The sequence below is a fragment of the Rhodobacter flavimaris genome, from assembly GCF_021378075.1.
In the GTDB taxonomy this organism is placed as follows: domain Bacteria; phylum Pseudomonadota; class Alphaproteobacteria; order Rhodobacterales; family Rhodobacteraceae; genus Rhodobacter; species Rhodobacter flavimaris.
Genome location: NZ_JAJUOS010000004.1, coordinates 164,195 through 258,539, shown reverse-complemented (window position 1 = coordinate 258,539; position 94,345 = coordinate 164,195). Strand labels below are relative to the sequence as shown.

94 protein-coding genes, 1 tRNA gene and 1 pseudogene (1 of these 96 only partly in view) are annotated in these 94,345 nt (G+C 65.2%); 48 read left to right on the top strand and 48 right to left on the bottom strand.

Annotated features, from left to right (window positions below; translation table 11 throughout):
- Window positions 1-445: 445 nt before the first annotated feature.
- Both msrQ and msrP read right to left on the bottom strand, forming a co-directional pair.
- Window positions 446-1,051, bottom strand: a complete 606-nt coding sequence (gene msrQ / locus LZA78_RS07750) for a protein-methionine-sulfoxide reductase heme-binding subunit MsrQ (RefSeq protein WP_233676364.1) — start codon at window positions 1,049-1,051, stop codon at window positions 446-448.
- Window positions 1,051-1,974 (bottom strand): protein-methionine-sulfoxide reductase catalytic subunit MsrP, encoded by a 924-nt coding sequence (gene msrP, locus LZA78_RS07745; protein WP_233676363.1) that lies wholly within the window; start codon window positions 1,972-1,974, stop codon window positions 1,051-1,053. The genes msrQ and msrP overlap by 1 nt, the downstream gene beginning before the upstream one ends.
- A 153-nt stretch (window positions 1,975-2,127) precedes the next feature.
- On the opposite strand from msrP, the gene LZA78_RS07740 reads away from it, so the two are divergent.
- Entirely contained in the window at window positions 2,128-2,577 is a 450-nt protein-coding gene (locus tag LZA78_RS07740; protein ID WP_233676362.1) for a DUF302 domain-containing protein, read from the top strand.
- Window positions 2,578-2,579: 2 nt separating this feature from the next.
- On the opposite strand, the gene LZA78_RS07735 is transcribed toward LZA78_RS07740, so the two are convergent.
- On the bottom strand, window positions 2,580-3,029 hold the full coding sequence (locus tag LZA78_RS07735; protein WP_233676361.1) for an ion channel: 450 nt from the start codon (window positions 3,027-3,029) through the stop codon (window positions 2,580-2,582).
- Window positions 3,030-3,133: 104 nt separating this feature from the next.
- On the opposite strand from LZA78_RS07735, the gene smpB reads away from it, so the two are divergent.
- The 6 genes from smpB to LZA78_RS07705 all read left to right on the top strand — a co-directional run bounded on the left by smpB (window position 3,134) and on the right by LZA78_RS07705 (window position 8,925).
- Window positions 3,134-3,607 (top strand): SsrA-binding protein SmpB, encoded by a 474-nt coding sequence (gene smpB / locus LZA78_RS07730; protein WP_233676360.1) that lies wholly within the window; start codon window positions 3,134-3,136, stop codon window positions 3,605-3,607.
- Between the two features lie 104 nt (window positions 3,608-3,711).
- Complete coding sequence (sseA, locus tag LZA78_RS07725) at window positions 3,712-4,569, top strand: 3-mercaptopyruvate sulfurtransferase (RefSeq protein WP_233676359.1); 858 nt, start codon at window positions 3,712-3,714, stop codon at window positions 4,567-4,569.
- On the top strand, window positions 4,569-5,750 hold the full coding sequence (locus LZA78_RS07720; protein WP_233676358.1) for an amino acid aminotransferase: 1,182 nt from the start codon (window positions 4,569-4,571) through the stop codon (window positions 5,748-5,750). The genes sseA and LZA78_RS07720 overlap by 1 nt, the downstream gene beginning before the upstream one ends.
- A gap of 129 nt (window positions 5,751-5,879) precedes the next feature.
- Window positions 5,880-6,329, top strand: a complete 450-nt coding sequence (locus LZA78_RS07715) for a MarR family winged helix-turn-helix transcriptional regulator (protein WP_233676357.1) — start codon at window positions 5,880-5,882, stop codon at window positions 6,327-6,329.
- Window positions 6,313-7,386 (top strand): HlyD family secretion protein, encoded by a 1,074-nt coding sequence (locus LZA78_RS07710; RefSeq protein ID WP_233676356.1) that lies wholly within the window; start codon window positions 6,313-6,315, stop codon window positions 7,384-7,386. Before LZA78_RS07715 ends, LZA78_RS07710 begins: the two co-directional genes overlap by 17 nt.
- Before the next feature lie 3 nt (window positions 7,387-7,389).
- Complete coding sequence (locus LZA78_RS07705) at window positions 7,390-8,925, top strand: DHA2 family efflux MFS transporter permease subunit (protein WP_233676355.1); 1,536 nt, start codon at window positions 7,390-7,392, stop codon at window positions 8,923-8,925.
- A 50-nt stretch (window positions 8,926-8,975) separates the two neighbouring features.
- On the opposite strand, the gene LZA78_RS07700 is transcribed toward LZA78_RS07705, so the two are convergent.
- Together LZA78_RS07700 and LZA78_RS07695 are read right to left on the bottom strand one after the other, a co-directional pair.
- Window positions 8,976-10,319 carry an ammonium transporter gene (locus LZA78_RS07700; RefSeq protein WP_233676354.1) on the bottom strand — a complete coding sequence of 448 codons (1,344 nt, stop codon included), beginning with the start codon at window positions 10,317-10,319 and terminating at the stop codon, window positions 8,976-8,978.
- A gap of 24 nt (window positions 10,320-10,343) precedes the next feature.
- Window positions 10,344-10,682, bottom strand: a complete 339-nt coding sequence (locus tag LZA78_RS07695; RefSeq protein WP_233676353.1) for a P-II family nitrogen regulator — start codon at window positions 10,680-10,682, stop codon at window positions 10,344-10,346.
- A gap of 264 nt (window positions 10,683-10,946) precedes the next feature.
- Here LZA78_RS07695 and LZA78_RS07690 point away from each other — a divergent pair, with 264 nt between their 5' ends.
- Window positions 10,947-13,133, top strand: a complete 2,187-nt coding sequence (locus LZA78_RS07690) for a transglycosylase domain-containing protein (protein ID WP_233676352.1) — start codon at window positions 10,947-10,949, stop codon at window positions 13,131-13,133.
- Window positions 13,134-13,139: 6 nt separating this feature from the next.
- On the opposite strand, the gene LZA78_RS07685 is transcribed toward LZA78_RS07690, so the two are convergent.
- The 3 genes from LZA78_RS07685 to LZA78_RS07675 form a co-directional block, all read right to left on the bottom strand.
- On the bottom strand, window positions 13,140-13,745 hold the full coding sequence (locus tag LZA78_RS07685) for an MlaC/ttg2D family ABC transporter substrate-binding protein (protein WP_233676351.1): 606 nt from the start codon (window positions 13,743-13,745) through the stop codon (window positions 13,140-13,142).
- Window positions 13,735-14,475, bottom strand: a complete 741-nt coding sequence (locus LZA78_RS07680) for an MlaA family lipoprotein (RefSeq protein ID WP_233676350.1) — start codon at window positions 14,473-14,475, stop codon at window positions 13,735-13,737. Before LZA78_RS07680 ends, LZA78_RS07685 begins: the two co-directional genes overlap by 11 nt.
- A gap of 110 nt (window positions 14,476-14,585) precedes the next feature.
- Window positions 14,586-15,752, bottom strand: a complete 1,167-nt coding sequence (locus LZA78_RS07675) for a lytic murein transglycosylase (protein ID WP_233676349.1) — start codon at window positions 15,750-15,752, stop codon at window positions 14,586-14,588.
- A 174-nt stretch (window positions 15,753-15,926) separates the two neighbouring features.
- On the opposite strand from LZA78_RS07675, the gene LZA78_RS07670 reads away from it, so the two are divergent.
- Entirely contained in the window at window positions 15,927-16,274 is a 348-nt protein-coding gene (locus tag LZA78_RS07670; protein ID WP_233676348.1) for a hypothetical protein, read from the top strand.
- 3 nt (window positions 16,275-16,277) lie between these two features.
- On the opposite strand, the gene LZA78_RS07665 is transcribed toward LZA78_RS07670, so the two are convergent.
- Complete coding sequence (locus LZA78_RS07665) at window positions 16,278-16,808, bottom strand: L,D-transpeptidase family protein (RefSeq protein ID WP_233676347.1); 531 nt, start codon at window positions 16,806-16,808, stop codon at window positions 16,278-16,280.
- Window positions 16,808-18,016: a MalY/PatB family protein gene (locus tag LZA78_RS07660; RefSeq protein WP_233676346.1), complete on the bottom strand. Its 1,209-nt coding sequence runs from the start codon at window positions 18,014-18,016 to the stop codon at window positions 16,808-16,810. The genes LZA78_RS07665 and LZA78_RS07660 overlap by 1 nt, the downstream gene beginning before the upstream one ends.
- A gap of 174 nt (window positions 18,017-18,190) precedes the next feature.
- Between LZA78_RS07660 and def (LZA78_RS07655) the strand changes: the two genes are divergently transcribed.
- The 7 genes and pseudogenes from def (LZA78_RS07655) to LZA78_RS07625 all read left to right on the top strand — a co-directional run bounded on the left by def (LZA78_RS07655) (window position 18,191) and on the right by LZA78_RS07625 (window position 21,816).
- Entirely contained in the window at window positions 18,191-18,724 is a 534-nt protein-coding gene (def, locus tag LZA78_RS07655) for a peptide deformylase (RefSeq protein ID WP_233676345.1), read from the top strand.
- A complete protein-coding gene (gene def / locus LZA78_RS07650) occupies window positions 18,724-19,224 on the top strand; it encodes a peptide deformylase (RefSeq protein ID WP_233676344.1) in 501 nt (166 codons plus the stop codon). The genes def (LZA78_RS07655) and def (LZA78_RS07650) overlap by 1 nt, the downstream gene beginning before the upstream one ends.
- 3 nt (window positions 19,225-19,227) lie before the next feature.
- Complete coding sequence (fmt, locus tag LZA78_RS07645; RefSeq protein WP_233676343.1) at window positions 19,228-20,121, top strand: methionyl-tRNA formyltransferase; 894 nt, start codon at window positions 19,228-19,230, stop codon at window positions 20,119-20,121.
- Between the two features lie 89 nt (window positions 20,122-20,210).
- A pseudogene (locus LZA78_RS07640) lies at window positions 20,211-20,448 on the top strand (GlsB/YeaQ/YmgE family stress response membrane protein).
- Window positions 20,448-20,600 (top strand): hypothetical protein, encoded by a 153-nt coding sequence (locus LZA78_RS07635; protein ID WP_233676342.1) that lies wholly within the window; start codon window positions 20,448-20,450, stop codon window positions 20,598-20,600. Before LZA78_RS07640 ends, LZA78_RS07635 begins: the two are co-directional and overlap by 1 nt.
- Window positions 20,601-20,662: 62 nt before the next feature.
- Window positions 20,663-21,544, top strand: a complete 882-nt coding sequence (locus tag LZA78_RS07630) for an SPFH domain-containing protein (RefSeq protein ID WP_233676341.1) — start codon at window positions 20,663-20,665, stop codon at window positions 21,542-21,544.
- Window positions 21,544-21,816: an NfeD family protein gene (locus tag LZA78_RS07625; protein ID WP_233676340.1), complete on the top strand. Its 273-nt coding sequence runs from the start codon at window positions 21,544-21,546 to the stop codon at window positions 21,814-21,816. The genes LZA78_RS07630 and LZA78_RS07625 overlap by 1 nt, the downstream gene beginning before the upstream one ends.
- 45 nt (window positions 21,817-21,861) lie before the next feature.
- On the opposite strand, the gene pyrF is transcribed toward LZA78_RS07625, so the two are convergent.
- On the bottom strand, window positions 21,862-22,572 hold the full coding sequence (pyrF, locus tag LZA78_RS07620) for an orotidine-5'-phosphate decarboxylase (RefSeq protein ID WP_233676339.1): 711 nt from the start codon (window positions 22,570-22,572) through the stop codon (window positions 21,862-21,864).
- Window positions 22,573-22,794: 222 nt separating this feature from the next.
- Here pyrF and clpB point away from each other — a divergent pair, with 222 nt between their 5' ends.
- Together clpB and LZA78_RS07610 are read left to right on the top strand one after the other, a co-directional pair.
- Window positions 22,795-25,410, top strand: a complete 2,616-nt coding sequence (clpB, locus tag LZA78_RS07615; RefSeq protein WP_233676338.1) for an ATP-dependent chaperone ClpB — start codon at window positions 22,795-22,797, stop codon at window positions 25,408-25,410.
- Between the two features lie 147 nt (window positions 25,411-25,557).
- Window positions 25,558-26,823, top strand: a complete 1,266-nt coding sequence (locus tag LZA78_RS07610) for a DNA polymerase IV (protein WP_233676337.1) — start codon at window positions 25,558-25,560, stop codon at window positions 26,821-26,823.
- Here LZA78_RS07610 and LZA78_RS07605 read toward each other — a convergent pair whose 3' ends face one another.
- Complete coding sequence (locus LZA78_RS07605) at window positions 26,824-27,681, bottom strand: N-formylglutamate amidohydrolase (RefSeq protein WP_233676336.1); 858 nt, start codon at window positions 27,679-27,681, stop codon at window positions 26,824-26,826.
- Between the two features lie 161 nt (window positions 27,682-27,842).
- Between LZA78_RS07605 and LZA78_RS07600 the strand changes: the two genes are divergently transcribed.
- Together LZA78_RS07600 and ykgO are read left to right on the top strand one after the other, a co-directional pair.
- A tRNA-Val gene (locus LZA78_RS07600) sits at window positions 27,843-27,917 on the top strand.
- A gap of 62 nt (window positions 27,918-27,979) precedes the next feature.
- Window positions 27,980-28,105, top strand: a complete 126-nt coding sequence (gene ykgO / locus LZA78_RS07595) for a type B 50S ribosomal protein L36 (protein ID WP_013069105.1) — start codon at window positions 27,980-27,982, stop codon at window positions 28,103-28,105.
- 155 nt (window positions 28,106-28,260) lie between these two features.
- Here ykgO and LZA78_RS07590 read toward each other — a convergent pair whose 3' ends face one another.
- From LZA78_RS07590 to LZA78_RS07555, 8 genes are all read right to left on the bottom strand, one after another.
- A complete protein-coding gene (locus tag LZA78_RS07590) occupies window positions 28,261-29,481 on the bottom strand; it encodes a phenylacetate--CoA ligase family protein (protein WP_233676335.1) in 1,221 nt (406 codons plus the stop codon).
- Window positions 29,482-29,563: 82 nt separating this feature from the next.
- Entirely contained in the window at window positions 29,564-30,385 is an 822-nt protein-coding gene (locus LZA78_RS07585) for an ABC transporter ATP-binding protein (RefSeq protein ID WP_233676334.1), read from the bottom strand.
- Window positions 30,386-30,438: 53 nt separating this feature from the next.
- The gene (locus tag LZA78_RS07580) at window positions 30,439-31,725 is read right to left on the bottom strand and encodes an ABC transporter substrate-binding protein (protein WP_233676333.1); all 1,287 of its coding nucleotides are present in this window, start codon (window positions 31,723-31,725) and stop codon (window positions 30,439-30,441) included.
- A gap of 64 nt (window positions 31,726-31,789) precedes the next feature.
- Complete coding sequence (locus LZA78_RS07575) at window positions 31,790-32,866, bottom strand: branched-chain amino acid ABC transporter permease (RefSeq protein WP_233676332.1); 1,077 nt, start codon at window positions 32,864-32,866, stop codon at window positions 31,790-31,792.
- Window positions 32,867-32,915: 49 nt separating this feature from the next.
- Window positions 32,916-33,095 (bottom strand): hypothetical protein, encoded by a 180-nt coding sequence (locus LZA78_RS07570; RefSeq protein WP_233676331.1) that lies wholly within the window; start codon window positions 33,093-33,095, stop codon window positions 32,916-32,918.
- A gap of 165 nt (window positions 33,096-33,260) precedes the next feature.
- Window positions 33,261-34,247 (bottom strand): branched-chain amino acid ABC transporter permease, encoded by a 987-nt coding sequence (locus LZA78_RS07565; RefSeq protein WP_233676330.1) that lies wholly within the window; start codon window positions 34,245-34,247, stop codon window positions 33,261-33,263.
- Window positions 34,248-34,330: 83 nt separating this feature from the next.
- Entirely contained in the window at window positions 34,331-35,149 is an 819-nt protein-coding gene (locus LZA78_RS07560) for an ABC transporter ATP-binding protein (protein WP_233676329.1), read from the bottom strand.
- Entirely contained in the window at window positions 35,146-37,113 is a 1,968-nt protein-coding gene (locus LZA78_RS07555; protein ID WP_233676328.1) for a long-chain fatty acid--CoA ligase, read from the bottom strand. Before LZA78_RS07555 ends, LZA78_RS07560 begins: the two co-directional genes overlap by 4 nt.
- Before the next feature lie 193 nt (window positions 37,114-37,306).
- Here LZA78_RS07555 and LZA78_RS07550 point away from each other — a divergent pair, with 193 nt between their 5' ends.
- From LZA78_RS07550 to LZA78_RS07535, 4 genes are all read left to right on the top strand, one after another.
- Complete coding sequence (locus LZA78_RS07550) at window positions 37,307-39,214, top strand: PAS-domain containing protein (RefSeq protein WP_233676327.1); 1,908 nt, start codon at window positions 37,307-37,309, stop codon at window positions 39,212-39,214.
- Entirely contained in the window at window positions 39,211-39,915 is a 705-nt protein-coding gene (locus LZA78_RS07545; protein ID WP_233676326.1) for a response regulator transcription factor, read from the top strand. The genes LZA78_RS07550 and LZA78_RS07545 overlap by 4 nt, the downstream gene beginning before the upstream one ends.
- 67 nt (window positions 39,916-39,982) lie before the next feature.
- On the top strand, window positions 39,983-40,222 hold the full coding sequence (locus LZA78_RS07540; RefSeq protein WP_218630460.1) for a WGR domain-containing protein: 240 nt from the start codon (window positions 39,983-39,985) through the stop codon (window positions 40,220-40,222).
- Window positions 40,223-40,231: 9 nt separating this feature from the next.
- A complete protein-coding gene (locus LZA78_RS07535; protein WP_233676325.1) occupies window positions 40,232-41,374 on the top strand; it encodes a saccharopine dehydrogenase C-terminal domain-containing protein in 1,143 nt (380 codons plus the stop codon).
- A 3-nt stretch (window positions 41,375-41,377) separates the two neighbouring features.
- Here LZA78_RS07535 and LZA78_RS07530 read toward each other — a convergent pair whose 3' ends face one another.
- The 4 genes from LZA78_RS07530 to LZA78_RS07515 form a co-directional block, all read right to left on the bottom strand.
- A complete protein-coding gene (locus LZA78_RS07530; protein ID WP_233676324.1) occupies window positions 41,378-42,031 on the bottom strand; it encodes a pseudouridine synthase in 654 nt (217 codons plus the stop codon).
- A gap of 37 nt (window positions 42,032-42,068) precedes the next feature.
- Entirely contained in the window at window positions 42,069-42,695 is a 627-nt protein-coding gene (locus LZA78_RS07525; RefSeq protein WP_233676323.1) for a LysE family translocator, read from the bottom strand.
- 66 nt (window positions 42,696-42,761) lie between these two features.
- Entirely contained in the window at window positions 42,762-43,217 is a 456-nt protein-coding gene (locus LZA78_RS07520; protein WP_233676322.1) for a free L-methionine (R)-S-oxide reductase MsrC, read from the bottom strand.
- Window positions 43,218-43,293: 76 nt separating this feature from the next.
- A complete protein-coding gene (locus tag LZA78_RS07515) occupies window positions 43,294-44,472 on the bottom strand; it encodes an acetyl-CoA C-acyltransferase (RefSeq protein ID WP_233676321.1) in 1,179 nt (392 codons plus the stop codon).
- Between the two features lie 93 nt (window positions 44,473-44,565).
- Here LZA78_RS07515 and LZA78_RS07510 point away from each other — a divergent pair, with 93 nt between their 5' ends.
- Entirely contained in the window at window positions 44,566-44,913 is a 348-nt protein-coding gene (locus LZA78_RS07510; protein ID WP_233676320.1) for an STAS domain-containing protein, read from the top strand.
- Window positions 44,903-45,418, top strand: a complete 516-nt coding sequence (locus tag LZA78_RS07505) for an ATP-binding protein (RefSeq protein WP_233676319.1) — start codon at window positions 44,903-44,905, stop codon at window positions 45,416-45,418. Before LZA78_RS07510 ends, LZA78_RS07505 begins: the two co-directional genes overlap by 11 nt.
- Here LZA78_RS07505 and hspQ read toward each other — a convergent pair.
- Window positions 45,378-45,704 (bottom strand): heat shock protein HspQ, encoded by a 327-nt coding sequence (gene hspQ / locus LZA78_RS07500; protein ID WP_233676318.1) that lies wholly within the window; start codon window positions 45,702-45,704, stop codon window positions 45,378-45,380. The two genes, LZA78_RS07505 and hspQ, sit on opposite strands and share 41 nt — an antisense overlap.
- Window positions 45,705-45,897: 193 nt before the next feature.
- Here hspQ and LZA78_RS07495 point away from each other — a divergent pair, with 193 nt between their 5' ends.
- Window positions 45,898-46,476: a transglycosylase SLT domain-containing protein gene (locus tag LZA78_RS07495; protein ID WP_233676317.1), complete on the top strand. Its 579-nt coding sequence runs from the start codon at window positions 45,898-45,900 to the stop codon at window positions 46,474-46,476.
- Between the two features lie 3 nt (window positions 46,477-46,479).
- On the opposite strand, the gene LZA78_RS07490 is transcribed toward LZA78_RS07495, so the two are convergent.
- From LZA78_RS07490 to LZA78_RS07475, 4 genes are all read right to left on the bottom strand, one after another.
- A complete protein-coding gene (locus LZA78_RS07490; RefSeq protein WP_233676369.1) occupies window positions 46,480-47,076 on the bottom strand; it encodes a LolA family protein in 597 nt (198 codons plus the stop codon).
- Between the two features lie 84 nt (window positions 47,077-47,160).
- The gene (locus tag LZA78_RS07485; RefSeq protein WP_233676316.1) at window positions 47,161-50,223 is read right to left on the bottom strand and encodes a DNA translocase FtsK; all 3,063 of its coding nucleotides are present in this window, start codon (window positions 50,221-50,223) and stop codon (window positions 47,161-47,163) included.
- Window positions 50,224-50,235: 12 nt separating this feature from the next.
- Entirely contained in the window at window positions 50,236-51,414 is a 1,179-nt protein-coding gene (locus LZA78_RS07480; RefSeq protein WP_233676315.1) for an aminotransferase class I/II-fold pyridoxal phosphate-dependent enzyme, read from the bottom strand.
- Between the two features lie 119 nt (window positions 51,415-51,533).
- Entirely contained in the window at window positions 51,534-52,847 is a 1,314-nt protein-coding gene (locus LZA78_RS07475; RefSeq protein ID WP_233676314.1) for an amidase, read from the bottom strand.
- Window positions 52,848-52,924: 77 nt separating this feature from the next.
- Here LZA78_RS07475 and LZA78_RS07470 point away from each other — a divergent pair, with 77 nt between their 5' ends.
- Entirely contained in the window at window positions 52,925-54,151 is a 1,227-nt protein-coding gene (locus tag LZA78_RS07470) for an FAD-dependent monooxygenase (RefSeq protein ID WP_233676313.1), read from the top strand.
- On the opposite strand, the gene LZA78_RS07465 is transcribed toward LZA78_RS07470, so the two are convergent.
- The 5 genes from LZA78_RS07465 to LZA78_RS07445 form a co-directional block, all read right to left on the bottom strand.
- Complete coding sequence (locus LZA78_RS07465; protein ID WP_233676312.1) at window positions 54,148-54,333, bottom strand: Trm112 family protein; 186 nt, start codon at window positions 54,331-54,333, stop codon at window positions 54,148-54,150. The two genes, LZA78_RS07470 and LZA78_RS07465, sit on opposite strands and share 4 nt — an antisense overlap.
- Window positions 54,330-54,968 (bottom strand): LON peptidase substrate-binding domain-containing protein, encoded by a 639-nt coding sequence (locus LZA78_RS07460; protein WP_233676311.1) that lies wholly within the window; start codon window positions 54,966-54,968, stop codon window positions 54,330-54,332. The genes LZA78_RS07465 and LZA78_RS07460 overlap by 4 nt, the downstream gene beginning before the upstream one ends.
- A gap of 26 nt (window positions 54,969-54,994) precedes the next feature.
- Window positions 54,995-55,894 (bottom strand): thioredoxin, encoded by a 900-nt coding sequence (gene trxA / locus LZA78_RS07455; RefSeq protein ID WP_233676310.1) that lies wholly within the window; start codon window positions 55,892-55,894, stop codon window positions 54,995-54,997.
- A 78-nt stretch (window positions 55,895-55,972) separates the two neighbouring features.
- Window positions 55,973-56,761 carry an exodeoxyribonuclease III gene (locus tag LZA78_RS07450; RefSeq protein WP_233676309.1) on the bottom strand — a complete coding sequence of 263 codons (789 nt, stop codon included), beginning with the start codon at window positions 56,759-56,761 and terminating at the stop codon, window positions 55,973-55,975.
- A gap of 120 nt (window positions 56,762-56,881) precedes the next feature.
- A complete protein-coding gene (locus LZA78_RS07445) occupies window positions 56,882-58,318 on the bottom strand; it encodes an aldehyde dehydrogenase family protein (RefSeq protein ID WP_233676308.1) in 1,437 nt (478 codons plus the stop codon).
- Window positions 58,319-58,473: 155 nt separating this feature from the next.
- Here LZA78_RS07445 and LZA78_RS07440 point away from each other — a divergent pair, with 155 nt between their 5' ends.
- Window positions 58,474-59,127, top strand: a complete 654-nt coding sequence (locus tag LZA78_RS07440) for a peroxiredoxin (protein ID WP_233676307.1) — start codon at window positions 58,474-58,476, stop codon at window positions 59,125-59,127.
- A 735-nt stretch (window positions 59,128-59,862) separates the two neighbouring features.
- Here the strand turns inward: LZA78_RS07440 and pnp are convergent.
- From pnp to rbfA, 7 genes are all read right to left on the bottom strand, one after another.
- Window positions 59,863-62,007 (bottom strand): polyribonucleotide nucleotidyltransferase, encoded by a 2,145-nt coding sequence (gene pnp / locus LZA78_RS07435; RefSeq protein WP_233676306.1) that lies wholly within the window; start codon window positions 62,005-62,007, stop codon window positions 59,863-59,865.
- A gap of 225 nt (window positions 62,008-62,232) precedes the next feature.
- Window positions 62,233-62,994 carry a phytochelatin synthase family protein gene (locus LZA78_RS07430; RefSeq protein ID WP_233676305.1) on the bottom strand — a complete coding sequence of 254 codons (762 nt, stop codon included), beginning with the start codon at window positions 62,992-62,994 and terminating at the stop codon, window positions 62,233-62,235.
- A gap of 131 nt (window positions 62,995-63,125) precedes the next feature.
- A complete protein-coding gene (gene rpsO / locus LZA78_RS07425; RefSeq protein ID WP_218630435.1) occupies window positions 63,126-63,395 on the bottom strand; it encodes a 30S ribosomal protein S15 in 270 nt (89 codons plus the stop codon).
- Between the two features lie 153 nt (window positions 63,396-63,548).
- A complete protein-coding gene (locus LZA78_RS07420; RefSeq protein WP_233676304.1) occupies window positions 63,549-64,535 on the bottom strand; it encodes a calcium-binding protein in 987 nt (328 codons plus the stop codon).
- A gap of 96 nt (window positions 64,536-64,631) precedes the next feature.
- Window positions 64,632-65,153: a DUF1643 domain-containing protein gene (locus tag LZA78_RS07415; RefSeq protein ID WP_233676303.1), complete on the bottom strand. Its 522-nt coding sequence runs from the start codon at window positions 65,151-65,153 to the stop codon at window positions 64,632-64,634.
- A gap of 37 nt (window positions 65,154-65,190) precedes the next feature.
- Window positions 65,191-66,090 (bottom strand): tRNA pseudouridine(55) synthase TruB, encoded by a 900-nt coding sequence (truB, locus tag LZA78_RS07410; protein WP_233676302.1) that lies wholly within the window; start codon window positions 66,088-66,090, stop codon window positions 65,191-65,193.
- 63 nt (window positions 66,091-66,153) lie between these two features.
- Window positions 66,154-66,588 (bottom strand): 30S ribosome-binding factor RbfA, encoded by a 435-nt coding sequence (rbfA, locus tag LZA78_RS07405; RefSeq protein ID WP_218630431.1) that lies wholly within the window; start codon window positions 66,586-66,588, stop codon window positions 66,154-66,156.
- A gap of 100 nt (window positions 66,589-66,688) precedes the next feature.
- Here rbfA and dapB point away from each other — a divergent pair, with 100 nt between their 5' ends.
- Window positions 66,689-67,498 (top strand): 4-hydroxy-tetrahydrodipicolinate reductase, encoded by an 810-nt coding sequence (gene dapB, locus LZA78_RS07400; RefSeq protein ID WP_233676301.1) that lies wholly within the window; start codon window positions 66,689-66,691, stop codon window positions 67,496-67,498.
- Between the two features lie 62 nt (window positions 67,499-67,560).
- Here the strand turns inward: dapB and LZA78_RS07395 are convergent, their stop codons facing one another.
- Window positions 67,561-67,740, bottom strand: a complete 180-nt coding sequence (locus LZA78_RS07395; RefSeq protein WP_218630429.1) for a DUF1674 domain-containing protein — start codon at window positions 67,738-67,740, stop codon at window positions 67,561-67,563.
- A 75-nt stretch (window positions 67,741-67,815) separates the two neighbouring features.
- On the opposite strand from LZA78_RS07395, the gene LZA78_RS07390 reads away from it, so the two are divergent.
- The 10 genes from LZA78_RS07390 to LZA78_RS07345 all read left to right on the top strand — a co-directional run bounded on the left by LZA78_RS07390 (window position 67,816) and on the right by LZA78_RS07345 (window position 79,896).
- Complete coding sequence (locus LZA78_RS07390) at window positions 67,816-69,081, top strand: RsmB/NOP family class I SAM-dependent RNA methyltransferase (RefSeq protein ID WP_233676300.1); 1,266 nt, start codon at window positions 67,816-67,818, stop codon at window positions 69,079-69,081.
- Window positions 69,082-69,174: 93 nt separating this feature from the next.
- The gene (locus LZA78_RS07385) at window positions 69,175-70,929 is read left to right on the top strand and encodes a heparinase II/III family protein (protein ID WP_233676299.1); all 1,755 of its coding nucleotides are present in this window, start codon (window positions 69,175-69,177) and stop codon (window positions 70,927-70,929) included.
- A gap of 16 nt (window positions 70,930-70,945) precedes the next feature.
- Entirely contained in the window at window positions 70,946-72,532 is a 1,587-nt protein-coding gene (gene purH, locus LZA78_RS07380) for a bifunctional phosphoribosylaminoimidazolecarboxamide formyltransferase/IMP cyclohydrolase (protein WP_233676298.1), read from the top strand.
- Window positions 72,533-72,601: 69 nt separating this feature from the next.
- Window positions 72,602-73,081, top strand: coding sequence for a signal peptidase II (lspA, locus tag LZA78_RS07375; protein WP_233676297.1), 480 nt, complete (start codon window positions 72,602-72,604; stop codon window positions 73,079-73,081).
- A gap of 69 nt (window positions 73,082-73,150) precedes the next feature.
- Complete coding sequence (locus LZA78_RS07370; RefSeq protein WP_233676296.1) at window positions 73,151-73,705, top strand: DUF3035 domain-containing protein; 555 nt, start codon at window positions 73,151-73,153, stop codon at window positions 73,703-73,705.
- A gap of 74 nt (window positions 73,706-73,779) precedes the next feature.
- Window positions 73,780-75,114 (top strand): M16 family metallopeptidase, encoded by a 1,335-nt coding sequence (locus LZA78_RS07365; RefSeq protein ID WP_233676295.1) that lies wholly within the window; start codon window positions 73,780-73,782, stop codon window positions 75,112-75,114.
- Window positions 75,111-76,427 carry a M16 family metallopeptidase gene (locus LZA78_RS07360; protein ID WP_233676294.1) on the top strand — a complete coding sequence of 439 codons (1,317 nt, stop codon included), beginning with the start codon at window positions 75,111-75,113 and terminating at the stop codon, window positions 76,425-76,427. The genes LZA78_RS07365 and LZA78_RS07360 overlap by 4 nt, the downstream gene beginning before the upstream one ends.
- Window positions 76,428-76,478: 51 nt before the next feature.
- Window positions 76,479-78,338 carry a DNA mismatch repair endonuclease MutL gene (mutL, locus tag LZA78_RS07355; RefSeq protein ID WP_233676293.1) on the top strand — a complete coding sequence of 620 codons (1,860 nt, stop codon included), beginning with the start codon at window positions 76,479-76,481 and terminating at the stop codon, window positions 78,336-78,338.
- Window positions 78,335-79,492 (top strand): DNA recombination protein RmuC, encoded by a 1,158-nt coding sequence (locus tag LZA78_RS07350; RefSeq protein ID WP_233676292.1) that lies wholly within the window; start codon window positions 78,335-78,337, stop codon window positions 79,490-79,492. Before mutL ends, LZA78_RS07350 begins: the two co-directional genes overlap by 4 nt.
- 59 nt (window positions 79,493-79,551) lie before the next feature.
- Window positions 79,552-79,896 carry a DUF3775 domain-containing protein gene (locus LZA78_RS07345; RefSeq protein WP_233676291.1) on the top strand — a complete coding sequence of 115 codons (345 nt, stop codon included), beginning with the start codon at window positions 79,552-79,554 and terminating at the stop codon, window positions 79,894-79,896.
- A 30-nt stretch (window positions 79,897-79,926) separates the two neighbouring features.
- On the opposite strand, the gene LZA78_RS07340 is transcribed toward LZA78_RS07345, so the two are convergent.
- Window positions 79,927-80,613 (bottom strand): response regulator transcription factor, encoded by a 687-nt coding sequence (locus LZA78_RS07340; RefSeq protein WP_233676290.1) that lies wholly within the window; start codon window positions 80,611-80,613, stop codon window positions 79,927-79,929.
- A gap of 150 nt (window positions 80,614-80,763) precedes the next feature.
- On the opposite strand from LZA78_RS07340, the gene ribA reads away from it, so the two are divergent.
- Both ribA and LZA78_RS07330 read left to right on the top strand, forming a co-directional pair.
- Complete coding sequence (gene ribA / locus LZA78_RS07335; RefSeq protein WP_233676289.1) at window positions 80,764-81,843, top strand: GTP cyclohydrolase II; 1,080 nt, start codon at window positions 80,764-80,766, stop codon at window positions 81,841-81,843.
- Window positions 81,843-82,400: a L,D-transpeptidase family protein gene (locus tag LZA78_RS07330; protein ID WP_233676288.1), complete on the top strand. Its 558-nt coding sequence runs from the start codon at window positions 81,843-81,845 to the stop codon at window positions 82,398-82,400. The genes ribA and LZA78_RS07330 overlap by 1 nt, the downstream gene beginning before the upstream one ends.
- Window positions 82,401-82,403: 3 nt before the next feature.
- Here LZA78_RS07330 and LZA78_RS07325 read toward each other — a convergent pair whose 3' ends face one another.
- The 3 genes from LZA78_RS07325 to LZA78_RS07315 form a co-directional block, all read right to left on the bottom strand.
- Window positions 82,404-83,063 (bottom strand): YggS family pyridoxal phosphate-dependent enzyme, encoded by a 660-nt coding sequence (locus tag LZA78_RS07325; protein ID WP_233676287.1) that lies wholly within the window; start codon window positions 83,061-83,063, stop codon window positions 82,404-82,406.
- Window positions 83,064-83,155: 92 nt separating this feature from the next.
- The gene (locus LZA78_RS07320; RefSeq protein ID WP_233676286.1) at window positions 83,156-84,091 is read right to left on the bottom strand and encodes a porin; all 936 of its coding nucleotides are present in this window, start codon (window positions 84,089-84,091) and stop codon (window positions 83,156-83,158) included.
- A 208-nt stretch (window positions 84,092-84,299) separates the two neighbouring features.
- A complete protein-coding gene (locus LZA78_RS07315; protein WP_233676285.1) occupies window positions 84,300-85,211 on the bottom strand; it encodes a porin in 912 nt (303 codons plus the stop codon).
- 280 nt (window positions 85,212-85,491) lie between these two features.
- Between LZA78_RS07315 and LZA78_RS07310 the strand changes: the two genes are divergently transcribed.
- The 6 genes from LZA78_RS07310 to LZA78_RS07285 all read left to right on the top strand — a co-directional run bounded on the left by LZA78_RS07310 (window position 85,492) and on the right by LZA78_RS07285 (window position 92,737).
- Window positions 85,492-85,989, top strand: a complete 498-nt coding sequence (locus tag LZA78_RS07310; RefSeq protein ID WP_233676284.1) for a DUF3576 domain-containing protein — start codon at window positions 85,492-85,494, stop codon at window positions 85,987-85,989.
- Between the two features lie 139 nt (window positions 85,990-86,128).
- Window positions 86,129-88,696: a leucine--tRNA ligase gene (leuS, locus tag LZA78_RS07305; RefSeq protein WP_233676283.1), complete on the top strand. Its 2,568-nt coding sequence runs from the start codon at window positions 86,129-86,131 to the stop codon at window positions 88,694-88,696.
- Window positions 88,683-89,177 carry an LPS assembly lipoprotein LptE gene (lptE, locus tag LZA78_RS07300; protein WP_233676282.1) on the top strand — a complete coding sequence of 165 codons (495 nt, stop codon included), beginning with the start codon at window positions 88,683-88,685 and terminating at the stop codon, window positions 89,175-89,177. Before leuS ends, lptE begins: the two co-directional genes overlap by 14 nt.
- Complete coding sequence (gene holA, locus LZA78_RS07295) at window positions 89,174-90,196, top strand: DNA polymerase III subunit delta (RefSeq protein ID WP_233676281.1); 1,023 nt, start codon at window positions 89,174-89,176, stop codon at window positions 90,194-90,196. The genes lptE and holA overlap by 4 nt, the downstream gene beginning before the upstream one ends.
- Window positions 90,197-90,257: 61 nt before the next feature.
- The gene (locus LZA78_RS07290; protein ID WP_233676280.1) at window positions 90,258-91,571 is read left to right on the top strand and encodes a mechanosensitive ion channel family protein; all 1,314 of its coding nucleotides are present in this window, start codon (window positions 90,258-90,260) and stop codon (window positions 91,569-91,571) included.
- Window positions 91,568-92,737, top strand: a complete 1,170-nt coding sequence (locus LZA78_RS07285) for a TIGR03862 family flavoprotein (RefSeq protein WP_233676279.1) — start codon at window positions 91,568-91,570, stop codon at window positions 92,735-92,737. Before LZA78_RS07290 ends, LZA78_RS07285 begins: the two co-directional genes overlap by 4 nt.
- Before the next feature lie 9 nt (window positions 92,738-92,746).
- On the opposite strand, the gene lpxK is transcribed toward LZA78_RS07285, so the two are convergent.
- Window positions 92,747-93,736, bottom strand: coding sequence for a tetraacyldisaccharide 4'-kinase (gene lpxK, locus LZA78_RS07280; RefSeq protein ID WP_233676278.1), 990 nt, complete (start codon window positions 93,734-93,736; stop codon window positions 92,747-92,749).
- Window positions 93,736-94,345: the final stretch of a 3-deoxy-D-manno-octulosonic acid transferase gene (locus LZA78_RS07275; protein WP_233676277.1), read on the bottom strand. The gene runs 623 nt beyond the window's last position; 610 of the gene's 1,233 nt are visible here — the last part of the coding sequence; the start codon falls outside the window, past its right edge; its stop codon occupies window positions 93,736-93,738. Before LZA78_RS07275 ends, lpxK begins: the two co-directional genes overlap by 1 nt.

The following is a 94,345-nucleotide window of genomic DNA, read 5'->3' as shown; positions in this document are numbered from 1 at the left end:
TCACAAACAGTGAAGCTGACAATCACATCATCGGCCGAAACCTAGTGACCCGATATGCTACGGTTAAACGTCGAAACCGACCAAACCGCCCGCATATCTCTTCAGATATCCATCAATGTCAAAGAGCCAGGAAACAAAATCAACCAGTTGCGCCTCATCACTTGCGGCGCCGCTAGCCAACCCATCTCCAATTTTTCGTTGCTTTCCAGTGTCTTGCGACCCCTTCCGGCGTCCCGTTGCAGCGTCTGCCGCGTCGGTGAGGGGCTATTTACGGATCACCGCCAAACTCCGCAAGGCCCTTTTTCAAAAATCTCAAACTTTTCTCACTCAATCACTCAAATCCCCTTGTTTCGTTGGGAAAAGAAAATGCCTGCTAGACCCGTCCAGCCATCCGCAGACGGCATGCCCCTCTCCCCCAAGGGGCCTGAGTGCAGGAATCGGGGTATCAGCGGCGAGTTGGGAAGGCCCGGGCGGTGACTCGCACCGCCATCAGCGCCGTGAAGGCCGCCGCCCAAGCCCATCCTTCGGTGGAGACCACCTTCATCTGCATCAAGTAGTGAATCACTCCGAACCCCACGGCCGGGTAAACCAGCCAATGCAGCCGCCGCCAGTTCCGCCCGAGCTTGCGCACCGAAGCGTTGTTCGAAGTTGCCGCGAGCGGGATCAGTGACACGAACCCCGCGAGGCCAAGATAGAGATAGGGGCGCTTGACCAGATCGCGCAGGGCCTGCTCCCACAGCAGGGTCATGTCGAGAACGACCCAAGCGGCCAGGTGCAGGCACAGATAGAAGAAGGCAATCAGACCGATCGCGCGACGGTAGCGGATCAGGTTCAAACCGAAAAACCGGCGCGCGGGCGTAATGGCCAGCCCGCCCATCAGGAACCATAGGGCCACCTTGCCCAAACGGTGCTCGATCTCTTTGACCGGATCGACGCCGAGCCCGTTAGAGACCGCAAGCCAGACGATCCATGCCAACGGGATCAATCCCGCAAGATAGATCCAGCCGGGCGAGACCCGGCGCAGGCTGCCATTCACCGTCGACACCAGCATCAATATTTCACCCGCAGATCCATCCCTGCGTAGAGACCCGTGACCTCATCGGCATAGCCGTTGAACATCAGTGTCGGTTCACGCTTGGCGAAGAGGCCCGCACCGATCCGGCGCTCGGTCGCCTGGGACCAGCGGGGGTGATCCACTTCCGGGTTCACATTGGCGTAGAACCCGTATTCGCGCGGCTGGAGTGATTTCCAAGTCGTGCGTGGCTCGGCTTCGGTAAGGGTGATCTTGACGATGCTCTTGATCGACTTGAAGCCATATTTCCACGGCACGACCAGCCGCAGCGGGGCGCCGTTCTGCTTGGGCAGTTCTTCACCGTAAAGACCCGAGGCGAGAATGGTCAGCGGATGCATCGCCTCATCGAGGCGCAGCCCCTCGACATAGGGCCAGTCGATTCCACCGCCGCGCTGGCCCGGCATTTCCTCGGGGCGCAGGAGGGTTTCGAACGCCACGTATTTCGCACCGGGCTGAACGCCCGCGCGGTTCAGCAGATCGGCCAAGGGGAAGCCGATCCAAGGGATCACCATCGCCCAGGCCTCGACGCAGCGCAGCCGGTAGATCCTCTCCTCCAGCGTCACGTTCTTGAGAATGTCTTCCAGCGCATAGCTACCAGGGCGTTCGACCAGACCGCCGATCTCGACCGACCAGGGATCGGTGCGCAGCTTGCCCGCATGGCGCGCCGGGTCAGACTTGTCCCAACCGAATTCATAGAAGTTGTTATAGGTGGTGATCTCTTCAAAAGTATTGGGCTTGGCATCGGTCGAATAGGCCGAGGGCCGCGCCGCGATCTTGGCCTGCACGGGCAGCGCACCAAGGGCGGCACTTGCGCCGATCCCGACCAGCAGCGAGCGGCGCTGCAGGAATTGGGCCTTGGGGGTCACGTCGGACCAGTTCAGTTTCGCGCATTCATGTGCCATCGGGGCTCCTCCTGTCGGGACTATAAAGGGAATACGTTCTGAACAGGCCCGCCGTTACACAGCTAGCGCGATTGTTACCCCTTCCCAGACCGCATAAATATATTAAAAATGGAATACGAAGGCCGCTCCGGCGGCAGGGAGAAGGGAGAAATCATGAAACACCCGATACTGGCCGCCATCGCGGCCTGTGCCTTCGCGGGCGCCGCGCAAGCGCAAGAGGCCCATAGTTGGGAGGTCGAGGACGATTTCGCCAGCGTCACCTTCGCGGTCGAGAACGCGATCATCGGCGCGGGCCTTGTTGTCGATCACATCAGCCATACCGGCGACATGCTGGAGCGCACACGCGAAGATGTCGGCTCGGACAAGGTGATCTTCACCGGGGCCGATGTCTTCTCATTCTGCTCGGCCAAAGTGTCGCGCGCGGTGATGGAGATCGACCCGACGAACGTGCAGTTCTGCCCCTACAACATCTTCGTCTATGAGACGCCCGAGCGGCCCGGCTTGATCACCGTGGGGTTCCGCGACTACCCCGAGGGCGCGATGGACATGGTCGAGGAGATGCTCGGCGGTATCGTCGCCGAGGCGCTGATGCTCGATCCGTAAGCTCAGCCGTCGCCGCGTTTAAGGTGCGCCTGCAACTGGCTCAGGCGCACCTGGCGCAGCGCCTCGACCAGAAGCGCGGTCAGCAGGCCGATGTTCAGCAGACCGTTGGCCGCCGCCATCCCCCCGAGGATACGCCATTCATGCGTCAGCAGGATGTCGCCGTAGCCAAGCGTAGTGTAGGACACGAGCGCGAAATAGACCGCCGCCTCCATGGTAATGAAGATCCCGAGCGCGCGGAAACAGAAGGCCCAAAGCCAGACCCCCGCCGTGACCATCATCAAAGCCCAGAGCGCGGTGATCAGCACCACCAGCATCAGCTTGGGCCGATGCGGCTCGCGCAGCAGCCAGAAGCGCGAACGCGACAGCGCCCACTCCATCCCCCAGGCACTGAGGGCGGCGATGACCACGGTCATCATCATCATGACCGACCCGATGAACACCTGTAGAAACATGCGATCTCTCCCTGAATCGCGCCTATACGCTGCGGGGCGCGCCGGTCAAGACCCACGCTGTCGCACTGGACAGATGCCCTGCCCTGCCCTATCTCGGTGCGACCATGGCCCAGAAGTCCGATCCCAATTCCAAGCTGATCGCCGAAAACCGGCAGGCGCGTTACCATTATGCCGTCGAGGACACGCTCGAGGCGGGCATCGTGCTGACCGGCTCCGAGGTGAAATCGCTGCGCACCGGGCAGTCGAACATCGCCGAAAGCTATGCCTCGGTCGAGAATGGCGAGCTGTGGCTGATCAACTCCTACATCGCCGCCTATAAAGAGGCGGGCGTATTCGGGCACGAGGAACGCCGTCACCGCAAGCTGCTGGTCTCCAAGCGCGAGCTGTCGCGCCTGTGGCAGGCGATCGGGCGCGAGGGCATGACGATCGTGCCGCTCAAGATGTATTTCAACGACAAGGGTCGGGTGAAGCTGCTTCTGGGCATCGCCAAGGGCAAGAAGATGGCCGACAAGCGCGAAACCGAGGCCAAGCGCGACTGGAACCGCCAGAAACAGCGTCTGCTCAAGCAGCACAGCTGATCCTGAGACAGTTCCGGGCCGCTTTTCGTTCCTGCAGCCCCCAGAACTCTTGCCTCCCTCGGCCCTCTGAGGCTAAGGACGTTGAAGCAAACGGAGGGCGCGCAATGGCGATGGATGATCCTAAAACCCTTGTTTCCACGGACTGGCTCGAGGCGCATCTGCACGACCCGGATCTGCGGATTATTGACGCCACATGGTTCCTGCCGACCGACCCGCGCAACGCCAAGGCCGGCTATGATGCCGCGCATATCCCCGGCGCGCGGTTCTTCGATATCGACGAGATCGCGGATTCGCGTTCGGAACTGCCGCATATGGCGCCCCCGGTCGAGAAATTCGTCTCGCGGATGCGGGCCATGGGCATCGGCGACGGCCATCAGGTCGTTATCTACGATCAGGTGGGCGTGTTCTCGGCGCCGCGCGTGTGGTGGACCTTCCGCCTGATGGGCAAGACCGATGTCGCCGTGCTCGACGGCGGTCTGCCGAAATGGCAGGCCGAGGGCCGCGAGATCGAGGATCTGCCCCCGGTCATGCGCGACCGCCACATCACCGTCCAGCGTCAGGCCAGCCTGATCAAGGACGTCACGCAGGTCGCCCATGCATCGAAGCTGGGCGATTACGAGATCATCGACGCGCGCGCCCATGGCCGCTTTATCGGCATCGATCCCGAACCCCGCCCCGGCCTGCGCCAGGGCCATATTCCCGGCTCGAAGAACGTCCAGTGGATGGATCTGCTGACCCCGGCGAATACGCTCAAATCCCCCGAAGATCTGCGCGCGGTCTTCGAGGCCGCCAAGGTGGATCTGTCGAAGCCCGCGATATGCAGCTGCGGCTCGGGCGTCAACGCCGCGATCCTTGCGCTGGCGCTGGAACGTCTGGGCCATCGCGACTGGTCGGTCTATGACGGGGCCTGGGCCGAATGGGGCATGTATAACGACCTCAAGGTCGCAACCGGAGAAGCATGATGTTCAACTCTCTCAAGCCGCAGGCGCCGGATAAGATCCTGGCGCTGATGGGCATGTTCCGCGCCGACCCCCGGACGGACAAGGTCGATCTCGGCGTCGGTGTCTACAAGGACGCCGAGGGCCGCACGCCCGTGATGCGTGCGATCAAGGCCGCCGAGAAGCAGCTTTGGGACAAGGAAACCACCAAGACCTATACCGCGCTGGCCGGTGAGCCTGAATTCCACGCTGCTATGGCGGGCATGGTGCTTGGCGCCGACTATCCGAAGGATCGTCTTTCGGCCCTGCAAACCGTGGGCGGCACCGGCGCCTGCCGCATGGGCTTTGAGCTCGCGCGCATGGCCAACCCGGATGTCACCATTTGGGTGTCGGACCCGACCTGGCCGAACCATCTGTCGATCCTGTCCTTCATGAAGCAGGACTACAAACTCTATCGCTATTTCGACGCGGCCTCGCGCTCGGTCGATTTCGACGCGATGATGGCGGATCTTGAGGGCGTGAAGGCGGGCGACGTGGTTCTGCTGCACGGCTGCTGCCACAACCCGACCGGCGCCAACCTGACGATCGAGCAATGGGGCACCGTCGCCGATCTGCTTGAGGCCAAGGGCGCGATCCCGATGATCGACCTTGCCTATCAGGGCTTCGGCGACGGGCTCGAGGCCGATGCCGCGGGCACCCGCCTGATCGCGTCGCGCCTGCCCGAGGTGATGATCGCGGCCTCCTGCTCGAAGAACTTCGGTATCTACCGCGAGCGCACCGGCTGCCTGATGGTGCTGTCCGACGCGGCCTCGAAAGAGGTCACGCAGGGCACGCTGGCCTATCTGAACCGCCAGACCTATTCCTTCGCACCCGATCACGGCGCGCGCCTGGTGACCATGGTGCTGGCCGACCCGGCGCTGCGCGCCGATTGGGAGGCTGAACTGGAAGAGGTTCGCAACGGTATGCTCGGCCTGCGCGAGGCGCTTGCGGCCGAACTGCGCCAGCTGTCGAACTCGGACCGGTTCGACTTCGTGGCCAAGCACCGCGGCATGTTCTCGCGCATCGGTGCCAGCCCCGAGCAGGTCGAGAAGATGCGCGTCGATAACGCGATCTACATGGTCGGCGATTCGCGCCTGAACATCGCGGGCCTCAACGCCAAAACCGTGCCGCTGCTGGCCCGCGCCATCATTGACGCCGGCGTCTGATCCGCCAACACATTGAAACGACTTGAAACGCGGGGGCCGCAACGCCCCCGCGTTTTTCATTGCCGTCGCGTCATTCTTGATTTTATAAGCCTGCTTATAATATCGCTGCTCATCTTCCGTGAGGCCGCAATGAACTGCTCCGAGATCCAGAAGGAAAGCCTTGGCTTTCTGATGCACGACGCCACCCGCCTGATCCGGCGCGAGTTCGAACGTCTGGCCGCAGATCACGGCCTGACCTCTGCCCAGTGGCGGCTTTTGGTGCATCTGCTGCGCAATGGCCCGCTGCCCCAGGCCCGCTTGGCCGAACTGCTGGAGATCGAGCCGATCTCAGTCTCGCGCATGGTGGACCGGATGGAGGACGCAGGCTGGGTCACCCGCAGCCCGGACCCGAACGACCGCCGCATCCGCATCGTGGAACTGACCGAGAAGGCGCAAGAAATCCTGCCGCAGGCCCGCATCATCGCCGATGACCTCTATGCCCGCACCCTGAGCGGCTTCTCCCAATCCGAAACCGAGGCGCTGTTCTCCTCCCTCCGCCGCCTCATTGCCAACCTGTCCGAGAATGACCATGTCCGCTGAGATCTCCCCCAAGAAACCGAAGAAACTCCTTATGGCCGCGCTGCCGCTTGCCCTTGTGCTGGGCGGGGGCTGGATGTGGCTTGACGCCGGGCGCTATGAGACGACCGAGAACGCCAATATCCAGATCGCGCGCATCTCGGTGGCCTCCGAACTGTCGGGCCGCGTGACCGAGGTCTTCGTGCATGACAATGCCCGCGTGACAGCGGGCGAGGCGCTGTTCACCGTGGACCCGCAGCCCTACCAGCTTGCCCTGGCGCAGGCCGAGGCCGCGCTGGCCCAAGCCCGCCTGGGCGTCGAGCAGTTGCGCGCCGCCTACCAGGTCGCACTGGCGCAAGAGAAAGTGGCGCAGGACACGGCCGATTACCTGGCGATGGAACTCAAGCGGCAGGAAGAGATCACCGGTCGCGGCGCGGGCACCGGCTCGGCGCTGGATGCTGCGCGCCATGCCGCGAGTGCCGCCAACGAAACCCTGTCCGCCGCGCAGCAATCCGTGCAGGCCGCGCTAGCTGCGCTTGGCGGCGATGCGGGGATTGAGACCGACGCGCACCCGACCGTGCGCGCGGCCCTCGTGGCGCGCGACAAGGCGGCCTATGACCTTGGCTTGACCACGGTGAAGGCGCCCGCAGATGGCGTCATTTACAAGGCCGCCTCGTTCAAGCCGGGTCAGTTCGTCTCGGAAGGGTCATCGCTTTTCACGCTGGTCGAGACCGGCGACATCTGGGTCGAGGCGAATTTCAAGGAAACCCAGATCGAGAACCTCGGCCCCGGCCAGACGGCTCAAATCGAGTTCGATACTTTCCCGGGCCGCGAATATGACGCCGTGGTCGAGGCCGTGGGTGCAGGCACCGGGGCCGAGTTCGCCCTGCTCCCTGCGCAGAACGCGACCGGCAACTGGGTGAAGGTCACGCAGCGCGTGCCGGTGCGACTGCGCCTGACCGAGACCGCCGAAACCGCCGATCTGCGTGCGGGCCTTTCGGCCAGCGTCACCGTCGATACCCATGCCGAGACGCGGCTCGACGCGATCCTCGCCCATGCCGGAACGGTTTCGGAGCACTGATCCATGTCCGCAACCCCTGCGCACGCAGCCCATGGTGAAATCAAGCACCATGGGCTGATCACTCTTTCGCTGATGCTGGCGACGATCATGCAGGTGCTCGACACCACGATCGCCAACGTCGCCCTGCCCTCGATGCGCGCCGACCTTGGCGCCTCGTCGGATACGATCAACTGGGTGCTGACCTCCTATATCGTGGCCGCCGCCATCGTGACGCCGCTCTCGGGCTGGCTGTCGGAACGCTTTGGCCGCAAGGAGGTCTTCGTTGCCTCGGTCGCGGGTTTCGTGCTGACCTCGATGCTCTGCGGTATCGCCTGGAGCCTCGAGACGATGGTGCTGTTTCGCATGGCGCAGGGCGTTTTCGGCGCGGCCATCGTGCCGCTGTCGCAGACCTTCCTGCTGGATATCAACCCGCGCGAAAAGCACGGGCAGGCGATGGCGCTTTGGGGGGCGGGCATCATGGTGGGGCCGATCATCGGCCCGACGCTCGGCGGCTATCTGACCGAAACGCTGAACTGGCGGTGGGTTTTCTACATCAACGTGCCACTTGGCGCGATCGCGCTGGCAGGCTGCATGGCCTATCTGCCAAACATGGCGCGCCGCATCCGCCGCTTCGACTTCGCGGGCTTTGCCTTCCTTGCGCTTGGCGTCGGCGCGCTGCAGCTGATGCTCGACCGCGGCGCCGAGGTGGACTGGTTCGAATCGACCGAGGTCTGGATCGAGACCGCCGTCGCGCTGACCGGCTTCTGGTGCTTCGTCATCTGGATCATGGGCAAGGAGCATCCGTTCCTCGACCCGCGCATGTTTGCCGACCGCAACTTTGTCACGGGCCTTGTCTTCATCTTCATCGTGGGGATCATCCTCCTGGCCTCGCTGGCGCTGCTGCCGCCGATGCTGTCCACGATCTTCGGCTATCCGGTGATCACGACCGGCATGGTGATGGCCCCGCGTGGGGTGGGCACGATGGTCTCAATGATCCTTGCGGGCAAGCTGGTACGCGTGGTCGACCCGCGCAAGCTGGTCGCGGCGGGGCTGCTGCTGACGGTGCTGTCGCTTGACATCATGACCCGCTTCACGCCGCAGATGGATGCCACGCTGATCGTGGTTTCCGGCCTCGTTCAGGGTCTGGGGTTGGGGCTTGTTTTTGTGCCGCTCTCTACGGTCGCCTTCGCCACCATCCCCGCGCAGTTCCGCGGCGATGCCACCGCGCTCTTCAGCCTCGTGCGCAATATCGGCTCGTCCATCGGAATCTCGCTGGTGACGGTGCTGCTGACGCACAACACCTCGATCAACCATTCGGAGCTTGCCTCGGCACTGACGACCGAGAATCTCAACGCGCTCGGCTCGGGCGGGCTTGCGGGATACGCGCCGGGAACGGCCGCCTACCTGCTTGAGCGGATGGTAACGGTGCAGGCGCTGATGATTTCCTATGTCGATGACTTCAAGGCGATGATGTGGGTGACGCTGGCCGCCCTGCCGCTGACCTTCGTTCTGCGCCGCCCCGATCCTCATGCCGCCGCAGAGGCCGCCGTGATTGAATGAAAAAGGCCCGGGGGAACCCCCGAGCCTTTCGATGTCCAATCCCGCAGGGATTACATGTGGTAGGCGCTTTCGCCGTGCGAGGTCTGGTCGAGGCCCTGACGCTCTTCGTCGGTCGAGACGCGCAGGCCGATCAGCATGTCCACCAGCTTGAAGAGGATGAACGAAACCACACCCGACCACACGATGGTCACAGCGACAGCCTTGATCTGCACGAACACCTGATCAACGATCGAGCCCGATTCCACGAACAGGCCGGTGCCACCGAAGGACGGGTCCGACAGGATACCCACGAGGATCGCGCCGGTGATGCCGCCGATACCGTGGATGCCGAACACGTCGAGGCTGTCATCGTAGCCGAACTTGTTCTTCACAACGGCGACGAAGAAGTAGCAGATCAGCGAAGCAATCACACCCAGGACAATCGCGCCCATCGGGCCGACGGTACCACAGGCCGGGGTGATGGCGACGAGACCGGCGACGATGCCCGAGGCAGCGCCCAGCATCGAGGCCTTACCACGTGCAACGGCTTCGATCGCGCTCCAGGCCAGGGCCGCGGCGGCGGTGGCGATGAAGGTGTTGATCATGGCCAGCGTCGCGCCAGCGTTGGCTTCGAGGTTCGAACCGACGTTGAAACCGAACCAGCCAACCCACAGCATGCCGGTACCAACCAGCGTGAGGGTCATCGAGTGCGGAGCCATCATGTCCTTGCCCAGGCCGACGCGCGGGCCGATCACGATGCAGCCGACCAGAGCGGCGATACCGGCGTTGATGTGCACAACGGTGCCGCCAGCGAAGTCAATGGCGCCCCAGTTGAAGATCAGGCCAGCGCCGTCCCAGACCATGTGAGCGACCGGGAAATAGACCAGCGTGCCCCAGAGTGCGCAGAACAGCAGCACGGCCGAGAACTTGATGCGCTCGGCGAAGGCGCCGATGATCAGTGCCGGGGTGATCGCGGCGAAGGTCATCTGGAAGGCGAGGAACAGGAACTCGGGGATCACGATGCCTTCCGAGAAGGTGGCGGACATTGAGTCAACCGAAACGCCCGAAAGGAAGAGCTTGCCAAGGCCGCCCCAGAACGGCGAGGTGCCGCCACCGAAGGCGAACGAATAGCCGTAGATCACCCAGATGATCATCATCATGGCGGCGATCACGGTGGTCTGCATCAGGATCGACAGCATGTTCTTGGCGCGCACGAGGCCACCGTAGAACAGCGCGAGGCCCGGAATGGTCATGAACAGAACGAGGACCGTCGAGGTCATCATCCAGGCCACGTCACCCTTGTCCATTACGTCGGCGGCAGCTTCTGCGGCGACCGCGGTTTCCTGGGCGAAGGCGGGCAGGGCAGCCAGCAGCGCCGCTGCCGTCAAGCCCGTGATTTTCGAGAGGTTTTTCATTGATTCACTTCCCCTGAGCGTTACTTAGAGCGCGTCGTCGCCGGCTTCGCCGGTGCGGACGCGGACCGCCTGGTTGACGTCGAGAATGAAGATTTTGCCGTCGCCGATCTTGTCGGTCTTCGCCGACTTGAGGATGGTATCGACGACTTCGTCAGCCAGAGCGTCGGCCACGACGATCTCGAGCTTCACCTTCGGCACGAAGTTCACAGCGTATTCCGCACCGCGATAGATCTCGGTGTGGCCCGACTGCGCCCCAAAGCCCTTGATTTCGGTCACCATCATTCCGCGCACGCCGATCGAAGTGAGCGCCTCGCGCACCTCCTCGAGCTTGAACGGCTTGATTGCTGCAATGATCAGTTTCACTGGTTAGCCCTTCCCTTTGTCAGCAACTTTCGATGCCACGCAGGACATCCACGCCCTTCAAAAGCGCCAATATGCATCTGCAGCACAAGAAATCGCGCTTTCAGAAAGCGGCTGGAACGGCGTGAAGAAACCTCAATTTGCATAATTTGTGCGCATTGCCTTCTTTTTAATCATTCAGCAAACCGAATCGTGATCGCTTGTCGCTCCACAAGCCGGGGCAGAGCGTGTACTGTCCCGAAAAACGACAGGCATCGGATCACGGCAATGGCAGGAACAGGCGGGCGGCAGGGGCCGCTGGTGGCAGACAAGCGCTACAGTGCGGCGGCGAAACCCGCAGCGCCTAAAAAAACCGCTAAGCGCCGCAAGGCCCCGCGCGCACCGCGCAAGCGCGGCCCGATCATGGCGCTTTTGCATCTGATCTGGCGCGCGATTTGGGGCGTTGCCTGGCGCGCCGGGGCCGTCGTCGCGATGATCGTGGGCCTTGCCACCTTCTATTTCTACGCGGGCCTGCCCGAGGTTTCGGCGCTGCTCGACGGGCGTTATCGCGGCTCGGTCACGATGCTTGACCGCAACAACCAGGTCTTTGCCTGGCGGGGGGAAACCTTCGGCGGCCAGATCACGGCAGAGAATGTCTCGCCGCATCTCAAAAACGCCGTCATCGCGACCGAGGATCGCCGCTTCTATCGCCATTTCGGCGTCAGCCCGCGCGGCATCGCCTCGGCGATCAAAATCAACCTGTCCGAGGGGCGTGGCCCGCTGGAGGGCAACGGCGGCTCGACCATCACGCAGCAGGTGGCGAAGCTGCTTTGCCTCGGCGTCGAATACGATCCCAAGGTCTGGAAGACCGAAGCCGCCTATGAGGACGATTGCCGCTCGGGCGGGGTCAAGCGCAAGATCAAGGAGATCCCCTACGCGCTCGCGATGGAGGTCAAGTATTCCAAGGAGGAGATCCTGACGATCTACCTCAACCGCGCCTATCTGGGTGCGGGTGCGCGCGGCTTCGAGGCGGCGGCGCAGCGCTATTTCGGCATCTCGGCGGCCAATGTGAACCCGCAGCAGGCGGCGATGCTGGCGGGGCTGCTCAAGGCCCCCTCGCGCTATGCGCCGACGACCAACCTGACCCGCTCGCAGGAACGCGCGGGCATGGTTCTGGCGCTGATGCATGAGCAGGATTACCTGGATGACCGCGAGTGGCAGGCGGCCCGCTCCAATCCCGCGACGCTGTCCGAGGCCGCGCAGGCCCGCGCGGGCGGTTATTTCGCCGATTGGGTGATGGATACCACGCCCGACTTCCTGTCGCAGGAAACGACCGAGGACGTGATCATCCACACCACGCTTGACCAGCGCATCCAGCGCGCGGCCGAGGAGGCGCTGAAATCCGTCTTCGAGACCAAGGTCAAGGAAGGCTCCGAGGCCGAGGCCGCGATTGTCGTCATGTCCGCCGACGGTGCGGTGCGCGCGATGATCGGCGGGCGCGCGACCAAGGTGTCGGGCGCCTTCAACCGCGCCACGCAGGCCAAACGGCAGACCGGCTCGACCTTCAAGCCCTTCGTCTATGCGGCCGGGCTCGACACTGGCATGACGCCCGACACAACCGTTCTGGACGGACCGCTGACGGTGAACGTGCGCGGCTCGGGGCCGTGGACGCCGCAGAATTACACCAAGGAATTCCTGGGGCCGATCCCGCTGTGGATGGCGCTCGCGCAGTCGATCAACACCGCGACCGTGCGCGTTGGGCTTGAGGTCGGCTTCGACGGGGTGCGCAAGGTCGCCTCGGATTTCGGCTTTGCCTCGGAACTGGCCAGCGGCCCTGCCGTCGTGCTGGGCGTCTCCGAATCGACGCTGGTTGAAATGACCGGCGCCTTCGCGGGCATCCTGAACGGCGGTAGCTCGGTCAAACCCTTCGGCATGAACGAGTTGCGCATCAAGGGCGACGCCGAGCCGCTTTTCGGCGCAGGGGGCGGCATGGGCGAGCGGGTGATCTCGGAGAAAGCCGCGCGCGAGCTGATGTGGATGATGTATCAGGGCGTCGAGCAGGGCACCGGCCGCCGCGCCCGGATCGAGGGGCGCCAGATCGCGGGCAAGACCGGCACCACGCAAGCCGCCCGCGACGCCTGGTTCATCGGCTTCACCGCCGATTATGTGACCGGCGTCTGGATGGGCTATGACGACAACCGCCCGCTGTCGGGCGTGACCGGCGGCGGGTTGCCCGCCGATATCTGGCGCGAGGTGATGCTGCGCGTCGAAGACGGTCTGCCCGCGCGGCCGCTGCCCATGGCAACCCCGTCCGAATGGCGCAACAGCGGCGGTCAGACCTGGTCCTCGGGCGACCCGATCCCCGAGGGCGGCGTGCCCGTCGTCAACGGCGAGCTTGTGCTCCCCGGCACCGAGGCCGACCGCAACGAAACCCTCGGCCAGGCGATCGAGAACCTGCTGCGCTCGCTGTACTAGGCAGGCTCAGCCGGCGGTCTTCAGATCCGCGATCAGCGCATCGATGTTGCCCCGGCGCCGATCCAGCATGGCGCCGATCTCGGTGCGCTCGGAGGCCAGCATGTTCACCCCCTCGATGATGAGGTTGAAGAACAGATCGCGCCCGGATTTGTCCGAGACATGCCAGAGCACCTCGAACGGCGCCTGACCGGACATATAGGCGGTGGTCTTGACCTCGTAGAAGGTCTTGACCGGGCGCGCACCCTGCACCTCGAACCGGGTGCCGATGAATTCGCGGAAGCGTTTACCGTATTTGCGCGACAGGTAGCCCCGGAAGGCGGTGGTGAAGACCGACATCTGCGCCGAGCTGGCCGAACGCGCTGCCGTGCCAAGCGCCGAGCGGGCAATGACCGGCACATCGGCGTAACGAGTGAAGATCCTCTCGAAATCCGCATAAAGCGCCGAGCCGCTCTTGCCCGACGCGATGGCCGCATTCACATCGTTGACCGCGCGCTGGATCAGCGCACTCGCCTCGGCATCGTTCAGCGCAAGCGCCGGGGCGGGGAGCGCAAGGGCGGCAGCCCCAGCAACGCCAAGGGCCAGCAGGGTGCGACGGGTCGGTTCATTCCGCATAGGGATCCTCGTAGGGGTCAAAGGCGTCTGCATCGTTTTCCTGCCTGCCGGAAAGCTGGTAGCGGCGGCTTTGCAGGTAAAGCAGCCGGGTCTGGGCATAGCTGTCGGCGCTTTCATGAAGCACCGAATCGACCGTGTCGCCAAAGCGCTTGCGGTCCGCGATCTTGCCCGCGATCCGCACGCCGGTGACGGCAACGGCATCCTGCCCTTCGAACATCACATTCACCGGGTCGAGCGCGAGATCGACCAGCCAGCCGACGGCATCGCGCTCGGTCGAGGGGCCGACAACGGGCAGCACGATATAGGCCCCCTCACTCCAGCCCCAGACGTAGAGCGTCTCGCCGAAATCGGTGTCGGTCTCGTGCAGACCGAAGACGGAACCAGCCGGATCGAACAGGCCGCCGATCCCGATGGTGGAGTTGATCACGAAGCGCAGCGTATTCTCGACCGCTGGCTCCGCCCGCCCTTGAAGCACGGAATTGACGACCTTGCTGGGCAGGCCGAGGTTGCTTGAGGCATTCGAGAAGCCCACGAAGACCGGATCTGGCAGCACAATGGGCTTGATTGCGGTGGCGAAAACCTGATCGAGATTCTTGTTGAACTCATGCGTCGAGCGGTTCTGCTCCTCATGGGGATCCCAGAACTGCTCCTCCTGCGGCGGGGCCCCGCCACAGCCCGCCAGCACCGCACAGACGGCCAAAGCCCCGGTTTGCAAGGTCAGCGACTGCATCTTACCCCCCAATCCGACCGCTGGCGGTCAATGTCCAAATGCCGAGATTCCAATTCACTACATCTATTCAAATTAGTCCCGCGCGCAGGCGGAAACAAGGCAAGCGCGCGTCACAACCGGGACAACAGTGCCGCAGTCGGCCAGGCATCCGCGGGCAGGCCCAGACGCATCTGCTCGCGCTGGACCGCATCGCGGGTGCGCGCCCCCAGGATGCCGTCGACCGCGCCCACATCGTAGCCGCGTGCCGACAGCTTCTGCTGCAAGGCCTTCATCTGCTCGGCGCTCAGCCCGGCCTCGGGGCGGCCCGGATCGAAGCGCGCGGCGCCCTCCAGCCGCGTCGCGAAATACGCCGCGGTGGTGACGTAGACAAAGCTTTTGTTCCACTCGAACAGAACCTGGAAATTCGGATAGACCATGAAGGCCGGGCCCTTGCGCCCCATCGGCAACAGGACCGAGCCCTTGCCCGAGGCCAGCGCCCCCTCGCGCGCGCTGACCCCCATGCGCGCCCAGTCTGCAGTATCGAGCGCCACCCCCATTCCCGTCTTCGACCAGTCGAGCCCCTCGGGCACCACGATCTCTTGCATCCAGGGCTCGCCCTTGCGCCACCCCAGATCGCGCAGCATCTTTGCCCCCGACATCAGCGCATCGGGCGCCGAGGTCTTGAGCGTGACATGCCCGTCGCCATCGCCATCGACCCCGTTGCGCAGGATATCGTCGGGCAGCATCTGCACCTGCCCGATCTCGCCTGCCCAGGCCCCAGCGGTGCGTTGCGGGTCGAAATCGCCGCGCCGGTATAGCTCGGCGGCAGCCAGAACCTGCGGGCGGAACAGTTCGGGGCGGCGGCAATCATGGGCGAGCGTGACCAGCGCGTCGCGCGTGTTGAAATCGCCCTGCACCGCGCCGTAATCGGTCTCAAGCGCCCAGAAGGCCAGCAGCACCCCGCGCGACACGCCGTATTCGCGCTCAATCCGGTCGAAGACCGCCTTGTATTTCTGGCTGTTCCTGGCGCCATTGGTCAGCCGGTTCTGACTGATCAGGGATTGTGAGAACTCGATGAAATTCTTGCGAAAAACGCCCTGCGCGCGGTCGGCCTTCAGCACCCGCGCATCCTGACGCACACCACGCAGGAAGGCGTCCGCCTGCACCTCGCTCAACCCCTGCCCCCGGATCTCGGCCTTCAGGTCTTGAACAAAGGCCCCGAAATCGCCCCCGCATTGCGCAGCGGCGGCCAAGGGCAGGCAAAGACCCCAGATGAGGGCGGCAATAAAGGGGCGCATGAAATCCTCCGGCACTCGAATAGACCAAGGCTAGTCGCTGCGCGGCAGCATCGCAACAGCGTTGCGAAGGCCGCCCGGAGCGCTCCGAACCCACCGTCATACTTTTGATAAACTTGATTTTTATTCTTTCAGGCGCAGGATATCCCCTAGGGGGATTCGTTGCAGGAGGGGGAGATGGAGATTCTGCCGAAAGATCTCGTGGCGGCTCTGCGTGCCGCCTATCGGCCCGAGGGAGGCCGCAAGTCACGTCTGCGCATTCACACCGGCGACGAGGTGTTGCCGGTGCTGCGCCGCTGGCGCGGTGGCTTCGCGCTGGACGCCAGCCAGGTGAGCCATCTGCGCGGACATGTGGAGCTTTACGAGGGCGGGCGGCATATCGCCAGCGCGCTGATCGTGGCCTCGGACATCGACGGGGATGAGCTGATCTGCTCCGTCAAGCGCGAAACCCCGGTGGCTGATCGCGCGCCGCTGGATTTCGTGCGCCCCGACGATGCGCCGGTCGGATACCTGCCCTCGGCCTGAGGCTCAGGGCAGGATATCAACGCGCGCACCAAGGGGCGTGGCCGCGAACAACTCCTCGATCTCGGCATCTGCAAGCGCGATGCATCCGGCCGTCCAGTCATGGCCAAGCGTCACACCAGCCGGCAGGATGTTGGGCTGGCCGTGAAAGAAGATATCACCGCCCGGATCGACCCCGGCCGCCGCCGCACGGGCGCTGTCTTCTTTCTGCGGGTAGTCGATGCCCAAAGACAGGTGATAGGCGCTGGAGGCATTGCGCCGGTCGATGCGGAAGGTGCCCTCGGGCGTGCGCCCGTCGCCTTGGCGCAGCTTGTCGCCCTCGGGTGCGAAGCCCAGCCTGACGCGATAGACGCGTGCTACCTGATCGCCGGTGTAAACAGTCATCCGCCGCGCGGCCTTTTCAACGACAATGCGGCTGACCGGCCCGGCAAGCGGCGGCAAAGGCGGCTGCGGGCGCGGCAGCACGATCGCCACCACGCCCGCGATTAACACGGCCAGCGTAAGACCCGAGAAAATCCGCGCCAGCCGCCGGAGCATCACTGCAAATCGGCGAAGGCGTTTTGCAAGCGGGTCACGGCTTCCTCGACCCGCGCGCGCGGCGTCGCGAGGTTGAAGCGCAGGAAGTCCTCGCCCCCCAGACCGAAGGTGGCGCCATGATTGACGGCAATCTTCGCGTCCTTCTCGACCCGCGCAAGGAACTCCTCGCGCGCCATTCCCGTGCCTTCGAAATCGACCCAGGCAAGATAGGTCGCCTCAAGCGGCATCGATCGCAGTCCGGGGATCGCATTCACGCCCGCATCGAAAATCTTCCGGTTCCCGTCGAGATAGGCCAGCAGCGCATCGACCCAGGCCGCCCCTTCGGGCGAATAGGCCGCCGTCGCCATCGTCAGGCCAAAGCTATTGGGCGAAATGCCCATCGCCGCCATGCGCGCACCGAACCGCTTGCGCAGCTCGGGGTCGGCGATGATGACATTGCCCGTCAGCCCGCCCGCGACGTTGAAGGTCTTGGTGGTGGCAGTCATCATCACCAGCGGCATATCGGGCTCGGCCACCGCCATCGGGATATGCTTGCGCCCGCCGGGCATCACCAGGTCATGGTGGATCTCGTCCGAGACCAGAACAAGGTTGTGGCGGCGCGCGAATTCGGCGGCGGCGCGCAGTTCGTCCGCAGTCCAGACGCGGCCACCGGGGTTATGCGGCGAGCACAGGATCATCATCCTGGCCGAGCCGTCCATCTGCGCGTCCCAGGCGTCGAAATCCATCTCGTAGCGGCCATCGACACGCTTGAGCGGGCATTCGACCACGGTGCGGCCCGCAGCGCGGATCACCCGTGCAAAGGCGTGATAGACCGGGGTCATCAGCACCACCCCGTCGCCCGGCGCGGTGAAGGCATCGACGCAAAGCGCGGTGCCGTTCACGAGGCCATGGGTGGTAAAGATCCACTCGGGCTCGACCTGCCAGCCGTGACGGGTGGCCATCCACCACTGGATCGCGGCGTGATAATCGCGGTTGTCGCCCCAGTAGCCATAGACCCCGTGCTGGGTCATGCCCTCAAGCGCGCGCTGCACGCAGGCCGGGGGGCGAAAGTCCATATCGGCGACCCACATCGCGATCCCCTCGCGCGGGCTGACGCCGTAGATGCCTTGCATTCCGTCCCATTTGGACGAATGGGTGCCCACCCGGTCGATCACTTCGTCGAAGTTCGGGGCGGCCGTTAGGGCGGCACGATTCGGGGCCTGGTTCATGTCTCCACCCTTCCAGAGGCAAGATTTTCCTGATTTGCTAGGTAATATAGCACGACCTCCCAATGCATTATAAATTATTGGAACATGGTTCCTATATTGCGAAGCACGATGGAAAATCGTTCCATCCGAACCCGACCATTGCGCCACAAGCCTCCATCGCCTACATCACGGGCTATGACCATTCGCCCGATCCTGATCCATCCCGACCCGAGGCTCAAGAAGCTTTGCGACCCCGTCGTCACCGTTGACGACGAAGTGCGCAAGCTTGCCGACGACATGCTGGCCACCATGTATGACGCGCCCGGCGTGGGCCTTGCCGCGCCGCAGGTGGGCGTGCTCAAGCGGGTTTTCGTTATGGATTGCGTCAAGGACAACACCGCCGCGCCGCAGCCCATGGTGCTGATCAACCCCGAGGTCACCTGGACCTCGGAAGAGACCAACGTCTATGAAGAAGGCTGCCTCTCGATCCCCGAGCAATATGCCGAGGTCACCCGCCCGAAAGAGGTGCGGATGCGCTGGCTGGGCCTTGACGGGCAGATGCACGAGGAACAGTTCGACGGCCTCTGGGCGACCTGCGCGCAGCATGAAAACGACCACCTGAACGGCAAGCTCTTCATCGACTATCTGGGCGCGATGAAGCGCTCGATGATCACGCGCAAGATGGAAAAGCTCAAGCGCGAGCGGGCGCGCGGCGTGAAGGAAGCCTGATGGCCGTCCGCCCCTTCATCCCCTACGAAGACAAGCGCCTGCACACTGCCGCCGAGCCGGTCGAGCAGATCACCGAGACCGTGCGGATGATCTGGGACGACATGATCGAGACGATGGAGGCGATGCCCGGCGTGGGCCTTGCTGCGCCGCAAATCGGCATCATGATGCGTCTGGCCGTGGTCGATGCCTCGGACAAGCGCGGTCAGGCCGTGCGCATGGCCAACCCCGAGGTGCTGCACGCCTCGGTGCAGATGCGCCGCCACGATGAGGCCAGCCCCAACCTGCCCGGCGTCTTCGCCACGATCGAGCGCCCGCGCGCCGTCACCGTGCGTTTCCTCAACGATCAGGGCGAGATGGAAGACCGCGATTTCGTCGGCCTCTGGGCGACCTCGGTGCAGCACCAGATCGACCACCTGAACGGCAAGACCTATGTCGATCACCTCTCGCCCCTGCGGCGCAAGATGCTGGTGCAGAAGTCGGCCAAACTTTCGAAAAGGTAAGCCATGCGCGTCATCTTCATGGGCACTCCCGATTTCTCGGTCCCGGTGCTGGAGGCGCTGGCGGCTGAACATGATGTAGTTGCCATCTACTCGCAGCCCCCGCGCCCGGCGGGCCGGGGCAAGAAGGAACGCCCCTCTCCCCTCCATGCCCGCGCCGAGGCGCTTGGCATCGAGGTGCGCACGCCGCTGAACTTCAAGGCCGTGGAAGACCGCGCCGCTTTCGCCGCGCTGAACGCCGATGTGGCCGTGGTCGTGGCCTATGGCCTGATCCTGCCGCAGGCGGTGCTGGACGCGCCGCGTCATGGCTGCCTGAATATCCATGCCTCGCTCTTGCCGCGTTGGCGCGGGGCCGCGCCCATTCACCGCGCGATCATGGCGGGCGACGCCGAGACCGGCATCTGCATCATGCAGATGGAGGCGGGTCTCGACACCGGCCCGGTCCTGCTGCACGAAGCCACGCCGATTGGCGAGACCGAAACCACCGGCGCGCTGCATGATCGCCTCTCGACCATGGGCGCGCGGATGATCCTTGAGGCGCTGGATCGCCTTGAGACCCTTACGCCCGATCCGCAACCCGAGGCGGGTGTGACCTATGCCTCCAAGATCGACAAGGCCGAGGCGCGGATAGACTGGTCCCGCCCCGCGCCCGAACTGGTGCGGCAGATCAACGGCCTCTCGCCCTTCCCCGGCGCCTGGTGCGAGATTGCGGGCGAGCGGGTCAAGATCCTGCGCGCCGCCCCGGCTTCGGGCCAAGGCGCACCGGGCGAGGTTCTGGGCGGCTTCACCGTCGCCTGCGGCGAAGGCGCGCTTGAGGTGCTGGATGCGCAGCGCGAGGGCAAGCGCCCGATGCCCGCAGCCGAGGTGCTCAAGGGCCTGAGCCTGCCCGCGCGGCTCTGAGCGGCCCGCAACGGGGGAAATCCTGACCCCGGCTCCCCTTTTCGCGCCGCACTCCCTCCCCCATATTGATCGGACCAACGGAGGCGCCCATGAACATCATTGCCCTCATCATCATCGGCGCGGCGGCGGGTTTTATCGCCACGCGCGCCATGAAAATGGAAACCGATATTCCGACAACCATCGCGATCGGCATCTTTGGCGCGCTGATTGGCGGTCTGACGCTGCGCTTTTTTCCTGACGATCACCGGCTGGATGTCGGGCTTTGTCGGCGCTGTGCTGGGGGCAATGGCGCTGATCTGGCTCTGGCGCCGCTACGGTAGCCGCTGATGCCCGCGCTGCTTGCGTTCCTCGGGCTTGGCGCATCGCGCCTCGTGCTCTGGATCGTCGCGATTTCCATCTGGTTGATCAGCCGCCCCGGTGGTTGGGCCGTTCTGGCCGTTCTGGCGCTGGTCGGGGTGAAGCTGCTACCCGCGAAATAAGCCTTTTCAGAGTTTCGCTGCGCCCGCATAATCCCGGGCGAATTTTGAGGGAGACATCGTCCATGCCACTTGAGACCATCAGCGGCGGCAATATCGTGCTTCTGGCGCTTGCCGGTTTTTTTGCCCTCTCGGTATTTCTGGGCGTCCGCATCGTTCCGCAATCCGAAAAACACGTGGTCGAGCGGTTCGGCCGCCTGCGCGCCGTTCTGGGGCCGGGCATCAACTTCATCGTGCCCTTCCTTGATCGGGTCGCGCATCGCATCTCGATCCTTGAGCGTCAGCTGCCCTCGACCCGGCAGGATGCGATCACCGCCGACAACGTGCTGGTGCAGGTCGAGACCTCGGTCTTCTACCGCATCACCGAGCCGGAAAAGACCGTCTACCGCATCCGCGACGTGGACGCGGCCATCGCCACCACCGTGGCGGGCATCGTGCGTTCCGAGATCGGCAAGATGGAGCTGGACACCGTCCAGTCGAACCGCGCGGGGCTGATCGGCACGATTCAGGACAACCTGGCGAATGTGGTCGATGACTGGGGGATCGAGGTCACCCGCGCCGAGATCCTCGACGTGAACCTCGACGAGGCCACCCGCGCCGCGATGCTGCAACAGCTCAATGCCGAGCGCGCCCGCCGAGCGCAGGTGACCGAGGCCGAGGGCCGCAAGCGCGCCGTCGAACTGCAAGCGGATGGCGAGCTTTACGCCGCCGAGCAGGAGGCCAAGGCCAAGCGCGTTCTGGCCGAAGCCGAGGCCTTCGCCACCGGCGTCATCGCTGAAGCCATCGCCAAGAACGGGCTTGAGGCCGCGCAGTATCAGGTCGCGCTGAAACAGGTCGAGGCGATTTCCGAGGTCGCCAGCGGTAATGGCAAGCAGACCGTGATCCTGCCGGCCGCCGCGCTTGAGGCCTTCACCAATGCGTTCACGCTGCTCAAGGGGAAATCGTGATGCTGTGGCAACAAGCCTGGTTCTGGGTCGCCGCAGGGGTGGTTCTGGGCGCGCTGGAAATGCTGATCCCCGGCTTCTTCCTGCTCGGGTTCGCCATCGGCGCGCTGGTCGTGGGGTTTCTAGTGTGGCTTGGCCTCATGGGGGCCAGCCTGCCGCCGCTGCTGCTCGTGATGGCGGCCACTGCCGTGCCCGCCTGGCTGATCGCACGGCGCATTGCCGGGGTGCGCAGCGGCCAGAACAAGATCTGGGATCGCGACATCAACGAGAACTGATGCAGCGGAAAAAGAAACGGCGGCCCTCGGGCCGCCGTTCTTGATTTACACGGCGCGGATCTCGGACAGGATCGCCTGCGCCGCGGCCACCGGATCGGGCGCGGCCCAGATCGGGCGCCCCACGACCAGATGATCGGCCCCGGCGGCCAGCGCGGTCGCGGGGGTCTCGACCCGCTTCTGGTCACCCAGTGCCGCGCCTGCGGGGCGCACGCCCGGCGTCACGATCAGCTTGCCCGCCGCCTGCGGCAGCGCCCGGATCACCGCCGCCTCACGCGGGCTGGCGATTACACCATCCGCCCCGGCCTCAAAGGCGCGCGCGGCGCGCTCGATCACCAGATCGGCGATCTCGCCCTCTTTGATCAGCGCCCCGTCCAGATCGCCCCGATCAAGCGAGGTCAGGATCGTCACCGCCAAAATCTTGAGGTTCTTGCCCGAGGCGCCCTCCTTGGCGGCCTTCACCACATAGGGGTCGCCATGCACCGTCAGGAAATCCAGATCGTATTGCGCGATGCCCTTCACGGCCTTTTCCACCGTCGCGCCGATGTCGAAGAATTTCATGTCGAGGAATATCTTCTTGCCGAACTCGAGCTTGAGCTCATTGGCCAGCGCAAGCCCGCCGCCCGTCAGCATCCCCAACCCGATCTTGTAGAACGACACGCTGTCGCCCAGCGCCTTGGCCAACTCCAGCCCGGCAAGGGCGTTCGGCACATCGAGGGCGACGATCAGCCGGTCGTCGGCGGGCAGCATCTGGGTCATGGCAATTCTCCGGGGGAAGGGCAAACGGAGGCCTTTTGCGCCCGAACCGCCCGCCGGTCAAGGAAAAGCCGCCTGCGCGCGGGGCCAACTTTTTGCCGCGCACCCTGTCGCACCCCCTTGAACCTGTGCCACGCAAAAACCAACTCAGTCCCAAGACCCGGAGCGGGGCGCGCCAAATTTGGGCGCCTCAAGGACCGGGGGCTTTAGCAAAGGAGATACCCGATGAACATGGAAAAGTTCACGGAACGGTCGCGCGGTTTCCTTCAGGCAGCCCAGACCATCGCGATGCGCGAGGGGCACCAGCGCGTGGTTCCCGAGCATCTGCTCAAAGCACTCATGGATGACGAAGAGGGGCTGTCGGCCAACCTCATCCGCCGCGCCGGGGGCGAACCCAAGCGCGTGCAGGAGAGCGTCGATCTGTTCGTATCGAAGCTGCCCAAGGTCTCGGGCGGCGACGGTCAGGTCTATGTCGAGCAATCGCTGGTGCGCGTGCTTGATGAGGCCGAGAAGATCGCCAAGAAGGCGGGCGACAGCTTCGTTCCGGTCGAGCGCGTGCTGATGGCGCTGGCCGTGGTCAACACCAAGGCCAAGGACGCGCTGGATGCGGGCGCCGTCACCGCGCAAAAGCTCAACACCGCGATCAATGACCTGCGCAGGGGCCGCACGGCCGACTCGGCCTCGGCCGAAGAGGGCTATGAGGCGCTCAAGAAATATGCCCGCGACCTGACCGAGGCCGCCGAAGAGGGCAAGATCGACCCGATCATCGGCCGCGACGACGAGATCCGCCGCACCATGCAGGTGCTGTCGCGCCGCACCAAGAACAACCCCGTCCTGATCGGCGAACCCGGTGTCGGTAAAACCGCCATCGCCGAGGGCCTTGCCCTGCGCATCATCAACGGCGACGTGCCCGAAAGCCTGCGCAACAAGAAGCTGCTGGCCCTCGACATGGGCGCGCTGATCGCCGGGGCGAAATACCGCGGTGAATTCGAGGAACGCCTCAAGGCGATCCTGAAGGAGATCGAAGCCGCCGCAGGCGAGATCATCCTCTTCATCGACGAGATGCACACGCTGGTGGGCGCGGGCAAATCGGATGGCGCGATGGACGCCGCGAACCTGATCAAACCGGCGCTCGCGCGCGGTGAGTTGCATTGCGTCGGCGCGACCACGCTCGACGAATACCGCAAATATGTCGAGAAGGATGCGGCCCTTGCCCGCCGCTTCCAGCCGGTGATGGTCGAAGAACCGACCGTCGAGGACACGATCTCGATCCTGCGCGGCATCAAGGAGAAATACGAACTCCACCACGGCGTGCGCATCTCGGACTCGGCGCTGGTGGCGGCCGCGACGCTCTCGCATCGCTACATCACCGACCGCTTCCTGCCCGACAAGGCGATCGACCTCGTGGACGAGGCCGCTAGCCGCCTGCGCATGGAAGTGGACAGCAAGCCCGAAGAGCTGGACGCCCTCGACCGCCAGATCCTGCAAATGCAGATCGAGGCCGAGGCCCTCAAGCGCGAGGATGACGCAGCCTCCAAAGACCGTCTCGAAAAGCTCGAGAAGGATCTGGCGGAGTTGCAGCAGCGTGCCGCCGCGATGACCGCCAAATGGCAGGCCGAGCGTGACGCGCTCGAAGCCTCGCGCGATGTGAAGGAAAAGCTCGATCACGCCCGCGCGCAGCTTGACCAGGCCAAACGCGAAGGCAACTTCGCCAAGGCGGGCGAGCTGCAATACGGCACCATCCCCGAGCTGGAAAAACGCCTCTCGGAAGCCGAGGGCAAGGAAGACGGCCAGATGGTCGAAGAGGCCGTGCGCCCCGAACAGATCGCCGAGGTGGTGGAGCGCTGGACCGGCATCCCGACCTCGAAAATGCTCGAGGGCGAGCGTGAAAAGCTGCTGAAGATGGAAGAGGAGCTGCACAAGCGCGTCATCGGCCAGGATGCGGCGATCACCGCCGTGTCGAACGCCGTGCGCCGTGCCCGCGCAGGCCTGAACGACGAGAACCGCCCGCTTGGCTCCTTCCTGTTCCTCGGCCCGACCGGCGTCGGCAAGACCGAACTGACCAAGGCGGTCGCCGAATACCTCTTCGACGACGACACCGCGATGGTGCGCATCGACATGTCCGAGTTCATGGAGAAACACTCCGTCGCCCGGCTGATCGGCGCCCCGCCCGGCTATGTCGGTTACGATGAGGGCGGCGTCCTGACCGAGGCCGTGCGCCGCCGTCCCTACCAGGTCGTGCTCTTCGACGAGGTCGAAAAGGCCCATCCCGACGTCTTCAACGTGCTCCTCCAGGTGCTCGACGATGGCGTGTTGACCGATGGCCAGGGCCGCACGGTGGACTTCAAGCAGACGTTGATCGTCCTGACGTCGAACCTCGGCAGCCATGCGCTCAGCATCCTGCCCGAGGGGTCGTCGAGCGAACAAGCCAAGACCGAGGTGATGGAGGCGGTGCGGGCACACTTCCGCCCCGAGTTCCTGAACCGCCTCGACGAGATGGTGATCTTCGACCGCCTGACCCGTGGCAACATGGACGGCATCGTCGCGATCCAGCTCGCCCGGCTCGAAAAGCGCCTCGCGCAACGCAAGATCGCGCTCGCGCTCGACGAGGCCGCCAAGATGTGGCTCGCCGACGAAGGCTACGACCCGGTCTATGGTGCGCGCCCGCTCAAGCGCGTGATCCAGCGCTCGCTGCAAGACCCGCTGGCCGAACTCATCCTCGGCGGTGAAATTCTTGACGGCGCCACCGTCACGATCACCGCCAATGAAAACGGCCTCGTGGTCGGCGGCAAGGTCTCGGCCTCGTCCCGCCGCGCCCCGGTCGATGCCATCCTGAACTGATCCGGCGAAGGGGGCTCCGGCCCCCTTCCCTTCTTCTTGGGTCCAATACCTCGGGGGTGAATTTCGCCCGGCCGGGCGAAAGAGGGGGCAGCGCCCCCTCGCCCCGCCTCCCGCGAGACGCTAGAATGGGGCAAACCCCGGTGCCCCATGCCCGCCCTTTGCCGCGATTGCCTTGCCACCTTCGACACCGCCCCCGCACGCTGCCCGCGCTGCGGCCGCCCGCGCATTCTGGCCCACCCCGAGCTCTTCTCGCTCCCCATCGCCCATATCGACTGCGACAGCTTCTATGCCTCGGTCGAGAAACGCGACAACCCCGCGCTTTCCTCCCGCCCGGTCATCGTCGGCGGCGGCACGCGCGGCGTCGTCTCCACCTGCTGCTATGTCGCCCGCATCTCGGGGGTGCGCTCGGCCATGCCTATGTTCCAGGCGCTCAAGCTTTGCCCCGAGGCCGTCGTCATCCGCCCCCGCATGGCGCATTACGCCGAGGTCTCGGCCCGCATCCGCGCGCTGATGGCCGCCCTCACCCCGCTCGTTGAACCGCTCTCGCTCGACGAGGCCTTCCTCGACCTCACCGGCACCGAGCGCCTCCACAACGCCCCACCCGCGCTCCTGATGGCCCGCCTCGCCCGGCAGATCGAGACCGAGATCGGCGTTACCGCCTCGGTGGGCCTGTCGCACAACAAGTTCCTCGCCAAGATCGCCTCCGACCTCGACAAGCCGCGCGGCTTTTCCGTGATCGGCCGCGCCGAAACGGAAGGCTTCCTGCGCGACAAACCCGTCTCGCTCCTCTGGGGCGTTGGCGCGTCCACCCGTGCAGCGCTCGGCCGCGCAGGCCTGCGCACTCTGGCCGACATCCGCCGCACCGACCGCGACGAGATGCTGCGCCGCTTCGGCACCCAAGGGACCCGCCTGTGGCACCTCGCCCATGGCGAGGACCACCGCCGCGTGAACCCCAATGAGCCGATCAAATCCGTCTCGAACGAAACCACTTTCGCGCAGGACATCGAGGACCGCGAGGAACTCAAGACACAACTCTGGATCATGGCTGAAAAAGCCGCCGCGCGGATGAAGGCCAAGGGGCTCGAGGGCCGCACCGTCACGCTCAAACTGCGCCGCGCCGATTTCTCGGCCCTCTCGCGTCAGATGCAACTCGAGGAACCCTCGCAACTCGCCGACACGCTCTATCGCGAAGGCACACGCCTCCTCGACGCGCTGCCCGAACACGGCCCCTTCCGGCTGATCGGCATCGGCTACTCGGATCTCACCCCCGCCAGCGGCCGCGACCCGGTAGGAGACCTTCTGGACCCGCAGGCCCGCGCCCGAGCGGGCGCTGAGCGCGCGGCCGACAAGATCCGCGCGAAATTCGGCAGCGACGCGATCCGCACGGGCCGCGGCCTGCGCCGAGAGGAATGATCACTCGGCGGCGATGCGCCCCTGCGCCCGGCCCAGTTCGGCAATCTGCGCAACCGCACGGGCCATCACTTCGGCAAAGGCGCCAAATTGCGGCGCGGGCCGCACCTGCCGCTCATCCATGTAAAGACCGCGGCAAATCTCTAGCTGGATGACCTCGACGCCCTCAGCGGGCCGCCCATAGCGCTGTGCGATATAGGCCCCGGCGAAGGGGCTATTACGCGCCACCCGCAGCCCGAGCCCGCGCAACACGCCCTCAACCGCCGCCACTGTGCCCGCCCGCGCCGAGTTGCCGTGACGATCGCCCAGAACGATATCGGGTCGCTGTGCCCCGAAGGCGTCCAGCGCCTCGCTCGGCATCGAGTGCATGTCGATCAGGATCGCGCGCCCGAACTGGCCGCGCACCTCCTCGATCAGGCCCGCCAGCGCGGCATGGTAGGGGCGCCAGACCGCATCGATTCGCGCCTCCGCCTCGGCGCGCGAAATCTTGCCCGCATAGATCGCTCGCCCGCTCGCGACGACGCGCGGAATCACCCCCAGCCCCGCTGCCACCCGCGGCGAGACCGGCGCGCGCCGCCCCAGCCCCTCGATCAGCGCGGGGTCCAACTCATCCGCAGCGCGGTTCAGATCGACCCAGGCGCGCGGCATACACGCCGCCAGAAGCGCCGCGCCCTCTTGCGGCACGCGCACCAGCAAATCCTCGACAAACGCATCCTCGGACGAACGCAGCCTGGCCTCGTCCAACCCGGTGCGCTCCAACAACGCCCGCGGATAGTCGCGCCCCGAATGCGGCGAGGCGAAGATCACAGAGGTCGTCAGCCGCGCGGGCCGTGTCAGCCGATAGGGCAGGGTTTCTGGCATCGTCTCTCCTGATTACACGCCCAGCCTACACCGAATTGATTTCCCGCCAAAACCCTCTTGCAAGCCGCTCCGACTCCTTTTATAGACCCGCAGACCGACGCGGTTCCGCCCCGCGTCCTTTTCATCTGGAAGGGATGCAGCGGCAGAATCACTTAGGCTGTGGGCGGTTAGCTCAGCGGTAGAGCACTACGTTGACATCGTAGTGGTCACTGGTTCGATCCCAGTACCGCCCACCATTCACCGCTCCCTCGGGGGTAAAAGCTTAAGGCGCACGCGCGCCGCGAAAAGGAGATGACCCATGAAGGTCCGTAACTCGCTCCGCTCGCTCAAGCAGCGTCACCGCGATTGCCAGATCGTGCGCCGCAAAGGCCGCGTCTACGTGATCAACAAGACGCAGAAGCGCTTCAAAGCCCGTCAGGGCTGAGGCGCAGAGCCACGGAATTTCAAGGCCGCGCAGGGGCAACCCGCGCGGCCTTTTCCATTCCGGGCGCGAACACCGAACGCACCCTGCTCCTTCTTCTTGGCCAAAATACCTCGGGGGTGAGCGGCAAGGCCGCGAGGGGGCCGCGCCCCCTCCCCTCAGTCGTATTTACGCAGATCGTCGATCACCTTGCCATCGTTCGGCAGGCTGCCCGGCGCGACCAGCTCGATCACGCCCTTCATCTTCAGCGCCTCGACGACACCGCCATTGAACCGCGCCGGATCCGAGGCCTCGGTCTCGATCTGCACGGTCATCACATCCATCTCGCCGTCGCGCGTGGCGATAACCCGCGCACGCCCGACCTCGGGATGGGCGGCGACAAAAGCGGCCACCTGCTCGGGGCGCACGAACATGCCCTTGATCTTGGTGGTCTGATCGGCCCGGCCCATCCAGCCTTTGATACGCTGGTTGGTGCGCCCGCAGGGCGAAGTCCCCGCCATAATCGCACTCAGATCGCCGGTGGCGAAACGCACAAGCGGGTAATCGGGGTTGAGCGTGGTCACGACCACCTCGCCCACCTCGCCATCGGGCACCGGATCGCCAGTGCCGGGACGCACGATCTCGACGATGACACCCTCGTCCAGGATCATTCCCTCCATCGCCTCGGATTCGTAGGCGATATTGCCCAGATCCGCCGTGGCGTAGCATTGCAGGCACTGAATGCCGCGATCGGCATATTCCTTGCGCAGGCTCGGGAACAGCGCCCCGCCGCCCACTGCCGCTCGAGTAATCCCCAGCCGCTCACCCATCTCCTCGGCCTTGTCGAGGATGATCTTGAGGTAATCCGGCGTGCCCGAATAGACCGTGGTGCCGATATCGACCGCCGCGCGCACCTGCAACTCGGTCTGGCCGGTGCCGGCGGGCAGAACTGCCGCGCCAACAGCTCGCGCCCCGGATTCGAAAATCATCCCGGCGGGCGTCAGGTGATAGCCAAAACAGTTCTGCACGATATCGCCCTGACCCACGCCGCAGGCGTGCAGGAAGCGCCCCATGCGCCACCAGTCATGGCTGATGTCTCCGGGCTCGTAGATCGGGCCGGGGCTTTGGAAGATATGGGCGAAGGCGTGTGCGGGCTTGCTGGTCAGCCCGCCAAAGGGCGCCTGAGCTTTCTGCGCGGCCCCCAGGTCCGACTTGCGCAGCACGGGCAGCCTGGCCAGCGCCGCGCGCGAGTTGATCTGTCCCGCCTCGACCGCCCCCAGATGCGCCGCCATGCCCGGTGCGCTCAGCGCCCGCGCGATCACCTGCGGCAGATCCCGAGCCAGCGCCGCCGCGCGTCCATCGGCCGAGCGGGTTTCGAGATCGTCGTAGTAGCGGCTCATGTCGAACCCTCCATCAGGGTATAAATCGTCTTCCTGCACAGCAGCATTCTGCGCAGCAATCGTTTGAATTCAGTCGGTTGCGTTACGCCAGCCAGCGCTTGCGACGGCGATAGCTGCGTACCTCACGGAAGCTCTTGCGCCCCTCGTCCGAGACGCCCAGGTAGAATTCCTTCACATCCGGGTTCTCGCGCAGCGCCTTGGCAGGGCCGTCCATCACGACACGACCGGATTCGAGGATGTAGCCGTAATGCGCATAGCGCAGCGCGACGTTGGTGTTCTGCTCGGCCAGCAGGAAGGTCACGCCCTCGCCCTCGTTCACCGCTTTGACGATCTCGAAGATCTGCTCGACCAGCTGCGGTGCCAAACCCATCGAGGGTTCGTCGAGCAGGATCGTCTCGGGGCGCGACATCAGCGCGCGGCCCATCGCGACCATCTGCTGCTCGCCGCCCGAGGTATAGCCCGCCTGGCTCTTGCGGCGCTCTTTCAGACGCGGGAAGTAGTTATAGACCATTTCGAGATCCTTCTGGATCTCGGCACGCCCATCGGTGCGGGTATAGGCGCCGGTCAGCAGGTTTTCCTCGACGGTGAGGTGCTCGAAGCAGTGGCGGCCCTCCATCACCTGGATCACGCCCTTGCGCACCAGATCGGCGGGCGACATGTCCTGCACGCGCTCGCTGCGATAGACGATCGAGCCCTTGGTGACCTCGCCGCGCTCGGACTTGAGCAGGTTCGAGATGGCCTTGAGCGTGGTCGTCTTGCCCGCGCCGTTGCCGCCCAGAAGCGCGGTGATACCGCCCTTGGGCACGCTCAGGCTCACGCCTTTCAGCACGAGGATGACGTGGTTATAGATCACCTCGATGTTGTTGACCTCGAGAAGGGTCTCGGTTTTCCCGGCGTCGAGCATGGCGTTCTCCGTGAATGGGGCCCCCGGCCGCGAACGGCCGGGGGGAGGTCAGCTTAGTTGCAGCGCTCGGTGATACCGGCTTCGGCCGCGAAGGCTGCCGAGTCTTCGGCGACCAGCGGGTCAAGCACCTCGGCATCCGAGACGATCCAGTCCGACACCGAGTTCCAGGTCTTTCCACCGGCATCCCACTGGTAGATGCGGGCCGAGCCCGGGCCACCGTGATCGGCGCAGCTCGCTGCGATCGGCTGGGCAAAGTCGGGCAGGCCAAGCTCGGTCAGACGCTCTTCGGTCAGGTTGAGGTTCTCGAAGCCCTCGCGCACCTGCGCCGCGTTGACCGCCGAGGTGCCGGCGATTTCCTGTGCCTTGCGGATCGCTTCCGAGATGGTCATCGCCGCATACATGCCGCGCGAGTACAGCACGGTGCCGACCTGATCGGCCGCGCCCGAGCCCTTGCCCGCGTCGAGAACGTACTTCTTCAGATCGTCGTTGATCGGGAAGTTCGCGCCCGTGCCGTGGAAGCTGATGGTCTTGTAGCCATTGGCGCCATCGCCCGCCGGACCCACGTCGTTTTCCGAACCCGACCACCAGATGCCGATGAAGTTCTCCATCGGATATTTGATGTTCACGGCTTCCTGGATGGCGACCTGGTTCATGACGCCCCAGCCCCACATCAGGACATAATCGGGCTTGTCACGGCGGATCTGCAGCCACTGCGACTTCTGCTCCTGGCCGGGGTGATCAACCGGCAGCTCGACCAGCGTGAAGCCGTGCTTCTTCGACAGCTCGGTCAGGGTGCGGATCGGTTCCTTGCCATAGGCCGAGTTGTGATAGACCAGCGCGATCTTCTTGCCGTTCAGGTCGCCGCCGTTGACTTCAAGCAGGTGCTTGACCGCAACCGAGGCGCCATCCCAGTAGTTCGCCGGGTAGTTGAACACCCATTCGAACACCTTGCCATTGGCGGCCGAGGTGCGGCCGTAGCCCGGGGTGTAAAGCGTGATGCCGTCGGCCGAGACCTTCGGGATCAGCTGATAGGTGATGCCGGTCGAGAGCGGGTTATAGACCAGCGCGCCCATGCCCTTGGTCGACTCGTAGCACTCCACACCTTTCTCGGTGTTGTAGGCGGTCTCGCATTCCGGCACGACGACCTTCTCGCCGCCGATGCCGCCGTCACGCTCGTTGAGCAGCGTGAAATAGTCGTTGAAGCCATCCGCGTAGGGAATGCCGTTGGCGGCATAGGCGCCGGTACGGTAGCTCAGGTTCGGCACCACCAGATCGGCCATCGCCGGAGCGGCGGTGGCAGCGATGGTCGCGGCCGCAAGTGCTGCAAAGGTCTTCTTCATACGTCAATCCTCCCAGAACGTATTCAGGTGTTGGTTGCCGGTTGCCCGGTTCTTGGCTGGCCCCTCAGTGCGGGAAGGGCCAGAGTCTCAGTTTCTCCTTGGCCAGGCGCCATAGTTGCGCCAGACCATGCGGTTCCGCGATCAGGAAGACCACGATCAACCCGCCCACGATCATCAGCTCGATATGCGCGGCCAGGTCGGTCGGCCAACCCAGCGTGCCCACGAGCACGTTCTTCAGAAGCACCGGCAGCAGGACCAGGAAGGCCGCGCCCGCGAAGCTGCCGAAGATCGACCCCAGCCCCCCGATGATCACCATGAAGAGGATCAGGAAGGACTTCTGGATGCCGAAAGCCTCACCCACCTCGGCCGCGCCCAGATAGACCGCGAAGAACAGCGCCCCGGCGATGCCGATGAAGAACGAGCTGACGGCAAAGGCGGTGATCTTGGTGGTCAGCGGGTTCACCCCGATGATCTCGGCGGCGATGTCCATGTCGCGGATCGCCATCCACTTGCGCCCCACCGTGCCGCGCGTCAGGTTGCGCGCAATCACCGCGACGATCGTCAGCATCACCAGGCAGAACATGTATTTCGCCGTGGCCGAAGTCTGCGCGCCGGTGACGAACACACCGAAAATCGTGCGGTCGGGCGCGTTGATCTGCCCCGAGGCCGAGTAGTTGTAGAACCACGGCACCTTGTTGAAGAGCCACACGAGAAAGAACTGCGCCGCCAGCGTCGCCACAGCAAGGTAGAAGCCCTTGATGCGCAGCGACGGCAGACCAAACAGCACGCCCACGCCAGCGGTGATGCCGCCCGCGATCAGCACGTGAAAGAAGACCGATACCTCGGGGAAGGCGGTCATCAGCTTGTAGACGGCATAGGCGCCCACAGCCATGAAACCGCCGGTGCCTAGGCTGACCTGCCCGGCAAAGCCCACCAGAATGTTCAGCCCGATCGCCGCGATCGAATAGATCAGGAACGGCACGAAGACCGCGTTTGCCCAGTAGTCATTGATGAACAGCGGGATCACGCCAAAGGCGACTGCCAGAACCGCATAGTAGCGCAGGCGGTCGAACTTGATCGGGAAGGTTTGGCTGTCCTCCCGATAGGACGTTTTGAAATCACCGGCCTCGCGGTAGAACATCAGAGCCTCCCCCCGTCATTGTTGCGGGGGAAGGACGTTCCGCCCCCGATCAGCAGCCCCGGCGCAACCGCAGCCAGGACCAGAGCCCGACGCCCGCTCCGGCGGACGCAAGCAGCATGTTGAGCGTTTGCAATCCACCCGGCTCGCCCACCGGGGCGGCAAGTGCGATCCAGCCGAAGGCCAGTGCGGCGCCCCAACCAATTGTGCAAACAGTAGCGCAGGTTTTCATGACCGAAGGACCTCCCAATCCTTGTCGCGGCCATACGGGGCCGCTTGTGGCTCCCTTCCCTTCGACACAGGCCTCCCCGCCCGTTCACTGCCGAATCTGCGGCAGGATGTCGCAGCGCGCCATCCAGATCAACAGATTTCTTTTCGTGAATGTTAGCCATATCAATTACACCCGCTCGATGATCTTTTCGCCGAACAGGCCCTGCGGCCGGAACACGAGGAAGATCAGCGCCAGCACATAGGCAAACCAGTTCTCGGTCGCGCCGCCGATCATCGGACCGATGGCGAACTCGAACAGCTTCTCGCCCACGCCGATGATCAGACCGCCCACGATGGCGCCCGGGATCGAGGTGAAACCGCCCAGCATCAGCACCGGGAGCGCCTTGAGCGCGATCAGCGAGAGCGAGAACTGCACGCCCGACTTCGAACCCCACATGATCCCCGCGACAAGCGCCACAAAGCCCGCGATCGACCAGACCAGGATCCAGATGAAGCGCAGCGAGATGCCCACCGACAGCGCGGCCTGGTGGTCATCGGCCACGGCGCGCAACGCGCGGCCCTGCTTGGAATACTGGCTGAAGAGTGTCAGCGCGGTCACCAGCAGCACGGCCACCACGGTCGCCACGATATCGAGATTGTCGATGAAGAAGCCGTAGCCGAAGATGCTGTCGGTCACGCTTTCCACGGTTTCCGAAATACCCTGCGGCAGGCCCACGTCGAGCTTCTTGATATCGGCGCCCCACATGACGTCGCCGAAACCTTCCAGGAAATAGGCAAGCCCGATGGTCGCCATGAACAGGATGATCGGCGCCTGGTTGACGAGGTGCTTGAGCACCAGTTTCTCGATGATGACCGCAAGACCGACCATCACGCCCGCCGTCAGGATGATCGCAAGCACCGAGGGCACGGTCCAGCCGAAGTGGCTGACATGCATCCCGGTCATCGCGTTGATCAGATGGGCGAAGGGCACCTGCCCCTGCTGGATACCTACCAGCGTCAGCGCGGCGAACAGCGCCAGCACGCCCTGCGCGTAGTTGAAGATGCCCGAGGCCTTGTAGATCAGCACGAAGCCAAGGGCGACCAGCGCATACATGACGCCAGCCATCAGGCCGTTCAGCGTCACTTCCATCGCAAAGAGAAGTTGATCAGGCATGGTGCCCTCCCGTCGGCGTCGTCTGCAGGATGTCTGCATCAAGGATGCAGGGCGTGTGCATAGGCGTTTCGCGGCCCCGAAGCTCAGTCATGGGCCACCCCCAGATAGGCGTCGATGACGTCCTGGTTGTTGCGCACCTCATCGGGCGGGCCATCGCCGATCTTGCGGCCGTAATCCATGACGACCACGCGGTCGGACAGGTCCATCACGACGCCCATGTCATGCTCGATCAGCACGATGGTGGTGCCGAACTCGTCGTTCACATCGAGGATGAAGCGGCACATATCCTCTTTTTCCTCGACGTTCATGCCAGCCATCGGTTCGTCCAGAAGCAGGATCTTGGGCTCGGCGGCCAGCGCGCGCGCCAGTTCCACCCGCTTCTTCAAACCATAGGGCAGTCGGCCCACGGGCGTCTTGCGGATCGGCTGGATCTCAAGGAAGTCGATGATCTTCTCGACCTTCTCGCGGTGCTCGTCCTCTTCCTTCGAGGCACTGCCCCACCACATCGCCTGGCTCAGCAGACCCGATTTCATCAGGGTCAGGCGCCCGGTCATGATGTTGTCCAGCACCGACATGCCGTCGAACAGCGCGATGTTCTGGAAGGTACGCGCGATGCCCAACTGGGCGACCTGGTAGGGGCGCATCGGCCCGCGCTTGTAGCCCTTGAACCAGACCTCGCCCTCGGTCGGGATGTAGAAGCCCGAGATGACGTTCAGCATCGAGGACTTGCCCGCCCCGTTGGGGCCGATGATCGCGCGGATCTCGCCCTGACGGATGTCGAACGAGATATCGCTGATTGCCGTGACGCCGCCGAACTTCAGGGTGATGTTCTTCAGCTCCATCAGAACGCCACCGATCTGGCGGCCGTCTGCGGTGATGTAACCGTCGCTCATGTCGTTCATTCCGCGGCCATCCTCTGTTCGGGGGCGACATCGGCATCGGCGATGCTCAGCGTCGCCTTGATCGCGCCCTTGCGGCCATCCTCGTAGGTGACCTCGGTCTCGGTGTAGACGCTGGTGCGTCCGTCATAGAGCGCCTCGATAAGGTCGGCGAATTTCTCGGCCACGATATTGCGGCGCACCTTGCGGGTCCGGGTCATCTCGCCATCGTCGGCATCCAGTTCCTTGTGCAGGATCAGGAAGCGGTGAATCTGGCAGCCCGACAGCATCGGATCGAGCGCGACCGAGGCGTTTACCTCGTTCACATGACTCTTGATCATCTCATAGACCTTCGGGTGACCTGCCAGTTCCTGATACGAGGCATAGGCGATGTTGTTGCGCTCGGCCCAGTTGCCGACCGCGTTCAGGTCGATGTTGATGAAGGCCGTGCAGCGGTCCTTGCCCGCGCCAAAGACGACAGCCTCGAGGATGTTGGGGTAGAACTTCAGCTTGTTTTCAACGTATTTGGGTGCGAACAGCCGCCCGTCGGCCATCTTTCCCACGTCCTTGGCGCGGTCGATGATACGCAGGTGGCCCGAGCCTTCCTCGAAGAAGCCTGCGTCCCCCGTTGCCACCCAGCCCTCGGGATCTTTCGTCGAGGCGGTGCTATCGGGGTTGTTGTAATATTCGACGAAGGTACCGGGGCTGCGGTAGAACACCTCCCCGTTGTCGCCGATCTTCACCTCGACGCCGGGCGAGGGCACGCCGACCGTATCGGAGCGCACTTCGCCATCGGGCTGCTGGGTGATGAAAACGCTGGCCTCGGTCTGGCCATAGAGCTGCTTGAGGTTGATCCCCAGCGAGCGGTAGAAATCGAAGATCTCGGGGCCGATGGCCTCGCCCGCAGTATAGCCCACGCGGATATTCGTGAAGCCAAGTGTGTTCTTCAGCGGGCCGTAGATGAAGAGGTTGCCAAGCGCATAGCCCAGACGCTCCGCGCCGCTCACGGGCTTGCCGTCCAGGATCGCCGGACCCACCTTGCGCGCCAGCGCCATGTAGCGGTCAAACAGCCATTTCTTGAACTTGCCCGCGTCTTCCATACGGATCATGACGTTGGTCAGCTGACCTTCGAACACGCGCGGCGGGGCGAAGAAATAGGTCGGCCCGATCTCGCGCAGGTCGGTCATCATGGTCGAGGCGTTCTCGGGGCAGTTCACAGTGAAACCCGCCCAATAGGCCTGCCCGACCGAGAAGATGAAGTCGCCGACCCAAGCCATCGGCAGGTAGGCCAGGACTTCCTCGTTCCGGGTCAGCTTGTCGAAGGCGCAAGAGTTCTTGGCCGTCTCGATGATGTTGCGGTTCGAGAGCACCACGCCCTTGGGCTTTCCGGTGGTGCCCGAGGTATAAAGCATCACGCAGGTCGAGTCGTAGGTCAGCTCGGCGATGCGGCGGTTTAGCTCTTCCTCGTAGCGGTAGTGGCCCGCGCGGCCCTCGGCCACGACATCGCCCAGCGCGTTCATACGGCTATGGTCGTATTTCCGCATACCGCGCTTGTCGGTATACATGACATGCTGGATCGAGTGGATCTGGTCTTCGATCTCGACGACCTTGTCGACCTGTTCCTGATCGCCGCAGACGACGAAGCGCGCACCGCAATGGCCCAGCACATAGGCCATCTCTTCGGCCACGGCATCCTGATAGAGCGGCACCGGCACAGCGCCGCACATCTGCGCCGCGACCATCGCCCAGTAATGCGCCGGGCGGTTGCGCCCGATGATGGCGATGTGGTCGCCACGATTGACGCCAAGGCTCAGGAAGCCCATCGCCATGGCGCGGATTTCCTCGGAAGCCTGCGCCCAGGTCCAGCTCTGCCAGATGCCGAATTCTTTTTCACGATAGGCGGGATAACCGCCGTATCGCTGCACGTTCCGCGCCAAGAGCGCAGGAATCGAATGCGCAGATCCCTCTGCCGCAACTGCGTCAGCCATTGTTCCTCCCTCGCGCCGGTTACCCGGCGTTCTCGCCGCAGGGGCGATTCCTCCTGCGCCCCATAGCGGCACAGCGTCACCCTCGCGGTCAAAGTTTTCCTGATTTTTACCCGAATCTAACGAATTCTTACCGGAGCAACAGGCCCCTTTTTCATTCCCCCCCGGAATGTTAGCGATGAGCGGGGAGGAACCGATGAGCGCAGAAGACCCACGCGAGCGTCTGACACAGGCGGGGCTGAACCTGATCGGGCAGGCCCTGTCGATCTTCGACAGCGACCTGCGGCTGGCCGTCTCGAACCGCCAGTATCAGCGCATGTTCGACCTGCCGGACGAATTCACCCGCGTCGGCACCTCGTTCGAGGATACGATCCGCCTGCTGGTGCTGCGCGGCGAATACGGCCCTGTCAACGACATCGAGGAAGCGGTGCATGTGCGCGTCGAGCAGGCCCGCGCCTTTCAGCCGCATTACCTTGAGCGCACCCGCACCAACGGCCGCACCATCGCGGTCGAGGGCGCGCCCCTGCCGCAGGGCGGCTGGGTCACCGTCTATACCGACATTACCGAGATCAAGCGCCAGGAGGCCCTGCTGCGAGCGCACTCGGCCGAGCTGTCCGAGCAGGTGCTGGAAAATGCCGAGCGGCTGGCGGGCGCGAACCGCGCGCTGGCGGCCACCAACGCCGCGCTGGAAGAAGCGCAGCGTGAGCTGACTGCGATCGAGGCGCGCACCCGGCAGGTGACCGAGATGATGCCCGCCCATATCGCGCATATGGGGCGGGACTTCATCTATACCTTCTCGAACCGGCGGCTGACGGCGGTGATGCCCGGATCGCTCGACGATCCGGTGGGCAAACACGCCAATGACGTTCTGGGGCTGGATACTTTCGCGCGGATCGAGCCCGGTTTCGTCAAGGCGCTGGCCGGTCAGGGCAATGTGCTTGAGATCACGCACGAACCCTCGGGGCGGCGCATCCGCATCGCGCTGACCCCCGACCGCGCGGCCTCGGGACAGGTGAAGGGCGTCTATATCCTTTCGACCGACGTAACGCATGAAACGCAGGCCCGCGCGGCGCTGGCGCAATCCTCCAAGCGCGAGCTGGCGGCACAGCTGACCTCGGGGCTGGCGCATGATTTCGCCAACCTTTTGACGATCATCCTGGGTCTTCAGGGGCGACTTGAGCGGATGCCCGGCCTGTCGCCCGATGCGCAAGGGGCCGTGCGTGCGACGCTCGCGGCAGCGCGCCGGGGTGGCGCCCTGCTCGACCGGATCGCCGCGATCTCGGGCAAGCGCGAGCTGCGCCCCCAGGCGGTCGAACTGCGCCCGATGATCGAGGATATCGCCGCGATGGCCCGCCCGACCCTTGGCGACGCGGTGCAACTGGAAACCTTCGTCGGCGGGATCGAGGGGCCGGTTCTGCTCGACCCCGGTCAACTGCAGGACAGCGTGTTGAACCTGCTTCTGAATGCCCGCGATGCGATGGGGCCGCAGGGCGGCACGATCCGGGTCGAGGTGCATCCGGTGCGCGACACCTGGGTCGAGATCTCGGTCAGCGACACTGGCCCCGGCTTCTCGGAAGAGGCGCTGAGCCGCGCGCTCGATCCCTTCTTCACCACCAAGGGCGGCGAGGGCTCGGGGCTCGGGCTGTCGATGGTCTATGACCAGACCAAGCTTGCGGGCGGCACCGTGCGTCTGGAAAACACCCCCGAAGGCGCGCTCGTGGCGCTGCGCCTGCCGCTGCGCCCTGCCCAGGCCGAGACCGCGCCGATGCTGGTTCTGCTGGTCGAGGACAACGAGGAAATCCGCGCCCATACCCGCGAAATGCTGCGCGGCATGGATCACACGGTGATCGAGGCCGGCAGCGTCGCCGAGGCCGAGGCGCTGTTGGCGTTGCCCGATATCGGCTTGGTTCTGTCGGATATCCAGCTGCCCGGAGATGGCACCGGCGTGGACCTTGCCAACCGCATTGCCGAACGTCTGCCCGTCGTGCTGATGACCTCGCTGCCGCCGGGCGATGCGCTGCGCGCCTCCGCTCCCTGCCCGGTGCTGCAAAAACCCTTCAACGCGGCTACCCTTGCCGCCACACTTGCCGGAGCCCGCCGATGACCGCCCCGCATGTCGCCATCCTCGACGATGAACCCGAGATCCGCCGGATGCTCGCCGATACGCTCGAAGAGGCCGGGTTTCGCACCACCTCCTATTCCCGCGCGACCGAGTTCGAGGCGGCCCTGAAGCGCACGGCCTTCGATGTCTGCCTCGTGGATCTCGGCCTGCCCGACCGCGACGGACTGGCGCTGGTGCATCGGCTCGCGCTCGAATCCGGGGCGGCGATCATCATCATCTCGGGGCGCGCGCAGGTGCAGGACCGGGTGACCGGGCTGGAGCTTGGCGCCGACGATTACATCATCAAGCCCTTCGACCCGGCCGAGGTTGTGGCGCGCATCCGCGCCCGCCTGCGCAAGTCCCGCACCGAGGCCAGCGCAAGCGCCCAGATCGCGCATTTCGCGGGCTGGCGCGCCCATTTCGATCGTTACGTTCTGGTCGATACCGAAGGACGCGAGACCCCCTTTTCCCATGCCGAGGGCGAGGTGTTACGGCTGTTCCTCGACAGCCCCAACCGGCTGCTGACCCGCGCGCAGATGCAAGAACATCTTGGCGGCGTGGCAGGCGAAAGCTTTGATCGCGCGATGGACGTGCGCATCTCGCGGCTGCGCACCAAGCTGGGCGAAGACCCCAAGAACCCGCGCCTGATCAAGACGATCTACGGCGCGGGCTACATCTTCCTGGGCGAGGTCCGGTGGGAGTGATTTTGCGCTGGCATCAGCCGCTCGGTTCTGATTCCCTGAAGGGACAAGACCAACCCAAGGCCCCGCCATGCTCAGCCTTCTGCTGCACCGCCCCACCGCTCGCGCCTTCTACCGCGTCGAAATCGCCGACAATCTCTTTGGCGAATATTCGGTGCTGCGCGAATGGGGCCGCCAGGGGCGCCGCGCGGGGATGCGGGTGAACTGGTTTTCCAACCTGCGCGAGGCTGCTCAGGCCGCCGACCGCTGGCGCGGACGCGCGATCCGGCGCGGCTATCGGCTGACCGAACGCCGCGCCGCGCAAGGCTGAGGGGCTGCGATGGGGCGTATTCACTGGTGCGGAACGGGTCTGAGTTCGGGGCCGGGCCTGCGGCGCCTGATCGACGTCGGGCACGCGGTGACGGTCTGGACCATCGACGAACCCGCCGCCTATGCGCTTCTGGCCGGGCGCGAGGCGCAGATCAGCGGCTTCTCGCAACAGGCGCTTGAGGCCACCGTGCAGCCGGGCGAGGTGATCGTCTCGATGCTGCCGCCCGACCTGCATGGCGATCTGGCGCAGATCGCGCTGCGCCGAGGGGCGCATTTCGCCTGCTCATCTTACCTGTCGCAGCCGTTGCGCGATCTGGATGGCCCCGCGCGCGAGGCAGGCGTGGCGATCCTGGCCGAGGTCGGGCTTGACCCCGGCATCGACCACCTGATGGCGCATGATCTTGTGGCGGGCTACCGCGTCTCGGGGAAGGTGGCGGCGGGCAATACCCTGTCGTTTCACAGCTATTGTGGCGGCATCCCCGCCCACCCGAACGCATTTCGCTACAAGTTCAGCTGGTCGCCGCTTGGCGTGTTGCGCGCGCTGCGCACGCCCGCACGCTCGATCCGGCATTTCACCGAACTTAAGGTGCGTCACCCGTGGGAGGCGGTCTCGCGCTTCGACGCGCCCCTGCCGCACCCCGAGACCTTCGAGGTCTACCCGAACCGCGACAGCTTGCCCTTCATCGAGGAATACCGCTTCGATCCGTCCTGGCGGATCGAGGATTTCGTGCGCGGCACGATCCGCCTTCTGGGCTGGTCCGATGCCTGGGCGCCGGTGTTCGCCGCGCTCGAACGCGATGGCCCTGAGGCCGAGGAGCGCCTTGCCGATCTTGCCGACACGCTCTGGCGAGAGAACCCCTATCTGAAGGATGAGCCCGACCGCGTGGTGCTGGTTGTCTCGCTTGAGGCGAAGCATGAAGGGCGAGCGGTCTGGCATCAAAGCTGGGTGCTGGATGCGCAGGGCGATGCGCGCGGCTCGGCCATGGCGCGGCTGGTGTCGGGGACCGTTTCGCTGGCGGTTGAATCCATCCTGACACACGACATCCCCGTGGGCGTGCACTCAGCACCGCACGACCCCAAGCTGGTCAAGGGCTGGCTCAAGGCGCTCGAAAGCCAGGTGCAATACCTTGCCCGGATCGACCATCTGGCCTGACGCTTAGAACGGGCAGGGAGCGGTAAAGGTCATGTGTTTGCCGCCGTCGGGGTGGCGGATGCGCAGGCTCTCGGCGTGCAGCATAAGGCGCGGGAAATCCCGTGCGGCGCCTTCGGCGTAAAGCGGATCGCCGAGGATCGGGTGGCCAAGCTCCATCATATGCACACGCAGCTGATGGCTGCGCCCGGTCAGCGGGTTGAGGCGCACGCGCGTCGTGCCATCGGGATCATGCCGCAACACGCGCCAGCCGGTCTGAGCGGGCTTGCCGGTTTCATGGTTCACATGCTGCTTGGGGCGGTTCGGCCAATCGACAATCAGCGGCAGATCGACGGTGCCCTCTTTCGGCTCCAGATGCCCCCAGAGCCGCGCGAGGTAGTGCTTCTTCGTCTGACGGTTCTCGAATTGCAGACCGAGGTGGCGCTGCGCATGGGGCGTCAGGCCAAAGATCATCACCCCCGAGGTATCCATATCCAGCCGGTGCACCAGCAAGATCGTGGGGAAGGCCGCGCGCAGGCGATTGATCAGGCAATCGGCGCGGTCCTCGCCCTTGCCCGGCACAGACAGAAGGCCCGCGGGCTTGTCAACCACCAGGATCTCGTGATCGGCGTGGAGCACGCGGGGCTGCTCGGCGGTCGGGGTATAGACGAAATCGCTCATCGTGCGGAGATGGCCCGGCGGGGCGGCGAAATCAAGCTCAGTCGAGGACGAGTTTGGCGGCAAGGCCCCCGAACATGACCGCCGCGACACGGTTAAGCACCCCCATCCGCTGCGCGAGCCGCGCCCCAAGCCAGCCTGCGGTCGCCCCGTAGCCCGCCGTGACGATGGTGCCGGTGGTCATCACGAGGGTGCCGAGGATCAGGATCTGCTGCCAGATCGGGCCAACCGAGGGGCTGGTGAATTGCGGCAGGTAGGCCAGCATGAACAGCATGACCTTGGGGTTGAGCAGGTTGGTGATGATCGCGCGTCGGAACGCCACCGAGGGCAGCAACGCGCCCTGCACCGAGCTGGTCGAGGGCGCGGGCGCGCGCCAGCAGCGCCACGCGACCCACAGCAGGTAACCCGCGCCGAACCAGCGCACGATATCAAGCACACCAGGATGCGCCGCGACCAGCGCTCCCAGCCCGAAAGCCGTGGCCAGCACATGGGCGATGCCCCCGATACCGACGCCAAGACCCGCCGCCGCGCCCGCCTTGGGCCCGCCCTGAATGCCCGAGGCGGTGGCAAAAAGCACATCCGATCCAGGGGTGAAGTTCAGCACCAGCGCGCCCACCATGAAGGCCGCCAAGGTTCCGGCCGGGAAGGCCATAAACGTATCCCACATAGCGCGCTCCGGGCTTTGCTTTGGGGCACGCTAGATCAGCGCCGCGGCGCCGTCACGCGGGATTTTTCAAATCGTTGCAAAGGTGGCGGCGAGGATCCGTTCGAGGCGCTCGGCATCCTTGGTCGTGAAGGCTTCGGGCTGGTTGCTGTCGATATCGAGTACGCCGATCAGCCGCCCGCCCTTGCCGAAGACCGGCAGGACAATCTCGGACCGGGTCGCGGAGGAGCAAGCGATATGGCCGGGGAAAGCCTCGACATCGGGCACAAGTTGGGTTTCACGCGTGCGCGCCGCGGCGCCGCAGACGCCTTTCGAGAAGGGGATGACCAGGCAGCCGTGCCCGCCCTGGTATGGACCGATCTTGAGGAGTTCCGGCGCCGTGACACGGTAAAATCCGGTCCAGTCGAAGCGATCATCGGCGTGGTGGATCTCACAGGCCAAGGTCGCCATCAGCGCGACCTCGTCGGTCTCGCCATGGCTGAGGGCGGCTATCTGTTGTTCGAGCTGATCGTAATCGACGCGCATCTTGTCCTCGGGTGGAGAAGGCCGGGGGTTTCACACCCCCGGACCCCCGTGGGATATTTCGACCACGTTGAAGAGGTCAAGGGCGCTCGATGGCGATGGCCGTACCTTCGCCGCCGCCGATACAGATCGCGGCGATACCACGCTTGAGGCCGCGTGCTTCGAGCGCGTGCAGGAGCGTGACGATGATCCGCGCGCCCGAGGCGCCGATCGGGTGGCCAAGCGCGCAAGCGCCGCCGTTCACGTTAACCTTATCATGCGGCAGGCCCATGCGGCGCATGAACGCCATGGGTACGACGGCGAAGGCCTCGTTCACCTCCCACAGGTCCACGTCCTCGACCGTCCAGCCGAGGCGCTTGAGCAGCTTTTCGGCGGCGGGCACGGGGGCGGTGGGGAACTCGGCCGGGGCCTGGGCGTGGCTTGCGTGGCCCAGGATGCGCGCCCGCACGGGCAGGCCTTCGGCGGCGGCCAGTTCGGCCGAGGCAAGTACCAGCGCGGCCGCTCCGTCCGAGATCGAAGAGGAGTTGGCGGCTGTCACCGTACCGTCCCTGCGGAAGGCGGGTTTGAGATGCGGGATCTTGTCGGGGCGCGCATTGCCGGGCTGTTCGTCGATGCCAACATCGGTTGCACCGCCTTTTCCGGGAACCGAGACCGAGACGATCTCGGCGTCGAAGGCACCCGATTTCTGCGCCTCTAGCGCGCGGGTCAGCGAGGCGAGCGCGTAGCCGTCCTGCTCTTCGCGGGTGAACTGGAAGGCCTGCGCGCAATCCTCGGCGAAGGTGCCCATCAGGCGGCCCTTGTCATAGGCATCCTCGAGCCCGTCGAGGAACATATGGTCGATCACCTGCGTATGGCCGAGCCGCGCGCCGCCGCGCATCTTGGGCAGCAGGTAGGGCGCATTGGTCATGCTTTCCATGCCGCCCGCGACCATCAGCCCCGCCCCGCCCGCGCGAATCTGGTCATAGCCCATCATCGCGGCCTTCATCCCCGAGCCGCACATCTTGTTCAGCGTCGTTGCCGGAACGTCCTGCGGCAGTCCTGCGGCAAAGCCCGCCTGGCGCGCCGGGGCCTGCCCCTGCCCCGCAGGCAGCACGCAACCCATCAGCAGCTCTTCGACCCGCTCGGTCGCGACGCCTGCACGGGAGAGCGCGGCAGCGATTGCCGCCCCGCCGAGTTCTGGTGCTGTCAGGCCCGAAAATGCCCCCTGCATCCCACCCATGGGTGTCCGCGCGGCCCCGACGATCACGACTTCGGTCATTCTTTCCTCCCTCAAGAAAGCCATCCCTCGAATACGGAATGGTAAGTATTCGCCGATAGTGTTGCCACAACTGCACCTGCGCCGGAGGCCCAAATGAACCTGACCGCAAAGTTACGTAGCGACACTTTGATCATTCGGGTCGAGGAAGACCGGTTGGATGCCGCCGTGGCGATCCGTTTCAAGGACCGGATGCGCGAGGAAACCGCCCCCGCCTCGGCCCGGGTCGTGCTGGATCTTTCGCGCGTGGTGTTCCTGGACAGCTCGGGGCTTGGCGCGGTGGTCGCGGTGATGAAATCGCTTGCGCCCGAGCGGCGGCTGGAACTGGCGGGCCTGACCCCCAATGTCGAGAAAGTGTTCCACCTGACGCGGATGGATACCGTTTTCCCGATCCATGCCGATGTCGATGCCGCGCTGGCCGAGGGGCTGCGGGATGCTGGCTGAACGTCGAAGCCTGACCGAGACGCGGTCGAAACGCGGCACCGCGCAGGTCTTTCACCTGAGTTTTCTGGCTGACCCGCTCTCGGTCCGTGCGGCGCTTTGCGCGACACGCGCGCGCTTTGCCCGGCAGATGAGCGAGGATGAGGCGGGCACGCTGGAACTGGTTCTTGCAGAGGTGCTCAACAATATCGTCGAGCATGGCTATGGCGCCGATGAGACCGGAACGATCACGCTGTCGATGGTGCGCGACCGGTGCAGCATGATCTGTTCGGTCAGCGACGATGGCGTTGAATTGCCCGCGCGGTGCCTTGATCATCTGTGGGACGGCGGGCCGTCGCGCCCGGCGCCCGAGGATCTGCCCGAGGGCGGTTTTGGCTGGTTTCTGATCCGGGATCTGGCGGAGGATCTGGGCTACCACCGTGAGGGCGGGCGCAACCTTCTGACCTTCCGCCTGCCGCTTCAGGCGCTCAGTTCAGATGAAACTGGAGCGGATAGCGACCATCCGTGAAGTCGCCGAAAAGGTCGGGCAGATCGGGATGCTCGACCGGCTCCCCCGAGTAATCCGCCATCAGGTTCTGCTCGGAAACATAGGCGACATAGTAGCTGTCGTCATTCTCGGCCAGAAGGTGGTAAAAGGGCTGTTCCTTGGACGGGCGGCTTTCTTCGGGAATGGCATCATACCATTCCTGCGTGTTCGAGAACATCGCGTCCACATCGAAGATCACACCCCGGAACGGATGCTTCCGGTGACGGACGATCTGGCCGATATGATACTTGGCGTGAGTCTTGTACATGATGGCACCCATAGATCCACCTAACGCCTAACTCCATCTTATGTCCACAATTTCGCCACAATTTGGCTGGAAACAATCTGTGGCCTTCTGCCCGACAGTCCGCTTTTGCGGCCCCTTCGGCGCTTTGTGATTTCCCCTTTCGACGAAATCCCGTAAAATATCGACAAATAAGCCAAACGGCAAAAGAGCAGTCATGAAGAACATCCTGAAACTGGCCATCGTGCTGCTTGTTGCGGCATGTGGTGGTGGCGACTCGCGGGCACCGCGAAATCTGGACAACGCCTGCCTTCTGGCGCGCGAGAAGCCTTCGTATTACGCGGCCATGCGTAAGACCGAGTCCCGCTGGGGCGTGCCGATTCATGTGCAGATGGCAACGATCCACCAGGAATCGAAGTTCATTGGCAACGCCAAGACACCGCATCGCTTTGCCCTGGGGATCATCCCGCTCGGGCGCCAAAGTTCGGCCTATGGTTACAGCCAGGCGATCGACAGCACCTGGGACGATTACCGCGAGGCCACGAACCGCCGCAGCGCCAGACGCAACAAGTTCCAGGACGCGAGCGATTTCATGGGCTGGTACATGGACGGCACCAGCGCGCGTCTCGGGATCTCGAAATACGATGCGCGCAACCAGTATCTGGCCTATCACGAAGGGCGCTCGGGTTATGCCAATGGCAGCCACAATTCCAAGGGCTGGCTGCTCGCGGTGGCCGATCAGGTCGAGGCCCGCGCGCAGATGTACCGCGCGCAACTGGACGCCTGCGGCAAGTAAGGCTTACTTCCGGCGGTTGCTTTCGACGACGATGTTGAACATCGCCGAGCCCAGATCGACGCCCTTGGTCAGATCGCCAAGGATGACCGTGGTCTGAGCGCCGCTGTCATCGGTGATGATCCACTGACGCAGCTCGGTCGGCTTTTCGGTAAAGACCAGCGTGATCGAGCCATATTCCGGGTGCTCGGGGTCCTGAGCCACGACGCGCGTGGTCTTGTCGTCGGCGCTGTGGCCCACCACCATCTTTTCACGCGCCATATCTACGTTCTCTGCCAGGATCAGGTTCAGCGGGGTTTTCGACAGCGGGTATTGCTCGGGGCCCGAGTTCGACTTGGGGTCGAAGATCGCCACCTGCCCCGCGCTCGCCAAAACCAGCGTCTTGTCCGAGGTATATTCGAACCGCACCCGCCCCGGTCGCTTGATGAAGATCTTACCGGTCGAGATCGAGCCATCCGCGTTCACCTGCGTGAAATCGGCCTGCGCGGTCTGCAAGTCGTTCAGGTAGCGCGAGATCTCATTCAGCGGGATTTTCTCGGCAAACGCGGGAACCGCGAATGCGAGGGCGAGAACGGGCGCGAGGGCGAAGCGAAGCATGTTCATACGCCCGAATTTATCCGCGCTGCGGAAAATGAAAAAGCCCCGCCGGATCACGATCGGCGGGGCTTTCATCACGTTCCTGCGGGCTTACTGCTCGGGCACAAGGATCTCGCGCTTGCCGACGTGGTTGGCTGAGCTGACAACGCCTTGGTCCTCCATCTGCTCCACCAGGCGCGCGGCCTTGTTGTAGCCGATGCCCAGCTTGCGCTGGATATAGGAGGTCGAGCATTTGCGATCCTTGATCACGATCGCCACGGCCTGATCATAGAGCGCATCCTCGCCATCGGTATTACCGCCAAGGCCCAGGACCTGGTCGATATCGCTGGCGACCTCGTCATCCGGCCCATCGACCACGCCCGACATATATTCCGGCGGCCCGAAGGACTTGAGGTGGTTCACGATCTCCTCGACCTCTTCGTCGCTGACGAACGGCCCGTGGATACGGGTGATGCGCGACCCGGCACCCATGTAAAGCATATCGCCCATGCCCAGAAGCTGCTCGGCGCCCTGCTCGCCCAGAATGGTGCGGCTGTCGATTTTCGAGGTCACCTGGAACGAGATCCGGGTGGGGAAGTTGGCCTTGATCGTGCCGGTGATGACGTCGACCGAGGGGCGCTGCGTGGCCATGATCAGGTGGATGCCCGAGGCACGCGCCATCTGCGCCAGACGCTGGATACAGGCCTCGATTTCCTTGCCCGCAACCATCATCAGGTCGGCCATCTCGTCGACGATGACGACGATATAGGGGAAGGGCTGCGGCTGGAACTCGTCGGTCTCGAAGATCGGCTCGCCGGTTTCCTCGTCAAAGCCGGTCTGGACGGTGCGCTTGAACAGCTCGCCCTTGGCCAGTGCCTCTTTGACGCGACCGTTGTAGCCCTCAATGTTGCGCACGCCCATCTTGGACATCTTGCGATAGCGCTCTTCCATCTCGCCCACGACCCATTTCAGCGCGACGACGGCTTTCTTTGGGTCGGTCACAACGGGGCTCAGCAGATGCGGGATGCCGTCATAGACAGAGAGTTCCAGCATCTTGGGGTCGATCATGATCAACCGGCATTCGTCGGGCGAAAGCTTGTAGAGCAAGCTCAGGATCATCGTGTTGATCGCCACCGACTTGCCCGAGCCGGTCGTCCCGGCGATCAACAGGTGGGGCATCTTGGCGAGGTTGGCGACGACCGCCTCACCGCCAATATCCTTGCCGAGCGCGAGCGGCAGGCGCAGGTTCGAGTCGCCGAAGTCGCGCGCGGCGAGGATCTCGCGCAGCACGACCTTTTCACGGTGGGCGTTGGGCAGTTCGATGCCAATGACCGAGCGGCCCGGCACGGTCGAGACACGCGCCGACAGCGCCGACATCGAGCGTGCGATATCATCGGCCAGGCCGATCACGCGGCTGGCCTTCAGACCCGGCGCGGGTTCGAGTTCGTACATCGTGACCACGGGGCCGGGGCGAACCGAGACGATCTCGCCCTTCACGCCGTAATCGTCGAGCACGTTTTCCAGCATCCGCGCGTTTTCTTCCAACGCCTCGTCGGACAGCGAGTGGCGCTGGATCGTCGTCGGGTTGGTCAGCAGCGACAGCGGCGGCACCTCATAGGCGGGGTGCTGGGGCGCCTCGAAGCGCAGCGTGGGCTGAGCCTCGGCCATCGCCTGTTTCGAGGGCGCGGGCGCCTTCTTGACCGGCATCACCACGCGGCGTTCGGGCGCTTGCGGGATCACCTGGCGGTTCAGTTCCATGCGCGGCGCGGGCGGGATTTCATCGTCGATCTCGGCAAAACCGTCGTCGTAATCTGCGGTATCGTCCCAATCCTGGCTTTCGGCATCCATCTCGGGCGCCGAGAAATGCGCCTCGTCCATGTCGAGGTCGATATCGAAGGGCTCGAACTGCGGCGCGGCGGGCGTATCGAACGTCAGGATCGGGCTGTCACCCTGCTCGAAATGCGGCTGAGGCACCTGCACCTTGCCCGGCATGAAGCGGGGCTTGGCTTGCAGCGGGGGTTCTGCGCGCAGGGCGTGCGCCGACGGGCGGTTTGCGGCAACCAGCGGCTTCGGCCCGCGCGCAAGGCGCGCGGCCACCGCAGCCAGAACCGAGGCGGGCGCGGGAGGCGCGGCGGGCGCCTCTTCGATACGCGCTTCGGCGCGCAGCGGTGCCGCGGGCGCGGCAGGGATGGGCGCGGCGGTCGCCGCGCGGGTCTTCACCGCCTCGGCGATGCGGGCGCGAATACGGTCTTCCGAAGGTGCGGCCCCGGCGCCTTGCCAGTCGCGCTGGCGCTCGAAAAGTTCGGGCTCCAGATCATCCGGGTCGATCAGCGGCTCATTGTCCTGCGCGCGACGGATGCGCGACAGAAGCGATCCGCGCTCGGGCGTCGCGGCCAGCGGCGGCTCGGCCGCCCAGGCCTGTTGCGCGGACCAAGTGGCGTAATCGTCGGCGCGCTCGGCAGCAGCAGCGCGGCGCTGGCGCGCGCGTTCGCTTGCCGTTTGCGCGGCACGGACCGAGGCCGAAGCGCCCTTGCCCAGCATGGTCATCAGCCCGGCATAGGCCGCCACCGTGCCCAGCATCAGGAAGCGCGCGATCATGCCCCATTCGGCGCGATCAAAGCCCAGCACGAAGGACGACACAGCGATGGTCAGCACCGCGAGCACCAGCGAAAGCAGTTTCAGCCCGACTGTCCCCGACACCGGCGAGATCCCCAGAAGCGAGCCTGCGATCATGTCGCCGAAATGCCCGCCCAGACCGAATGCTTGGCCCCAGTCGGCAGGCGGCACCAGCAGCGCCGCATAGACAGAGGCCACGGCCACAGCGATCGGCAGAAGAACCGCGCGTTGGCTCAGGCGTTCCTCGCCGCGATGGCTGACGAACCGTGCGCCCCAGACCCAAAGGCCAAGCGGCAACAGCCACGCCCCGCGCCCGACGATCACCACCAGCGGCGAGGCGATACCCGCGCCGATCCGGCCAAGCCAGTTCTGCACCGGCTCTTCCGAGGCGGCCATCCAGCTCGGGTCTTCGGGGGAGTAGCTGCCCAGCAGCATCGCCACGAGAACCCCGGCAAAAATCAGCACCGCGCCGACCAGTTCCTTGCCGCGGCGTTCAAGGATCGCCTGCGTGTTCTGGTCCAGAAGGGGGTCGCGCTGTCTCACCTGATAGGATGCCATCTTTACCTGTCCTCACGCATAGAGGCAGTCGCGCAGCTTGATCAGCCCGCGCCGCGTTTCTTCTTTTGGGGCGACCAAGGCCACCCGGATATATCCCTTGCCGGGGTTGAACCCCTCGACCTCGCGCGAGAGGTATGCACCGGGCAGCACCCGCACCCCCGTCTCGCGCCACAGTTTCAGCGCCGCTTCCTCGCCATCCTCGACGGGCAGCCACAGGAAGAACCCGCCATCGGGCAGGCGGAAGCTGTTCACTCCCTGAAAGATCTCTTCGGCAAGCGCGTATTTCTCGGCGTAAAGCGCGCGGTTCTCGATCACATGCGCCTCATCGGCCCAGGCGGCCTCGGAGACGCGCTGGATCGGCAACGGCAGCGGCGCACCGGCATAGGCGCGCAACTGGCGGATGCGGCGGATGCACTCCACCCCGCCCGCGCAAAAGCCAGACCGCAGCCCGGGCAGATTCGAGCGTTTCGAGAGCGAGTGGAAGACCACCACGCGCTCGGGGTCGGAACCCTCGTCATTGGCCACTTCGAGCGCGCCGGGCGGCGGCTCGGTCCGCCACAGTTCCGAATAGCATTCGTCGGCGAAGATGCGGAAATCGTGCTTCTCGGCCAGCGCGAGCAGGGTCTTGAGATAGTCGCGCGATGCAACCGCGCCCTGCGGATTGGCGGGCGAGCACAGATAGGCGATGGCGGTGCGGTCCAGCACCTCGGCGGGCAGGCCCGCGTAATCGGGCAGGAAACCCGTGGCCTCGGTCGCGGGCACGAACACCGCCTCGGCGCCCACAGTGGCGGCGGCCACGGCATAGACCTGATAGAACGGGTTTGGGATCAGCACGATGGGTTTCGCGCCGTTCTTGGTTTCGGGGCACAGCGCCACGGCCGCGTTGAACAGCCCCTCGCGCGTGCCGTTCAGCGCCATGATCCGCTCGGGCGCGACATCGGCGCGGTAGCGGTTCTTGAGCCAGGCCGAGATCGTCGAAAGCAACTCGGGCGTGCCGTCATTGGCGGGGTATTTGCCAAATTCCGCAAGGTTTTGCGCAAGGATCGGCCCGACGAAATCGGGCATGGCGTGGCGCGGCTCGCCAATGGTCATGGCAATGGGTTCGCCGCCCGGAGCGTGCGAATCGAGAAGCGTCCGCAAACGCGGAAACGCATATTCGGGCAGGTTCGAGAACCGCTCGGGAAACGCCATAATTGCCTCATGTATCGGGGTCGTTTCGCCCCGTTTGATCAACAGGTTACAAAACCGCGCCCGATCCGTCCAGAAAAAGCGCGGGGTTCGCGCGGGCGGGGATTCGCAATTGTGTCTTTTCAGCCAAGCGCGGCTTCGGCAGCGGCGCCAAGCCGCAGCAGGCGCTCCTCGGCCATGGGCGCGGCCATCAGCGAGAGGCCGCACATCGGCTCGCCCGTGGGCAGGGTCAGCGCACAAAGGCCGAAGATATTGCCGATGCGCGTGTTGCGCAGCGCCAGAAGGTTCTCGGCGGCGAAATAGGCGGGATCGGTGAGCAAGCGTTTCGCATCGGGCGGCAGGATCGGCGCGGTCGGCACCAGAACCGCGTCATATTCCGCGGTCTCGGCCAGATAGGCGGCACGATAGGCATCAAGCGCCTCCCACGCAGCGATGTAATCCGCCGCCAGAGCCGCAGCCCCGGTGCGGAAACGCTCAAGGATGACCGGATACATCTTTGCGGGGGCGGCCTCGATCACGTCCTTCCAGATGCCGTAAGCCTCGGGCGCGAAAAGGATCCCCGACAGGTCCATGGCGGGCTTCACCATCGGCAGCGCGCGCCGCTCGATCCGCGCGCCCGCGCGGGCCAGACGATCCACTGCCGCCTCAAATCCGCGCACCGGCGCCTCGCGCGCGGCATCGAAAGGCAGCCCCTCCAGCACCAGAAGCCGCGCACCTTTCAGATCGGCGCCGCGCAAATCGGCGGCCTTGCCTCCCTCGATCAGCGCCAGCAGCGCCGCGCAATCGGCCACCGTGCGCGCCAAGGGCCCGACGGTATCGAACCGGCGGCAGAGCGGCACCACCCCGCGGGCTGAAACCCGGCCATGCGTCGTCTTGAGGCCAACAAGATCGTTCCACGCGGAGGGAATACGCACTGAGCCCCCGGTATCCGAGCCGATCGCCCCTGCCGCCAGCCCGAGTTTCACCGACACCGCCGCTCCCGAGCTTGAGCCCCCCGGCGCGAGTTCGGGGCGGATCGCATTGGGCGGCGTCGCCGTCATCGGGTTCACGCCAAGGCCGGAAAAAGCCAATTCGGTCATATGCGTCTTGCCCAGACAGACCGAGCCCGCCAGCGTCGCGCGGGCCAGCACCTCGGCGTCTTCCTCGGGGATGCGGCCTTCCAGCAGACGCGAGCCCGCCTCGGTCGCCACGCCCGCACTGTCGAAAAGATCCTTCCAGCTCAGGCTGACCCCATCGAGCGGCCCGCGCCGTGTGCCGTTCTTGGCGCGCGAGCGCGCGGCCATCGCCTCAGCCCGGGCGCGCTTGGGGGTGAGCCGCGCATAGACATCGGGCGCGCCGGCAGCAGCCTCCAGATAGGCCTCGGCCAGATCGACGGGGCAAAGCTTGCCCGCTCCGATGGCCTGCCCCTGCTCAACTGCGCTTGCGAACCGATCCATGCCGACCTCCGTTTTCGGTGAGGCTAGCGACAAGGCTGCGCATGGACAATCCCGCGCGTCACGCCATAGTAGCGGGCATGAAATACGATTCAGATATCATCGTCGCGGGCGGCGGGCTGAACGGCCCCGCGCTTGCCCTTGCGCTGGCCCAGGCCGGCCTTCGTGTCACCGTGATTGACGCCGCCCCCGCGCGCCAGCGCGCCGAGGACGCCTTCGACGGGCGCGCCTATGCGCTGGCGCTGGCCTCGCAGAGACTTTTGCGCGCGATTGGCGTCTGGCCTGCGGTCGCGGCGCAAGCGCAGCCGATGATGGAGGTCAAGGCCGCCGACGGGCGCCCCGGCGAGGGTGCCGCGCCGCTCTTCTTGCATTTCGACGCGCGTGAGCTTGATCAGTCCCCCGTGGGCTACATGCTTGAGGATCGCTTTCTCTACCGCGCCTTCTTGGATGCGATGGAGGCCGCGCCGCAAATCACGCTGATCCCGGCCACCTCTGTCACCGCGCAAGAGGTGCAGCCCGGCGGCATCGCTGTCACGCTGTCCGACGGCCGCGTCATGACCGCACGGCTGCTGGTCGGCGCGGATGGGCGCCGTTCGGGCGTGGCCGAGCGCGCGGGCATCACCCGCGAGGGTTGGGGTTACGGGCAGACCGCGCTGGTTGCCGCCATCGCGCATGAAAAACCGCATCATGGCATCGCCCATCAGTTCTTCATGACGTCCGGACCGCTCGCGATCCTGCCGCTGACGGGCAACCGCTCGTCCATCGTCTGGAGCGAAACGGATGAGAACGCGCGCACCATCGCCGCGCTCTCGGACGAGGATTTCCTCGCGGTGCTGCGCCCGCGTTTCGGCGATTTCCTGGGCAAGATCGAACTGGCCGGGCCGCGCTTCAGCTATCCGCTGAACCTGACGCTGGCGCGCGCCTATGTGGCGCCGCGCGTGGCGCTGATCGGGGATGCGGCGCATGGGGTGCACCCGATCGCCGGGCAGGGCCTGAACCTTGGGCTGCGCGATGTGGGCGCCCTGGCCGAGGTGCTGGTCGAGGCGATGCGGCGCGGCGAGGATATCGGAGCCATCGACGTGCTTGAGCGTTACCAGGGCTGGCGGCGGTTTGACTCGACTGCGCTCGCGCTTGGCATGGATGCGGTGAACAAGCTTTTCTCGAACGATAACCTGATCCTGCGCGCGGGGCGTGACCTTGGCATGGGGATCGTTCAGGCCATTCCCGGCCTGCGTCAGGGCTTCATGCGGCAGGCCGCCGGGCTATCGGGGCCGCTGCCACGCCTGCTACAGGGACGCGCGCTTTAGTCGAGCGCGCGCGCCTCATCCACCAGCATGATCGGGATGCCGCCGCGGATCGGGAAGGCCAGCCGCGCGGATTTCGAGACCAGTTCCTGCCGCTCGGCATCGTAATGCAGGGTAGTGTGGGTCACGGGGCAGACCAGCGCCTCAAGCATCCGGCGTTCGAACAGGGATTTTGCATCGCTCATTGCAGGCCCTCCTCGCCGCAACCACGCAGCGAAAATTCCATCAGGGTCACCAAGGTTTCGCGCCGTGTGGTCAGGTCGGGCGCCTCAAGCAACGCCTGCTTGTCCTCGGGGTCGAGCGGCAGCAGCATCGAGAGCGTGTTGAGCAACAGCTCATCCTCGGCGTCCTTCAGCGTGTCCCAGTCGGTATCCAGCCCCTGCGCGGTGAAATAGCGGCACAGCAGATCCATGAATGGCGGGCGGTCGAAGCCCGGATCATGTTCGGCCAGGCCGATGTCGCGCGCAAACGGCGCCCAGTTCACCCGTGCGCGGATATAGGGGGTAAATCCCTCCAGTTCCTCGCAAACCTTGAAGCGCGAGATCCCTGACAGGGTGATCATGTAGCGCCCGTCCTCGGTCTCGGAAAAACCCGTCAGGCGCCCGGCACAGCCAATGGTGCTAAGCCGCTTGGCCCCGCCGGGGCAACGGCAAGGCTGGATCATGCCGATCAGCCGCTCGCGCGTTTTCATGCAATCTTCGAGCATTTGCAGGTAGCGCGGCTCGAAGATATGCAGCGGCAGGCGGCCCCGGGGCAGCAAAAGCGCCCCGGTCAGCGGGAAAAGGGGAATGGTTTCGGGCAGGTCGCCGGGCTTGATCATGCGCATCACATAGCCCGCCGTTCCGTTCAGGCAAATATCATCGACGAGAGCCGACGACGACCCTTGACCGCGATCGGATCGTTGGCCTTGAGCGCGTCGAAAATGGTGAAAAGCTGCGTCTTTGCAGCGCCCTCGTTCCATTCGCGGTCGCGACGGAACAGATCAAGCAGCTGATCGACGGCCTCTTCGACCTGCCCTGCCGCATGGAGCGCCTGCGCATAGTCGAAACGCGCCTGATGATCGTTGGGATCGGCCTCAACCGCCGCCTTGAGGATATCGAGCGGCCCGGCTTTCTCCGCCTGACGCGTCAGCGCGATTTGCGCGCGCACGGCTTCGACCGGGGCGGCGGTGGCGATCTTTGCGGGCACGGCGGCCAGCAGTTGTTCGGCCTGCTCAAGATTGCCAAGCGCCAGATGCGCGCGCATCAGTCCGCCATAGGCCTCGGCATTCTCGGGGTCTTCCTCAAGGATTGCGGCGAAGGTCTCGGCGGCATCGACGGCAGCACCCTCGGCCAGCATCTCCTCGGCGGCGGCAACGGCATCGGCCAGACCGCCATCCCCGGCCATGGCCGACAGCTTCTCGACAAACTTCTTCAATTCCGAGGCAGGCAGCGCGCCCTGGAAACCATCGACCGGCTGGCCCTGCCAGAAGGCATAAACCGTCGGGATCGATTGGACCCGCATCTGGCCTGCAATCATCTGGTTTTCGTCGACATTGACCTTGACCATGACGACCTTGCCCTTGGCGTCGTTCACCGCCGCCTCAAGCGCCGGGCCAAGCTGGCGGCAGGGGCCGCACCAAGGCGCCCAGAAATCGACGATCACCGGGACGGCCATCGACTTGTCGACGACCTCGGCCATGAAGTTGGCTTCGGTCACGTCCTTGACGAACTCGGAATGGGCGGGTTTCGCGTCGGTACCAAACATGTGCTTATCCTCTCGGATTCGGTTGTCCCCTATATGCGCGCGCAAGGGCGCCGCGCCAAGGGGCCGGGCGGAAATGTCTCACAGATCGAAGGTCGCGAAGACCGGCGCGTGGTCCGAGGGCTGCTCCCACCCGCGGGCGGCGCGCAGCACGCGGCTGCCATGCGAAGCATTGGCGACATCGGGCGTGGCCCAGACGTGATCGAGCCTGCGGCCCTTGTCCGCCGCGTCCCAATCGGCCGCGCGATAGGACCACCAGGAATACAAAAGCCCCTCGGGGATGTCCTTGCGGGTCACATCGACCCACGCGCCCGCATCCTGCGTTTGCGCCAAGTGTTCGATCTCGATCGGCGTGTGCGAGACGATCTTGAGCAGTTGCTTGTGGTTCCAGACGTCATCCTCGCGCGGGGCGATGTTCAGATCGCCCACAAGGATCGACTTCTGCGGCCTGGCGGCATGAAAATCGTCACGCATGTGGGTCAGAAAATCGAGCTTCTGGCCGAATTTCTCGTTCTGCGCGCGATCGGGAATGTCACCACCCGCCGGAACGTAGAAGTTGTGGATCGTCACGCCATTCTCAAGCCGACCTGCGACATGGCGGGCATGACCCAGATTGGCGTAATCCTCGCCGCCCGCCTCGGTCAGGGGCAGCTTCGACAGGATCGCCACACCGTTGTAGCCCTTTTGCCCGCGCGCCACGATCCAGTTGTAGCCAAGCGCACGGAACCGCTCGAGCGGGATCTTCTCGACCGGGCTCTTGCATTCCTGAAGGCAAAGGACGTCGGGCGCCTCCTCTTCCATCAGCTTGCACACCAGCGACTCGCGCAGGCGGACCGAGTTGATGTTCCAGGTGGCGAGGGTGAAGGTCATGGGCGTCTCCTTTGATCGGCGCGATACTGGCCCGGCCCCGGCCAAAGGGCAACCCGAAGCCTGCCCGAAACGAAAACGGCGGCGGAGCCTGCCACCGCCGTTTCAAGTGCTCGGGCCTGCTTACTCGGCCCAACCGCCGATCGACTTGACGCAGCAGAACTCTTCGATGCCCCAGCGGCCACCCTCGCGCGCAAGGCCCGAGGCGCCGATGCCGCCGAAGGGCGCGCCCGCGCCACGGCTTTGCCCGTTCATCTGCACCATCCCGGCATTGAGCGCCCGCGCCAGTCGGTTGCGGCGCGCACCGTCCATGCTCTGGACATAGTTCGTCAGGCCGTAGGGCGTGTCATTGGCCAGCGCGACGGCCTCTTCCTCGGTGTCGAAGGGCATGATCGACAGCACCGGGCCGAAGATTTCCTCGCGCACGATGGTCATCTCGGGGGTGCAATCGGCGAACATCGTCGGGCGGACATAGTAGCCCTTGTTCAGCCCCTCGGGGCGGCCAAGACCACCCGCGATCAGCCGCGCGCCTTCCTTGATACCGGACTCGATCAGGCCCTGGATCTTCTCGAACTGCGCCTTGTTGATGACCGGGCCGATGTGGCGGCCTTCCTCGCGCGGGTTGGCCACGCGGGTTTCGGCGGCGGTCTGCGCGGCAATTTCCAGCGCCTTCTCGTAATAGCTGCGCTCGACCAGCATCCGGCTTGGGGCGTTGCACGACTGCCCGGTGTTCTCGAACATGTGGCGCACCCCGCGCTTGACGGCCTTCTCATCGCAATCGGCGAAAATCAGGTTCGCGCCCTTGCCCCCCAGCTCAAGGCAGACGCGCTTGAGCGTCTCGGCGGCGGCGATCGAGATCGCCTTGCCCGCGCGGGTCGAGCCGGTGAAGGAGATCATCGCGATATCCGGGTGCGACGAAAGCTGCGAGCCCACGCCAACGCCATCGCCGTTCACCAGGTTAAACACGCCCGCAGGCACACCCGCCTGATCAATGAACTCGGCAAAGAGCATCGAGGACAGCGGCGCCTCTTCCGAGGGTTTGAGCACCATCGTGCAGCCCGCGATCAACGCCGGAATGACCTTGAGCGTGACCTGGTTCATCGGCCAGTTCCACGGCGTGATCAGTCCGACAACACCGATCGGCTCATAGGCGATCATCGCGCCGGGGGTGCCATCGCCAAGCGGGTGGACCCATTCGAAACCCTTCGCCGCCTTGATGAAGTTCGAAATATGCCAGGTGCCGGACGAGGCCTGCTCCTTGCGGGCCAGATCAATGGGGGCGCCCATCTCGAGGCTGATGGCCTGCGCCATTTCCTCGAACCGCTCCTCGTAGATCGCCAGGATCTTCTCGACATAGGCCAGACGAGTCTCGGGCGCGGTGGCGCGCCATGCGGGAAGGGCGGCCTTGGCCGCGGCAACCGCCGCCTCGGTGTCGGCGCGCGCACCAAGCGAGATCACCGCGCAGGGATCCTCGGTAGCCGGGTCGATGACGTGATAGTCACGTGCCTCAGCCGGGGCGACCCATGCGCCGTTGATGTAGAAATCGCGCTTTTCGATCATGGAAACCTCCTGTTGGCGCGCAGCGTGGCATCGTGTCGCGGTAAGGGCAAGGTGACGCATTGGAAAAGCCCTGCGCAAAATGGCGCACCCGTCTGGCAGGCCTTGCCCAAAGCGCCTATATGGCTGCTCGACATACTTACCGACCGGAGAATGAAATGGCCCTGCGTATCAACGATGTTGCCCCAAACTTTACCGCTGACTCCACCGCCGGCGAGATCAATTTCCACGACTGGATCGGGGACAGCTACGCCATCCTGTTCTCGCACCCGAAAGATTTCACGCCGGTCTGCACTACCGAATTCGGCGCCGTCGCGCAGCTTGCCTCCGAGTTCGAGAAGCGCAACACCAAGGTCATCGGCGTGTCGGTGGACTCGGTCGAAGAGCATGTGAAATGGAAGGCCGATATCGAGGCCTTCGCGGGCGCACCGGCCAACTTCCCGATCATCGACGACACCTCGCTTGCCGTGTCGAAAGCCTATGACATGCTGCCCGCAGACGCCTATCTGCCCGATGGCCGCACGCCGGCGCACTCGGCCACCGTGCGCACCGTGTTCATCGTCGGCCCCGACAAGAAGGTCCGCCTGATGATGATCTACCCGATGTCGGTGGGCCGCAACTTCGCCGAGATCCTGCGCGCGCTCGACGCCGTTCAGGCGACCGACGGCGTGCCCTTCGCCACCCCGGCCAACTGGAAGCCTGGTCAGGACGTCATCGTCGCGCTCTCGGTCTCGACCGACGATGCCAAGGCGAAATTCGGTGAGGTGGACGTCAAGCTGCCCTACCTGCGCTTTGTGAAAAAGCCCGCCTGATCGCAAGGGCTGTCAGCCAGGCAAGGCCCCGCAGTCATACGCCGGGGCCTTGAAATGTCATTAGCCTGAGCACGGCTAATCGCATGGCCTTGCCCTCGCAATTTAGCCCGCGCTTGCGAAGGTCTCTAACGGTTTTGCGCTGAATTCGCTTCGGCAGGCGGTCCCGTTCACCAATGCAAAACGCCCCCTCGTTCCCAAAGGCAGCAACTTCAAGGCACTGAAGGCGCATGATCTGGTTGCCATCCCGGCCTTCGTGGCCATCGAGGCGGCGCAGAGTTCCGCCAGTAGACCGGGAGACCGCGCCAACTCTTTTAGACCGACGTTACCCACCTGAAGGTTATCGGCAGTGGTTGATTCTATCTCTAGACCATCCTCGACAACTAGAGCCGCCACGTCATCTCCTAGCGGATCAACACCACGACGACGGCGTGAGATACAACCGCGAGGCCGGTAAATGCTCTGGCCACTTCGCGCTGCAATCAGGCTTCGACTGCTCAGCAATAATGACGGTGGTACATCTCAGGATAACTGGCAGGCTGGCTTTCTGACGAAGGAATGGATCACGTCGTGGAATCTTCCTAGCCGGGGCGCTGGAGGAAACCGTAGTGGCCTTCCTGGATCACCGCCACAGGTGACACCATTGCTTGCTTCCCAAATCATTTGGCGAGGCCGACAATAAGAAAGTCCCGGGGCGATTGCCCGGGACTTTCAGTTCGTTCAAACTTTAGCCGAAGGTTACTCTGCCTTCTCGTCTTTCTTCTCGGGCGCGATTTCTTCGCCCGTTTCCTGATCGACCATCTTCATGCCGAGGCGCACCTTGCCGCGGTCGTCGAAGCCGAGCAGCTTGACCTTCACTTCCTGGCCTTCCTTGAGCACCTCGTTGGGGTGGTTCAGGCGCTTGTTGGCGATCTGGGACACGTGGACCAGACCGTCACGCTTGCCGAAGAAGTTCACGAAGGCGCCAAAGTCGACCAGCTTCACGACCTTGCCGGTGTAGATCTTGCCTTCTTCCGGTTCGGCCACGATCGAGTAGATCATGTCATAGGCCTTCTTGATCGAGTCGCCATTGGCCGACGCGATCTTGATGATGCCGTCGTCATTGATATCGACCTTGGCACCCGAGACCTCGACGATCTCGCGGATGACCTTGCCGCCCGAACCGATCACTTCACGGATCTTGTCGGTCGGAATCTGCATGGTCTCGATGCGCGGGGCATGGGCCGAGAACTCCTGACGGCCGGCCGAGAGGGCCTTGGCCATTTCGCCCAGGATGTGCATCCGGCCGTCCTTGGCTTGCGCCAGGGCCTGCTCCATGATCGCGGGCGTGATGCCGGCAACCTTGATGTCCATCTGCAGCGAGGTGATGCCCGCTTCGGTGCCCGCAACCTTGAAGTCCATGTCGCCGAGGTGATCCTCGTCGCCCAGGATGTCGGTCAGAACGGCGTATTTGCCGTCGTCTTCCAGGATCAGACCCATGGCAACACCCGCCACCGGAGCCTTCAGCGGAACGCCCGCATCCATCATCGACAGCGAACCGCCGCAGACCGAGGCCATCGAGGACGAGCCGTTCGACTCGGTGATCTCCGACACGACACGGATCGTGTAGGGGAAGTCGGTCGCCGCCGGCAGCACCGCCTGCAGCGCGCGCCATGCCAGCTTGCCGTGGCCGATCTCGCGACGGCCGGGCGAACCCACGCGGCCCACTTCGCCGACCGAGTAGGGCGGGAAGTTGTAGTGCAGCAGGAAGTTCGAGCGGTAGTTGCCGTTCAGCGCGTCGATGATCTGTTCGTCATCGCCGGTGCCGAGCGTGGTGACCACAAGGCCCTGGGTCTCGCCACGAGTGAACAGCGCCGAGCCGTGGGTGCGCGGCAGCAGACCCACTTCCGAGATGATCGGACGCACGGTCTTGGTGTCGCGGCCGTCGATCCGGGCGCCACCGTTGATGATGTCGCCGCGCAGGATGCTCGATTCAAGCTTCTTGAACGCCGAACCGAGGTTGGCATCGGCCAGATCTTCTTCGGTCAGCTTCGACTTGATCAGGTCACGGGCAGCCGAGATCGCGTTGGTGCGCTCTTGCTTGTCCTTGATCGCGAAGGCGGCGCGCATTTCGGTCTCGCCCGCGGCTTTGACCTTGCCATACAACTCCGAGTAATCGGGGGCCGAGAAGTCGAAGGGCTCTTTGGCGGCGTCTTCGGCCAGCGCGATGATCAGGTCGATGACCGGCTGCATCTGCTCGTGACCGAATTTCACGGCGCCCAGCATCTCGGCCTCGGTCAGCTCGTAGGCTTCCGATTCCACCATCATCACGGCGTCCTTGGTGCCGGCGATGACCAGATCGAGGCGCTGCTCGGGGTTGTCGCGCAGCTTGGTCATGTCATCCATGGCCGGGTTCAGCACATATTCGCCATCGACGAAGCCGACGCGCGCCGCACCGATCGGACCCATGAACGGAACGCCCGAGATGGTCAGCGCCGCCGAGGCCGCGATCATCGCGACGACATCGGGGTCATTGACCAGGTCGCACGACAGCACGGTCGCCATGACCAGAACTTCATGCTTGAAGCCCGGAACGAAGAGCGGACGGCACGGGCGGTCGATCAGACGCGAGGTCAGCGTCTCTTTTTCCGACGGGCGCGCCTCGCGCTTGAAGAAGCCGCCCGGGATCTTGCCGGCGGCGTAGTATTTTTCCTGGTAGTGCACGGTCAGCGGGAAGAAGTCCTGCCCCGGCTTCGCTTCCTTGGCGAAGGTCACGTTGGCCATGACCGAGGTCTCGCCCAGAGTGGCGATGACCGAGCCGTCAGCCTGGCGGGCAACCTTGCCCGTTTCCAGGGTCAGCGTCTCTTCGCCCCACTGGATCGATTTTTTCGTAACGTTGAACATCAGCGTATCCTATCTGGGAGCACCCACGGGCCCTTCCCGTGTCTCCCGTTTGCGTGGCGGCCCCATTGCCGCCGCCCCTATCCTTTGCATGTGGCCCGGGGCACGGCCTCACGTCGCAGATTGGCGGGCCATACAGGAAACGCGCCCATTTGGAAAGCGTTCTGTGCAAGGCCAAACCCCGCCCGAAAGCGTTTCGGGCGGGGTTTCACTGCCTCGTGACGCGGATCAGCGCGCGATATGCACAAATCCGCCGGTTTCGCCCTCAAGCGGGCCATGTTCGGCGGAGGTGGGCTTGAGCATCGCCTCAAGCAGGACAGGCGTCGGCGTCCAGTAGGGCACATACCATTCCTGATCGACCTCAAGGATCAGAACGCGATCCTGCGCCGCGTCATAGGCCCCGATCAGCGAGACATGCGGGCCGTCCCAATCGCCGGTGACCACACCCTGATTGAAGTAGAGCAAAAGCGCGTCCGAGGCGCTTTCCTCATTTGCCGCAAGCATCTGGCGCACCGCATCAAGCGATGCGGCGGAGTTGTCGGCGGGCTTGAACGTCTCGACCGTCGCGCCCTCAAGCCCCGCCGCGGTAACGGCGGCCTGCGTGAACTCGGTCAGTTGATCGAACTTGACCCCGTCCCCGCCCTCGGCCGAAAGCGCCGACCAGTCCGCGCGCGCGACAAGTTCGAGCATCTCGGGCTGCGTGGTCACGGTATCTTCCGAATTCGCCGGAAGCCCGCGCAGCCCGTTCGCCGCGGCTGTCACCGCTGCGATCGAACAGGCCGAGGTGGTAAACTGCGGCTTCACGAAGGGCGCAAAGGCCCAGTAGTCGGGCGCAGGGGCGGTGCGCAGAAAGGCGTAATCCTCGGTCACCGAGACTGCGTTAGGGCCAAGCTTGGGAAGCGGCGCCTCATCCGCAAGGACGGGACCAGCCAAGGTGAAGGCCGAGCCGAGAACCGCCGCCGCCGAGACAACAATACGTGTGGGTGTCATTTGAATACCTGAATGGATGATATCCAGCCACGCTACCTAGCGGCATCCATCTGTCAATCGTGACACGAGGGCAGCCAAAACAAAACGCCCGCCTCTTGCGAGACGGGCGTCTTCATCCCTTTCGGGAATTCTTAGCGGCGGATGCCGAGGCGCTGGATCAGCGACTGGTAACGCGCTTCTTCTTTCTTCTTCAGGTAGTCCAGCAGCTTGCGGCGCTGAGCGACCAGCATCAGAAGGCCACGACGCGAGTGGTTGTCCTTCTTGTGCTCTTTGAAGTGCTCGGTGAGGTTCGAGATACGCTTGGTCAGGATCGCAACCTGGACTTCCGGCGAACCGGTGTCGCCTTCCTTGGTCGCGTATTCCTTGATCAGGGCGTTCTTGTCTTCAACGGTGATCGACATCGGGATCTCCTTCGGTCAAAGGGTTGGGGCCGTAGCCGGGATGTCGTCCAGCAAGGTCCATAGGTCTCCGCCAGATTCGGCGGATGCGCGCATATACGGAAAATCGGCCCTGAAGGAAAGCCAAAACTGGCCGCGCAAGCCGCGCGAGGCCCTTTAAAGATTGGCGAATTCCTCGGGGCTGAGCAGCAAGATATCCTCGGGCGAGAGGCCTTCGGCATTCAGCACCTCGGCCAGTCGCCGCGCGCCCAGATAGATCGCAACCGCGCCGGGCGTGTCTTGCGAGGGTTCGATGCGCAGCGCGGCCTCGTCGTCTTCGGGGTCGCGCAACAGGGCGATCCGGTCGAGGCCGGGTTCGAAATCCGCCAGCACGGCGGGGTTCTCCGGGTCGATCCAGTCGCCAAGCGCGAAGAGATCGCCCTCCTCATTGCCCGACACCCAATCGCCCGAGCCCGCCAGCAGCCGGTCCTGCCCGGTGCCGCCATTCAGATAGTCGGTCTCCGCGTCGCGCCCGTCGAGCAGGTCGTTGCCCGCCCCGCCAAACATCTCGTCCAGACCCGCGCCGCCGATCAACACATCGTCGCCATCGCAGCCCTCAAGCGCATCATCCCCTGCACCGCCAAGCAGCAGGTCCTGCCCGGGGCCACCGATCAGCCGGTCGGCGCCCTCTGCGCCCGCAAGCCTGTCGTCCCCGAAACCGCCCATCAGCACATCGTCCCCCGCGCCACCGTCAAGCCGGTCATCGCCATCCTCGCCCGCCAGCACGTCTTTCCCCGCACCGCCCTCCAGCTGGTCGGCGCCCATGCCGCCGGTCAGGCGGTCGTCGCCTTCACCGCCAATGATCAGGTCGTCGCCCTCATAGCCGTTGATCTGATCGTTGCCGCTCTGCCCGTCGATGACATCATCCCCGGCATCGCCCCACAGGATATCGTTGCCCTCCGTGGCCTCGGGCGAGGCCGCGCGCTCGGGCGTCTCGACACCGGGCATCGTGGTGACGGTGTCGCCACCCTCCAGCAGATCGGCCCCGGCCTCGTCCTCGGCCCCTTCGGGCGTCTCGTCCTCATCCGAGCTCACGTCGTCGGGCAGCAGCGCAAGGGACGCGCCCGCCATCAAAAGCCCCATGATTCCGGTCAGAAACAACATACCGCACCCCCTTCTTCCACGGGGATTGCTTAGCGCAGAATTCCCTGCAAAAGACCGAACGCGCGCGGCTTTTTTATCAATTGGTTAACGCGGCGGTTACAGCGCCCAGGGCTCGGGCTGGCGGTCGTACCCGATGTAAAGCGGGTGCTTGGGCGCGCCAGATTTGGTCAGCCCAAGGTGGTGCAAATCGCGCCCCGTGGCGCGCAGCAGGCGCTCAACCGCCGCGCCGCGTTCCAGATGCGCGCCATGGCTGCCCCAGGCACAGATCACCCGATCTCCCGCCCCCGAGGCCCAATCGAGGCTCTCGCGGATGGCAGCGTCATTGCCCGGCCCCACCGGATCGGGTTGCGCGCGCATCACCTTCGGGTCGGTCGCGCGATAGGCAAAGATATTGGTCACCCGGAAGCCGCCAAAGCCAAGCGCCCGCGCGCGGCGCTCGCATCGCTCGACGGTGGGGTCGTTCTGCACCTCGGTCGCGGTCGAGGGGTTGAGCATGATGAACAGCGCCTTCGGCGCGCCCTCCTGCCAGATGCGGGTCAGCTGGTAGCGGTATCTCTCGCAATCGGAATAGACCGCGACGGATTGGGCATCGCCCTTGAGATGCGAACGACTGATCATGACCCCTCCCCCCGACAGGCGCAGAGTAGCGGCAGGCCTACAGATTGAACACCCGACTCGGGTGCAACTCGCTGCCCATCAGGCGGCCAACGGCGACGGGCTGGCCGTCAAAACTCGCCCAGACCTCGCTGCCATACTCGGCGCTGCCGATAACCATGCCGGGGTTGCCATGGCGCAGACGCACCGCGCCCTCAGCCGTCGCGCGCACCTCGGGCAGATCGGCCAGCCCCATCTCGAGCGGCTTGATGCAGACCTCAAGCTCGGGCGTGCGGGCCATGCGGTCGATATCCTCAAGGCTAAGCCCCTCGCCCGCCTCGAACGGACCCGACCATTCCCGCCGCAGCCAGAGCACATGCCCAAGGCAACCCAGCTTCTCGCCCAGATCCCGCGCGATCGAGCGCACATAGCCGCCCTTGCCGCAGACCATCTCCAGCTCGACCGTATCAGCATCAGGGCGCGCGATCAGCGTCAGGCTTTCGACAAACAGCGGGCGCGCGGCCAGATCCATCACCTCGCCCTCGCGCGCCAGATCATAGGCGCGCTCACCCTCGACCTTCACGGCGGAAAACTGCGGCGGCACCTGCATGATGTCACCCTCAAAGGCGGTCAGCGCGGCGGCGATCTCGGCGTCGGCCGGGCGTGTATCGCGGGTGGCGATCACCTCGCCCTCGGCATCATCAGTATTGGTCGCCGCCCCCAGACGCACCTGGAAGCGATAGCACTTCATCGCATCGGTGATGTAGGGCACGGTTTTCGTGGCCTCGCCTAGCGCAATCGCCAGCACCCCCGTCGCCGCCGGATCAAGCGTACCCGCGTGGCCCGCCTTCTTCGCATCCAGCGCCCAACGGACCTTGCCCACCACGGCGGTCGAGGTCACGCCCGCGGGCTTGTCCACGATGATCCAGCCGGAAATGTCGCGTCCCTTCTTGCGGGCCATGCCTGCCTCCTTCGTGCGAGAGCGCGCCTGCTAGCAAAGCCGCGCGGACAGGTCAACGCGCGCTTACGCTTCGTCGTCTTCGCCGTCGTCGCGATGCGCGATGTCGCGCTGGACGGTTTCGTCCGAGAACATCCGCCGCGTCTCGTCGAGACGGTCGAAGGTCTCGTCGATGCGGAAGCGCAGCTCGGGCGCGAATTTCAGCGTCAGCTCACGCGAGACCAGATGGCGCAGCTCGGCCGTATTGCGGCGCAGCGCCTTCAGCATGACTTCGGCATCCTCGCCACCCAGCGTCCCGCCGAGGGGCGCGACATAGACGGTAGCGACCTTCAGGTCGGGCGAGGTGCGCACTTCGCCCACGGTGATATACATCCGGCCCAGGTCCGGATCATGCACATCTCCCCGGATCAGCACATCCGAAAGGGTGCGCCGGATCAGCTCGCCGACGCGCAGCTGACGTTGCGAAGGGCCATCGCCCGAATGAAAGCGGTTCTTTGCCATGGCCCGCACATAGTGCTTTGCCGCGCGCCGCGCAACCGAGGCTTTGCCAAGCCGCCCGTCCCGCTGTAAGAAACCGCAACTAAAGATTGGGAGCGATGACATGACCGACCTGCCGGGGATCGTGATTACCGGGGCCTCGGGCCGCATGGGCCAGATGCTGTGCGCAACCGTGGCGGCCTCCGAGAAGGCACGTCTGGTCGGCGCGGTCGAGCGCTCGGGCCACCCCTGGATCGGCCGCGATCTGGGCGAGGTCTCGGGCGGCCAACCCAACGGCGTCATCGTCACCGACGACCCGCTTGAGGCGTTTTCCAAGGCCCAGGCAGTGATCGACTTCACCGCGCCCTCGGCCACCGTTGAATTCGCCCGCATCGCCGCGCAGGCCCGCTGCGTGCATGTGATCGGCACGACCGGCTTCGAGAAGGCGCATCTCGACGCGCTCGAACCCTGCGCCCGCCATGCGGTGATCGTGCGCGCCGGCAACATGAGCCTCGGCGTCAACCTGCTCACCCAACTCACCCGCAAGGTCGCCCAGGCACTCGATGCCGACTGGGACATCGAGGTGATCGAGGCCCATCACAACAAGAAAGTCGATGCCCCCTCTGGCACTGCGCTCATGCTTGGCCGCGCCGCCGCCGAGGGCCGCGGGATTGATCTTGAGGAAAACACCGAATCGGGCCGCGACGGCATCACCGGCGCGCGCAAGCACGGCGCCATCGGTTTCTCGGCCATTCGCGGTGGCGACATCGTGGGCGAACATGACGTGCTCTTCGCCACGGCGGGCGAGCGGATCGTGCTGCGCCACATCGCCACCGACCGCGCTATCTTCGCCCGCGGCGCACTCAAGGCCGCGCTCTGGGGTCAGGACAAGAAGCCCGGCCAATATGACATGATGGACGTGCTCGGGCTCTGAACCCGCCTTTTCTTCTTGGCGAAAATACCTCGGGGGCCCGGGGGCAGCGCCCCCGGCTTCGCTCAGAAGTCGATGGCGATGCCCTTTTTCTCCCAATCGCCGAAACGCACGGGCTCGGGGCCATCGCGACCACCCAGTTCTACCGGCAGTTCTTCCGCTTTAGCGGCGCGGCGGCGCTCCTCGGCCTCGGCCAGCGCACGTTGCGCGGCGGGGGGCAGGTCTTTGCGGATCTCTTCGGACATGGCGCTTTCCTTGTCTCGGGTCAGGGCATGATATAGGCCGCAAGAGAATTCGGAACAAGACGAAGGGCCGCAGGCATGAGCAACCCCGATCCGGCACGGCGAGCAGCCCTCGGGCTGATCACCGGCGTTACCGAGGCGCGCGAGTCGCTCGCCGACCAGATCAACGCCGGGGCACTGGCCGAACTGCCCCCGTCAGACCGCGCCCGCGCGCAACGTCTGGCCACGCAAACTCTGCGCCACCTTGCCCGCGCCGATGCGATGCTCAAACCCCACCTGCGCAAGCGCCCGCCGGGGGATGTGCTGGCACTCCTGCGCCTTGCCTCGGTCGAGCTTTGCGAAGATCACGGCGCCGCGCATGGCGTGGTCAATGCCGCCGTCACCCTGATCCGCTCGGGCGGTCGCAAGACCGAGACCTTCGCCGGACTCGTCAATGCCGTGCTGCGCAAGGTCGCGGCCGAAACCGAACGCTGGCCCACCCTCCCCGCGCCCGAACTGCCGGGCTGGCTGCGCGGGAGGCTGATGTCGGCCTGGGGCAAGGCCGCGGTGCAGAAAATGGAGGCCGCGCATCTCGCAGGCGCCCCCATCGACCTCTCGATCAAGGGCGATGCCACGGACTGGGCCGCACCGCTTGGCGCGGAATTGCTCCCCACCGGCTCTTTACGCCTGCCCACCGGCGCCCATGTCTCGGAACTGGCAGGTTTCACTGACGGCGCATGGTGGGTGCAGGATGCCGCCGCCGCACTGGCGGCCCGCCTGCTGGCCCCGACGCCGGGTGAACACATTCTCGACCTCTGCGCCGCACCCGGCGGCAAGACGCTGCAACTCGCGGCTGCGGGCGCTGATGTGACCGCGCTCGACATCTCGGAAAGCCGCGCGGCACGGATCGAGGAAAACCTCGCTCGCACCGGGCTGAAGGCGCGAATCGTTGTGGCCGATACGCTCGAATGGCAACCCGAGGCACCCTTCGACGCGATCCTGCTTGATGCGCCCTGCTCGGCCACTGGCACGATCCGGCGTCACCCCGACCTTCCGCTAATCAAGGATGCCCAAAGCATCAAGGAGCTGTTCGGCCTGCAAGCCGCGCTGCTCGACCGCGCGCTTGGCTGGCTCAAACCCGGCGGGCGGCTGGTGTTCTGCACCTGCTCGCTGCTGCCTGACGAAGGCGAGGCGCAGATCCGCGCCGCCCTCGAACGCCACCCCGGCCTCCGCACTATCCCACCGGAATTGAGCGGCATCGATTCGGCCTGGATTACCCCCGAGGGCGGGCTGCGCCTGCGCCCCGATTACTGGCCTGAGCGCGGCGGAATGGACGGGTTCTACATGGCCACCCTGACCGCCTGAGCCGAAATCGGGCGGTGACAGAGACGCCCCCCTTCACTATGTTGCCCGCAAAACCGGGCGGGCGGGTCGGTGACCCGAAAATCGGGCAGGCAGATGACAGGACGAGCGGCAAAAGGCCAGAAACGGGCTCGGTTGGGCGTTGCGCTCAATCGTCTCGCGGCCCTGCGCGCCGCCCGCGCCCGCCCCGCCACCGGATTCGTCAGCCAGCCCGAGCCGCGCACCATCGGATCCTTCGCTCGCGGCCGTCAGTTGATCGCCGGGAACTTCCTGTTCGCGGGCTTCCTGATCGAGGGCCCCGGCGTCGCGATCTGGGATCTGCCGATGCCCGACCCGGCCTTCGAAGAGGCGCTGCACGGCTGCATCTGGCTTGATGATCTTGCCGCCGTAGGCGACCGCGCCGCGCGCGAGCGGGCGCAAGACTGGGTCTTTGGCTGGATCGCGCGTTACGGCGCGGGCTCGGGGCCGGGCTGGACGCCCGATCTGACCGGACGCCGCCTGATCCGCTGGATCAACCACGCGATCTTGCTGCTCAACGGGCAGGAGCGCGCCGCAGCCGACGGGTTCTTCCGCTCGCTCGGGCAGCAGACGCTGTTCCTGTCGAAACGCTGGCGCTCGGCCTCGCCGGGGTTGCCCCGCTTCGAGGCACTTACCGGGCTGATCTACGCGGGCCTCTCGCTGACCGGGATGGAGCGGCTGGCCAGCGGCGCGACCGAGGCCCTGGCGCGCGAATGCGCCGAGCAGATCGACGCCGAGGGCGGCATTCCCACCCGCAACCCCGAAGAGCTGCTGGACGTTCTGACCCTGCTGACCTGGGCCAAGGCCGCGCTGGAGGCCGCCGGGCGCAAGGCCGCCCCCGAACATATCGCCGCGATCGAGCGTATCGTGCCCACCCTGCGCGCGCTGCGCCATTCCGACGGCGGCCTGGCGCGCTTTCACGGCGGCGGGCGCGGGCTTGAGGGGCGGCTCGATCAGGCGCTGGCGGCCTCGGCGGTGCGCGGCCCGATGCCCGCGGGGCTGGCGATGGGCTTTGCACGGATGCATGGCGGCCGCACCAGCCTGATCCTTGACGCCGCGCGCCCGCCGCTTGGCCCGGCCTCGGCCAATGGCCATGCCGCGACGCTGGCGTTCGAGCTGACCTCGGGCCGCCGCCCCCTGGTGGTCAGCTGCGGCTCGGGCGCGATCTTCGGGCGCGAATGGCACCGCGCCGGGCGCGCCACCGCCAGCCACTCGACCCTCGCGATCGAGGGGTTCTCCTCCTCGCGCCTTGCACCCGCGCCGGTTCTGGGCCGCGCGCCCTCGCTCTGGCTTGACGAAACCCCGGCCGAGGTCTGGGCGCGCCGCGACGGCGACGAGGGCGATCAGGTCATGGCCGGGCACAATGGCTATGCGCCGACCCATGGCATGACCCATGTGCGCGAGCTGACCCTCTCGCCCGATGGTGCGGTGCTGACGGGGCAGGACACGCTTGGCGCGATGACCCCGGAAGACCGCCGCCGCTTCGAGACGATCTTCGCCCGCGTCGGCCTGCGCGGAATCCCGTTCCAGATCCGCTTCCACCTGCACCCCGAGGCCGATGCCACGCTCGATCTGGGCGGCACCGCCGTGTCGGTCGCGCTGAAATCGGGCGAGATATGGATCTTCCGCCATGACGGGGTCGCGGAAATGACGCTGGAACCCTCGGTCTATCTGGAATCGGGCCGTTTGCGCCCGCGCCCAAGCCAGCAAATCGTGCTTTCTGCCCGTGTTCTTGACTATGCGTGCCAGATTGGCTGGACCTTCGCCAAAGCACACGATACCCCCGCGTCAATCCGAGACACCGACCCGGACCGCCCCGAATCCGACCTCTGACAAAGGACTGCCAGCCGTGACCAGACCCGTCCCCCTCCTCCGCGCCCTGATCTCTGTTTCCGACAAGACCGGGCTGATCGACTTTGCCCGCTCGCTTTCCGCACGCGGTGTCGAGCTGCTCTCGACGGGCGGCACGGCGAAGGCGCTGCGCGAGGCCGGGCTGAGCGTGCGCGACGTGGCCGACGTGACCGGCTTCCCCGAGATGATGGACGGCCGCGTCAAGACGCTGCACCCCAAGGTGCATGGCGGCCTGCTGGCACTGCGCGACAATGACGAGCATCTGGTGGCCATGGCCGCCCACGGGATCGAACCGATCGACCTGCTGGTGGTGAACCTCTACCCGTTCGAGGCCACCGTCGCGAAAGGCGCCGATTACGAGGATTGCATCGAGAATATCGACATCGGCGGCCCGGCGATGATCCGCGCGGCCTCGAAGAACCACGCCTTTGTGGCGACGGTTGTGGATGTCGAGGATTACAGCGCGGTTCTGGCCGAGCTTGACGCCAATGACGGCGCCACCACCTATCCCTTCCGCCAGCGCCTGGCGCAGATCGCCTATGCCCGCACCGCCGCCTATGACGCGGCTGTCAGCACCTGGATGGCGCAGGCGATCGGCGAGCAAACCCCGCGCCGCCGCGCCTTCGCCGGCACGCTTGCCCAAACCCTGCGCTATGGCGAGAACCCGCACCAGTCGGCGGCCTTCTACCTTGACGGCTCGAACCGCCCCGGCGTTTCGACGGCCAAGCAGCATCAGGGCAAGGAACTGTCCTACAACAACATCAACGACACCGACGCGGCGTTCGAGCTGGTGGCCGAGTTTGGCACCGACAAGCCCGCCTGCGCGATCATCAAGCACGCCAACCCCTGCGGCGTGGCCTCGGGCGCCAGCCTGACCGAAGCCTATAGCCGCGCCTTCGATTGCGACCGCACCTCGGCCTTCGGCGGCATCATCGCGCTGAACCAGACCCTCGACGGTGCCACCGCCGAAGAGATCTGCAAGATCTTCACCGAGGTTGTCATCGCCCCCGAGGCGACCGACGAGGCCAAGGCGATCTTCGCGGCGAAAAAGAACCTGCGCCTGCTGACCACCGGCGCGCTGCCTGACCCGAAATCGACGATCACCACCTATCGTCAGGTTGCTGGCGGCTTCCTCGTGCAGGGCAAGGACAATGGCGCGATCTCGATGGACGACCTCAAGGTGGTGACCGAGCGCCAGCCGACCGAGCAGGAACTGCGCGATCTGCTGTTTGCCTGGAAGGTCGCCAAGCACGTCAAGTCGAACGCGATCATCTACGTCAAGGATGGCGCCACCGTCGGCGTCGGCGCGGGCCAGATGAGCCGTGTCGATTCGACCCGCATCGCCGCGCGCAAGGCGCAGGACATGGCCGAGGTCATGGGGCTGGCCGAGCCGCTGACCAAGGGCTCGGTCGTCGCCTCGGACGCCTTCTTCCCCTTCGCGGACGGGCTGATCACCGCAGCCGAAGCCGGTGCCACGGCGATCATCCAGCCAGGCGGCTCGATGCGCGATCAGGAAGTTATCGACGCGGCGAATGAACGCGGCCTCGCAATGGTCTTTACGGGGATGCGTCACTTCCGTCATTAATACCTCAGCGGCCCGTGCCAAGGGCGTGGGCCGCACCGTTTTTTTGTTTAAGTTTGTTTAGGGGTTGGGATGCGGCTGACCGTCAAGATCGCGGCAATCATCCTGATGCTCGACCAGATGACCAAATACCTGGTCGTGCATTATCTCGAACTCGACCGCGTCGGCGCGATCGATGTTCTGCCGCCATGGCTGAACCTGCGCATGGCCTGGAACCAGGGCATCAACTTCGGCCTGTTCGCGGGCGATGCAAGCTGGTCACGGTGGGTGCTGATCGCCGTGGCGCTGGCGATCTCGGCCTGGGTCTGGGTCTGGATCGCACGCGACAGGCATTCGGCGCTGGTCAAGGTGTCGGCCGGCCTTCTGATCGGCGGGGCGCTTGGCAACGTGATCGACCGCGTGGCCTATGGCGCGGTGGCCGACTTTTTGAACATGTCGCTGCCGATCTGGACGAATCCCTATTCGTTCAACGTCGCCGATATCGCGATCTTCCTGGGCGCGGCCGGTCTTATGCTGTTCGCAGGCAACGACTCCGCTCAGCAAAAGCCCTGACGCCTTTCTGGCGTGACGCGGCCAAAGCGATAGGCTAAGAGAATGGGGAAACAGGTGAGGGAGTGGCCCATGCAGGCAACGATCGGCAAGCTCGGGATCGCATTTGCGACCGTCCTCGTGCTGTCGGCCTGTGGCGGCGGCGATGATGAGCCCCGGCTGATGCATCTGCGCTCGGCCACGCAGGGTCCGGATGAATTCGGCATCCTGCCGACCAAGCCGTTGCAAATGCCCGAAGATCTTGCCGCGCTGCCGGCGCCCACGCCGGGCGGAACCAATATCACCGACCCGACGCCCGAAGCGGACGCCGTAGCGGCCCTTGGCGGCAACCCCGCGCGCCTCAAGGCAGGCGGTATCCCGGCCTCGGACAGCGCGCTTGTCGCGCAGGTCGCGCGCTTTGGCACCTCGGCCAATATCCGCGAGCAGCTGGCCGCCGAAGACCTCGAATACCGCCGCGCCAATGACGGTCGCCTGCTGGAGCGTCTGTTCAGCGTGAACGTCTACTACAACGCCTACGAGCCGATGAGCCTCGATCAGGAGGCCGAGTTGGAGCGTTGGCGCAAGCTGGGCCTGCGCACCCCGGCAGCCCCGCCCGGCGGCGCCGCCCAAGCGGCCACGGGCAACTGATCAATATCGCGTCAGGCGGGTTGCCACCGGCCACCCAGCCCGTAAGTTGATCCCGAATAACGGAGGGATCATTGGTGCGCGCCTTTTTCGCTGCGGCTGTTGCATGGCTGGCTGCCTGGCCCGTTTGGGCCGAAAACGTCACCCATTTTACACTCGACAATGGCCTTGAGGCCGTGGTGATCGAGGATCACCGCGCCCCGGTCGTGGTCCACATGGTCTGGTACAAGGCGGGCTCGGCCGACGAACGGCGCGGCAAGTCTGGAATCGCCCATTACCTTGAGCACCTGATGTTCAAGGGCACCGACTCGATGGCAGCGGGGGAGTTGTCGAAAACCGTCTCAGCCAATGGCGGGTCGGACAATGCCTTCACCTCCTATGACTACACCGCCTATTACCAGCGTATCGCCGCCGACCGGCTGGAACTGGTGATGAAGATGGAAGCCGACCGGATGCGGCACCTGCAGATCTCGCCCGACGACTGGCAGACCGAGCGCGACGTGATCCTTGAGGAACGCGCGCAACGCACCGACAGCGACCCCGGCGCCCTGTTCGGCGAGCAGCGCAACGCCGCGCAATACCTCAACCATCCCTATGGCACGCCGGTCATCGGCTGGCGCCAAGAGATGGAGGCCCTGACCCGCGACGACGCGCTGGAGTGGTATCGCCGCTACTACGCGCCCAACAACGCCGTGCTTGTTGTGGCGGGCGATGTGACCCCCGATCAGGTCAAGGCGCTCGCGCAGAGCTATTACGGGCCGCTTGAGCCGTCGGCTGACATTCCGCCCCGCGCCCGCCCGCAAGAGCCCCCGCAACTGGCCGAACGCCGCCTCGTCTTCCCCGATCCGCGCGTCGCGCAGCCCTATGTCGCACGCAGCTACCTCGCGCCCGAGCGTGACCCCGGCGATCAGAAACAGGCCGCCGCCCTGACCATCCTGGCCGAGGTTCTGGGCGGCAATCCGCAAACCTCGGTTCTGGCGCGCAAGCTGGTCTATGGCAGCGGCACGGCGATCTATGTCTCGGCCTTCTACGACGGCATGGCGATCGACGACACGACCTTTGGTCTTGCCGCGATTCCCGCCGCGGATGTCTCGCTTGAGGAAGCCGAGGCCGCGATCGACACCGCACTGGCCGAGTTCCTGCGCGAGGGCATCGACCAGGCGCAATTCGAACGCATCCGCACCCAGATCCGCGCCTCGGAGATCTACGCGCAGGACAACACGCAGGCGCTCGCCCGCCGCTACGGCGAGGCGCTGGCCTCGGGCTTTTCGGTGGCGGATGTCCAAAGCTGGCCCGACGTGCTGATGTCGGTCACCGAGGACGAGGTGATGCAGGCCGCCCGCACGGTCTTTGACCGCCGCCAGGCCGTGACCGGATACCTGACCCGCCCCGCCGAGGAGGCCACCCAATGATCCGCTTCGTTCTGGCCACCCTGACCGTGCTTTGCCTGACGCTTCCCGCCCGCGCGCTGGATATCCAGGAGGTCACCTCACCCGGCGGGCTCAAGGCCTGGCTGGTCGAGGCGCATGACATCCCCTTTACCGCGCTCGAGATCCGCTTTCGCGGCGGCGCCAGCCTCGATGCGCCCGACAAGCGCGGCGCGATCACCCTGATGGCCGCAACGCTTGAAGAAGGCGCGGGCCAGATGGACGCGCAGGCCTTCGCCGAAGCGACCGAGTCGCTCGCCGCGCAGTTCAGCTTCGACGTGGATGACGACACGCTTAACATCTCGGCGCGGATGCTGACCGAGAATCGCGACAAGGCGGTGGATCTGCTGCGCGAAGCGCTGACCAACCCGCGCTTCGATCAGGTAGCAGTGGATCGCGTGCGCGGGCAGGTGTTGTCGATCATCGCCTCGGATGAGGAAGACCCCAATGCCATCGCCGGGCGCAGCTTCCGCAAGCTGGCCTATGGCGATCACCCCTATGGCTCCTCGCTCAACGGCACGGCGGAAAGCGTCAAGGCCCTGACGCGTGAGGATATCTTCGACGCGAAGGCCCGCGTGATGGCGCGCGACCGGCTGGTGATCTCGGCGGTGGGCGATATCACGCCTGAAGAACTCGGCGTGCTGCTTGACGACCTGCTGGGGGCGCTGCCGGAAACGGGCGCGCCGATGCCGCCGCGCGCCGAACTTCGCCTGTCCGGCGGTGTGACCGTGGTCGATTACGACACGCCGCAATCGGTGGTGATCTTCGGCCAGCAGGGTCTGGCGATGGACGACCCGGATTTCTTCGCGGCCTATGTGATCAACCAGATCCTCGGCGAGGGCGGCTTTGCCTCGCGGCTGATGGAAGAAGTGCGCGAAAAGCGCGGCCTGACCTACGGGATCTATACCTACCTCGCGCCCAAGGATTTGGCCGAGACCTGGCAGGGCTCGTTCGCCTCGGCCAATGGCAAGGTCGCCGAGGCCATCGCCGTGACCCGCGCCGAATGGGCGCGCATGGCGACGGGCGAGGTTACCGATCAGGAGCTGAACGACGCCAAGACCTACCTGACGGGCGCCTATCCGCTGCGCTTCGACGGCAACGGGCAGATCGCCGGGATTCTGGCGGGGATGCAGCTTAACCACATGCCGATCGACTATGTGAACACCCGCAACGCCAAGGTCGAGGCGGTCACCAAGGAAGACGTCAAGCGCGTCGCGCAGCGGTTGCTCAATGCCGATGCGCTGCGCTTTGTCGTGGTTGGCAAGCCCGAGGGGCTGTCCACGGGCGCCTCGAACTAAGCGATCCCGAATCTGTTGGGCTTGGCCAAGGGCTGTGCTATCCCTTGTAGGATGAATGCACAGCCCCCCAATATAGGCACCAATCGCCCCGTCATCCGGCAGCTTGACGATGCCGCCGCCAACCGCATTGCGGCGGGCGAGGTGGTGGAGCGTCCGGCCTCGGCCGTGAAAGAGCTGATCGAGAACGCGCTTGACGCCGGGGCCTCGCGCATCGAGGTCGCCTATGCCGATGGCGGCAAGACCCTGATCCGCATCACCGACGACGGCTGCGGCATGACCGCCGAAGATCTGCCGCTGGCGATGAGCCGCCATGCCACCTCGAAGATCGACGGATCGGACCTGCTCAACATCCACACCTTCGGCTTTCGCGGCGAGGCGCTGCCCTCGCTTGGCGCCGTCGGACGGCTGAGCATTACCTCGCGCGCCGAGGGGTTCGACGCCGCACAGATCACCGTCGCAGGCGGGCAGATTGGGCCGGTCAAACCCGCCGCGCTGAACCGGGGCACCGTGGTCGAGTTGCGCGACCTGTTCTACGCCACGCCCGCACGGCTCAAGTTCCTGCGCACCGACCGGGCCGAGGCGCAGGCCATCGCCGATGTGGTCAAGCGCCTCGCCATGGCCGAACCCTATGTCAGTTTTCGCCTGATCGACACCTCGGGCGGCAATGAGCGTGAGATCTTCCGCGCCGATGCCGAACAGGGCGAATTGTTCGGCGCGCTCTCGGGGCGGCTGGCGCGTGTGCTTGGCCGCGAGTTCGCCGACAACGCCCTGCCCATCGACGCAGAGCGCGAGGGCATCCGCCTGACCGGATACGCCGCCCTGCCCACCTATTCGCGTGGTGCGGCGGTTGAGCAGTTCCTGTTCGTCAACGGCCGCCCGGTGCGCGACAAGATGCTGATCGGCGCCCTGCGCGCGGCCTATATGGATTTCCTCTCGCGCGACCGGCACCCGGCGGCGGTGCTGTTCCTGAGCTGCGAGCCCGAGCGCGTGGACGTCAACGTCCACCCCGCCAAGGCCGAGGTGCGCTTTCGCGAGTCCGGCGTGGCGCGCGGGCTGATCGTGGGCGGGCTGCGCCATGCGCTGTCGCAGGCGGGGCATCGGGCCTCAAGCACCGTGGCCAGCGCGACGCTTGGCGCGATGCGCCCCGAGGAACCCGTGTCCCCGCGCATCTACCAGATGGACCGCCCCAGCCTTGGCGCGATCCGCAGCGCCTATAGTGCGCAGGCCCCGCTGAACCAGCCAAGCTTCGCCGAGGCCTCGCCGGTGTTCGATGCACCCATTGCCCCCTCGGCCCGCGTGGCAGACCCCGCGCCGCAGCCCGAGCTGACCAGTAAGCCCCTCGGCGCCGCCCGCGCGCAGGTGCATGAGAATTACATCATCGCCCAGACCGAGACCGGCATCGTCATCGTCGATCAGCACGCGGCGCATGAACGGCTGGTCTATGAACGCCTCAAGCGCCAGATGGCGGAAAAGGGCGTCGCCGCGCAGGCCCTTCTGATCCCCGAGATCGTCGAGCTGTCCTCGGGCGATGCCGCGCGGCTGCTGGATCTGGCCGAAGACCTGGCGCGCCTCGGCCTTGGCATCGAGCCCTTCGGCGGCGGCGCGGTGGCGGTGCGCGAAACCCCCGCGATATTGGGTGAGATTAACGCCGCCGCGCTACTGCGCGATGTGCTCGATGAGCTATCCGATCTTGGCGACAGCCAGCTTGTGCAGGCCCGCATCGAGGCGGTGCTGAGCCGCATGGCCTGCCATGGCTCGATCCGCTCGGGCCGCCAGATGCGCGTCGAAGAGATGAACGCCCTCCTGCGCGAGATGGAGGCCACCCCCCATTCCGGCCAGTGCAACCACGGCCGCCCCACCTATGTCGAGCTGCGGCTTGGCGATATCGAACGGCTTTTCGGACGGACATGATTACCATCGGCACCCATCAGATCGACCTTGGCGACCCGCTTGTTCTGGCGCTGCTGTTCGGCGGCGGGCTGATCGTGATTTTGCTGGTCATGGTGCTGCGCGCGGCGGGGCGCTCGGCCCAGGCTATCGACCCGCTGGCGGGCCATATGGCGCAGCTGTCGCAGCGGGTGCAGGCGCTCTCGGACGGGCAACACCAACTTGCCGGGGGGCTGCACCACGTCTCCGAGGCGCAGGCCATGAGCCAGACCAAGGTGCTGGCCCTGATGGAACAACGCCTGGCCGATGTGAACCGCGCCATGACCGAAAGCCTGCATGGCACCGCCACGCGGACCGCGCGCTCGCTTGGCGATCTGCACCAGCGGCTTGAGGCCATCGACAAGGCGCAGGCCAATATCGAGAAACTCTCGGGCGATGTGCTAGGGCTTCAGGACATCCTGTCGAACAAGCAGACCCGCGGCGCCTTTGGCGAGATCCAGCTTAATGACATCGTCCACAAGGCGCTGCCCTCGGACAGCTACACGATGCAGGCGACGCTTTCCAACGGGCGGCGCGCGGATTGCCTGATCCACCTGCCGAACCCGCCCGGCCCGATCGTGATCGACTCGAAATTCCCACTGGAGGCCTACGAGGCCCTGCGCCGCGCCGAGAACCAGAGTCAGCTGATCGAGGCGCAGCGGATGATGCGCATCGCCGTGCGCAGCCATATCAAGGCGATCTGCGAGAAATACATCCTTGAGGGCGAAACCGCCGATGGCGCGCTGATGTTCCTGCCCTCGGAAGCCGTCTATGCCGAGTTGCACGCGAACTTCCCCGAGCTGGTGCGCGAGGGTTTCACTGCCAAGGTGTGGATCGTCAGCCCCACGACCTGCATGGCCACGCTCAACACCATGCGCGCGGTGCTGAAAGACGCGCGCATGCGCGAGCAGGCCGGGGCGATCCGCAAGGAGCTGGCCGCGCTGTACCAGGACGTTGATCGTCTGGGGACCCGTGTGGGCAACCTTGACCGGCATTTCGCGCAGGCCGCCAAGGACATCGAGGAAATCAAGATCTCGGCCGAGAAGGCCGGTAAGCGAGCGCACCGCCTTGATAATTTCGATTTCGAGGAACTGGCGCCCGAACCCGACACCACCCGCATCGTCCAGATCAAACCCTGAGCGATTGCGCTTGCGCAGGGCGGTAACTGGCGCGAAACTGGCGCCATACGGAGGACGTTATGCTACCGATCAGCCCCGCCAAAGTCGCCCATGTCATCGTTCGCGCCCGCAAGTTCGACGCCGATCTGCCCGGTTCGGGCCAAGGCCGTGAATTGCGCGCTTTCATTGCCGCGCTGAACGAGGAAGAGCAGGCCGCGCTGACCGCGATCATGTGGATCGGGCGCGAAACCTTCGACGCCAGCGAATTCGACGAGGCTTTCAATACCGCCCGCGCCGAAGCGACGGCCCCGACCGAGGATTACCTCATGGGCGTGCCGATGCTGGCAGATTACCTCGAAGACGGGCTGAGTGCGCTTGGCATAGACCCCGAAGACGCCGAGGAGGAAGCCTACCCCACGGTTTGAAGAAGGCGGCCCGCGGGCCGCCTTTCCAATTTACGCCACCAGCCGGTAGCCGCCGGATTCGGTCACCAGAAGCCGCGCGTTTGAGGGATCGGGCTCGATCTTCTGGCGCAGCCGGTAGATGTGGGTTTCCAGCGTATGCGTGGTGACACCCGCATTATAGCCCCAGACCTCATGCAGCAGCACGTCGCGCGGCACCACGCCATCGGTCGCGCGGTAGAGGAACTTGAGGATATTGGTCTCCTTCTCGGTCAGCCGGATCTTGCGCTCTTTCGCGTCGATCAGCATCTTCATCGCCGGCTTGAACGTATACGGCCCAAGCTGGAACACCGCGTCCTCGGATTGCTCATGAGTGCGCAGCTGCGCGCGCAGACGCGCCAGCAGGACCGGGAACTTGAACGGCTTCGTGATGTAGTCGTTCGCGCCCGAGTCGAGGCCCAGGATCGTGTCGGCATCGGTATCATGGCCGGTCAGCATGACGACGGGGCATTTCACGCCCTGCTTGCGCAGCTTCTTGCACAGCTCGCGCCCGTCGGTATCGGGCAGGCCCACGTCCAGCACGACCAGATCGTAAAGCGCCGCCTTGGCCTTCTCGACCCCTTCCGCGCCCGAGCCTGCCTCGAACACTTCGAAATCCTCGGTGGCGATCAGTTGCTCGGCCAGCGCCTCGCGAAGATCGGTATCGTCGTCAACCAGAAGGATCTTTTTCAGACCTGCCATGGGTGCCTCCTTTTCGTCAGCTCTGTTCGTTGAAGCCAAGCTGAGGCCCGATCACGTTCACGGCAAGGGGTGTGAAATCTATATCACGCGGAGGTGACGCCAGCGCGGGATATGTTTCAATTTGTTGCACGAACGATTATGTCACGAGCTATGGATACCGCCCTTTCCCTTGGCCCGACCCCTGCCGAACGGCTCAACCGCGCCCGCGCCGATCTGCGCATGGGGCTGCCTATCGTGCTGTCGGGCAGCTGCCTCGCGGTCGCTGTCGAAACGCTCAGCCCGGCGCGGCTTGCGGCGCTGCGCGCGCTCGGGCCGCTGGTGCTGGTGCTGACCGCGCGCCGGGCCGAGACGCTGAAGGCGCGGATCTACGATACCGATCTGGCCCGCATCCGCGTGCCCATTGATGCGGAACTTGACTGGCTTCAGGCATTGGCCGACCCGGCAGACGATCTTGCCATACCGATGAAGGGCCCGCTCAGCGCCGAGCGCGGGGGTGACGCAACCCTTGCCCGCGCGGCCATCGCGCTTGCGAAGTCCGCGCATCTACTGCCCGCCGCGATTCTCGCGCCGCTGCCCTCGCCCCGGACCGAGGGGCTGACCGCGCTTGACGCCTCCGATGCGCTGCGCGAGATCGCCGCCGAGACGGTCCTCGCCCCCGTCGCCGCCGCTCGCGTGCCGATGCGCGCCGCCGAGAAAGGTCGCCTCCATATCTTCCGCCCCGACGACGGCGGCGAGGAACATTACGCCATCGAGATCGGCGCCCCCGCCCGCGACAAGCCCGTGCTGGCGCGGCTGCATTCGGCCTGCTTCACCGGCGATGTGCTGGGATCGCTGAAATGCGACTGTGGCCCGCAACTTGACGCCGCGCTGTCGCAGATGGGGCATGACGGTGCAGGCATCCTGCTCTACCTCAACCAGGAAGGGCGCGGCATCGGCCTCGCCAACAAGATGCGCGCCTATTCGCTGCAAGATCAGGGCTTCGACACGGTCGAGGCGAACCACCGCCTCGGCTTCGAGGATGACGAGCGCGACTTCCGCATCGGCGCGGCCCTGCTGAAAAAACTGGGCTTCCATTCAGTGCGGCTGCTGACCAACAACCCCGCCAAGGTGCGCATGCTGGAAGCCAACGGGATCGAGGTCGTCGAACGCGTACCGCTGCGTGTCGGTGTCAGCCGTCACAATGCGGCCTACCTAGCCACCAAGGCGGAAAAATCGGGGCATATCCTGTGATGCGCCTCACGCCCTCCGGGCTGCGCGTCGGCAACCGGATCCTTCCGGTCGAGATCGGCCGCGGCGGCCTACGGCACGACAAGCGCGAAGGCGACGGCGCCACCCCGATTGGTCGCCTGCGCATCCTCGAAATGCTCTGGCGCGCCGACCGCCTGCCCCGCCCCGCGCCTTGGGCCCGGCCCATCGGCCCGCGGGATCTGTGGTGCGATGCAGCTGAACACCCCCGCTACAACCAACGCGTCCGCGCACCGTTCAGAGCCAGCCACGAAACCCTGCGTCGCGCCGACCCGCTTTACGACATCGTCCTCGTCACCGACTGGAACTACCCCAAGGCGGTGCCCGGCAATGGCTCGGCCATCTTCCTGCATCAGCGCCGCCGTGCGGGCTACCCGACCGCGGGCTGCCTTGCCTTCAAACGCAAGGACCTTTTCTGGCTCGCCCGCCACCTCGAACCCGGCGCCGTGATCGAGATCCCGCCGCTCGCCTGCTTTCTCCTGGAGCAAAATACCTCGGGGTCCGGGGCAGCGCCCCGGGGCCTGCCGCATGACAAAGCCTAGACCCTATCGCGCGCCGTAGTCCCGTGCCCCGAAAATGGCCGAGCCCACGCGGACATGCGTGGCCCCGGCGGCAATCGCCGCCTCGAAATCGCCGCTCATCCCCATCGACAGGCCGCGCAGGCCATTTCGCGCCGCCATCTGCGCAAGCATCCGAAAATGCGGCGCCGCGTCCTCTTCCTCCGGGGGAATGCACATCAGGCCCACGACCGGCAGATCCATCGCACGCGCCTCAGCGACAAACGCATCCACCACCTCGGGCATCACGCCCGCCTTTTGCGGCTCGGCCCCAGTGTTGACCTGTACGAACAGCTCGGGGCTCGCGCCCCGCGCCTGCGCCAGGTTGGCCAGCTTGGTGGCAAGAGACGGCCTGTCGAGCGTATGGATCGCCTCGAACAGCTCCACCGCCAGCTTGGCCTTGTTGGTCTGCAAGGGGCCGATCATATGCACCTGCGCGCCCGGGAAAGCCTCACGCCAGGCAGGCCACTTGCCCGCAGCCTCCTGCACGTAATTCTCGCCAAAGAGGCGATGACCCTCGCGCAGGACAGCTTCGACCCGCTCGGGCGGCTGCACCTTGGAGACGGCAATCAGCGCGACAGCCCCCGCAGCGCGGCCCGCTGCCGCCTCTGCCTGCGCAATCCGCGCCGCGATCTCACCCAGTCCCATCGCATCCTCCTTTTGGCGCAAGACACCACGTTGGCGCTCAAAAGAAAAGAGCGGGCCCAAGGCCCGCTCTCGCATCACATTGTCCGACGGGATCAGAACGAGAAGGTCACACCGAGATCGGCGACCATATCGCTGTCGACCGAACCGAGACCGCCCGCCAGCTTAGCGCCGCCGCCGAGGTCGTATTTCGCGCCGATACCGTAAGCATCCACGCCCGGCGCCGTGATCGAGTCGTCATCCGCCTTGGCATAGGCGGCTTCAAACAGCCACGGGCCGGTCACATAGGAACCATAGATGCCGTAGGAGGTGCCGTTATCCGTCGCATCGGTGACGTAGATATGGCCAGCAAAGCCATTTGCCTCGTAGCCAAGCAGCAGCGAGGTGGTGTTCACGTCGTCCGAGCCGCCCTCGAAGTGATCGTAGGTCAGGGCAGCGTTGAACGCGCCTTGGTCGTAGCCAATGCCCAGACCGTAATCTTCATAGATGGTGTGCATCGAGACACCGAAGGTGAAATCGCCGGTGGCGTAATCCCAACGAATATCTGCCTCGCCGATGTAACCCGCGTCCTCGGCGATGTCATCGATGCCGATGCCGTCAAAACCGATGTCCTGCAGGCCGTAGTCTTCGGCGATCGGGTCGATCGCGCCGACGGTGATCGTGCCGAAAGAACCCGACACGAAGACAGAAGCGGACAGCGTTTCGTTGCTACCTACGGCGCATTCGTCCGAAAAACCTTCGACAAGGTAGCACTCGTAGACGTCCGCAAGCGATTGACGGTCAGTCAGCGCAGCATAGTCCGAGTCGAGCTCGATGTTCGCGCCGAAGGTCAGGCCCGAATCAGCCTCCATCGTGCCGGTGACATCCATATCGATTTCGTACCAGCCAGCGGCATCCTTGCCGTCCGCATATCCAAGACCGGCTTCGTTATACTTGAAACCCATATTGGCCGAACCCGTCACGGTGACTTCAGCGGCCGCAAAGCCCGCCGAGAAGACCAATGCGGTGGTCGCGAGAAGAACGTTTTTCATAATCATCTGTCCCTTCATGCATAGCACGGTCGCATGACGTTCACCGCGCGTTGAAAATACCATGCAACCCCATTCGGGTTGGTTCAATCACAGCCTAGTCAAAGCTCGTGGATTTCCACGCAACTGCGGCATTGCCGCTACAAAAAAGGCCCAGAAAACGCAAAGAGCGGGCCGAAGCCCGCTCTTCCGTCATTCAGATCCGCAAGGATTAGAACGAGAAGGTCACGCCGAGGTCAGCAACGGTGTCGCCGCCAACCGAGCCGACGCCGCCAGCCAGCTTGGCGCCGCCGCCGAGGGCGTACTTGGCGCCGATGCCGTAGGCTTCGTCTTCGTTGTCGTCGTAGTCAGCGTACGAAGCTTCGAGGGTCAGAGCGCCGGTGGTGTAAGCGCCGTAGACGCCCCACGAGGTGCCGGTGGTGTCGTCGTCAGCAACATAAAGCTCGCCAGCGATGCCAGCAACGGTGCCCTTCACGAGCAGACCGACCGAGTCGTTGTCGCCAGCTTCGTCGTGGTCGAACGACAGAGCAACCTTACCGGCGCCGAAGTCGTACGCGCCGAGCAGGCCGTAGTCTTCCGAGATGGTGTTGACCGAAGCGCCGAGGGTGACGGCACCAACGGTGTAGTCCCAACGAGCGTCAGCCGAACCCGAGTAGGCCGACATTTCGGCGACGTTGTCGGTGCCGATGCCGTCGAAGCCGATGTCGGTCAGGCCGATGTCGTCCGCAACCGGGTCAACCGAACCAACGGTGAAGGTGCCGAAGGCGCCCGAAACGAAGACCGAACCAGCCAGGGTCTCGTTGGAGCCGACAGCGCACTCGTCCGAGAAGCCTTCGTCGAGGTAGCAGTCGTAGAGGTCAGCGAGCGACTGGCCAGCGGCCAGCGAAGCGTAGTCCGAGTCGAGCTCGATGGTGGCGCCGAAGGTCAGGCCCGAGTCCGATTCCATGGTGCCGGTGACATCCATGTCGATCTCATACCAGCCAGCAGCTTTCTTGCCAGCGTACGCGAGATCGCCCTCGTCGTATTTGAAGCCCATGTTGGCCGAGCCCGAGATGGTGACTTCAGCGGCGGCGAAGCCAGCCGAGAACACCAGAGCGGTCGTCGCGAGAAGAACCTTTTTCATCGTTTTCCCTCATTGTGTCAAAGGTAAACCCCAAGTCGGGTCACTCCGAGTTGGGTATGCTGCTATTTCACGCCTTGGCCCCATCAATGCAACGCAAACCTCCCCTTTTGCCGAATTGGCGCCGGGCATGGTGCACTCTTGCCACAGTCAGCGAGCCGGCCAAGCTGGCGAAGCACAATGAAATACGCGGGAAAATCCTTGTCGGGCTTGGGGCCTTGGGCTAGAGACAGGCTAAGTACGGGCACAAGTCTGAAACCAAGGCGGACGGAGGCAGTAGCCGATGAACATGCGTGAACTTCTGCGCGCCAGCGCGATCTGCGGCCTCATGCTTGCGGTTTCGGGCTGCGGCGGCATCAGCAGCGGCAACCTGTTCGGCGACAACACCGGACCCGACCGTCAGGTCGCCCCGCAAGTTCGCGAGGGCCGGGACAAGACCAACACGATCTGGGATCTGTTCACGAATGTCGACGACCCGAACGTGACGGTCGAGGTCAACAAGTATCTCTGGCAAGCCTCGCTTGAAGTGCTGAACTTCCTGCCGATCCAGTCGGTCGATCCTTTCTCGGGCGTGATCGTCACCGGCTACGGCACCCCGCCCGGCGGTGGCCGCGCCTACAAGGCCACGATCTACATTACCGACCCGGCGCTGGATGCGCGCAGCCTCAAGGTCTCGCTGGAAAGCCGTGGCGGCGCCGTCCCGGCCGAAACCGTGCGCGCGGTCGAGGATGCGATTCTTACCCGCGCCCGCCAGATCCGGATCCGCGACGCCAACCTCTAAGGCCCGCAAACAGGCATAATCCGCTCCCGCCCCGGTCTCCGCGGCGGGAGTATTTTTTGCCTTGTTCTCTTGGCAGTCTGGACCTCCGCTCCCCTCACGGTGTAGCTACGGCACGCAGAATTCCGCATGAGGGGCCGAAATGTCGCGCTACGAACCGAGCCAGACCGAACAGAAATGGCAAGCCGCCTGGGATGAGGCGGGCGTTTTTACCGCCAAGCGCGACCCGGCCAAGCCGAAATACTACGTGCTCGAGATGTTCCCCTACCCCTCGGGACGCATCCACATGGGGCATGTGCGCAACTACACGATGGGCGACGTGGTCGCGCGCTACAAGATGGCGCAGGGCTTCTCGGTTCTGCACCCGATGGGCTGGGACGCCTTCGGGATGCCCGCCGAAAACGCGGCGATGGAGCGGGGCGGCCACCCCAAGGACTGGACCTACGGCAATATCGCCGACATGCGCGGGCAGATGAAACCGCTTGGCCTGTCGATCGACTGGAGCCGCGAATTCGCCACCTGCGACCCGGAGTATTACGGCCAGCAGCAGGCGATGTTCATCGACATGCTCGACGCGGGCCTCGTGTATCGCAAGAACGCCGTGGTGAACTGGGACCCGATCGACATGACGGTGCTGGCCAACGAGCAGGTGATCGACGGGCGCGGCTGGCGCTCGGGCGCGCTGGTCGAGCGCAAGGAACTCACGCAGTGGTTCTTCCGCATCTCGGATTTCGCTGGCGAGCTGTTGGGCGCCCTCGACGGCCTCAAGGACTGGCCCGAGAAGGTGCGCCTGATGCAGGCCAACTGGATCGGTCAATCGCGCGGCCTGCAATTCGCCTTCTCGACCATCGACGCGCCCGAAGGCTTCGACCGAATCGAGGTCTATACCACCCGCCCCGACACGCTGATGGGCGCAAGCTTTGCCGCGATCTCACCCGATCACCCGCTGGCCAAGCATCTTGAGCGTCACAACCCCGAGATCGCCGCCTTCGTCGCCGAATGCCGCAAGGGTGGCACCACCGAGGAGGCCATCGAGACCGCCGAGAAGCTGGGCATGGACACCGGCATCCGCGTGCGTCACCCGCTTGATGAGGCATGGGAGCTGCCGGTCTATATCGCCAACTTCATCCTGATGGATTACGGAACGGGCGCGATCTTCGGTTGCCCGGCCCATGACGCGCGCGACTTTGAATTCGCCACCAAATACGAGCTGCCTATCCACTCGGTCTTCCGCCCTGAAGCGGACGACACCGCCGAGGCCGACCTTGTGCCGACCGAGGAATTCGTGCCGCTGAAATCCGAGCGTGTGCGCTACATCCGCGGCTTCGCGGGTGAAGCGGTTCAAACCGGCGAAGAGGCCGTCGCCGCCGCCATCGCATTCTGCGAGGAGAACGGCATCGGCCGGGGCGTGACGAACTACCGCCTGCGCGACTGGGGCCTGTCGCGCCAGCGCTATTGGGGCTGCCCGATTCCGGTCGTGCATTGCGCGACCTGCGGCGTGGTGCCCGAGAAAAAGGAAAACCTGCCCGTCCAGCTGCCCGATGACGTGTCCTTCGACAAGCCGGGCAACCCGCTCGACCGGCACCCGACCTGGCGCGAGTGCTCCTGCCCCAGCTGCGGCGCGCCCGCCAAGCGCGAAACCGACACGATGGATACGTTCGTCGATTCGTCTTGGTATTACGCGCGCTTCACCGCGCCCCGCGCATCCACGCCGACCGTCGCCGAGGATGTGGATTACTGGATGAACGTCGATCAGTATATCGGCGGCATCGAGCACGCGATTCTGCACCTGCTCTACTCGCGCTTCTTTGCCCGCGCGATGCACCGCACCGGTCACCTGCCCGCCAAGGCGATCGAGCCGTTCAACGCGCTCTTCACCCAGGGCATGGTCACGCATGAGATCTACATGACCCGCGACAGCGCGGGCCGGCCGGTCTACCACCTGCCCGAAGACATCGACCGCGAGGCCGGCGTGGTAAAGGCCTCGGGCGAAAAGCTCGAGATCATCCCCTCGGCCAAGATGTCGAAATCCAAGAAGAACGTCGTCGACCCGATGAACATCATCGCGTCCTTCGGAGCCGATACGGCGCGCTTCTTCGTGATGTCGGACAGCCCGCCCGAGCGCGACGTGGAATGGACCGCCTCGGGTGCCGAGGCGACGGCCAAATTCCTTGCCCGCGTCTGGCGCATCGCCGCCGAGATCGCGGAAGGCGCGGGCGGCGCAGGCGGGGCCGAGGATGAGGCGCTCTTGCGCGCGACTCACAAGGCCTTGGACGAGATCACCCGCTCGATCGAGGGCTTTGCCTTCAACAAGGCGGTCGCTGCACTTTACGGCCTGACCAACACGCTGTCGAAATCGGGCGCATCGAACCCGGTCAAGCGCGAGGCGATGAAGCTGATGGCGCAGCTGCTGGGGCCGATGGTGCCGCACCTGGCCGAGGACATCTGGGCCGCGCTTGGCGGCGAAGGCTTCGTTGTCACCGCGCCCTGGCCCAAGGCCGATCCCGCGCTCTTGGCCGAGGATTCGGTCACCCTGCCGATCCAGATCAACGGCAAGCGCCGCGGCGAAATCACCGTTCCCAAGGAGATGCCGAAGGAAGAGGTTGAAAAGCTGGTGCTGGCGGACGAAGCTGTGCTCAAGGCGCTGGCCGGTGGTCAGCCGAAGAAACTCATCGTCGTGCCGGGGCGCATCGTCAATGTGGTCATCTGACCGTCGGAAATTTCTTGTGCTTGCGGGGGCTCTGGCCCTCGCCGCCTGCGGTTTCACCCCGGCCTACGGGCCGCAGGGCGGTGGCGCGGCACTTCTGGGCGGGGTCGAGGCCGACGCCCCGAAAACCCGCGACGAATTCGCGCTGGTGCACCGGTTGAGCGAACGGCTTGGCCCGGCGGGCGCGGCGCGCTACCGGCTGGCCTATAAGCTGAGCGCCGAAACCATCGGTCAGGCGATCACGCCCGACAACGCCACGACGCGCTATTCGCTGACCGGCTCGGCGGAATATCGGCTGCATGATCGCGGCTCGGATGCCGTGCTGCTGACCGGGCGGGTGAGTTCCTTCACCTCGTGGTCGGCGACCGGGTCAATTGTCTCGACCCAGGCCGCCGAGGCCGACGCGCATGAACGCCTGATGCGGATGCTGGCTGACCAGATCGTGACCCGGTTGCTCGCACAGGCCGGATCGCTGCCGCAATGAAGCTGGCCGGTGTCGCAGCGACCCGTTACTTCGCGCGCCCCGAAGCTGACCGCGCCGGCCTTCTGATCTTTGGCGCCGATGCGATGCGCGTGGCCCTGCGCCGGCAAGAGGTGATCGCCGCCCTGATCGGCCCCGAAGGCGAGGCCGAAATGCGCCTGACCCGCATTCCCTCGGCCGAGCTGCGCAAGGACGGCGCGGCGCTGATGGATGCGATGAAGGCCGTGGGCTTTTTCCCCGGCCCGCGCGTGGCCTTTGTCGAGGATGCGACCGATACGCTTGCCCCGGTCATCGCCGAGGCCGTCAAGGACTGGCGCGAGGGCGATGCCCAGATCATCGTCACCGCAGGCTCGCTGACCGCGAAATCCGCGCTTCGCAAGATTTTCGAGGGCCATTCCAACGCCTATGCCATTGGCATCTATGACGATCCGCCCTCGAGCGAAGAGATCGAGGACACGCTTAAACGCGCGGGTCTGCACCATATCGCCCCCGAGGCGATGACCGATCTGCTGGCGCTGGCCAAGGCGCTCGATCCCGGCGATTTCCGCCAGACGGTCGAGAAAATCGCGCTTTACAAATTCGGCGACACGACGCCGCTTGCCCCTGCCGATGTTGCCGCCTGCGCCCCCGCCACGATCGAGGCCGAGGTGGATGACGTCCTCAACATCGTCGCCGAGGGCCGCGCGAACGAGCTTGGCCAGACCATGCGCCGGATCGAGGGGCAGGGCGTGCAACCCGTTCAGATGGCCATCGCCGCGCTGCGCCACTTCCGGGCGCTGCATTTCGCGGCCTCGGACCCCGGCGGGCCGGGCGCGGGGCTACAGCGGATGCGCCCGCCGGTCTTTGGCCCGCGCCGCGACCGGATGCAGCGGCAGGCCCAGGCGTGGGGCATGTTCCGGCTGGAAGAGGCGCTCAAGCTGCTGATCGAGACCGACCTGACGCTGCGCTCGACCTCGAAAGCGCCGCAGATGGCGCTGATGGAACGCGCGCTCTTGCGTCTGGCGATGATGGCGCGGCGCTAGGCGCGGCTTGTGATGGCGGGCCTGCCATGCGATCTGTGGCCAAACCCGACCGGATGAGATCATGGAACAGCTAAGCCCGCTTCTCGACTCGTTGCAGGACCGTCTCGCGCCCTGGCTCGCGACAGCGCAGGACTGGGCGACCAGCCCCGCCGCCTGGTCGCAATTCGTGCTGCTCGGCGTGGCCTGGGTGATGGCGCACCTGCTCGGGCGGCGGTTTCGCACGCGCCTGCGGGCACTGATCACCCCGCCCGAGGGCGCCAGCGGCCCCTTCGCGATGATCCGGCGCTGGTCGCTTTTGCTTTTGCCGCTGCTGGTGCCGCTGCTGGCCTACGGGCTGACGGCGGTGGGCGAGGCCTTCACGCGCTCGCTTTTCGGGTCAGGCGCGGTGATCGCCTTTGGCAAGCGGGTGTTCCTGTTCATGGCCGCCCGCGCCTTCGCACAAGATATCCTGCGCGAGCCCTTCCTGCGCCTGCTGGGCCGCTACGTTTTGGTGCCGGTCGCCGGGCTTTATGCGCTTGGCGCGCTTGGGCCGATCGTGGCCTGGCTGGAAAGCCTGACGATCGAGCTGGGCAATATCCATTTCTCGGTGATGGCGCTGATCCGCGGGCTGATCGCGGGCAGCCTTCTGTTCTGGATGGGCGCCTGGTCGAACCGGCAAAGCGCAAGCTACATCAAGGCCCAGAAAGACCTGCGCCCCGCCACGCGCGAGCTGGCCGCCAAGGCGACCGAGATCGCCATTTTCGGCGCGGCCTTCCTGCTTTTGATGTCGATCATGGGCATCGACCTGACCGCCGTGGCGGTTCTGGGGGGCGCGCTTGGCGTCGGCGTCGGGCTTGGCCTGCAACAGATCGCGGCCAACTTCGTCTCGGGGATCATCCTGCTGGTCGAGGGCCAGACCACCGTCGGCGACTATGTCGAGTTGGACGGCGGCGAGAAGGGCACCATCGTGCGCATGACCGCCCGGGCCTGCATTCTGGAAACCTTCGACGGCAAGTGGATCGTCGTCCCGAACGAGCATTTCATCACCTCGCGCGTGGTGAACTACTCGGATCAGGGGTCGGCCAACCGCTACGATGTCAGCTTTCAGGTCACCTATGAAACCGATCTGGAGCGCGTAGCCAAAGTCGTCGTGCCCGCCGTCGCGGCGCTACCCTTTGTGCTGCAGGCGCCCGAGGGGCCGGATTGCGAGCTTGCGGGATTTGGCGAAAGCGGGGTCGATTTCAGCCTGGAATACTGGGTGAACGGCATCGACGACGGCAAGAACAAATACGCAAGTCAGGTCCGGATGGAGGTCTGGCGCGCGCTGACCGCCGCCGGAATCGCCATGCCCTACCCGCATCGCGTGGTCGAGATCCGGGGCACGTTGCCGGCATGACCCTCGACGCGCTTGTCATCGGCGGCGGTCCGGCAGGCCTCATGGCGGCGGAACAGATCGCGCGGGCGGGCTATCGCGTGCAACTGGCCGAGGCCAAGCCGACGCTGGCGCGCAAGTTCCTGATGGCGGGCAAGTCCGGGTTGAACCTGACTAAACTCGAGCCCGATTTCACCGCCGCCTATCGCGACGATTGGATCGCAGGCTACGTCGATGCTTTCGGCCCCGGGGCGGTGCAGAACTTCGCGCGGGGCCTCGGGATCGAGCTTTTCACCGGCTCGACCGGGCGGGTGTTTCCCGTTGGCATGAAGGCCTCGCCCATGCTGCGCGCCTGGATCGGGCGCCTTGTGGGTCTGGGCGTCGAGATCCGCACCCGCTGGCGCTGGAGCGGCTTTGCGGGCGACGATTTCCTCTTCGACACGCCGCAGGGGCAGGTCAGCCTGCGCCCGCGCGTCACCGTTCTGGCGCTTGGCGGGGCAAGCTGGCCGCGCTTGGGCTCGGACGCGGCATGGGTGCCGTGGCTGGCTGACAAAAGCGTGCAGATCGCCCCGTTCCGACCCGCGAATATGGGTTTCGCGGTGAACTGGTCGCCCCATATGCAACGTCATTTCGGCACGCCCGTCAAAGGCGCCGCGCTGATCACCGACGGCGGCGTCACGCGGGGCGAGTTCGTCATCTCGGCGCGCGGGATCGAGGGCGGCGGGATCTATGCGGTCTCGGCGGAAGTGCGCGATGGCAGCCCGCTTGCGCTCGACCTCGCGCCGGATCTGGGCGCAGATCAGATCACCGAGCGTCTGGCCCGGCTGCCCGCCAAGGACAGCCTGACGAACCGGCTGCGCAAGGCCCTGCATTTTGACGCGCTGCGCATCGCGCTGCTGAACGAATGGGGACGCCCGCTGCCGCAAGACCCTGCCGCGCTGGCCGCGCTGATCAAATCGCTGCCCGTTCGCCACGCGGGGCCGCGCCCGATTGCCGAGGCGATCTCTTCCGCCGGCGGCATCGCCCGCGCCGCGCTAAGCCCCGATCTGGAACTGCGCGCCCTATCCGGCGTTTTCGCGGCAGGCGAGATGCTGGATTGGGAAGCCCCGACGGGGGGCTATCTGCTGACCGCTTGCCTGGCCACAGGGCATCACGCCGGGTTGGCGGCGGCGCGCCATCTGGCCACTTAGGCGCGTCGTCTACAGCCCAAGCCGCGTCAGTGCCGCATCAAGCGGCGCGGTGTCGGCGATCTCAAGCCGCACCGGAAGCGCCAGCACATTGGGGCGGAAGGCTGGCGGAAGGCGTACGGCGTCTTTTTCGGTCGTGACCATCTGCGCGCCAAGCAGCCGCGCCTCGGTTTCAAGACGGGTCAGCAGGCGCGGGGTGAAGGGTTGGTGATCTTCCAGCGCCTCGGCCCGGATCACCTCGGCGCCAAGGCCGCGCAGGGTGGCAAAGAATTTCTCGGGGTGGCCGATGCCTGCGAAGGCCAGAACGCGCAGCCCCTTCCAGTCCATCCCGGTCTGCAGGGGTTCGAGCGCGCCGGTCAGATGGGGCCGGTTGATCTTGCCCCCCCAAGTCGCCGCGAAAGCCGCCTGCGCGGTGGGCGCGCCGATAGACAGCAGCAGATCGGCGCGGCTCAGACCCGCCTCGACCGGCTCGCGCAGCGGGCCTGCGGGCAGGCAGCGGCCATTGCCGAAGCCCTTGACCGCATCGACCACGACGATCGACAGATCCTTGACCAGCGCCGGGTTCTGGTGCCCGTCATCCAGAACGATGGCCTGCGCCCCAGCCTCAACTGCCGCCCGCGCGCCTCCCAAGCGATCCTTGGCGACCCAGGTCGGCGCGAAGGCCGAAATCAAAAGCGGCTCATCCCCGGTTTCATCGGCGGTATGGACGCGCTCATCCACGCGCACGGGGCCGGTCAGGCTGCCGCCGTGGCCCCGGCTGACGACATGGGCGACAACCCCGCGCGCGGCGAGGTGCTGCACCAGCGCGATCACCGTGGGCGTCTTGCCGGTGCCCCCCGCGTTGATATTGCCCACGCAGATCACCGGCACGCCGACCGCCTGCCCGGTCTGCCGCAATCGCCGCGCGGTCGCGGCTGCATAGAACCGCCCAAGCGGTGCCAGCAGCTGTGCGAGCGGCGCTGGGGCCTCGGGCGGGGTGAACCAGAACAGCGGTGCGCCCATCAAACGACCCTCGCAATGGCGGCGCGGTCAAGCTCGGTCACGATCGCGCGCGCGGTTGCCTCCACGGCCCCTGCCCCGCCCGAGGTCACGGCCCAGGCGTTATGCGCCAGAATCGCGGCGCGGTCGGGGGCGATCAACTCGGCCACGGCCTCGCCAAGCTGGCCCGGCGCCATCACGGCACGGGCGGCGCGGGCCTCGCTCAGCCGGGCGAATTCGGCGGCATGGGGGGCAGTGTTCGGGCCATGCACGATGGCCGAGCCAAGCGCTGCGGGCTCCAGCGGCGAGCGCGGCGCCTGCGCCCCCTCGCCAAGCGTGCCGCCCATATAGGTGACCGGCGCGAGCCGATACCACAGCCCGTAATCGCCCGGATCGTCGGCTATGAAAATCTGCATCTCTTCGTCCGGCTCGCCCTCAAGCGAGCGGCGCCCGACCACCCAGCCCTCGGCGTTCAGTTTGTCGGCAAGCTCGGTCGCGTCCCCTGTTGCATCTGGCGCCAGGATCAACAGCATCCGATGCGCAAGGCGCAGCGCATGGGCATGGGCGGCGATGACGGTGGCGATCTCATCTTCGGGGACACTCGCCGCCAACCAGACCGGGCGCGCGCGCATC

Bases quoted from the DNA above. Each gene is read 5' to 3' on its own strand.
- msrP (WP_233676363.1), bottom strand. From the start codon at position 1,974: ATGGCACATGAATGCGCGAAACTGAACTGGTCCGACGTGACCCCCAAG.
- clpB (WP_233676338.1), top strand. From the start codon at position 22,795: ATGAACATGGAAAAGTTCACGGAACGGTCGCGCGGTTTCCTTCAGGCA.
- msrQ (WP_233676364.1), bottom strand. From the start codon at position 1,051: ATGCTGGTGTCGACGGTGAATGGCAGCCTGCGCCGGGTCTCGCCCGGC.
- LZA78_RS07445 (WP_233676308.1), bottom strand. From the start codon at position 58,318: ATGATCGAAAAGCGCGATTTCTACATCAACGGCGCATGGGTCGCCCCG.
- rbfA (WP_218630431.1), bottom strand. From the start codon at position 66,588: ATGGCAAAGAACCGCTTTCATTCGGGCGATGGCCCTTCGCAACGTCAG.
- LZA78_RS07480 (WP_233676315.1), bottom strand. From the start codon at position 51,414: ATGGCGTTTCCCGAGCGGTTCTCGAACCTGCCCGAATATGCGTTTCCG.
- lspA (WP_233676297.1), top strand. From the start codon at position 72,602: ATGCGGCTGACCGTCAAGATCGCGGCAATCATCCTGATGCTCGACCAG.
- LZA78_RS07420 (WP_233676304.1), bottom strand. From the start codon at position 64,535: ATGTTGTTTCTGACCGGAATCATGGGGCTTTTGATGGCGGGCGCGTCC.
- LZA78_RS07685 (WP_233676351.1), bottom strand. From the start codon at position 13,745: ATGCGGAATGAACCGACCCGTCGCACCCTGCTGGCCCTTGGCGTTGCT.
- LZA78_RS07690 (WP_233676352.1), top strand. From the start codon at position 10,947: ATGGCAGGAACAGGCGGGCGGCAGGGGCCGCTGGTGGCAGACAAGCGC.
- LZA78_RS07590 (WP_233676335.1), bottom strand. From the start codon at position 29,481: ATGAGCCGCTACTACGACGATCTCGAAACCCGCTCGGCCGATGGACGC.
- LZA78_RS07610 (WP_233676337.1), top strand. From the start codon at position 25,558: ATGCCCGCCCTTTGCCGCGATTGCCTTGCCACCTTCGACACCGCCCCC.
- pyrF (WP_233676339.1), bottom strand. From the start codon at position 22,572: ATGACCCAGATGCTGCCCGCCGACGACCGGCTGATCGTCGCCCTCGAT.
- LZA78_RS07370 (WP_233676296.1), top strand. From the start codon at position 73,151: ATGCAGGCAACGATCGGCAAGCTCGGGATCGCATTTGCGACCGTCCTC.
- LZA78_RS07560 (WP_233676329.1), bottom strand. From the start codon at position 35,149: ATGAACGACATGAGCGACGGTTACATCACCGCAGACGGCCGCCAGATC.
- LZA78_RS07675 (WP_233676349.1), bottom strand. From the start codon at position 15,752: ATGCGCCCCTTTATTGCCGCCCTCATCTGGGGTCTTTGCCTGCCCTTG.
- LZA78_RS07485 (WP_233676316.1), bottom strand. From the start codon at position 50,223: ATGGCATCCTATCAGGTGAGACAGCGCGACCCCCTTCTGGACCAGAAC.
- LZA78_RS07630 (WP_233676341.1), top strand. From the start codon at position 20,663: ATGCCACTTGAGACCATCAGCGGCGGCAATATCGTGCTTCTGGCGCTT.
- rpsO (WP_218630435.1), bottom strand. From the start codon at position 63,395: ATGTCGATCACCGTTGAAGACAAGAACGCCCTGATCAAGGAATACGCG.
- LZA78_RS07715 (WP_233676357.1), top strand. From the start codon at position 5,880: ATGAACTGCTCCGAGATCCAGAAGGAAAGCCTTGGCTTTCTGATGCAC.
- LZA78_RS07310 (WP_233676284.1), top strand. From the start codon at position 85,492: ATGAACATGCGTGAACTTCTGCGCGCCAGCGCGATCTGCGGCCTCATG.
- mutL (WP_233676293.1), top strand. From the start codon at position 76,479: ATGAATGCACAGCCCCCCAATATAGGCACCAATCGCCCCGTCATCCGG.
- fmt (WP_233676343.1), top strand. From the start codon at position 19,228: ATGCGCGTCATCTTCATGGGCACTCCCGATTTCTCGGTCCCGGTGCTG.
- LZA78_RS07635 (WP_233676342.1), top strand. From the start codon at position 20,448: ATGCCCGCGCTGCTTGCGTTCCTCGGGCTTGGCGCATCGCGCCTCGTG.
- dapB (WP_233676301.1), top strand. From the start codon at position 66,689: ATGACCGACCTGCCGGGGATCGTGATTACCGGGGCCTCGGGCCGCATG.
- leuS (WP_233676283.1), top strand. From the start codon at position 86,129: ATGTCGCGCTACGAACCGAGCCAGACCGAACAGAAATGGCAAGCCGCC.
- LZA78_RS07340 (WP_233676290.1), bottom strand. From the start codon at position 80,613: ATGGCAGGTCTGAAAAAGATCCTTCTGGTTGACGACGATACCGATCTT.
- LZA78_RS07740 (WP_233676362.1), top strand. From the start codon at position 2,128: ATGAAACACCCGATACTGGCCGCCATCGCGGCCTGTGCCTTCGCGGGC.
- hspQ (WP_233676318.1), bottom strand. From the start codon at position 45,704: ATGTACAAGACTCACGCCAAGTATCATATCGGCCAGATCGTCCGTCAC.
- LZA78_RS07360 (WP_233676294.1), top strand. From the start codon at position 75,111: ATGATCCGCTTCGTTCTGGCCACCCTGACCGTGCTTTGCCTGACGCTT.
- ribA (WP_233676289.1), top strand. From the start codon at position 80,764: ATGGATACCGCCCTTTCCCTTGGCCCGACCCCTGCCGAACGGCTCAAC.
- LZA78_RS07545 (WP_233676326.1), top strand. From the start codon at position 39,211: ATGACCGCCCCGCATGTCGCCATCCTCGACGATGAACCCGAGATCCGC.
- LZA78_RS07705 (WP_233676355.1), top strand. From the start codon at position 7,390: ATGTCCGCAACCCCTGCGCACGCAGCCCATGGTGAAATCAAGCACCAT.
- LZA78_RS07625 (WP_233676340.1), top strand. From the start codon at position 21,544: ATGCTGTGGCAACAAGCCTGGTTCTGGGTCGCCGCAGGGGTGGTTCTG.
- LZA78_RS07490 (WP_233676369.1), bottom strand. From the start codon at position 47,076: ATGAACATGCTTCGCTTCGCCCTCGCGCCCGTTCTCGCCCTCGCATTC.
- LZA78_RS07415 (WP_233676303.1), bottom strand. From the start codon at position 65,153: ATGATCAGTCGTTCGCATCTCAAGGGCGATGCCCAATCCGTCGCGGTC.
- LZA78_RS07605 (WP_233676336.1), bottom strand. From the start codon at position 27,681: ATGCCAGAAACCCTGCCCTATCGGCTGACACGGCCCGCGCGGCTGACG.
- LZA78_RS07525 (WP_233676323.1), bottom strand. From the start codon at position 42,695: ATGTGGGATACGTTTATGGCCTTCCCGGCCGGAACCTTGGCGGCCTTC.
- LZA78_RS07665 (WP_233676347.1), bottom strand. From the start codon at position 16,808: ATGCTCCGGCGGCTGGCGCGGATTTTCTCGGGTCTTACGCTGGCCGTG.
- LZA78_RS07515 (WP_233676321.1), bottom strand. From the start codon at position 44,472: ATGACCGAAGTCGTGATCGTCGGGGCCGCGCGGACACCCATGGGTGGG.
- LZA78_RS07670 (WP_233676348.1), top strand. From the start codon at position 15,927: ATGGAGATTCTGCCGAAAGATCTCGTGGCGGCTCTGCGTGCCGCCTAT.
- LZA78_RS07535 (WP_233676325.1), top strand. From the start codon at position 40,232: ATGGGGCGTATTCACTGGTGCGGAACGGGTCTGAGTTCGGGGCCGGGC.
- LZA78_RS07470 (WP_233676313.1), top strand. From the start codon at position 52,925: ATGAAATACGATTCAGATATCATCGTCGCGGGCGGCGGGCTGAACGGC.
- LZA78_RS07395 (WP_218630429.1), bottom strand. From the start codon at position 67,740: ATGTCCGAAGAGATCCGCAAAGACCTGCCCCCCGCCGCGCAACGTGCG.
- LZA78_RS07510 (WP_233676320.1), top strand. From the start codon at position 44,566: ATGAACCTGACCGCAAAGTTACGTAGCGACACTTTGATCATTCGGGTC.
- trxA (WP_233676310.1), bottom strand. From the start codon at position 55,894: ATGTTTGGTACCGACGCGAAACCCGCCCATTCCGAGTTCGTCAAGGAC.
- pnp (WP_233676306.1), bottom strand. From the start codon at position 62,007: ATGTTCAACGTTACGAAAAAATCGATCCAGTGGGGCGAAGAGACGCTG.
- sseA (WP_233676359.1), top strand. From the start codon at position 3,712: ATGGCGATGGATGATCCTAAAACCCTTGTTTCCACGGACTGGCTCGAG.
- LZA78_RS07580 (WP_233676333.1), bottom strand. From the start codon at position 31,725: ATGAAGAAGACCTTTGCAGCACTTGCGGCCGCGACCATCGCTGCCACC.
- LZA78_RS07660 (WP_233676346.1), bottom strand. From the start codon at position 18,016: ATGAACCAGGCCCCGAATCGTGCCGCCCTAACGGCCGCCCCGAACTTC.
- LZA78_RS07540 (WP_218630460.1), top strand. From the start codon at position 39,983: ATGCTCAGCCTTCTGCTGCACCGCCCCACCGCTCGCGCCTTCTACCGC.
- LZA78_RS07520 (WP_233676322.1), bottom strand. From the start codon at position 43,217: ATGCGCGTCGATTACGATCAGCTCGAACAACAGATAGCCGCCCTCAGC.
- LZA78_RS07575 (WP_233676332.1), bottom strand. From the start codon at position 32,866: ATGTTCTACCGCGAGGCCGGTGATTTCAAAACGTCCTATCGGGAGGAC.
- LZA78_RS07735 (WP_233676361.1), bottom strand. From the start codon at position 3,029: ATGTTTCTACAGGTGTTCATCGGGTCGGTCATGATGATGATGACCGTG.
- LZA78_RS07315 (WP_233676285.1), bottom strand. From the start codon at position 85,211: ATGAAAAAGGTTCTTCTCGCGACGACCGCTCTGGTGTTCTCGGCTGGC.
- LZA78_RS07465 (WP_233676312.1), bottom strand. From the start codon at position 54,333: ATGAGCGATGCAAAATCCCTGTTCGAACGCCGGATGCTTGAGGCGCTG.
- LZA78_RS07570 (WP_233676331.1), bottom strand. From the start codon at position 33,095: ATGAAAACCTGCGCTACTGTTTGCACAATTGGTTGGGGCGCCGCACTG.
- LZA78_RS07475 (WP_233676314.1), bottom strand. From the start codon at position 52,847: ATGGATCGGTTCGCAAGCGCAGTTGAGCAGGGGCAGGCCATCGGAGCG.
- LZA78_RS07720 (WP_233676358.1), top strand. From the start codon at position 4,569: ATGTTCAACTCTCTCAAGCCGCAGGCGCCGGATAAGATCCTGGCGCTG.
- LZA78_RS07460 (WP_233676311.1), bottom strand. From the start codon at position 54,968: ATGATCAAGCCCGGCGACCTGCCCGAAACCATTCCCCTTTTCCCGCTG.
- LZA78_RS07530 (WP_233676324.1), bottom strand. From the start codon at position 42,031: ATGAGCGATTTCGTCTATACCCCGACCGCCGAGCAGCCCCGCGTGCTC.
- LZA78_RS07585 (WP_233676334.1), bottom strand. From the start codon at position 30,385: ATGCTCGACGCCGGGAAAACCGAGACCCTTCTCGAGGTCAACAACATC.
- LZA78_RS07350 (WP_233676292.1), top strand. From the start codon at position 78,335: ATGATTACCATCGGCACCCATCAGATCGACCTTGGCGACCCGCTTGTT.
- LZA78_RS07285 (WP_233676279.1), top strand. From the start codon at position 91,568: ATGACCCTCGACGCGCTTGTCATCGGCGGCGGTCCGGCAGGCCTCATG.
- LZA78_RS07450 (WP_233676309.1), bottom strand. From the start codon at position 56,761: ATGACCTTCACCCTCGCCACCTGGAACATCAACTCGGTCCGCCTGCGC.
- lptE (WP_233676282.1), top strand. From the start codon at position 88,683: ATGTGGTCATCTGACCGTCGGAAATTTCTTGTGCTTGCGGGGGCTCTG.
- def (WP_233676344.1), top strand. From the start codon at position 18,724: ATGGCCGTCCGCCCCTTCATCCCCTACGAAGACAAGCGCCTGCACACT.
- LZA78_RS07550 (WP_233676327.1), top strand. From the start codon at position 37,307: ATGAGCGCAGAAGACCCACGCGAGCGTCTGACACAGGCGGGGCTGAAC.
- LZA78_RS07700 (WP_233676354.1), bottom strand. From the start codon at position 10,319: ATGAAAAACCTCTCGAAAATCACGGGCTTGACGGCAGCGGCGCTGCTG.
- LZA78_RS07290 (WP_233676280.1), top strand. From the start codon at position 90,258: ATGGAACAGCTAAGCCCGCTTCTCGACTCGTTGCAGGACCGTCTCGCG.
- LZA78_RS07325 (WP_233676287.1), bottom strand. From the start codon at position 83,063: ATGGGACTGGGTGAGATCGCGGCGCGGATTGCGCAGGCAGAGGCGGCA.
- holA (WP_233676281.1), top strand. From the start codon at position 89,174: ATGAAGCTGGCCGGTGTCGCAGCGACCCGTTACTTCGCGCGCCCCGAA.
- LZA78_RS07330 (WP_233676288.1), top strand. From the start codon at position 81,843: ATGCGCCTCACGCCCTCCGGGCTGCGCGTCGGCAACCGGATCCTTCCG.
- LZA78_RS07710 (WP_233676356.1), top strand. From the start codon at position 6,313: ATGACCATGTCCGCTGAGATCTCCCCCAAGAAACCGAAGAAACTCCTT.
- LZA78_RS07430 (WP_233676305.1), bottom strand. From the start codon at position 62,994: ATGACACCCACACGTATTGTTGTCTCGGCGGCGGCGGTTCTCGGCTCG.
- LZA78_RS07385 (WP_233676299.1), top strand. From the start codon at position 69,175: ATGACAGGACGAGCGGCAAAAGGCCAGAAACGGGCTCGGTTGGGCGTT.
- truB (WP_233676302.1), bottom strand. From the start codon at position 66,090: ATGGCCCGCAAGAAGGGACGCGACATTTCCGGCTGGATCATCGTGGAC.
- def (WP_233676345.1), top strand. From the start codon at position 18,191: ATGACCATTCGCCCGATCCTGATCCATCCCGACCCGAGGCTCAAGAAG.
- LZA78_RS07505 (WP_233676319.1), top strand. From the start codon at position 44,903: ATGCTGGCTGAACGTCGAAGCCTGACCGAGACGCGGTCGAAACGCGGC.
- LZA78_RS07565 (WP_233676330.1), bottom strand. From the start codon at position 34,247: ATGCCTGATCAACTTCTCTTTGCGATGGAAGTGACGCTGAACGGCCTG.
- LZA78_RS07555 (WP_233676328.1), bottom strand. From the start codon at position 37,113: ATGGCTGACGCAGTTGCGGCAGAGGGATCTGCGCATTCGATTCCTGCG.
- ykgO (WP_013069105.1), top strand. From the start codon at position 27,980: ATGAAGGTCCGTAACTCGCTCCGCTCGCTCAAGCAGCGTCACCGCGAT.
- LZA78_RS07440 (WP_233676307.1), top strand. From the start codon at position 58,474: ATGGCCCTGCGTATCAACGATGTTGCCCCAAACTTTACCGCTGACTCC.
- smpB (WP_233676360.1), top strand. From the start codon at position 3,134: ATGGCCCAGAAGTCCGATCCCAATTCCAAGCTGATCGCCGAAAACCGG.
- LZA78_RS07495 (WP_233676317.1), top strand. From the start codon at position 45,898: ATGAAGAACATCCTGAAACTGGCCATCGTGCTGCTTGTTGCGGCATGT.
- LZA78_RS07345 (WP_233676291.1), top strand. From the start codon at position 79,552: ATGCTACCGATCAGCCCCGCCAAAGTCGCCCATGTCATCGTTCGCGCC.
- LZA78_RS07320 (WP_233676286.1), bottom strand. From the start codon at position 84,091: ATGAAAAACGTTCTTCTCGCGACCACCGCATTGGTCTTCTCGGCGGGC.
- lpxK (WP_233676278.1), bottom strand. From the start codon at position 93,736: ATGGGCGCACCGCTGTTCTGGTTCACCCCGCCCGAGGCCCCAGCGCCG.
- LZA78_RS07390 (WP_233676300.1), top strand. From the start codon at position 67,816: ATGAGCAACCCCGATCCGGCACGGCGAGCAGCCCTCGGGCTGATCACC.
- LZA78_RS07680 (WP_233676350.1), bottom strand. From the start codon at position 14,475: ATGCAGTCGCTGACCTTGCAAACCGGGGCTTTGGCCGTCTGTGCGGTG.